Origin of the sequence: Gottfriedia luciferensis, assembly GCF_001712755.1 — a bacterium.
Taxonomy (GTDB): Bacteria; Bacillota; Bacilli; order Bacillales; family Bacillaceae_G; genus Gottfriedia; species Gottfriedia luciferensis_B.
In genome coordinates this window covers 1-115,343 of sequence record NZ_MDKC01000001.1, presented here as the reverse complement: position 1 = coordinate 115,343, position 115,343 = coordinate 1, and the positions used below count along the sequence as shown (strand labels likewise).

General features: G+C 32.2%; 125 protein-coding genes, 2 riboswitches and 1 other annotated feature (1 of these 128 running past the window's edge). Of the genes, 16 read left to right on the top strand and 109 right to left on the bottom strand.

Annotated elements, in window-relative coordinates; all coding sequences use genetic code 11:
- On the bottom strand, window positions 1–615 hold the 5' portion of the coding sequence (locus BED47_RS00615) for a DUF2515 family protein (protein ID WP_069031895.1). It extends 393 nt beyond the left edge of the window; the window shows 615 of its 1,008 coding nt (coding positions 1–615); the start codon lies at window positions 613–615; its stop codon lies beyond the left edge, outside the window.
- A gap of 94 nt (window positions 616–709) precedes the next feature.
- Between BED47_RS00615 and recU the strand changes: the two genes are divergently transcribed.
- Entirely contained in the window at window positions 710–1,321 is a 612-nt protein-coding gene (recU, locus tag BED47_RS00610) for a Holliday junction resolvase RecU (protein ID WP_069031894.1), read from the top strand.
- A gap of 50 nt (window positions 1,322–1,371) precedes the next feature.
- A complete protein-coding gene (locus tag BED47_RS00605) occupies window positions 1,372–4,125 on the top strand; it encodes a transglycosylase domain-containing protein (RefSeq protein WP_069031893.1) in 2,754 nt (917 codons plus the stop codon).
- Window positions 4,126–4,226: 101 nt separating this feature from the next.
- On the opposite strand, the gene BED47_RS00600 is transcribed toward BED47_RS00605, so the two are convergent.
- The 17 genes from BED47_RS00600 to BED47_RS00520 form a co-directional block, all read right to left on the bottom strand.
- A complete protein-coding gene (locus tag BED47_RS00600) occupies window positions 4,227–4,730 on the bottom strand; it encodes a YpoC family protein (RefSeq protein ID WP_069031892.1) in 504 nt (167 codons plus the stop codon).
- Window positions 4,720–5,382: an endonuclease III gene (nth, locus tag BED47_RS00595; RefSeq protein ID WP_069031891.1), complete on the bottom strand. Its 663-nt coding sequence runs from the start codon at window positions 5,380–5,382 to the stop codon at window positions 4,720–4,722. The genes BED47_RS00600 and nth overlap by 11 nt, the downstream gene beginning before the upstream one ends.
- Before the next feature lie 230 nt (window positions 5,383–5,612).
- Entirely contained in the window at window positions 5,613–6,341 is a 729-nt protein-coding gene (locus tag BED47_RS00590; protein WP_069031890.1) for a DnaD domain-containing protein, read from the bottom strand.
- 271 nt (window positions 6,342–6,612) lie between these two features.
- Window positions 6,613–7,800, bottom strand: a complete 1,188-nt coding sequence (locus BED47_RS00585; RefSeq protein WP_069031889.1) for a pyridoxal phosphate-dependent aminotransferase — start codon at window positions 7,798–7,800, stop codon at window positions 6,613–6,615.
- A 15-nt stretch (window positions 7,801–7,815) separates the two neighbouring features.
- Window positions 7,816–8,280 (bottom strand): cell wall elongation regulator TseB-like domain-containing protein, encoded by a 465-nt coding sequence (locus tag BED47_RS00580; protein ID WP_069031888.1) that lies wholly within the window; start codon window positions 8,278–8,280, stop codon window positions 7,816–7,818.
- Window positions 8,281–8,291: 11 nt separating this feature from the next.
- Window positions 8,292–8,462, bottom strand: a complete 171-nt coding sequence (locus BED47_RS00575; RefSeq protein WP_069031887.1) for a YpmA family protein — start codon at window positions 8,460–8,462, stop codon at window positions 8,292–8,294.
- A 107-nt stretch (window positions 8,463–8,569) separates the two neighbouring features.
- Complete coding sequence (dinG, locus tag BED47_RS00570; protein ID WP_069031886.1) at window positions 8,570–11,359, bottom strand: ATP-dependent DNA helicase DinG; 2,790 nt, start codon at window positions 11,357–11,359, stop codon at window positions 8,570–8,572.
- 200 nt (window positions 11,360–11,559) lie between these two features.
- Window positions 11,560–11,943 carry an aspartate 1-decarboxylase gene (gene panD / locus BED47_RS00565; RefSeq protein ID WP_025671415.1) on the bottom strand — a complete coding sequence of 128 codons (384 nt, stop codon included), beginning with the start codon at window positions 11,941–11,943 and terminating at the stop codon, window positions 11,560–11,562.
- Window positions 11,944–11,969: 26 nt separating this feature from the next.
- Window positions 11,970–12,815 (bottom strand): pantoate--beta-alanine ligase, encoded by an 846-nt coding sequence (gene panC / locus BED47_RS00560; protein ID WP_069031885.1) that lies wholly within the window; start codon window positions 12,813–12,815, stop codon window positions 11,970–11,972.
- Window positions 12,812–13,654 (bottom strand): 3-methyl-2-oxobutanoate hydroxymethyltransferase, encoded by an 843-nt coding sequence (panB, locus tag BED47_RS00555; protein ID WP_069031884.1) that lies wholly within the window; start codon window positions 13,652–13,654, stop codon window positions 12,812–12,814. The genes panC and panB overlap by 4 nt, the downstream gene beginning before the upstream one ends.
- Before the next feature lie 379 nt (window positions 13,655–14,033).
- The gene (locus BED47_RS00550) at window positions 14,034–15,017 is read right to left on the bottom strand and encodes a biotin--[acetyl-CoA-carboxylase] ligase (RefSeq protein WP_069031883.1); all 984 of its coding nucleotides are present in this window, start codon (window positions 15,015–15,017) and stop codon (window positions 14,034–14,036) included.
- Window positions 15,002–16,195: a CCA tRNA nucleotidyltransferase gene (locus BED47_RS00545; RefSeq protein ID WP_069031882.1), complete on the bottom strand. Its 1,194-nt coding sequence runs from the start codon at window positions 16,193–16,195 to the stop codon at window positions 15,002–15,004. The genes BED47_RS00550 and BED47_RS00545 overlap by 16 nt, the downstream gene beginning before the upstream one ends.
- A 1-nt stretch (window position 16,196) precedes the next feature.
- The gene (gene bshA / locus BED47_RS00540; RefSeq protein ID WP_069031881.1) at window positions 16,197–17,327 is read right to left on the bottom strand and encodes an N-acetyl-alpha-D-glucosaminyl L-malate synthase BshA; all 1,131 of its coding nucleotides are present in this window, start codon (window positions 17,325–17,327) and stop codon (window positions 16,197–16,199) included.
- A gap of 30 nt (window positions 17,328–17,357) precedes the next feature.
- Window positions 17,358–18,059 (bottom strand): bacillithiol biosynthesis deacetylase BshB1, encoded by a 702-nt coding sequence (gene bshB1 / locus BED47_RS00535; RefSeq protein ID WP_139116318.1) that lies wholly within the window; start codon window positions 18,057–18,059, stop codon window positions 17,358–17,360.
- A gap of 20 nt (window positions 18,060–18,079) precedes the next feature.
- Window positions 18,080–18,442 carry a methylglyoxal synthase gene (gene mgsA / locus BED47_RS00530; RefSeq protein ID WP_025671410.1) on the bottom strand — a complete coding sequence of 121 codons (363 nt, stop codon included), beginning with the start codon at window positions 18,440–18,442 and terminating at the stop codon, window positions 18,080–18,082.
- 14 nt (window positions 18,443–18,456) lie between these two features.
- Window positions 18,457–19,260 (bottom strand): 4-hydroxy-tetrahydrodipicolinate reductase, encoded by an 804-nt coding sequence (dapB, locus tag BED47_RS00525; RefSeq protein WP_069031880.1) that lies wholly within the window; start codon window positions 19,258–19,260, stop codon window positions 18,457–18,459.
- A gap of 1 nt (window position 19,261) precedes the next feature.
- On the bottom strand, window positions 19,262–19,591 hold the full coding sequence (locus BED47_RS00520; protein ID WP_049819716.1) for a nucleotide pyrophosphohydrolase: 330 nt from the start codon (window positions 19,589–19,591) through the stop codon (window positions 19,262–19,264).
- A gap of 136 nt (window positions 19,592–19,727) precedes the next feature.
- On the opposite strand from BED47_RS00520, the gene BED47_RS00515 reads away from it, so the two are divergent.
- A complete protein-coding gene (locus tag BED47_RS00515; RefSeq protein WP_069031879.1) occupies window positions 19,728–20,600 on the top strand; it encodes a YitT family protein in 873 nt (290 codons plus the stop codon).
- A 62-nt stretch (window positions 20,601–20,662) separates the two neighbouring features.
- Here BED47_RS00515 and BED47_RS00510 read toward each other — a convergent pair whose 3' ends face one another.
- The 25 genes from BED47_RS00510 to BED47_RS00390 all read right to left on the bottom strand — a co-directional run bounded on the left by BED47_RS00510 (window position 20,663) and on the right by BED47_RS00390 (window position 43,927).
- Window positions 20,663–21,343: a zinc metallopeptidase gene (locus tag BED47_RS00510; RefSeq protein WP_069031878.1), complete on the bottom strand. Its 681-nt coding sequence runs from the start codon at window positions 21,341–21,343 to the stop codon at window positions 20,663–20,665.
- Between the two features lie 58 nt (window positions 21,344–21,401).
- Window positions 21,402–22,184, bottom strand: a complete 783-nt coding sequence (locus BED47_RS00505) for a sporulation protein YpjB (RefSeq protein ID WP_069031877.1) — start codon at window positions 22,182–22,184, stop codon at window positions 21,402–21,404.
- 59 nt (window positions 22,185–22,243) lie between these two features.
- Complete coding sequence (locus tag BED47_RS00500) at window positions 22,244–22,828, bottom strand: DUF1405 domain-containing protein (RefSeq protein WP_091021086.1); 585 nt, start codon at window positions 22,826–22,828, stop codon at window positions 22,244–22,246.
- A gap of 152 nt (window positions 22,829–22,980) precedes the next feature.
- Entirely contained in the window at window positions 22,981–23,757 is a 777-nt protein-coding gene (locus BED47_RS00495) for a menaquinol-cytochrome c reductase cytochrome b/c subunit (protein ID WP_056466650.1), read from the bottom strand.
- Between the two features lie 63 nt (window positions 23,758–23,820).
- Window positions 23,821–24,495: a menaquinol-cytochrome c reductase cytochrome b subunit gene (gene qcrB, locus BED47_RS00490; protein WP_025671403.1), complete on the bottom strand. Its 675-nt coding sequence runs from the start codon at window positions 24,493–24,495 to the stop codon at window positions 23,821–23,823.
- 2 nt (window positions 24,496–24,497) lie between these two features.
- On the bottom strand, window positions 24,498–25,001 hold the full coding sequence (locus BED47_RS00485) for a ubiquinol-cytochrome c reductase iron-sulfur subunit (protein WP_069031875.1): 504 nt from the start codon (window positions 24,999–25,001) through the stop codon (window positions 24,498–24,500).
- Window positions 25,002–25,144: 143 nt separating this feature from the next.
- Window positions 25,145–25,594: a DUF2487 family protein gene (locus BED47_RS00480; RefSeq protein ID WP_069031874.1), complete on the bottom strand. Its 450-nt coding sequence runs from the start codon at window positions 25,592–25,594 to the stop codon at window positions 25,145–25,147.
- 605 nt (window positions 25,595–26,199) lie between these two features.
- Window positions 26,200–26,739 (bottom strand): ReoY family proteolytic degradation factor, encoded by a 540-nt coding sequence (locus BED47_RS00475; RefSeq protein WP_069031873.1) that lies wholly within the window; start codon window positions 26,737–26,739, stop codon window positions 26,200–26,202.
- Window positions 26,740–26,793: 54 nt separating this feature from the next.
- Window positions 26,794–28,053 (bottom strand): tetratricopeptide repeat protein, encoded by a 1,260-nt coding sequence (locus BED47_RS00470; RefSeq protein ID WP_069031872.1) that lies wholly within the window; start codon window positions 28,051–28,053, stop codon window positions 26,794–26,796.
- Between the two features lie 17 nt (window positions 28,054–28,070).
- On the bottom strand, window positions 28,071–29,354 hold the full coding sequence (aroA, locus tag BED47_RS00465) for a 3-phosphoshikimate 1-carboxyvinyltransferase (protein ID WP_175403436.1): 1,284 nt from the start codon (window positions 29,352–29,354) through the stop codon (window positions 28,071–28,073).
- Between the two features lie 196 nt (window positions 29,355–29,550).
- Window positions 29,551–30,636, bottom strand: a complete 1,086-nt coding sequence (gene aroB, locus BED47_RS00460; protein WP_069031871.1) for a 3-dehydroquinate synthase — start codon at window positions 30,634–30,636, stop codon at window positions 29,551–29,553.
- Window positions 30,636–31,805: a chorismate synthase gene (gene aroC, locus BED47_RS00455; protein WP_069031870.1), complete on the bottom strand. Its 1,170-nt coding sequence runs from the start codon at window positions 31,803–31,805 to the stop codon at window positions 30,636–30,638. Before aroC ends, aroB begins: the two co-directional genes overlap by 1 nt.
- Window positions 31,806–32,052: 247 nt before the next feature.
- Window positions 32,053–32,281, bottom strand: a binding site (T-box leader).
- Between the two features lie 234 nt (window positions 32,282–32,515).
- The gene (gene ndk, locus BED47_RS00450; protein ID WP_069031869.1) at window positions 32,516–32,962 is read right to left on the bottom strand and encodes a nucleoside-diphosphate kinase; all 447 of its coding nucleotides are present in this window, start codon (window positions 32,960–32,962) and stop codon (window positions 32,516–32,518) included.
- Window positions 32,963–33,187: 225 nt separating this feature from the next.
- Window positions 33,188–34,150: a heptaprenyl diphosphate synthase component II gene (gene hepT / locus BED47_RS00445; protein WP_069031868.1), complete on the bottom strand. Its 963-nt coding sequence runs from the start codon at window positions 34,148–34,150 to the stop codon at window positions 33,188–33,190.
- A gap of 44 nt (window positions 34,151–34,194) precedes the next feature.
- Window positions 34,195–34,905 (bottom strand): demethylmenaquinone methyltransferase, encoded by a 711-nt coding sequence (locus BED47_RS00440; RefSeq protein ID WP_069031867.1) that lies wholly within the window; start codon window positions 34,903–34,905, stop codon window positions 34,195–34,197.
- Window positions 34,906–34,946: 41 nt separating this feature from the next.
- A complete protein-coding gene (locus BED47_RS00435; protein WP_069031866.1) occupies window positions 34,947–35,618 on the bottom strand; it encodes a heptaprenyl diphosphate synthase component 1 in 672 nt (223 codons plus the stop codon).
- Between the two features lie 174 nt (window positions 35,619–35,792).
- Entirely contained in the window at window positions 35,793–36,365 is a 573-nt protein-coding gene (folE, locus tag BED47_RS00430) for a GTP cyclohydrolase I FolE (protein WP_069031865.1), read from the bottom strand.
- A gap of 242 nt (window positions 36,366–36,607) precedes the next feature.
- Window positions 36,608–36,880 (bottom strand): HU family DNA-binding protein, encoded by a 273-nt coding sequence (locus tag BED47_RS00425; protein ID WP_056466694.1) that lies wholly within the window; start codon window positions 36,878–36,880, stop codon window positions 36,608–36,610.
- A gap of 472 nt (window positions 36,881–37,352) precedes the next feature.
- Window positions 37,353–38,831, bottom strand: a complete 1,479-nt coding sequence (gene spoIVA / locus BED47_RS00420; protein WP_069031864.1) for a stage IV sporulation protein A — start codon at window positions 38,829–38,831, stop codon at window positions 37,353–37,355.
- 196 nt (window positions 38,832–39,027) lie between these two features.
- Window positions 39,028–39,744, bottom strand: a complete 717-nt coding sequence (locus BED47_RS00415) for a hypothetical protein (RefSeq protein ID WP_069031863.1) — start codon at window positions 39,742–39,744, stop codon at window positions 39,028–39,030.
- Between the two features lie 21 nt (window positions 39,745–39,765).
- Window positions 39,766–39,963, bottom strand: coding sequence for a DUF2768 domain-containing protein (locus BED47_RS00410; RefSeq protein ID WP_069031862.1), 198 nt, complete (start codon window positions 39,961–39,963; stop codon window positions 39,766–39,768).
- Window positions 39,964–40,404: 441 nt separating this feature from the next.
- Entirely contained in the window at window positions 40,405–40,674 is a 270-nt protein-coding gene (locus BED47_RS00405) for a stage VI sporulation protein F (RefSeq protein ID WP_056466710.1), read from the bottom strand.
- A gap of 138 nt (window positions 40,675–40,812) precedes the next feature.
- Complete coding sequence (locus tag BED47_RS00400; protein ID WP_069031861.1) at window positions 40,813–41,850, bottom strand: NAD(P)H-dependent glycerol-3-phosphate dehydrogenase; 1,038 nt, start codon at window positions 41,848–41,850, stop codon at window positions 40,813–40,815.
- 43 nt (window positions 41,851–41,893) lie between these two features.
- Entirely contained in the window at window positions 41,894–43,204 is a 1,311-nt protein-coding gene (gene der / locus BED47_RS00395) for a ribosome biogenesis GTPase Der (RefSeq protein ID WP_069031860.1), read from the bottom strand.
- Window positions 43,205–43,336: 132 nt separating this feature from the next.
- Window positions 43,337–43,927: a YphA family membrane protein gene (locus BED47_RS00390; protein WP_069031859.1), complete on the bottom strand. Its 591-nt coding sequence runs from the start codon at window positions 43,925–43,927 to the stop codon at window positions 43,337–43,339.
- 128 nt (window positions 43,928–44,055) lie between these two features.
- Between BED47_RS00390 and BED47_RS00385 the strand changes: the two genes are divergently transcribed.
- Window positions 44,056–44,193 carry a YpzI family protein gene (locus BED47_RS00385; RefSeq protein WP_069031858.1) on the top strand — a complete coding sequence of 46 codons (138 nt, stop codon included), beginning with the start codon at window positions 44,056–44,058 and terminating at the stop codon, window positions 44,191–44,193.
- A gap of 47 nt (window positions 44,194–44,240) precedes the next feature.
- Here BED47_RS00385 and rpsA read toward each other — a convergent pair whose 3' ends face one another.
- The 14 genes from rpsA to BED47_RS00315 all read right to left on the bottom strand — a co-directional run bounded on the left by rpsA (window position 44,241) and on the right by BED47_RS00315 (window position 58,355).
- Window positions 44,241–45,359, bottom strand: a complete 1,119-nt coding sequence (gene rpsA, locus BED47_RS00380; protein ID WP_069031857.1) for a 30S ribosomal protein S1 — start codon at window positions 45,357–45,359, stop codon at window positions 44,241–44,243.
- Window positions 45,360–45,467: 108 nt separating this feature from the next.
- Window positions 45,468–46,148: a (d)CMP kinase gene (gene cmk, locus BED47_RS00375; protein WP_069031856.1), complete on the bottom strand. Its 681-nt coding sequence runs from the start codon at window positions 46,146–46,148 to the stop codon at window positions 45,468–45,470.
- A gap of 138 nt (window positions 46,149–46,286) precedes the next feature.
- Window positions 46,287–46,472 carry a DUF5359 family protein gene (locus tag BED47_RS00370; protein WP_069031855.1) on the bottom strand — a complete coding sequence of 62 codons (186 nt, stop codon included), beginning with the start codon at window positions 46,470–46,472 and terminating at the stop codon, window positions 46,287–46,289.
- Window positions 46,473–46,964: 492 nt separating this feature from the next.
- Window positions 46,965–47,933, bottom strand: a complete 969-nt coding sequence (locus BED47_RS00365) for an asparaginase (RefSeq protein WP_069031854.1) — start codon at window positions 47,931–47,933, stop codon at window positions 46,965–46,967.
- A 618-nt stretch (window positions 47,934–48,551) separates the two neighbouring features.
- Window positions 48,552–49,526, bottom strand: a complete 975-nt coding sequence (locus tag BED47_RS00360) for a YpdA family putative bacillithiol disulfide reductase (protein WP_069031853.1) — start codon at window positions 49,524–49,526, stop codon at window positions 48,552–48,554.
- Window positions 49,527–49,667: 141 nt separating this feature from the next.
- The gene (locus BED47_RS00355; RefSeq protein ID WP_069031852.1) at window positions 49,668–50,948 is read right to left on the bottom strand and encodes a Glu/Leu/Phe/Val family dehydrogenase; all 1,281 of its coding nucleotides are present in this window, start codon (window positions 50,946–50,948) and stop codon (window positions 49,668–49,670) included.
- A gap of 237 nt (window positions 50,949–51,185) precedes the next feature.
- Window positions 51,186–51,794 (bottom strand): genetic competence negative regulator, encoded by a 609-nt coding sequence (locus BED47_RS00350; protein ID WP_025672362.1) that lies wholly within the window; start codon window positions 51,792–51,794, stop codon window positions 51,186–51,188.
- A 76-nt stretch (window positions 51,795–51,870) separates the two neighbouring features.
- Window positions 51,871–52,779 (bottom strand): MerR family transcriptional regulator, encoded by a 909-nt coding sequence (locus BED47_RS00345; protein WP_091021083.1) that lies wholly within the window; start codon window positions 52,777–52,779, stop codon window positions 51,871–51,873.
- Window positions 52,780–52,812: 33 nt separating this feature from the next.
- A complete protein-coding gene (locus BED47_RS00340; protein ID WP_139116317.1) occupies window positions 52,813–53,463 on the bottom strand; it encodes a hypothetical protein in 651 nt (216 codons plus the stop codon).
- A 351-nt stretch (window positions 53,464–53,814) separates the two neighbouring features.
- Window positions 53,815–54,471, bottom strand: a complete 657-nt coding sequence (locus BED47_RS00335) for a CBS domain-containing protein (RefSeq protein ID WP_069031849.1) — start codon at window positions 54,469–54,471, stop codon at window positions 53,815–53,817.
- A gap of 98 nt (window positions 54,472–54,569) precedes the next feature.
- On the bottom strand, window positions 54,570–55,187 hold the full coding sequence (locus BED47_RS00330; protein ID WP_069031848.1) for a LysM peptidoglycan-binding domain-containing protein: 618 nt from the start codon (window positions 55,185–55,187) through the stop codon (window positions 54,570–54,572).
- Complete coding sequence (locus tag BED47_RS00325) at window positions 55,184–55,768, bottom strand: CPBP family intramembrane glutamic endopeptidase (protein ID WP_069031847.1); 585 nt, start codon at window positions 55,766–55,768, stop codon at window positions 55,184–55,186. The genes BED47_RS00330 and BED47_RS00325 overlap by 4 nt, the downstream gene beginning before the upstream one ends.
- A 9-nt stretch (window positions 55,769–55,777) precedes the next feature.
- Window positions 55,778–57,295 (bottom strand): RecQ family ATP-dependent DNA helicase, encoded by a 1,518-nt coding sequence (locus tag BED47_RS00320; RefSeq protein WP_069031846.1) that lies wholly within the window; start codon window positions 57,293–57,295, stop codon window positions 55,778–55,780.
- Complete coding sequence (locus BED47_RS00315) at window positions 57,282–58,355, bottom strand: helix-turn-helix domain-containing protein (RefSeq protein WP_069031845.1); 1,074 nt, start codon at window positions 58,353–58,355, stop codon at window positions 57,282–57,284. Before BED47_RS00315 ends, BED47_RS00320 begins: the two co-directional genes overlap by 14 nt.
- Before the next feature lie 320 nt (window positions 58,356–58,675).
- On the opposite strand from BED47_RS00315, the gene BED47_RS00310 reads away from it, so the two are divergent.
- Together BED47_RS00310 and BED47_RS00305 are read left to right on the top strand one after the other, a co-directional pair.
- Window positions 58,676–58,924, top strand: a complete 249-nt coding sequence (locus tag BED47_RS00310) for a ferredoxin (protein ID WP_025672247.1) — start codon at window positions 58,676–58,678, stop codon at window positions 58,922–58,924.
- Window positions 58,925–59,220: 296 nt separating this feature from the next.
- Window positions 59,221–59,754, top strand: coding sequence for a YpiB family protein (locus BED47_RS00305; protein WP_069031844.1), 534 nt, complete (start codon window positions 59,221–59,223; stop codon window positions 59,752–59,754).
- A 131-nt stretch (window positions 59,755–59,885) separates the two neighbouring features.
- Here the strand turns inward: BED47_RS00305 and BED47_RS00300 are convergent, their stop codons facing one another.
- The 13 genes from BED47_RS00300 to rluB form a co-directional block, all read right to left on the bottom strand.
- Complete coding sequence (locus BED47_RS00300; protein ID WP_069031843.1) at window positions 59,886–60,455, bottom strand: ECF transporter S component; 570 nt, start codon at window positions 60,453–60,455, stop codon at window positions 59,886–59,888.
- Window positions 60,456–60,674: 219 nt separating this feature from the next.
- Window positions 60,675–60,811, bottom strand: a riboswitch (FMN riboswitch).
- A 63-nt stretch (window positions 60,812–60,874) separates the two neighbouring features.
- The gene (locus BED47_RS00295) at window positions 60,875–61,783 is read right to left on the bottom strand and encodes a phosphotransferase (RefSeq protein ID WP_069031842.1); all 909 of its coding nucleotides are present in this window, start codon (window positions 61,781–61,783) and stop codon (window positions 60,875–60,877) included.
- 145 nt (window positions 61,784–61,928) lie between these two features.
- Window positions 61,929–62,075, bottom strand: a complete 147-nt coding sequence (locus BED47_RS23515; protein ID WP_175403423.1) for a hypothetical protein — start codon at window positions 62,073–62,075, stop codon at window positions 61,929–61,931.
- Between the two features lie 287 nt (window positions 62,076–62,362).
- Window positions 62,363–62,932, bottom strand: coding sequence for a cob(I)yrinic acid a,c-diamide adenosyltransferase (locus BED47_RS00290; protein ID WP_069031841.1), 570 nt, complete (start codon window positions 62,930–62,932; stop codon window positions 62,363–62,365).
- Between the two features lie 29 nt (window positions 62,933–62,961).
- On the bottom strand, window positions 62,962–63,747 hold the full coding sequence (locus BED47_RS00285; protein ID WP_069031840.1) for an ABC transporter ATP-binding protein: 786 nt from the start codon (window positions 63,745–63,747) through the stop codon (window positions 62,962–62,964).
- Window positions 63,744–64,796, bottom strand: coding sequence for a FecCD family ABC transporter permease (locus BED47_RS00280; protein WP_069031839.1), 1,053 nt, complete (start codon window positions 64,794–64,796; stop codon window positions 63,744–63,746). Before BED47_RS00280 ends, BED47_RS00285 begins: the two co-directional genes overlap by 4 nt.
- Complete coding sequence (locus tag BED47_RS00275; RefSeq protein WP_069031838.1) at window positions 64,762–65,721, bottom strand: ABC transporter substrate-binding protein; 960 nt, start codon at window positions 65,719–65,721, stop codon at window positions 64,762–64,764. Before BED47_RS00275 ends, BED47_RS00280 begins: the two co-directional genes overlap by 35 nt.
- 123 nt (window positions 65,722–65,844) lie before the next feature.
- Window positions 65,845–66,017: riboswitch (cobalamin riboswitch) on the bottom strand.
- A 172-nt stretch (window positions 66,018–66,189) separates the two neighbouring features.
- Window positions 66,190–67,950: an ATP-binding protein gene (locus tag BED47_RS00270; RefSeq protein ID WP_069031837.1), complete on the bottom strand. Its 1,761-nt coding sequence runs from the start codon at window positions 67,948–67,950 to the stop codon at window positions 66,190–66,192.
- Complete coding sequence (locus BED47_RS00265; protein WP_025672290.1) at window positions 67,950–68,669, bottom strand: response regulator transcription factor; 720 nt, start codon at window positions 68,667–68,669, stop codon at window positions 67,950–67,952. Before BED47_RS00265 ends, BED47_RS00270 begins: the two co-directional genes overlap by 1 nt.
- Before the next feature lie 234 nt (window positions 68,670–68,903).
- The gene (gene ccsB / locus BED47_RS00260) at window positions 68,904–70,070 is read right to left on the bottom strand and encodes a c-type cytochrome biogenesis protein CcsB (RefSeq protein WP_069031836.1); all 1,167 of its coding nucleotides are present in this window, start codon (window positions 70,068–70,070) and stop codon (window positions 68,904–68,906) included.
- 20 nt (window positions 70,071–70,090) lie between these two features.
- Window positions 70,091–71,707, bottom strand: a complete 1,617-nt coding sequence (resB, locus tag BED47_RS00255; protein WP_069031835.1) for a cytochrome c biogenesis protein ResB — start codon at window positions 71,705–71,707, stop codon at window positions 70,091–70,093.
- Window positions 71,708–71,735: 28 nt separating this feature from the next.
- On the bottom strand, window positions 71,736–72,263 hold the full coding sequence (gene resA, locus BED47_RS00250) for a thiol-disulfide oxidoreductase ResA (RefSeq protein ID WP_069031834.1): 528 nt from the start codon (window positions 72,261–72,263) through the stop codon (window positions 71,736–71,738).
- 281 nt (window positions 72,264–72,544) lie between these two features.
- Window positions 72,545–73,273 carry a 23S rRNA pseudouridine(2605) synthase RluB gene (gene rluB, locus BED47_RS00245; RefSeq protein WP_069031833.1) on the bottom strand — a complete coding sequence of 243 codons (729 nt, stop codon included), beginning with the start codon at window positions 73,271–73,273 and terminating at the stop codon, window positions 72,545–72,547.
- 241 nt (window positions 73,274–73,514) lie between these two features.
- Between rluB and BED47_RS00240 the strand changes: the two genes are divergently transcribed.
- A complete protein-coding gene (locus tag BED47_RS00240; protein ID WP_069031832.1) occupies window positions 73,515–73,793 on the top strand; it encodes a hypothetical protein in 279 nt (92 codons plus the stop codon).
- A gap of 68 nt (window positions 73,794–73,861) precedes the next feature.
- Window positions 73,862–74,134, top strand: a complete 273-nt coding sequence (locus BED47_RS00235) for a hypothetical protein (RefSeq protein WP_069031831.1) — start codon at window positions 73,862–73,864, stop codon at window positions 74,132–74,134.
- Between the two features lie 454 nt (window positions 74,135–74,588).
- Here the strand turns inward: BED47_RS00235 and BED47_RS00230 are convergent, their stop codons facing one another.
- The 13 genes from BED47_RS00230 to BED47_RS00170 all read right to left on the bottom strand — a co-directional run bounded on the left by BED47_RS00230 (window position 74,589) and on the right by BED47_RS00170 (window position 85,484).
- Window positions 74,589–75,062, bottom strand: a complete 474-nt coding sequence (locus BED47_RS00230; protein WP_069031830.1) for an S-ribosylhomocysteine lyase — start codon at window positions 75,060–75,062, stop codon at window positions 74,589–74,591.
- A gap of 28 nt (window positions 75,063–75,090) precedes the next feature.
- Entirely contained in the window at window positions 75,091–75,732 is a 642-nt protein-coding gene (locus BED47_RS00225; protein ID WP_069031829.1) for a class I SAM-dependent DNA methyltransferase, read from the bottom strand.
- Window positions 75,733–76,887, bottom strand: coding sequence for a bifunctional cystathionine gamma-lyase/homocysteine desulfhydrase (locus BED47_RS00220; RefSeq protein WP_069031828.1), 1,155 nt, complete (start codon window positions 76,885–76,887; stop codon window positions 75,733–75,735).
- A gap of 3 nt (window positions 76,888–76,890) precedes the next feature.
- A complete protein-coding gene (locus BED47_RS00215; protein WP_069031827.1) occupies window positions 76,891–77,811 on the bottom strand; it encodes a PLP-dependent cysteine synthase family protein in 921 nt (306 codons plus the stop codon).
- A 702-nt stretch (window positions 77,812–78,513) separates the two neighbouring features.
- Entirely contained in the window at window positions 78,514–79,044 is a 531-nt protein-coding gene (locus BED47_RS00210; RefSeq protein ID WP_069031826.1) for a spore maturation protein, read from the bottom strand.
- Window positions 79,045–79,638, bottom strand: a complete 594-nt coding sequence (locus BED47_RS00205; RefSeq protein WP_069031825.1) for a nucleoside recognition domain-containing protein — start codon at window positions 79,636–79,638, stop codon at window positions 79,045–79,047.
- On the bottom strand, window positions 79,631–80,776 hold the full coding sequence (locus BED47_RS00200; RefSeq protein WP_420488136.1) for a D-alanyl-D-alanine carboxypeptidase family protein: 1,146 nt from the start codon (window positions 80,774–80,776) through the stop codon (window positions 79,631–79,633). The genes BED47_RS00205 and BED47_RS00200 overlap by 8 nt, the downstream gene beginning before the upstream one ends.
- A 144-nt stretch (window positions 80,777–80,920) precedes the next feature.
- Window positions 80,921–81,844, bottom strand: coding sequence for a superoxide dismutase (locus BED47_RS00195; RefSeq protein WP_069031823.1), 924 nt, complete (start codon window positions 81,842–81,844; stop codon window positions 80,921–80,923).
- 152 nt (window positions 81,845–81,996) lie between these two features.
- Window positions 81,997–82,983, bottom strand: a complete 987-nt coding sequence (locus tag BED47_RS00190) for an aromatic acid exporter family protein (RefSeq protein ID WP_084006687.1) — start codon at window positions 82,981–82,983, stop codon at window positions 81,997–81,999.
- Between the two features lie 168 nt (window positions 82,984–83,151).
- Entirely contained in the window at window positions 83,152–83,646 is a 495-nt protein-coding gene (locus BED47_RS00185; RefSeq protein WP_069031822.1) for a DUF3907 family protein, read from the bottom strand.
- Window positions 83,647–83,664: 18 nt separating this feature from the next.
- Window positions 83,665–84,060 carry a hypothetical protein gene (locus BED47_RS00180; protein WP_069031821.1) on the bottom strand — a complete coding sequence of 132 codons (396 nt, stop codon included), beginning with the start codon at window positions 84,058–84,060 and terminating at the stop codon, window positions 83,665–83,667.
- A gap of 72 nt (window positions 84,061–84,132) precedes the next feature.
- Window positions 84,133–84,714 (bottom strand): SMC-Scp complex subunit ScpB, encoded by a 582-nt coding sequence (gene scpB, locus BED47_RS00175; protein WP_069031820.1) that lies wholly within the window; start codon window positions 84,712–84,714, stop codon window positions 84,133–84,135.
- Window positions 84,714–85,484: a segregation/condensation protein A gene (locus tag BED47_RS00170; protein ID WP_069031819.1), complete on the bottom strand. Its 771-nt coding sequence runs from the start codon at window positions 85,482–85,484 to the stop codon at window positions 84,714–84,716. The genes scpB and BED47_RS00170 overlap by 1 nt, the downstream gene beginning before the upstream one ends.
- A gap of 209 nt (window positions 85,485–85,693) precedes the next feature.
- On the opposite strand from BED47_RS00170, the gene BED47_RS23035 reads away from it, so the two are divergent.
- A complete protein-coding gene (locus tag BED47_RS23035; RefSeq protein ID WP_084006686.1) occupies window positions 85,694–85,810 on the top strand; it encodes a YjcZ family sporulation protein in 117 nt (38 codons plus the stop codon).
- Window positions 85,811–85,921: 111 nt separating this feature from the next.
- The gene (locus tag BED47_RS00165) at window positions 85,922–86,425 is read left to right on the top strand and encodes a DUF309 domain-containing protein (RefSeq protein WP_069031818.1); all 504 of its coding nucleotides are present in this window, start codon (window positions 85,922–85,924) and stop codon (window positions 86,423–86,425) included.
- A 552-nt stretch (window positions 86,426–86,977) separates the two neighbouring features.
- On the opposite strand, the gene BED47_RS00160 is transcribed toward BED47_RS00165, so the two are convergent.
- Window positions 86,978–87,337 (bottom strand): GNAT family N-acetyltransferase, encoded by a 360-nt coding sequence (locus BED47_RS00160; RefSeq protein ID WP_069031817.1) that lies wholly within the window; start codon window positions 87,335–87,337, stop codon window positions 86,978–86,980.
- A 330-nt stretch (window positions 87,338–87,667) separates the two neighbouring features.
- Between BED47_RS00160 and BED47_RS00155 the strand changes: the two genes are divergently transcribed.
- Entirely contained in the window at window positions 87,668–88,297 is a 630-nt protein-coding gene (locus BED47_RS00155; RefSeq protein WP_069031816.1) for a cupin domain-containing protein, read from the top strand.
- A 337-nt stretch (window positions 88,298–88,634) separates the two neighbouring features.
- On the opposite strand, the gene BED47_RS00150 is transcribed toward BED47_RS00155, so the two are convergent.
- Window positions 88,635–89,072: a peptidylprolyl isomerase gene (locus tag BED47_RS00150; protein ID WP_069031815.1), complete on the bottom strand. Its 438-nt coding sequence runs from the start codon at window positions 89,070–89,072 to the stop codon at window positions 88,635–88,637.
- A 222-nt stretch (window positions 89,073–89,294) separates the two neighbouring features.
- Between BED47_RS00150 and BED47_RS00145 the strand changes: the two genes are divergently transcribed.
- Window positions 89,295–90,128, top strand: coding sequence for a DUF1002 domain-containing protein (locus BED47_RS00145; protein ID WP_069032241.1), 834 nt, complete (start codon window positions 89,295–89,297; stop codon window positions 90,126–90,128).
- A 561-nt stretch (window positions 90,129–90,689) separates the two neighbouring features.
- Here BED47_RS00145 and BED47_RS00140 read toward each other — a convergent pair.
- The 11 genes from BED47_RS00140 to BED47_RS00090 form a co-directional block, all read right to left on the bottom strand.
- Window positions 90,690–92,150 carry a spore germination protein gene (locus BED47_RS00140; RefSeq protein ID WP_069031814.1) on the bottom strand — a complete coding sequence of 487 codons (1,461 nt, stop codon included), beginning with the start codon at window positions 92,148–92,150 and terminating at the stop codon, window positions 90,690–90,692.
- Window positions 92,147–92,710 (bottom strand): stage V sporulation protein AE, encoded by a 564-nt coding sequence (locus BED47_RS00135; protein WP_069031813.1) that lies wholly within the window; start codon window positions 92,708–92,710, stop codon window positions 92,147–92,149. Before BED47_RS00135 ends, BED47_RS00140 begins: the two co-directional genes overlap by 4 nt.
- 3 nt (window positions 92,711–92,713) lie before the next feature.
- Entirely contained in the window at window positions 92,714–93,064 is a 351-nt protein-coding gene (spoVAE, locus tag BED47_RS00130) for a stage V sporulation protein AE (protein WP_069031812.1), read from the bottom strand.
- An 11-nt stretch (window positions 93,065–93,075) separates the two neighbouring features.
- The gene (gene spoVAD / locus BED47_RS00125; protein ID WP_069031811.1) at window positions 93,076–94,083 is read right to left on the bottom strand and encodes a stage V sporulation protein AD; all 1,008 of its coding nucleotides are present in this window, start codon (window positions 94,081–94,083) and stop codon (window positions 93,076–93,078) included.
- A 13-nt stretch (window positions 94,084–94,096) separates the two neighbouring features.
- The gene (gene spoVAC / locus BED47_RS00120) at window positions 94,097–94,549 is read right to left on the bottom strand and encodes a stage V sporulation protein AC (RefSeq protein ID WP_069031810.1); all 453 of its coding nucleotides are present in this window, start codon (window positions 94,547–94,549) and stop codon (window positions 94,097–94,099) included.
- A 12-nt stretch (window positions 94,550–94,561) separates the two neighbouring features.
- Window positions 94,562–94,978 carry a stage V sporulation protein AB gene (locus BED47_RS00115; protein WP_069031809.1) on the bottom strand — a complete coding sequence of 139 codons (417 nt, stop codon included), beginning with the start codon at window positions 94,976–94,978 and terminating at the stop codon, window positions 94,562–94,564.
- The gene (locus tag BED47_RS00110; RefSeq protein ID WP_069031808.1) at window positions 94,971–95,594 is read right to left on the bottom strand and encodes a stage V sporulation protein AA; all 624 of its coding nucleotides are present in this window, start codon (window positions 95,592–95,594) and stop codon (window positions 94,971–94,973) included. The genes BED47_RS00115 and BED47_RS00110 overlap by 8 nt, the downstream gene beginning before the upstream one ends.
- 286 nt (window positions 95,595–95,880) lie before the next feature.
- Complete coding sequence (sigF, locus tag BED47_RS00105; protein ID WP_069031807.1) at window positions 95,881–96,636, bottom strand: RNA polymerase sporulation sigma factor SigF; 756 nt, start codon at window positions 96,634–96,636, stop codon at window positions 95,881–95,883.
- Between the two features lie 12 nt (window positions 96,637–96,648).
- Window positions 96,649–97,089, bottom strand: coding sequence for an anti-sigma F factor (gene spoIIAB / locus BED47_RS00100; protein WP_025672021.1), 441 nt, complete (start codon window positions 97,087–97,089; stop codon window positions 96,649–96,651).
- Window positions 97,089–97,439: an anti-sigma F factor antagonist gene (gene spoIIAA, locus BED47_RS00095; RefSeq protein WP_069031806.1), complete on the bottom strand. Its 351-nt coding sequence runs from the start codon at window positions 97,437–97,439 to the stop codon at window positions 97,089–97,091. The genes spoIIAB and spoIIAA overlap by 1 nt, the downstream gene beginning before the upstream one ends.
- A gap of 128 nt (window positions 97,440–97,567) precedes the next feature.
- Window positions 97,568–98,731 carry a D-alanyl-D-alanine carboxypeptidase family protein gene (locus BED47_RS00090; protein WP_069031805.1) on the bottom strand — a complete coding sequence of 388 codons (1,164 nt, stop codon included), beginning with the start codon at window positions 98,729–98,731 and terminating at the stop codon, window positions 97,568–97,570.
- 192 nt (window positions 98,732–98,923) lie between these two features.
- Between BED47_RS00090 and BED47_RS00085 the strand changes: the two genes are divergently transcribed.
- The 3 genes from BED47_RS00085 to BED47_RS00075 are packed head-to-tail and all read left to right on the top strand — an operon-like array spanning window position 98,924 to window position 101,181.
- On the top strand, window positions 98,924–99,307 hold the full coding sequence (locus BED47_RS00085; RefSeq protein ID WP_069031804.1) for a GntR family transcriptional regulator: 384 nt from the start codon (window positions 98,924–98,926) through the stop codon (window positions 99,305–99,307).
- Between the two features lies 1 nt (window position 99,308).
- Window positions 99,309–100,187 carry an ABC transporter ATP-binding protein gene (locus tag BED47_RS00080; protein WP_069031803.1) on the top strand — a complete coding sequence of 293 codons (879 nt, stop codon included), beginning with the start codon at window positions 99,309–99,311 and terminating at the stop codon, window positions 100,185–100,187.
- Window positions 100,180–101,181, top strand: a complete 1,002-nt coding sequence (locus BED47_RS00075) for an ABC transporter permease subunit (RefSeq protein ID WP_069031802.1) — start codon at window positions 100,180–100,182, stop codon at window positions 101,179–101,181. Before BED47_RS00080 ends, BED47_RS00075 begins: the two co-directional genes overlap by 8 nt.
- A 76-nt stretch (window positions 101,182–101,257) precedes the next feature.
- Here the strand turns inward: BED47_RS00075 and BED47_RS00070 are convergent, their stop codons facing one another.
- On the bottom strand, window positions 101,258–102,556 hold the full coding sequence (locus BED47_RS00070) for an NCS2 family permease (RefSeq protein ID WP_069031801.1): 1,299 nt from the start codon (window positions 102,554–102,556) through the stop codon (window positions 101,258–101,260).
- Window positions 102,557–102,913: 357 nt separating this feature from the next.
- The gene (locus BED47_RS00065; protein ID WP_069031800.1) at window positions 102,914–103,213 is read right to left on the bottom strand and encodes a hypothetical protein; all 300 of its coding nucleotides are present in this window, start codon (window positions 103,211–103,213) and stop codon (window positions 102,914–102,916) included.
- 339 nt (window positions 103,214–103,552) lie between these two features.
- On the opposite strand from BED47_RS00065, the gene BED47_RS00060 reads away from it, so the two are divergent.
- Window positions 103,553–104,026: a hypothetical protein gene (locus tag BED47_RS00060; protein ID WP_069031799.1), complete on the top strand. Its 474-nt coding sequence runs from the start codon at window positions 103,553–103,555 to the stop codon at window positions 104,024–104,026.
- Between the two features lie 126 nt (window positions 104,027–104,152).
- Here BED47_RS00060 and BED47_RS00055 read toward each other — a convergent pair whose 3' ends face one another.
- The 11 genes from BED47_RS00055 to BED47_RS00005 form a co-directional block, all read right to left on the bottom strand.
- Window positions 104,153–105,097: a nucleoside hydrolase gene (locus tag BED47_RS00055; protein WP_069031798.1), complete on the bottom strand. Its 945-nt coding sequence runs from the start codon at window positions 105,095–105,097 to the stop codon at window positions 104,153–104,155.
- A 720-nt stretch (window positions 105,098–105,817) separates the two neighbouring features.
- Window positions 105,818–107,125, bottom strand: a complete 1,308-nt coding sequence (locus BED47_RS00050) for a pyrimidine-nucleoside phosphorylase (protein WP_069031797.1) — start codon at window positions 107,123–107,125, stop codon at window positions 105,818–105,820.
- A 96-nt stretch (window positions 107,126–107,221) separates the two neighbouring features.
- A complete protein-coding gene (locus BED47_RS00045) occupies window positions 107,222–108,040 on the bottom strand; it encodes a purine-nucleoside phosphorylase (RefSeq protein WP_069031796.1) in 819 nt (272 codons plus the stop codon).
- Between the two features lie 13 nt (window positions 108,041–108,053).
- Window positions 108,054–109,235 (bottom strand): phosphopentomutase, encoded by a 1,182-nt coding sequence (deoB, locus tag BED47_RS00040; RefSeq protein ID WP_069031795.1) that lies wholly within the window; start codon window positions 109,233–109,235, stop codon window positions 108,054–108,056.
- 286 nt (window positions 109,236–109,521) lie between these two features.
- Complete coding sequence (locus BED47_RS00035) at window positions 109,522–110,223, bottom strand: TerC family protein (protein ID WP_069031794.1); 702 nt, start codon at window positions 110,221–110,223, stop codon at window positions 109,522–109,524.
- A gap of 327 nt (window positions 110,224–110,550) precedes the next feature.
- Window positions 110,551–111,297, bottom strand: coding sequence for a type I methionyl aminopeptidase (gene map, locus BED47_RS00030; protein ID WP_069031793.1), 747 nt, complete (start codon window positions 111,295–111,297; stop codon window positions 110,551–110,553).
- A 184-nt stretch (window positions 111,298–111,481) separates the two neighbouring features.
- Window positions 111,482–112,408: a site-specific tyrosine recombinase XerD gene (xerD, locus tag BED47_RS00025; RefSeq protein WP_069031792.1), complete on the bottom strand. Its 927-nt coding sequence runs from the start codon at window positions 112,406–112,408 to the stop codon at window positions 111,482–111,484.
- 6 nt (window positions 112,409–112,414) lie between these two features.
- Window positions 112,415–112,633, bottom strand: coding sequence for a YqzK family protein (locus tag BED47_RS00020; RefSeq protein ID WP_056466929.1), 219 nt, complete (start codon window positions 112,631–112,633; stop codon window positions 112,415–112,417).
- Window positions 112,634–112,834: 201 nt separating this feature from the next.
- A complete protein-coding gene (fur, locus tag BED47_RS00015) occupies window positions 112,835–113,284 on the bottom strand; it encodes a ferric iron uptake transcriptional regulator (protein ID WP_069031791.1) in 450 nt (149 codons plus the stop codon).
- Between the two features lie 67 nt (window positions 113,285–113,351).
- Window positions 113,352–114,002, bottom strand: a complete 651-nt coding sequence (gene spoIIM / locus BED47_RS00010) for a stage II sporulation protein M (protein ID WP_069031790.1) — start codon at window positions 114,000–114,002, stop codon at window positions 113,352–113,354.
- Window positions 114,003–114,253: 251 nt separating this feature from the next.
- Window positions 114,254–115,120 (bottom strand): alpha/beta fold hydrolase, encoded by an 867-nt coding sequence (locus tag BED47_RS00005; protein ID WP_069031789.1) that lies wholly within the window; start codon window positions 115,118–115,120, stop codon window positions 114,254–114,256.
- Window positions 115,121–115,343 lie beyond the last annotated feature (223 nt).

Below are 115,343 nucleotides of genomic sequence, written 5' to 3'. Positions count from 1 at the left end.
AGTTGGAAATATAACATAACTAAGTTTTAATTGTTCTTGTAGTTTAAATGCTAAAGAATTAAAAACTTCACTTTTAAAAAATTTATTTTGAATGACTGGTCTTTCAATCATATTTTGTTCATTAATAATCAATGAATAAACTAGTCTTTTCTTATCACGATCCGTCCAATATTTCTCCCATTCAATTTCCATAAAACTAGATACTGAAAAATATTTCAATAAATAAAATAATGGTTTATTTTTCACTCTTGAATATTCAAATAGAAGCAATTGTGGGAATGCATCTAAAAAAATAATCCAATTTGCCCGTTCATATGTCATAAAAAGCTGTTTTCTTTGTTTTACACTTAAACCATTAACGAATAATTCGTTTTCCAAATCAGTCATGTTATAGCCTGCATTACGCGACACCATACTTGCAAGAAAAGACCACTCTATTTCACTTTGTCTTAAAAAATATTCTTGGTATGCAATCGTTCTGGAAATATTATCTGCATTATATTTTACTGTTTCTTTCTTTATTAAATCTATAAGTTTTGCTTCTTCCTGTGATAAATTTTGAGCTTCCCTTCTTTTTTTTATGAAACCTTTCCAGCTTTCATGGTTTGCATTCATTGACTCACCCCAAGCAATCTGGTATTTTTTTACACGAACATCTGTTTTAGTGCTATAATACGAGTTGTATGTAAATTAAGTTGGAGTTGGTTTTATGACAATAAGTTACCCAAATCGAAGAAATAATGTAGTTCAAAAAAATCAAAAAAATAACGAAATGCAAGTAAAATCAAATAATACTTATAGTAATCGCGGAATGTCCCTTGAAGATGATTTAAATGCTACTAATACGTATTATTTATCAAATAACATCGCAAACATACATAAAAAACCAACACCTGTACAAATCGTAAAAGTAGACTATCCAAAAAGAAGTGCTGCAGTCATTAGAGAAGCCTATTTTAAGCAACCATCAACTACCGATTATAATGGCATCTATAAAGGGAAGTATATTGATTTTGAAGCTAAGGAAACCAATAATAAAACTAGTTTTCCTTTACAAAATTTCCATTTACACCAAATAGAGCATATGGAAAATGTACTGAATCATGGTGGAATTTCGTTTGTCATATTAAAATTTTCATTATATAATGAAATTTATTTTATGAAAGCAACTGATATTCTTACCTTTTGGAAAAGGCAAACAGATGGTGGAAGAAAATCAATTTCTAGAGAAGAATGCAAAGAGTATGGAACATTACTTAAACCAAGTTATCCAATCATTGTTCCTTACTTAAAATGTATCGATGAACTTTTTGTAATTTAATATTTTAATAATTTCATTAAGTTCATTTGAAAGGCAGGAGAAACAAAAAAATGGCAAAAGAGTATAGTTCACGACAAGAACGAAAACAAATGGAAATGGAAAAGCCTTCAAATGTCAAACCAAAAAAACGTGAAGGTTTATGGAAAAAGATTACTTTATCAATATTAACTTTAGCTGTACTTTGTATTCTTGGGGGAGTTGGAACTTTCTATTATTTAGTAAGTGATGCACCTAAACTTGATGAATCAAAGCTTAAAGTACCTTTATCGTCTACGATACTAGATAAAAATGGGAATGTTATTGCTGAGCTAGGAACTGAACAAAGAACGAAAGTTTCATATAACGAGATTCCTAAAGTAGTAGAAGATGCATTTATTGCTACTGAGGACGTACGTTTTTATAAACATAAAGGTGTTGATATCCGCCGTGTGCTTGGCGCAGTTTTAGCCAATATTACTGGTGGATTTGGATCACAAGGTGGTAGTACGATTACTCAACAAGTTGTCAAAAACTCATTCTTGTCTCCACAAAAAACAATTAAACGTAAAGTACAAGAATGGTATTTATCATTCCAGCTTGAACAAAAATATTCTAAACAACAAATTTTAGAAATGTATTTAAATAAAGTTTACTTCTCAAATGGTTTAAAAGGCCGTGGAGTTTATGGTGTAGCAAAAGCAAGTGAAACATATTTTAGTAAAGATTTATCAAAAATCACATTACCTGAAGCAGCTACACTTGCTGGTATGGTACAAAGTCCAAATAACTACAATCCAGCAAAACATCCGGCTGAATCAGAAGCTAGAAGAAATGTTGTTTTAAGCCAGATGAAAAAATATGGATATATAACAAATGAACAATATGCTAATGCAAAAGCAATTCCAGAGAAATCAATAGTTAAAGTTCATGAAAGTGGTCAAACAAAGTATCAAGCATTCATTGATGTCGTTATGGATGAGGTAAAAAAATACGGTGATGCAGATATAAATACAGATGGATTAACAATTGAAACAACTTTAGATCCAAAAGCGCAAGCTAAAGCAGATGAAATCATTAATCGTGGATCTGATTTTTATCCAAGTGATGATTTCCAAACTGGTTTTGTATTAACTGATACTAAAACAGGTGAAATTAAAGCTGTAGGTGCTGGAAGAAACACAACAAGTGGTGGTCTAAATTTTGCAACAGATATTAAAAGACAACCTGGATCAACTATTAAACCAATCCTAGACTATGGTCCTGCGATACAATATTTAAAATGGTCTACTAATCATCAACTTGTTGATGAGCCATATCAATATTCTGATGGGACACCTATTCGAAACGCTGATAAATCATATAAAGGTAAATTATCGATTCGTAAGGCGTTAATCGGTTCAAGAAATATTCCTGCATTAAAAACAATGCAGCAAGTTGGATTAGATAAATCACGTGAATTTGGTAACGGACTTGGATTTAACTTCCAAAAGGACAGTTTTTATGAGTCTCATGCAATCGGTGGATTTACAGGTGTATCTGCGATGGATATGGCAGGTGCATATGCAGCCTTCGGTAATGGCGGTGTATATATAAAACCACATGCTGTTACAAAAATAATCTATCAAGATAAAACTGAAAAAGTATTAGCTCCTGAACCAAAACAAGCAATGAGCGATTACACTGCATATATGATTACAGATATGCTACGTGACGTTGTTAAAGCTCCAGGTGGTACGGGTGGTAGAGCTAATGTACCTGGACTTGATATGGCAGGTAAAACTGGTACTACAAACTACCCACAAGAAGTAAAAGACAAATATGGCTTCCCTTCAAACGCAACTCGTGATAGTTGGTTTGTTGGTTATACTCCAGATGTAACTATTTCAGTGTGGACTGGGTATGAGAAAAATAAACAAGGTCATTATTTAAGTAAAACATCAACAAATATAGCTAAATATATTGCTAGAGATATGTTAGCAGCAACAGCTGATCCTTCTTCAGAGTTCCATAAACCAAGTTCAGTTGTAAAAGTACAAGACGAATTATATATTAGAGGCGAAAAAATGGATGATCTACCAACGCCAGATACATTAGATCCAGCTAAAGGTGTTACAGCGAAATATGATGAAAAAACTAGCAGTGTTTCGTTAAATTGGCAGTATCCTTCTAACTTACTTGCTTCTACTACTTTTGAAGTAAACTATGATATTAACGGTGTTAAAGGCCAAACTCAAAAAGTAAATGGAACATCTGCAAAAATTAATGGTATCGTAGCTGGAAACAAAGTAAAAATTACGATCGTGGCAACTAATGGCGATACTAAGAGTGCTGCGGTTACTGTTACAGTCGATTTAACTACTACCCAAGAGCCTACTACCCCACCAGCTGATAATAATGGCAATGGTAACGGTAATGGCAACGGTAATGGCAACGGTAATGGCAACGGTAATGGCAATGGCAACGGTAATGGCAACGGTAATGGCAATGGCAATGGTAACGGTAACGGTACTGGTGACGGCACGGGCACGGGTACTGGTGACGGCACGGGTACTGGTGACGGCACGGGTACTGGTACTGGTGACGGCACGGGTACTGGTGACGGCACGGGTACTGGTACTGGTGACGGCACAGGTACTGGTACAGGTGATGGCAATGGTGGCGGAACTGGAGATGGTAATACAAATCCTACTACACCACCTACTACGCCAGATCCAACAAAACCAACTAAACCATCAAAACCAACTAATACGAATCCAACTTCGTATAACTCAGATTCATACTCAAATAATCGATTTAATAAGTTGGAACGTAATATTATTGCATAAATTAAAAACCTCCTCGTTTTTTGAGGAGGTTTTTCTATGTAACTAATCTAAACATTGGAGCCTAAGTATAACCAATTATCTCTAAATCTAAAAAAGCCTCCTCATTTTGAGGAGGTTATTTTTTGCTTATAATAAAGCTTTTCTAACTCTGTATATAAACCCGAAAGTTGAATGAATGAGTGATAGTGATCTGGTTGATTTAATAAAAAACTAATACGCTCGTCTAAATTAATTGGCTTTATTTTTAATTTATCTAACTCAAGTAATAAATTATTTAAATTAAGCAGCATTTGGCCATTAATCCATGTAAGAATTGATATAAAATTAGCTAACCCTCTTATCATCGGCTCACTTGCAAGTTTTCGATTCCGTTGTTTAAAGTAATTAGAAATGTGTTCAGATTCCTCTTTCCATTCATTAAACATCTCTTTAATAATTTCATCACTTTCATTCGGGATGTTAAAGCTCTCATTATCTAGAATCTGAATGCTTTCATAAAAAAACGGTTTATTTTTAATTTTAATTTCTTCATTCATTTTGTGTTCATTACCATTGTCTTTATAAAATGGCGCAACAATAAAATCCTTATAAATATTATTTGTCATTTACTTTCTTCACTTTCATTCGTTTTTTTCCTTCTCTACACAGATCAAGTAAAGGACATACCTCACAACTCGGCCTTTGGGCTTTACAATGGTATCTACCAAAAAATATGAGTCGATGATGAGTTACTCCCCAGTCCTCGATTGGAACTTTTTTCATTAATGTCTCTTCTACTTCTAAAACAGAATCTTTCCAACGGCATATAGCTAATCTTTTTGAAACCCTTTCAACATGAGTATCTACTGCGATTGCTGGAATGTTAAATGCGACTGACATTACTACATTAGCAGTCTTTCTACCAACACCTGGCAATTTTACGAGCTCTTCTCTTGTACGTGGAACTTCTCCATTAAATTCATTAATAATCATTTCACTTAATTTTTGGATATTTTTTGCTTTGTTCCTGAAAAGTCCAATTGAGCGAATATCATTTTGTAATTCCTCTAAAGAAACATTTAAATAATCTTGTGGTTCTTTATATTTTTCAAATAGATTTTTTGTCACTTTATTTACTAAAACATCAGTACATTGAGCGGATAAAGCAACCGCTACTACTAATTCAAACGGATTCTTATGGTTTAATTCACAATGTGCATCGGGGAACATATCACCAATTGTATTAAGAACCTCATTTATTTGTTGTTTATTCATCATTTCAAAACACTCCTTACTAAACAAAAGCGAGGAGCATGTCCTCGCTTCAGACTGCCCGTCAAGCGCTCGCTTTCTTCGTTGTTTCGCCTGTCTGCGGTGCTCATTACCATTTAAAGGTAACTCCGCTCCTCACCAAGCTTCACGCCTCGAAAGACAAACGCTTTCAGACAGTCTGAAAATCAAATTTTTGTATATTTTTTACACAATAAAGCGAGGAGCATGTCCTCGCTTTATTTTTCAAGCCAATTATAAAAAGGAATTGATCCTGTATACTTTGTTTCGTTTTGTGGTTCTCTTGTTTCTTTTTTTCTAAAATGCTTACTATAATTCATTGCTTGGTCTACTTGCTTTATTCCATTTTTCTTCCACTCAAAAAGAATACGATCTATATAACGAAAATTTAATTTCCCACTTATAACTGCTTCTTTAAGTGCAGTTTTTATTAGTTTTTCATTATGATCATCTTGGTCCATCCACATTGTTAAAGTTTCAATCTCAAAAGGAGACAATAATCTACCAAATTCTTTTTCGAATACTAAGTAAATTGATTCCTCTTCTTGTTCAATAATTGAAGGAATCGTATGTTTTTCATTTGATTGTTGACCATTTTGGGTCAAATCAACTAATTTTAACCATAACGGAGAAAGTGAGTATGCCTCACATCGTAAATTCTGATGGTCAATTTCTTCCGTAATTTCTAATAAACCTTTTTTAAGAAGTTCTCGAATAACTTCCATACATTTTTGTTCATTTATTGACATAATCTTTGCTAATTGAGTAGGTGTTGGAAACGTATGACCTTGTTGTTGAAAAGAGTAAAGCTGTAGAATCATGACTAGTTCTTCTTCATTTATGCTTAAAGAAGAATAATGACTGAGAAGTATATTTGGAATACTAGTATTCCCAAATTGAATCCAGTTTAGAATGCTATTATTATTCACTTCGAACACCTCTAGCATAGTATAGCATGATTACATAAAATATACATTAAAGAAAACTCGTGAAATAAAAATAAATAGAGGCATGTAAATCACACCTCTATTTTAGTATATCTATTTAGTATTTAAAAAACCAACTAATAAATTATTTAATTAAGGATATCGTCTGTTTAATAAAGATGAAATGCTTTTTTCTAGTGGTGTTTAAAATTCATACATAAAATTTATTGAAAAAAGCTAAGCATATGCTTAGCTTCAGTATTTAAAAATATGAGTTTCCAACTGATTGAAATTAACTTAAAATACTTGCTTTCATAAATTGCTCAATGCGTTCTAAAGCTTTATCTAACTGTACTTGAGATGTTGCATATGATAGGCGGATATTATCAGGAGAACCAAATCCTGAACCAGGGATTACCGCTACATTAGCTTTTTCAAGTAATTCAGTAGAGAATTCATCTACATTTTGATATCCAGCCATTTTAGCTGCCTCAGTCACATTTGGGAATAAATAAAATGCACCATTCGGTTTAACACAGCTAAATCCTGGAATTGAAATTAAACGCTCGTACGTTTTATTTAAACGATCTTCAAACGCTACTCTCATTTCTTCAACAGGACCATCACCTAACTCATATGCTTTAATCGTAGCGATTTGAGCCATTGTAGTCGGATTTGAAGTAGAGTGACTAGCAAGATTTGTCATAGCATTAATTATTTCCTTATTACCAACTGCATAACCAATTCTCCATCCTGTCATTGAATGAGATTTTGATACACCATTGATAATAATCGTTTGCTCTTTAAGCTCTGGGCTTAATGAAGCAATTGAAACATGTTTTGCACCATCATATACTAATTTTTCATAAATTTCGTCAGATACGATTAATACATCATGTTTTAAACAAATTTCTCCGATTGCTTTTAATTCTTGCTCATTATAAATCATACCAGTTGGATTACTTGGTGAATTTATAATGATCGCTTTTGTATTCTCTGTAATCGCCGCTTCGATTTGTTCAGGTGTTACTTTAAATTGTTGATGTTCATACCCTTCAATAAATACTGGTACACCTTCTGCTAATATAACTTGCTCAGGATAGCTTACCCAGTATGGTGTCGGAATAATTACTTCGTTACCTGGATCTAAAATCGCTTGGAAAAGTGTGTAAAGTGCATGCTTTGCACCATTTGTTACAACAACCTCTCCTGGAGAATAAGTTAATCCTTGATCTTTCAATAACTTATCACAAATAGTTTTTCTTAAAGCTGGTAAACCGTTTGAAGGAGTATATTTAGTTTGGCCTTTAAGCATTGCTGAATAAGCTTCTTCAATAATTTCAACTGGTGTATTAAAATCAGGTTCACCTGCTCCTAATCCTATTACATCAATTCCTTGATCTTTCATCTCTTTTGCTTTTGCTGTAATAGCTAGTGTTGTAGATGGTGTTAGTGCACTTACTCTTTTTGCTAGTTTCATCTTGTTAATTTCCCCCTAAATACTATAACGTTTTAAAAGCTCTCCATTTTCGAAAGCAGCGTAGTAAAAATTATATCGGCCATTTTGGTCTATATATACTACTTCCCAAAGTGGTATTTTGTTCTCTATTCCTAACTTTACTTTATGTATTTTTCTTGGGTTTCTCTCACTGACTACTTTGTCAATGATTTGTTTTTGAGACAATCCTTCACTTTTCTTTCGTGTAATAACTTCTCCATCCTGTACCCACGCAATCATTTCATTATTTGCATCATCTTTACCACTTACAACGATCGCTTGTTCTTTTCCATGGAAATAATCAGATGTTTCCACAGATTTTAAATACCCTTGATTTAAAACAAGTTCTTCGGCATGTTTTTTATCATCATTTAGCTTTGAAATTGATGATTGATATGTGGCGATTAAAAATAATGAAAGAAAAATGATGCTTAATCCAAGGATGACTAACCATTTTTTCATATATACCTCATTTATGTTCGATAAATTGTAAATACCGCATATTCTTGATCTTCTTTATCAAGTGCAATTCCAAACATTAAATCTTTTTCTTTTAAAGTACGATTTAAACTATCAACAATTTTGTATAAATCTCTAGTATATTCAATTTTTGTTGTTGATAATACTTCAATATTTGAATTCATGTTGCTCCTCCTAAAAATGTATTATAAATACATTACAATTTATGTCATTATACCACACGTCTAACCTTAAATCCCCTACTATTCTCATGCTAAATTTTGAAAAACTACTAAAAATCTTTTAATAATTCATTAATTGAATTAATTTTTATTTTGTTTTTCGGGATTAACTTTAAAAATTCTGATCCATAACTAGTATTTATTATGCGATTATCTAAAACAAATAATGAACCTTGATCTTTTTCATTTCGAATTAGACGACCATAACCTTGTCTAAACTTAAATACTGCTAATGGTAAAGCCAAACTTGAGAAAGAATTTTCTCCAGCTTTTTTTAATAAATTTGATTTAGCAATAAACATAGGCTTTTCAGGGTTAGTAAACGGTAAGCGTACAATGATTAAACAATCTAATTCTTCATTAGGTAGGTCAATTCCTTCCCAAAAAGTGTTCGTACCTAATAAAATTGTTTGTTTAGATTGTAAAAACTGTTTTATTAACTTTTGTTTTCCTCCAGGAGAAACACCTTGAGCTAATACAGATGAATTCAGAGAGCCTAAATCTTGTATTAATTGATCATAAGTCTGTTTTAATAAATCAAAAGCTGTAAATAAAACTAATGTTCTACCTTTTATTTCCGAAACAATTTTGCGAATTGTATTCGAAGTTTGTAATGCATACTCTTCTTGTGTAATCTCTTTTATTCCCATTAAATCTGATGGAATATACACTTTCATCCCCTGGGCAAAATCATTTGGGACTGGGTATATTTTTTCAATGACATTGATATTTTCACTAATTCCTAATGATGACTTTATAAATGAGAATGATGAATCAATCGACATTGTAGCGGATGTTAGTACAATTGAATTTCTTCCACTAATTAAATAATTTTGTATTAAATCTGCATTTTCAACTTTCTCACAATAAAGCATTGTTGTATGAAATGAGCCTTTTGCTTCAGTGTCCATCCAGCAAATATAATGATCATTTTTATCGAATAATATTTCATAAAGACCATTTTTCATGCTTTTTAGTTGTTCAATAATCATTTTAAACTCCGAAACGATTGAACGATGAAACGCTGATACCTTTTTATCTTCAATTAAATTCAAATATTGCTCACAACCCGTGAATAAAGTATTATTCACATGAATTAATCTATTTGCACATTCTTGTATAACTTTCCAATTTTGGCTTGCAGTATTTTTATCACTTAGTGTAATTGACTGTCTAATGTTTTCTTTATCAAGTTCATTTTGTTTACTTAAAATAAAATCACGTAATAACCTAAATAACTCTTCTGATTCATACTTTATTTCTTTTACTAAATGATCAACTTTCTTCCACCATTTTTCACGATTTGGTATTCCCTCATCAAATTTATATAATCGGTGTACAAGTTCATTACTATCAGTAGTACTTAATCTACTTAAATATTGATAATATTTTAAGCAAGAAAAAGTGATTCCAAAAGTTTTTGATGCTGTCTCCTCAAGAGCATGTGCCTCATCAATTACAATCGTTTTGACAGAATTAATTAAGTGATCTTTATTTTTTAAAGTAGACAATAAATAAGCATGGTTTGTAATAATTATATCGGCTAACATTAATTGATTTTTAGCTTTTTGATAAAAACATTTATGAAACCAAGGATTTGTTCTTTTATTTTCACTTTCTTCGTTACAACATACACGATCCCATAAATGTAAGCCACCTGAAGGAAGTGATAATTCATCTAATTCTCCATTTTCAGTTTCAGTTAACCAAACTGTTATCATAGCCTTCGATAAAATACTATCGTAATTATCATCAAATTGTTCGCCTACAATATATTCAAATTTTTGCAGACATAGATAATTTCTTTTACTTTGAATTGAAGCTATTTTCAACTGAAATGGAATTATTTTTTCAATTGTTTTTATATGTTTTTTAAGTAATTGTTTTTGTAACGAGATGGTACTTGTGCTGATGACCACTTGTTTGCCAAATTGTTTTGAGAAAAATGCTGATGGAATTAAATAACCAAATGTCTTACCTACACCTGTTCCAGCCTCAGCTAAGAGAATATTATTTTGGCTAAATGCATCGAATACATCGTGCATATATGCAAACTGTTCATCTCTTTTTATAAAATTTGGAATTTCCACAGCCATCTGATCTACTAGATCACGTTTGAGATGCTCGTCAAATTCTACGAAATCTTCTTCCTCTTGGGGTAAACTAAAGCTTCTTTTTTTAAGAGCTATTCGTCTAAATTCTTCATAATCAACAGATTCATTTGAAAATGATTCAGATTGCTTTTGAAGTAGATCCGAAATATAGTATGTAATGTCACTTTTAAAACTAGTGCTAAGTTTTTCTAATATTTTTAATGATGCATATGGCAAGCTCTCAAGTTTTTTTAATAAAATTGTTAATAATTCGGCAGTTACTTCCGCATCACTATCAGCTTGATGAGGGTTTTCATGTTGTATATTAAAAACTTTTGCTAAATCAGATAATTTATAACTAGTTAATGTTGGATATAAAATTCTTGTTAACTCCACTGTATCAATGGCTAACGGAGAAATTTTTGGTAAACCAATCCGCTCAAATTCTTTTTGCAAAAATGTTAAGTCAAAATGAACATTGTGTGCAACAAAATAGGCGTCATTAAACATCGGGTATAATTCTTCAACTATTTGTTCAAATTGAGGAGCATATTGAACCATTTCATCTGATATCCCTGTTAGTTCGGAAATAAAGGTTGGAATATTCATATTTGGATTAATAAAACTTGAAAACTGTTCAATAACTTCTCCACTTTCCAATAAAAAGGCTGCAATTTGAATAATTCGATCTTGACCTCTATTATTATTTCCGGTTGTTTCTAAGTCAACGACCACAAATTTATTCATATTTTGCCACCTCCAAATTCTCTATATAGATATTATTTTGCATAAACAGATTAAACAATACAACCAACAAAAAAATCCCCTAAAGAAGGGGATTTCAAATTGCCCTCAAAAGCTCGTTTCTTTCGATGTTTCACTTGTCTGTTAAATACTTTTGATCCTAAAGCAAGTAACTCCTTGCTTCGATATTCAAAAATTGACTATTACTTAACTGTACCTGCAATTTCTTTGCCAATCATTTCAACAATTTCATTTGCATCATTTAAAATAGCAATCTTTGGTTCATGTTGATCCAGTTTCTCTTCCTCTACCTGACCATATGCAATAATAATTACTTTGTCGCCTTCTTGGACTAATCTAGCCGCTGCACCATTAAGACAAATTACACCACTTCCACGTTTTCCTGGAATAACATATGTCTCAAGTCGTGCACCGTTATTATTATTTACAATTTGAACTTTTTCGTTTTCAAGTACATCTACAGCATCCATTAAATCTTGATCAATTGTAATACTTCCAACATAATTTAAATTAGCTTCTGTAACTGTAGCTCTATGAAGTTTTGCTCTCATCATTGTGCGAATCATGTCATTTCCCCCTAGTTGTTCAATCCTTAAATAGAAATTAAAATATTATCGATTAAGCGAGCATTAGAAAATTTTACTGCTAAAGCAATAATTACTTTTCCATTTATTTTATTTATAGGCTCTAAATCTGGATAAGAATAAATACTTACGTAATCTACTGTTCCAGATGTTTCGCTTTGAATTGTCGAAATAATATTTTGTTGCAGTTGATCTGGATTTAAATTCCCATTTTTTATATCTTCAACCGCTTTTTGTAAACTTTTATAAAGAACTGGTGCTTCTTGTCTTTCTTTATCTGTTAAATAGACATTTCTAGAACTTTTAGCTAATCCATCTTCTTCTCTAATAGTTGGAACTGGATTAATTTTTACAGGAATATTAAAGTCTTCAACTAAACCTTCAATTACAGCGACTTGCTGAGCATCCTTTAATCCAAAATAAGCCTGGTCTGGTTGAACAATATTAAATAATTTTGTTACAACTAATGCAACACCATCAAAATGTCCAGGTCTTTTTTCACCACAAAGGACATCTACTCGTTTTGTTACTTTCATTGTTGATTTTAATTCATTTGGATACATTTCTTCAACTGTTGGATAAAAGAGGCAATCTACACCAGCATTTAGTGCAACTTTTTCATCTCTTTCAAAGTCCCTTGGATATCGATCAAAATCTTCATTAGGACCAAATTGAGTCGGATTAACAAAAATACTTAAAACGACGATATCATTATTTCTTCTAGCTTCTTCTAATAATGATGCATGGCCTTCATGTAAAAACCCCATTGTTGGTACAAATCCAATCGATTTTTCATTTTTTCTGTGAATTTTTAATTCATTTCTTAAATCATTTATTGTGTGAAACACTTTCATTGCGAACTTCCCCCGTATAATGCCTTTAACTGTTCTTCCTTCATCGTAAACGAATGTTTTGTATCTGGAAATTGTCTAGCTTTAACTTCTTGTACATATGAAGCAATTGCATTTTCAATTGTTGGAGATACATTTGCATACTGTTTAACAAACTTCGCTACTCGACCAACACCATATGTTATTAAATCATGGTAAACAAGTACTTGACCATCTGTATCAACACCAGCACCTATTCCGATTGTTGGAATGGAAAGATCCTTAGTAATATCCTTTGCAATTTGCTTTGGTACACATTCAAGTACGATTGCAAATGCTCCTGCTTCTTCACATTTTTTTGCATCGTTAAACAATTTCATCGCACTTTCAGAGTCACGTGCTTGAACTTTATACCCACCTAATACACCTACAGATTGAGGAGTCAATCCTAAATGAGCTACAACTGGTACTCCTGCGATTGTTAATGCTTTAATCACTTCTAAAACATTTTCATCTGCGCCTTCAACCTTAACAGCGTGCGCATCACCTTCTTGCATAATGCGGCATGCATTACGTAAAGCCTCTTCTTTTGAAAAGTGGTAAGACATAAATGGCATGTCTGTCACAATAAACGTATTTTTTGCCCCGCGTTTAACTGCTTTTGAGTGATGAATCATGTCGTCTACAGTAACCTTAATTGTAGAATCATATCCTAGGACAACATTCCCAAGTGAGTCACCGACTAAAATCATATCTACTTCACTAGCTTCTGCTAATAGTGCTGAAGGGTAATCATAAGCAGTGATCATGACGATTGGGTCATTGTTTTGTTTCATGTTTAAAAAATCTTTTGTTGTTTTCATCTTTTTTCCTCCTTTTAAATGAGAGGAAATGGGGGTTACAATAAAAAAACTTTGCTCAAAAGAGAACAAAGGAAAATTGTAAACCGTCTCATTCCTCTGTCCCAGTCCTTATAGGATCAAGGCAGACACATTTTTAGAATTGATTTTTTAAAACCTGGTGTAGTTCTTCTTAGGATACTAAAGATTGATTAACCCTATTCAGATACCACCCATGAAGTATCAGCGAAAGTCGCGACCCTTCCAATACAGTTTATAGTAAGAATAGCAATTAAGTAAAGAAAAAACTTGGTATTATTTACAAATATACGTGACTATTATACAGCAAATAAAATAACTCTCTTTCAAAAATATAAAGAGAGTTATTTTATTTCATATTACATTATTTATTTATCGAAATATCCGCTGAATAAATTGTATGAACATTACCTAAGTGGTCTTCAATCAATAATTGGCCCTCATCCGTAATTCCAATAGCATTACCGACAATTTCTTCGGTTAAAGTTGTGGCTTTTATTTGTTTCCCTAATGAAATTGCATAGCTTTCCCATAAAATTTTAATCGGTTTAAACCCTTTTTCTAAAAATATTTCATAGAACTTTTCAAATTCAGCTAAAATAGCTTGAATTAAATTCGCTCTCATAAAGGTTTGTCCTTTTTCAATACGTAATGATGTAGCGATATCTGACAGTTCTAATGGGTAATCTTCCTCAACTTGATTTACATTAATTCCAATACCTATGACAACGCTTTTAATGCAATCAGCGTCACCTTGCATTTCAGTTAAGATTCCACAAACTTTTTTATTATTGATTAAAATATCATTTGGCCATTTTATATTGGGATGTAAACCGGTCACTTTTTCAATGGCTGAAGCAATGACTACAGCCGTTAGTAATGTAAGCTGAGGTGCTACTCTAGGTGAAATAGCTGGTCTAAGGATCACACTCATTGCAATAGCTTTTCCATCTGAAGTTAACCAGTTTCTTTGTAATCTACCCCTACCTAATAATTGACGCTCTGCCAAAACGATCGTACCTTCTGGAGCATCATTTAGCACTAATTCATTAGCGATCGTTTGTGTTGAATTAGTTTCTTCATGGTATACGACATTTCTGCCAAATTTTTTTGTTTCTAAACCAAGCTGAATATCCGTTGGAGTTAATCGATCAGATTTGCCTGTTATTTTATATCCAACCTTCCTAACTGCTTCAACTTCAATTCCCTCATCTTGCAATTCTTTCATGTATTTCCATATTGCAGTACGTGAAATTCCTAATTCATCACTCAAAAATTGACCTGATAAATATTCATTACTATTTTCCGTAAACAGTTGTATAATTTTTTCTTTTACTTTTGAAGCCAATTTATGAACCACTCCTTAATAGCAAGTTGGTTATTCTCAAGCTGGTTCTCTACTAATTGAAATTCTATTTCACTTAATACTTCTTTCAACCATGGTCCACCTTTTAATTGGGACCATTCTAATAAATCATTACCTGTAATACATATATCTGACTTTGAATAAATCGGTAATTGATTATATAAGGTCTTTAATAAATCTTCATTCAATTCATTTGCATCGATCTTGTCAATGACACATTGTAAACGCTCATATTTTATGGCATCCGTCAATCCAACTTGATATAACTTTGTATTGCTCCATTTAATTTTCGTTTCATTTAACAAATGATAAACCTTTAATATTTGTTTCATGCGATTATTCGACATCTTCCAATTTCTTAAAACCTGTTCTGGGTTATCAAAATTACATTTATATAATATTAGCGCCCAAATCTCTTCAATGGTTTTTAATGATTGAATAGGAAAATCTAATAGATCATTAAACTGACTTGTATATTCTTTTAAGCTTGGTAAATGATTTACTAAATTTGTTTGTATTAATAGACCGATGCCTTTTTTAGGCGACTTTCCTAGTAACATTTTTTCTATTTCAACTGAAATGCGTTCAATTGCTATATTTTCAATTAAATGTTTATATGATTTAATTGCATTAAACGTTTCATCATGTAAACGAAAATCTAATTGGCTTACAAACCGTATACCTCTTAACATTCTAAGAGCATCTTCTTGAAATCTTTCCTTAGCTTCACCGACACATCTAATTAATCCATCATAAAGATCAATTGTACCATTAAAAGGATCTATTATTTCATTTTTTGTCGTCATAGCAATGGCATTCATTGTAAAATCTCTTCGTTTTAAATCTTCTTCGATTGATTTTACAAATGTAACCTCCGATGGTCTACGAAAATCATGATATGTTGATTCAGTTCTGAATGTTGTAATCTCATATGGCTCACTATTTTGTATAACTAAAACCGTTCCATGCTGTAATCCGGTTGGAACAGTTTTTGGAAATATTGACATAACCTCTTCAGGTAAAGCTGAAGTTGCAATATCAATATCTCCAATTGTTCTATTTAATAATTTATCTCTTACACATCCACCGACAAAATAGGCCTCGAAACCATATTTTATTAATTTATCTAATATCGGCTTTGCTTTGTCAAAAATATCCATATTATTTCATTCCTAATAACTCATTATAAATAGCTAAATATTGTGAAACGATTTTATTTGATTGAAATCTTTCTTTTACAATTTCAATCGCGCGACTTGATATGCGTTTAAATAGTTCTTCATCTTGTAATAAGTTGAGTGTATAATAAGCGATTTGTTCAATATCTCCTAGTTCACAAATAAATCCGTTTTCTCCATGTTCGATTACTTCTGGAATCCCACCAACTCTAGTACCGATACATGGAACTCCACAAGCCATCGCCTCAAGTAAAACTAAACCAAAGCTTTCTTTTGATGAAAGAAGTAATTTTATATCGCTCATTGAAAGTAACTCTTCAACATTCTCTTGCTTTCCTAAAAATAAGACATCATCATCAATACCTAGCTCTCTTACTAATTTACATAAACTTGAGATTTCCGGACCATCACCAACTAATAGTAACTTGGATGGAATTTCTTTTCTAACTAAGTTAAATACATCTACTACATCTTTTGTTCGTTTAACTTGTCGGAAATTAGAAATATGTATAATGACTTTTTCATGCTCCTTAATCCCGTACTCTGCTTTTAATGCCCGACAATTTCTTTTGTAATACACTCGTTCATCAATAAAATTATACACAGTTTGTATTTCTTTATCAGGGTTAACTAATTCCTCTGTTTGACGTATTAAATCATTTGAGACCGCAGTTACAACATCTGATTTTTCAATCCCAAACTTAATTAACTCTGTTAAAGATGAGTCATAACCAAGAACAGTTATATCTGTACCATGTAATGTCGTTACAATTTTAATATCATGATGAATCATTTGTTTTGCTAGAACAGCACAAATTGCATGCGGAATCGCATAATGTACATGTAAAATATCTAATTTTTCACGGTTTGCAATTTCAGCCATCTTACTCGCCAATGCTAAATCATATGGAGGATATTGGAAAACTGAATATTGATTTACTTCAACTGCATGATAATAAATATTAGGATATACTTTATTTAAACGAAACGGCATACTTGATGAAATAAAATGAATTTCATGTCCTAGTTCTGCTAATAACTTTCCTAGCTCAGTTGCAATCACACCAGAACCGCCTACTGAAGGATAACATGTAATCCCAATTTTTAATTTCATTTTATCTCTCCTAAACTTCTTCATTTCTACTTAAACTAACCAATCTGCATTTAATAGGAGTGGTCTCTTACTCATAAACCCTTCCCCATATGGCACTCCGGCTTCTTTTCCAAAAATTTTCTCTCTTGCAATTACGCTATTTACATAGTCGTTTGTTAAAGGCGTAACTACACCATCTGGTCCGGGAGTAAATTGACTTTCATAAACTTCTAAAGCTGCCCTTTTGACTTCAATCGTTTCTGAAACATCAACTATAAAATTAGGTCGATGAAACCCATTAATCATATATTGAAAAACGTGTTTTACCTTGTGAGCTTCATGATTTGTATTTACATTAAATTTTCTAATCCCAGATGAAAATACAGCTTCTTCTACTATTTTTGTACAATTACCATGATCAGGATGACGATCCACTTCATATGGCGAAAAAATAATACTAGGCTTCGTCATTCGAATTAAAGCAGCAACTTGTTTAATCGCTTCCTCAGATAAGTATAGCCCCCTATCTGGTAATGATAAATTAAAACGCTTTGAAACCCCTAAAATCTTATCTGCTTCTTCAGCTTCTTTTCTTCTAATAATAGTATCCCCATTTGATGAGAGCTCCGCTTCAGTTAAATCACAAATAGCAACCTTATAGCCTAACTTCGTAAACTTAGCAATCGTGCCTGCCATTCCAATCTCAACATCATCTGGATGCGCTCCAAATGCTAGTACATCAAAATATTCCACTTATCTCACTCTCTTTCAAACTAACTAAAAAATTTCACTACTGCCTTAGCGGTTTGAATGTTCGTTGCCACCGGGACATGAAAAACATCGCATAGCCTTAATAAAGCATTTACATCTGGTTCATGCGGTTGAGCAGTTAATGGATCCCTAAAAAAGAAAATCGCGTCCATTTTCCCTTTAGCAATTAGTGCACCTATTTCTTGATCTCCTCCGAGTGGACCAGATTGAAAACGATAAACTTTTAAAGTTGTATTTTCCATTACGCGTAATCCTGTAGTACCTGTTGAAAATAGTTCATGCTGCTGAAAAAAAGATTCATTTTCTTGAACAAAAGTTACTAATGCGTCTTTTCTCTTATCGTGAGCAATTAAAGCTATTTTCACTACCTGCACCACCTTTAGTCCATTATATTTTCTAAGCCGTACACTAGCTCTGAAAGTTTCATTACTTCCTCAACGGCTACTTTAACTCCAGACATAAAAGAAGCTCGATTCATTGAATCATGTCTAATTGTTAATAGTTGACCATCTCCACCGAATAAAACTTGTTGATGCGCAACTAAACCAGGTAATCTCACACTATGAACTCTCATTCCATTTAGATCAGCACCTCTAGCTCCAGCTTCAGTTTCAACTTCATTTGGATGTCCTTGTACTTTCGATTCACGAACTTCCTCAATCATTTGAACTGTTTTAAGAGCTGTACCTGAAGGCGCATCTAATTTTTGGTCATGATGTAGCTCAATGATTTCGATATCTTTAAAATATTTCGCTGCCATTGCAGAGAATTTCATCATTAATATAGCACCAATTGCAAAATTTGGCGCAATAATACAACCTAGCTCCTTATTTGAAGCTAACTCTTTTAAATCATCAAGCTCCTCTTTTGTAAAACCTGTTGTCCCTATTACAGGTCGAATACCATTTTTTAATGCTAAAAATGCATGTTTTTTTCCAATTTCAGGTGTTGTTAAGTCAACAAGAACATCAAAGCTTTCATTTTCAATACATTGCTCTAATGTTTCATATATTTTTGCTTCCCCTTTAAAGCCGGGGCTAACTTTTTGGATTTGTTCTCCACCTAATTTATAATCTACTGCAGCTACAAGGTGAAAATGCTCAGTTCGATCAATTAATTGTAAAGCTTCAATTCCCATTTTACCTCTTGGTCCTGCTAATACTACTCTAATTACTTTCTCCATTTTAAACTTCCTTCCTAGTCCAACGATCTTTATCACGAGTATTAAACTTCTTCATTACCATATCATGTGCTTCTTGTAAGTCTATATTTAGGCTATTTGCTAAACAAATCATAACAAATAATACATCACCTAACTCTTCTTCAATTAGCTTTTCTTCTTCAGTGCTTTTCTTAGGCTTTTCACCATAGGTATGATTAATTTCTCTAGCTAACTCACCCATTTCTTCAGTTAACCTTGCCATCATTGCTAAAGGACTAAAATACCCTTCTTTAAATTGACCTATATATGTATCGACTTCTTTTTGCATTTCTTTCATCGTTTTTTCGTGCATACTAATATCAACTCCTCAATTAAATCTTATCGAATTGACCACTTTTTGACAAATTATATATTATTTTACTTGAAAAAAATACAAGATAAGATAAAAATAAGAGTTTAGGGTAATTTTTATAGTATGGAGGAAGTATATGATTTTTAAATTGAAGTTACGCAATATCTTTTTTATTATTTTAGGTTCTGCAATTTTTTCTTTTGGAATTATGAATATAAATATTCCAAACAATCTAGCTGAAGGTGGCTTTACGGGAATAAACTTAATTCTTTTAGCTGAACTAAATATTCCTGTTTGGATCTCAAACTTAGCCTTAAACGTCCCCTTATTTTTTATTGGTTGGAGATTACTTGGTACAGTGACAATGCTTTATACAATCATCGGAACTGTTGCAGTCTCTTTTTTCTTAAAATTATTTGAGAAATTTACTTTCAATATAGATGTTCATGGCGATTTAATGTTAGCTTCATTATTTGCGGGTGTATTTATTGGTGTAGGTTTAGGAATTATTTTTAGATTTGGTGGAACTACTGGTGGTGTTGATATCATCGCTCGTTTAGCATATAAATACAAAGGTATTAATATGGGGAAAACGATGTTTATTTTTGACTTTGTTGTCATTACACTTTCACTTTTAACTTACTTAAAAGCATATGAAGCAATGTATACGCTAGTTGCAGTTTTTGTCGGAGCAAGAATAATTGATTTTATGCAAGAAGGTGCATATGCTGCACGTGGAGCAAATATTATCTCTGAGAAAAATGATTTAATTGCCGCTCGAATTATGAAAGAAATGGAACGTGGCGCAACTTATTTAAAAGCAACTGGAACATTTACTGGAGAAAGCAAAGACGTTTTATTTTGTGTCGTACCAAAAAACGAATTAGTTCATTTAAAAAACATCATTCAGGATATCGATCCACACGCTTTTGTAGCCGTTACAGAAGTGCATGATGTACTAGGTGAGGGCTTTACATTAGATGAAAATAAAGTCCCTCTTCACCCTTAATTTTTAACTAAAAAAAGAGGTTCTTGGCATTTGATTGCCAGAACCTCTTTTTTTTATTGATTTTAATCATCACTACGTGTCATACCTGTATAAATTAAAATTAATCTTAATAATTCTGCGACGGCTACCGCTGCTGCTGCAACATATGTCAATGCGGCTGCATTTAAAACGCGTTTTGCATAAACATGCTCATTCGAATTGATGATGCCCAAAGTTGTAATCTGTTTTAAAGCTCTACTTGAGGCATTAAATTCAACAGGAAGTGTAACAACTTGGAACAAAACACCTAGTGCTAATAACACTATTCCTATTAATAATGCACCTGAAAGACGAGAAAACATGCCAATTAAAATAAATATATAAGAAAAATTGGAACTGAAATTTGCAACAGGTACTAATGAATGACGGAATCTTAAAAAGCTATAGTCATTCGCATCTTGAATTGCATGTCCTACTTCATGAGCTGCAACTGCTGTACCCGCCACCGAATATCCATGATAATTTTCAGTTGATAATCTTACAACTTTTGCACGTGGATCATAATGGTCAGATAAATATCCTCGAGTTTCCTCTACTGCCACATTGTATAATCCATTTTCATTTAAAATTTTTCTCGCTACTTCTGCACCCGTTAAATGTGATGTAGAACCAACTTGAGAATACTTTCTAAAAGTTGATTTAACCTTCATTTGCGCATATAAAGGTACAAGCAACAAAATTAAAAAGTAAATTAAATAACTCATTGTAATTCCTCCAAGGAGTGTGATTTTACGATATTGTAATAACTTTTAGAGAAATTTGTCAATCATTATGTTCTCTTCTTTTTTTGTTCTTATTTCGATCACCTATATATTTTCTCCAACCAACATAACTTAATGTACCGACAATAATGATCCCTGTTGTAAATATTGTCCAAATAGAAACAGGTGGAATAATTGAATTACCTTGATCAAAAATGAATAATAATTCACTTTTAGTCTCATCCAACTTTTGTTGAAAAGCCGGTATAGATTCTTGGTTAATACGATAATCATCTAAAAACGAAACAAGTGAATTTATTTTTTTTACTTCATCATATGGAAGGTCCATAATTAGACTTGGATAAATAATCTCAAATTGGTGTAAGAATTGATTTAATTGCGTTTCATATGCTTCAGAATTACCTCGTTTATATGCTGACTCCATATTCTGTAGTGGAGTCATAACTGACTTTTTCATTTCCTTCCACATCGGCTGCATAGTCGTTTCACCAGCATCAATCAATAATCTCAAACCAAGCACATCGGCAACCTTTTCTTGTGGATCAATTCCATCATTTGATAAAGATACAAGTGCATTTTGAAAAGTAACTGAAATGGTTTCTAAATCCTTTGGTGTGAAATCCTTATTCTTTTTTGCTGACGCCATATACTTTGATTCTAATTGCTCCAATAAATTAGCGCCATGAACATAATCACCATCTTGTACTAAAGAGAGCGATTTTTCAATTAGTGAAGTTTCTTGATCTATTTTAGCGTACCCTTTTACGGTATTAAATGAAAAGAAAATAAAAAAAACGCTTATCCCCGCAATTAATTTTTTCATCAAACCCCTCCCTCATAACTACTAATAATTATGAGAGAAAGGACAAGATTAGAACTTGTTCAAGCACGAGCTCTATTTTTTAAAATTAACTGGTAATAAGCGATTAAAATAACAAATATCGTTAACCAAAATGTAATTAAAGCAATCCAAATTCTGTAATCAGAAAGCATATAATATTCTGGCATTGTACCAAAAACATAGTCTAAAATTAGATCTTGTAAAATCCAAATACTTGCAACAGTCAAGTGCCATTTTTTTACTTTAAATGTCGGTGCGTACAAAACAGCTTGGATTGCCATAGCTCCATGTGAAAAAATTAATAAATATGCAACCTTATCAAGTCCACCTGATATATAAAGAACCATTCCATTCATTATAACTGCCCATATACCATATTTCATCAAGCTTACATATGCTAGTGCTTCTATTAATCCATTCCGTTTATTTAGAATGAAAAGTAGCAATACAATACAAAAAAATAAGGATGCAGTTGGACTATCAGGTACAAATATTTTTAACCAACCAGGAGTAAACTCAAGTTGAGATTTATACCAATAGTATCCATAGATTGTTCCTAGTACATTTATTATAAATAAAGCAATTAAGTTAGGTTTAAGCCGTAGCATACTGTATAGTATGTTCACTAGTTCACTTCATCTCACTTTCACTTTAGGAGATTTAATAAATTTATAACACAAAGTTCACAATTTATATGTATCATCACATTTTTTACATGTTATTATTTCAGTATACAATAAAACATAAAAAAAGAGTCGAAAATTCGACTCTCTTTTAATTACTCTGTTTTACCTGCTTTTGAAACGAATTCAGCTAGTACTTTAAGTTCTGCGTCAGTACCTTTAAATACACCAGATGGCATCGCTTTTCGACCGTTTCTTGCGATATGTGCGATTTCTTCAGGTTTTAAACCATTATTTTGAAGACTTGGAGCTGCTGCGCCACCTTCAAGATTATCGCCATGACAAGATACACAAGTATTTTTTTGCAATAGTTTATATGCTGGATCTTCTTTATTTAACTCAACAAAAGTACGGATTTTACCTTGTTCTTTTTGTTTTTTCCAGTCATGGTGAGCCGCAGCTTCCCATGTTAAATAAATTACACCAGATAAAGCTAATAACATAAAGCCTGTAGCTAAAGGACGTTTAATTGGTTTTCTATGTGGACTACGATCTAAGAATGGCGCTAATAATAAGCCACCAAATGCTAATCCAGGAATTACGAAAGCACCAATTACGTTATAGTCACCAGAAGCATAGCTATATTTTAAGAATTGATATAAGAATAAGAAATACCAGTCTGGTAATGGCGTATAGCCAGTATCAGTTGGGTCTGCAACCCTCTCTAGTGGAGATGGATGTGCAATTGTTAATGTTAAGTATCCAATTAAGAAAACTGCTCCTACCATCCATTCTTTTAATAAGAAGTTTGGCCAAAATGCTTCAGTTTTACCAGGATATTCTGAATAATCCTTTGGAACATTAGGTTTACGTCCTGCCATTGCAGGCACACGTGAGTCACCTACAAATTTCATTCCTTTACCGCGATGCATGTTCTCCCTCCTTTATTTCGACACACTTTAGTCATTTTTTACTAAAGCCCCATGCACTAAATCTTATAGTGGACCTGAAATACCTTGCTTACGAATAATTAAGAAATGGGCACCCATAAGAGCAAGTAAAGCACCAGGTAAGAAGAATACATGGATTGCGAAGAAACGAGTTAATGTTTGTGCACCGATGATGTCCGGATTACCTGCAATTAACGTTTTCACTTGCTTACCAATAAATGGTGTTTGTTCAGCAATTTGCAGACCTACTTTAGTCGCAAATAACGCTTTCATATCCCAAGGTAATAAATATCCTGTAAAGCCTAATCCAAGCATTACGAAGAAGATTAATACCCCTACAACCCAGTTAAGCTCACGAGGCTTTTTATATGCGCCTTGGAAGAATACACGTAAAGTATGTAAAAACATCATAACAATTACTAAACTTGCACCCCAGTGATGCATACCACGAACGATTTGTCCGTATGCAACGTTGTTTTGTAAGTAATAAACTGATTCCCATGCATTTTTGATATCTGGAACATAGTACATTGTTAAGAACATTCCAGATAAAATTTGAATTACTGTAACGAAAAATGTTAATCCACCAAAGCAATATACGAATGCTGAAAAATGATGCGCTGGATTAACGTGTTCTGGTACTTCATGATCAGCGATATCTCTCCAAAGAGGTGTAATTTCTAATCGCTCATCTACCCAGTCGTAAATTTTGTTAAGCACGATTATTTACCTCCTGTATTTGGTTCTAATTTACCAAGATAGAAAGAATCACCTTTCACTTTTACCGCATAGTTGTCTAGTGGACCAAGCGGTGGTGTACCTTTAATGTTTTTACCATCCTTATGGTAACGACCGCCATGACATGGACAGAAGAATTGATTTGGAAAATCTTTATTGTCGTTCCAACCAACTGTACAGCCTAAATGCTTACAAGTAGGTGATAACGCAACGATGTCTCCATTTGAATTCTTGTACACCCATGCAATGTGTGACGCATCAGATTTAACCCAACCATCTACCTGCTTAACTTTAAAGTCAAAGCGTTTTGGGTCAGTCGTTAAATCTTTAACTAGTCCAACCTGCACCATTGCTCCAGCTGCTTCTTTTTGTAAGACTGGGTCAATGGCAAAACGAGCCAATGGCATTAGCATTCCTGCCGCCATAAAGCCGCCTACACCTGTTAAAGTGTAGTTTAAAAACTGGCGTCTTGAAACCTTTTCACTCATGAAAATTCCCCCCTCTATCACAAGTACTCCTGTACGGACAACAGCTATAATAATAAAACTAGGACACTTTCATAATATAATAACAAATTTAGAAGGTCAATAATATCCTAATAATAATCATAGTAATAATGTTGTTTTTATTTTTATCCCCATATTTTAGAAAATAATGCATTTATGTGAGATAATTGTTTATCTACTATTACGCGTTGTGATGATTCATCTAAGCTATTGATGTTTAAATTAGGTAACCAAATTAATGATTCATCCATTTCAGCTTCTGACTGTCTCCAATCAAAATCACATGTTAAATAAAAAACATGTTTAATACCACTAGCTTTAAACTCTTCATTCCAAGCTTTTAATCTGCTTATTTTATTCGATTCTTCAGGTAAATAAGTAAATTCAGGTGCGATTACAACTCTGCCTTTATATGTACGTTCTAGTTCCGAAGTAAGTATTATTAGGTCCTCTCTTTGCTCGGCTAGACCAATATTTTCTTTTTTCAAAGAAACAGGACAAAGTGGAATAATGATCGTATCGATGTATTCCAGATTCTCAATAACTTGATTTAATTCATTAGTTGTCCATTTCATCAAAATTACCTCTTTCTATTAAAATAATTTATTTATAATTGTGAAATTTTTGTGAACAAATTTCTATTTTCCATTTAACCATACATTACTATTTTAAGAAAGAAAAAAAGCCCGCTATTTAAGCATTGTCCAATCAGTCAAAAGGGATCTATGTATTCAATTCAGTAATCCCATTTATAGTTTACTGATTAATATTTAAAAAATTGCGATTTTAGTCAAACCCTGCTCCTTCATTACGAAGCAAATATTTCTATGAGATCAATCAATTATCCAAGAATCTTTCTCTATTAAGTGACTTTTTTACTATTTTTTTTATTTGAGTATTTTTTTATGAGTAATTTGCTAATCTTAATTTTATATACGGCCATTTTAAATTTGTATAACTTTATGAAATGCCCGACTTCTGTGGGATATAACAGAAGGCTTTTGGAACGCCATATGATGATTAAGATCATGTATATAGCCACACTTAATAGGGAGGGGACTAAAAATGGAAATTAACCCCACATATCTTATTTAACAATAAAATTAAATTGTGTTCAATTAGCAAATACATTTACAACAGTAAAAAAGCCCCCAAAATGAGGACTTTTTTCAGTTTAATATTAAGTTAAAGAATTCAGTTGTTTAGTTAATTCTTGAAAAAGCTTTTTGTCTTGTTTATCTAGAGCCTCGTCAATCATTTTCATCAATCTGTCTTTTTGGAAATTAATAATTGAATCTGACAATAACTTTTCAGCAATTACGCGGTCTTTTTCGTTACTATTTAAGTTTTTTGGTATATGTGGGTTCTCTTCTAAAACTGAAACAAACATCGGATATTGAAAAGAAGATTTAAAATTGAGCTGGATATAAATATCCTCATCCCTATTTAGTCGAATATCGTGAAAAGATTTCTCTGCATCAGTCGTCATTACATTTTGTTTATAAAAATGAAATGGGACTTCTTTAACACAGTTCGTCGACATCACTAACCCGCGTGGACAATATTTAGACTGTTCTACAAAATGAACCTTTTTCATTAAATAATCATGGCTCATTAGGTAATTTAAAATCCAAACACATTCTCTTTGCTTTAACTGAAAATTACTTAGAAACCACTTAACAAAATCTTTCTTCTCATTCACAGATACAGGGGTTGCCATTATTAAATCCCTCCTCTGTCCATAAAATTTGTCCCCTTTTCTGAATAAAGAAAACTACAGAATTTCATTTATTCTTTCAAGTCGTTCTCTTACTTCTTCCTGTAGATACTCATCGTCTACAAGTTTACTGTAAACCTCTTTTGCTTCTTGTACTAAGCCTTCTTCAAACAATAGGTCTCCGTATTCCTTTAAGAAGGAAATTTCCTGGTTAAAGTCATTATATGCTAGACGATATTGATTTAATGCCAATTCATAATTTTCATTTCCATAATATGCTTTGCCTAAGTCCCAATTAAAATGAGGATCTGAAGCTCCATGCTCAATTGCTAGTTCAATTGTACTAATTATGTCATCGAAATCTTCCTCTTCGAAAAGAATTCCGACTAATAACTGAACTGCTTCAATTAACGAAGGATCATAAATTAATGCTTCCTGTAAATGTTTTTTACTTGCATCTAAATTCTTCATTTTACGAGCTAATTTTGCAGCTGATAAAAGGCATTCTACATTTGTTTCATCAACAAGTAATGCTTTTTGTAATATATCATAGCCTTCTTGAAATTGGCCTTCAAGGTCATGTGCTTTACTTAGCCATAAATGTGCTACCAAATATTCAGGATCAAAGAAGATTGCCTCTTCGAATACCGGAATAGAGGCTGCATAGCGTTCAGCTTGAAATAGCGTAATACCATATCCTAATAGTGTATGGAAGTCCTTAGTTTTCTGAATTCCTTTTTCATAATAGGAAATTGCATCTTCCCATTCACCTTCAGCACTTAAACATTCAGCAAGTCTTAAATCTTTATTAACTCCACTCACTTCAATTTCTTGATTAGAAAGCTTTTCGTAAAATGGAATTGCTTTTTTATAATCATATTTACTAAAATAATACTCCCCTAATGCAAAATCTACTACAGGTTCATTCGGTAAAATTCTTTTTGCTTCAAATAATTTTTGTTCAGCTACTTCATCAAGACCCTGAACTTGATATAGATCAGCCATTAATAAAAGTGCTTGAACTCGACTTTCACTATCAGCCTTTATGGCAAGTAAAATTTCTAAAGCTTCGTCTTCTAAATCAAGATCTAATAATATTTCTGCATACATTATTTTAAGATCATCGTCGTCATCATATAAGTAAACTAAATCTTCAATGATATTTTTTGCATCTTCCACAAAACCTAATGATTGAAAAAGAAGTGCTGCTTCGTATTTTTCTTCATCGTTAGCATTTTTTAAATTCTTTCTTAATAAATCTAATCCCTTTTCAGTATGACCGTTCTCTATTAACTGAACAGCTTCGTATAAACTCATTCTTACACCTCATATGACTACTTAATTAATTCATTTAATTGCTCTTTAAAGTTCGGAAAAGATACAGCTATACATTCTGTATTTTCAATAATTGTATCACCTTTAGCAAGTAATGCAGCAATTGAAAGCATCATTCCCATTCGATGATCTCCATGTGAATTTACATTAGCACCTATTAAAGAACTATTCCCTTGTATAATCATACCATCTTTTGTTGCTTCAATGCTTACACCAAGATTTGTAAGTTCTGTTACAACAGTCTGGATACGATCCGTTTCCTTTACTCTTAACTCTTCAGCATCCTTAATAATAGTCTCTCCATCTGCTAAAGCCGCTGCTAAGGCCAAGATCGGTAACTCATCGATACATGTAGGAATTTCAGCCCCTCCAATGACAGTTGCTTTTAAATTGGATGATTTCACTCGTATATTCGCAATTGGTTCTCCGTTTACAACTTTTTCATCCTCTAAAGTAATATTAGCTCCCATTCTTTCTAAAACAGTTAATATCCCTGTTCTAGTAGGATTTACACCTACATTTTTTAACAATATTTCGCTATTAGGAACAATCGACCCTGCTACTAAGAAAAATGCAGCTGATGAAATGTCCCCTGGTACAATAACATCTGTTGCAGTTAATTCTTGGTTTCCATTAATTGAGACTTTGTTTCCATCAACTACTAACTCACAACCAAATGCCTTTAGCATTCTTTCAGTATGGTCACGAGACTTTTCTGGTTCAGTAACAGTTGTCGTACCATTTGCGAATAAACCAGCTAGTAAAATTGAAGATTTAACTTGTGCACTTGATACAGGAGAAGCATAAGAAATACTATTCAGTGAACCTCCTCTAATAGAAATAGGTGTATATGTAGCGTCTTCACGTCCATCTATAGAAGTACCCATCATTTTTAAAGGTTTTGTAACTCGTTTCATTGGTCTTTTACCAATAGATTCATCACCAATAATAACTGAATGGAAAGGTAAACCACTTAATATTCCCATCATTAATCTTGCTGTTGTTCCCGAATTCCCTACATCAAGTACTTCATGTGCCTCTTTAAGACCTTCAATTCCTTTACCATAAACGACTACTTCATCTTCTGATACTTCGATTTGTACACCTAATTTTCTAAAACACGCTATCGTACTTAAACAATCTTCACCTAATAGAAAGTTAGTAATCTTTGTCGTCCCTTTCGCTAATGATCCAAACATAATTGCTCTATGAGATATTGATTTATCTCCTGGAATTGTCACATCACCAACTAAACGGATTTTTTCTAACTGGGAATTTCTCATCATAGTCATCTTATCTAACCTTTCTATATGTATTTACATTCCATTTTTTATTAAATCAAACCTTTTTTTTCGCTGAAATTCTATTCGACGAATTGTCCTATGTTTTTCATTTCCGATGATTTAGTTAGCCTAATTTAGAAAAAGAAAATGATATTTTGATTTAACATTTGATCAAAACACCATTTTCAGGTAAGCATTATGAAATTATTTGTTTTAAAAAACTATCTAAATTTTCTTTTATAAAGTCTTCCTCTAATTCACAAATCACTGGATGTCCAAAACTTTTTAATAGTATATATTTTATTTTCAAATCGATATTTTTCTTATCTTGTTTCATTAGATTAATAATTGGATCTAATTCTAAATTTGAATAAACAGGATAATTCAATCGATTATACCAATTTACTATCTCATTAAATTTTAAGTCAACCTTAAAGAACTGTTCACTCAAATAGATTGAAAATAAAGTTCCAAATGCAATTGCCTCACCATGAGTTGTTTTAGCATAACCTAAATACGCTTCAATTGCATGCCCAAGTGTATGGCCTAAGTTTAAAAATGCTCTTTCACCAGTTTCTCTTTCGTCCCTAGATACAATTTCATTTTTTACACTTATCCCCATTGTGACACATTTTTCAACTAACTCATTATTTAACTCTTCAAGTGAAAGTATATGATCCATTAACCAACTCAAATTGTCGTTAGAAGAAATCATGGCTTCCTTACTAATTTCAGCAAAACCTGATCTCCATTCCTCTATTGGCAAAGAAGTTAAAAAGCTTAATTCATATAATACTAATTCCGGCTGATAAAATGCGCCAACTATATTTTTAGCTTTTGGAAGGTTGATAGCTACTTTACCACCTATAGCACTATCGTGGGCTAGTAAAGTAGTAGGTAATTGGATAAAACGAATACCACGCATATAAGTAGCAGCGACAAATCCAGCTAAATCGCCAACTACTCCTCCACCTAAGGCAATGATTAAGCTATTACGATCTAATTGGACATCAAAACAATAGGTTAAACAATTTTCGTATATTGCAAAACTCTTACTTTTTTCACCATGTGGAATGATATAGTGTTCAACTTTATTTGTTTTACTACAATTTAGTCGTACTTCTTCTAAATAAAGTGGAGCAACTTGATCATCTGTAATGATTAGTATTTTGGAAACTTTAGGAACTAAGCTGTCCAACTTTGACTGCAGTTCACTCAATACTCCAAACCCTATACAAACATCGTATTGTTTAGAGCTTGTATTTACAGTTATCACATTCATTAAAAATTCCTCGCATACTCACGGAAATCTTCAATATTACGTTTTAAACGTTCAAGTTGATCGGATTCAAATTGTTCAATAATTGCTTTTGCAACTTCCCAAGCAACAATATGCTCTGCTACGACACTTGCTGCCGGAACAGCACAGCTATCAGAACGTTCGATACTTGCTTCATAAACTTCCTTTGTTTCAATATCAACGCTCTTTAGCGGCTTGTAAAGCGTTGGGATAGGTTTCATTACTGCTCGAACGACAATTGGCATACCAGTTGTCATACCGCCTTCAAAACCGCCAGCACGGTTCGATAATCGGTAGTAGCCTTGTTCTTCTGAATACGCAATCTCATCATGAACTTCACTACCTGGTAAAGAGCCAGCTTGAAACCCGATGCCGAATTCTACACCTTTAAAGGCATTAATGCTTACGATTGCACCTGCAATTTTTGAGTCTAGCTTTCTGTCATAATGAACGTAGCTACCAACACCAGCTGGCATACCTTCAACAACAACTTCTACAATCCCACCAACTGAATCACCTTTTTGTTTTGCATCATCAATTAACGATTTCATATTTTCTGTCGCTTCAGCGTCTATACATCTTACTTCTGAGTTTTCAGCTCTATTATGTAAGTCTTCTACATTTTTATAGTCTAGATTTTTTGCTTTAACTCCACCAATTTCAATAACATGGCTTGCAATTGTGATTCCTAACTCACTTAACAATTTTTTTGCCACCGCTCCAGCGGCAACACGTACAGTCGTTTCACGAGCTGAAGATCGCTCTAAAACATTCCTTACATCTCTAAAGCCATATTTTATCGCTCCATTTAAATCGGCATGCCCTGGTCTTGGTTTTGTAATGCTTCTTTTTCCTTCGTATTCTAGATTGTCCAAAGGTTCAGGACCCATAATATTCGTCCAATGTTTAAAGTCGTTATTTTCAACAACCAATGCGATAGGAGAGCCTAATGTATAACCATGTCGAACACCGCTAGTAATTTGAGCAGTATCCTTTTCTATTTGCATTCTTCGCCCTCTTCCATATCCACCTTGTCGTCTACGAAGTTCAACATTTATTTCTTCTGCTAAAATTGGTAAGCCTGCTGGAACGCCTTCAATAATTGTAGTTAATTGTGGACCATGTGATTCACCAGCTGTTAAATAACGCATTTCAACACCTTCTCTTTATGTAAGTTTAAAATTATTAGTTACTACTATAGCACAACCTATTCTGAATTTAATATAAAAAAGAGCCATATTCAAAAAAATGAATAATTCAGTAGAAAAACCTATAGTTTTTTTCCTATTCAATTATGTTTCGTCATGAACTAATCTAATTGCTTAGGCACCTCTCTCTTCTTTTCATCCAGAAGTAGCATGTAAAAAAATAAAAACAAAAAGTCCCTACTGAATAAACAGTAGGGACGAATTAATTAATCGCGGTACCACCCTAGTTGTGAACTAAAGCTCTGTTCACCACCTTGATTTTTTTAACGATCAAAACGACCGTTTCTATTTTCATAAAATGAAAATAGAAATTGCTCCAAGAATGAAATTTTGGCATATTTTATGTACTGACTCGCAGCTTTCGTCAGCTCTCTGAAACAGTGAAATTATGCTTACTGTATCCTTATCAACGCAAGTTATTTAATTGTCAAAAGATTCATTTAAAAACTTATTAATGATGATTATAAGCAGATTTAAAGAAGCTGTCAATGCAATATTTTATTACTATTTGCAACTTTCCCTCTATTTCGCTTACTCATATCGATTCTTCTTAAGTTAATAAAAAATTTATCCACAGGTCTAGATTTTAATATTTTCCTATAAAAAAAAGCCAGCAATATGCTGACTTCTTTGTTTTGTGTAAAACTATTTTATTAGTATACCCACTCTTTAATAAGCTTAGAGTATTCAACTAATTCATTTTGATTGAAGAAAATACCGATTTCACGTTCTGCACTAGCAGGTGAATCTGAACCATGAATAATGTTTTTACCTACAGTTGCAGCATACTCACCACGGATCGTTCCTGGTGCTGAATCTTTTGGGTTTGTTGCTCCCATCATTTGACGAGCGGTAGCGATTACATTTTCGCCTTCCCAAACCATAGCGAATACTGGGCTTGAAGTGATGAAGTCTACTAATTCACCAAAGAAAGGACGTTCTTTGTGCTCAGCATAGTGAGTTTCAGCTTGGTCTTTACTCACTTGCATTAATTTAGCTCCAACTAATTGGAACCCCTTTTTTTCGAAACGTGAAACGATTTCACCAATTAAGTTACGTTGTACACCATCAGGTTTTACCATTAAATAAGTTCTTTCCATTATGCTCTACCTCACTTGATTTCAATTATGTATAAACAACACAGTTAGAATAGTAACATCAATTTATAAAATTATCAATAGTTTAAAATCTTGTTATATTATAAAAATTGAAATCGCTTCCAGATTATTGATTAACTTTAATCAATATAACTGATTAACTGGAGTTCTATACGTATCTAAAAAGCCAAAAGAGGCAGTTGTAAATGCACTAGCATTTTCCCGCCTCTAGTTTTTTCGATTTCCAATATTTTTAGCAATTAATATTAACATTTCCTTTGCTTCACTATTAGGAAGGCTGTTGATACTGTTTAAAGATTTTTGTAAATATGCTTCACTAACTTTTCTTGCTGCTTTAATATATGTACTTTTGCGAATTTGATTTATAAGAGGTTTTACAGTTTCCGGATCGATTCCTTCATAAACAGATTCAATTTTCTCTTTAAAAGCTAAATCATTCATCGCAAACAAGACAGGTAGTGTAATATTACCTTGAATTAAGTCGCTACCTGATGGTTTCCCTAATTCCTTCTCAGAAGCCGTAAAATCAAGAATATCGTCCATAATTTGAAAGGACATACCTAAATAGTATCCGTAATCTTTTAGACATTTTTGAAAAGCTGGAGAGGCTCCTGATGCAATTGCACCAATTTCACAACTCGCTGAAATTAAAAGGGCAGTTTTTCGTTTAATTCTTCTTAAATAACATTTTAAATTTTGGTCAAAATTATATTTATCTTTTATTTGTTCAATTTCACCTAAACAAATCTCTAAAATAGTCTCAGATAGTTTTTGATGGGCCAATGGGATTTCGATTTCTGACATACATTCCAATGCTTTTGCAAATAAAAAATCCCCTGCATACATAGCAACACGATCATTGTATGTTGAATTGATTGTCGGTTTACCTCTTCGTAAACTAGCTTCATCAATTACATCATCATGAACTAAAGATGCCATATGTATGATTTCCAAAGTAGCTGCTACATTTTTAATCGATTGAAGGTTATATTGTCCAAATTTAGCACTAAGCAATACAAAAACTGGTCTAATTCTTTTCCCACCAGATTCGAGCAACTGTACAGATGCATTTTTCAAAATTGGTTGAGAAGAATTGACTACTTTATGCAGCGTGCTCTCAATCTCATTAATGTCCTTTTTTAAATAAGAATATTTCCATTTAACCTTCATTCCGTTCACCTTACTATTCATCCCATTTTCTCGCTTTTTTGTAACTAGCTTTTTGGTTTAACACCTAAATGCATTGCTGCTACACCAAAAGTATAAGGTTTAATTTTTATTTTTTCTAAACCTGCTTTTTTGAAAAGATTTGCAAGTTCGTTCATTCCTGGAAACGTGCTTGCACTTTCTTGTAACCAAGAGTATTCTTTAAAGCTTTTAGCAAATATTTTCCCAAAAATCGGCATGATGTATTTAAAATACGCTTTATACACATGTCTAACACCAAATGCAGTCGGTTGTGATGTTTCTAAACAAACAACAATACCTCCAGGCTTTACAACTCTCGTCATTTCCTTCAACACTTGATAATAATCTGGAACATTTCTTAAACCAAATCCAATTGTAACAACATCAAAATAGTTGTCCTCAAATGGTAACTCCATAGCATTACCATGAATTAATTTTACTTGGTCTAAATGCATATTTTTAACTTTTTCTTCACCGATAGATAGCATATTTTTACTAAAGTCTAATCCTACTACTTCTCCATCTTTTCCAACTGTATTTGCAAGTGCAATTGTCCATTCACCAGTACCACAGCATACATCAAGCGCTTTCATACCTTTTTGAACATTCATAATTTTCATAGTTTGTTTGCGCCAAGCAATATGTCGTCTAAAACTAATAATACCATTCATTGTATCATATTTATTGTAAATCTTTTCAAACACGTCATGTACGCGTTCTTCTTTTGATTGAGTCATATAAACCCCCACTAAACTAATTACGATTACTTCTATGTAGATTAATTTTGTAATTGTATTATTTTTGATAATTCTTCTTTTGTTTTCGTTAAATCAACAATCCCCAATATTCTTTGAAATTGCGAAATAAAATCAGAGCAGTTTTCTACTGAAAATCGTTCGAATTCTTTTTTCAGTCTTGACATTAAACATTCTTGCTCAATATGCTTTATTGATTCTTCAGCTGATATAAATTTTGCAAAATGTACAAGAATAGTCGATTCGATTACAGTTATACAGTTGAAAAGATCTTCTAAAGAACTAAATTGTTCATGAACTAGATTGATCTTCTCTTCATTCATTTCTTTAACAGCATATGAAAGTTCTCGTATTAATCCAATCTCCCCAGTTTTAGATAGAGCATCGTAATATAGTCCACTATATAAGTCCCCTTCTAATACGGTTAATTGTTTCTTTTCTCGATCCATTGGTGTACCTTCAAATGTGGATACTTTTTCATGTGTATCTAATGCAATTTGATGAATCATCAAGGCTTTACAGTAATGTACAATTTTATCACTCGTAAAATTGTGTTCTTTTAATAAATTGATTAATAAAGTAACCTTTACATCATCAATGGTAGGTGCTTGAAGATGTTGATTTAAATATGGGTGTCTAATCGTATGTAAGATTTGAGTGATTACTTCATTTTTTAACTCGAGAATACTATTCATTATTTCCATCCATTCCATTTATAACTGATTTTTTCATTATACCATAAGTATTTTAGATGGTATAAGTTGATTGCTCAATCAACTTGCATTATTTATAAATGAATATTTTAAAAAAAGCAGGACTTCCGGCTTTTTAGACTGCCTATTAAAAGCCCTGCTTTTGATTATTTGATTCTATTTAGAAGAATGAATCATTGCAAGAATTTCATTTCTTCCTTGCACATCCTCTTTAAGTGAGCCACGCACAGCAGTCGTAACAGTTTTTGAGCCTGGTTTTCTTACTCCACGCATAGACATACACATATGTTCTGCTTCAACAACTACCATTGCTCCGTGTGGTTGTAGCACGTCCATAATTGCATCAACTACTGAGGCAGTAATACGCTCTTGTAACTGTGGTCTTTTAGCTACTGTTTCTACAGTACGTGCTAATTTACTTAAACCAGTTACTCTACCATTTCTAGGTATATAAGCTACATGTGCAACTCCGTAAAAAGGTAATAGATGATGCTCGCACATTGAATGGAATGGAATATCTTTAACAAGAACTAATTCTTCATGATCTTCACCAAATACTTTATGTAAATGAGCTTTTTCATCTTGGCGCATCCCAGAGAATACTTCAGCATACATTTTCGCAACTCGTTTTGGCGTTTCGTAAATTCCTTCTCTATTTGGATCATCACCGATAGCTTCGAGAATTAGACGAACCGCTTGTTCAATTTTTTCTAAATTAACTTCATTCATTAATTGATCCCCCATGCTAAAAAAAATTCTAATATTCACTATCAGATTCGTTTTATTTTAACATAATTCTTTTTTTATAGGCAAAAAAAAGAAGGATACTTTCTTTTAGACTACCTAAAATCGACGCTTTCTTTGTCCAAAATTAATTATTGCTCCCTAAAACATAAGACTTTTTGGACTTTTTTAGCAAAAAAAGAAGGATGCTTTTTTTAGCATCCTTCTTTTTCGCTTAAATTATGTAATTATTTTACTGCATCCTTAAGCGCTTTACCAGGTTTGAAAGCTGGAACTTTACTAGCTGCGATTTCGATTTCCTCGCCAGTTTGTGGATTACGTCCTTTACGAGCTGCACGCTCACGAACTTCAAAGTTACCAAATCCGATTAATTGTACTTTATCCCCGTTTTGTAACGCACCAAGAATTGATTCGAATACAGCGTCTACTGCTAAAGTAGCTTGTTTTTTAGTTAATTCACCAGCTTCAGCAACTGCATTGATTAAATCTGTTTTGTTCATGTCTTTCACCTCCTCCCAAAATTTTAGATGTTTCTTAATTTCATTTGTGACCAAAATTTTAAATTTTATACAACAAATTCCAATTAATTTCTTTGTCATGCCTTATATTATACGATTCTACGGCTTTTTTCAATATGTTTTATAAGAAAATGTTGGAATTACTCGAAAACAGGTGGCGATTTTTCTGAAAAGTTCCTTTTTCGTCTTCAATTTTCTAATAAGTACTTCTGGAGGTACGATGATTACTGAATTATTCGGCATTTTATAAAATTTATTGATGATTTTTAATAAATTTATATTTGTTGGATTTTGTCGAATAACATTTATTTTCTCTTGCTAATTTTTTGTGATTTTTTTAAAACGTTCATTTCACCAGATAAAATATAAGCATTTAGATTTTCTAAAAATACATGTTTATATTTTGCTAACACAAAAAAAATCAGATGGTTTTGACCACCTGATTAATTAATGATTAAAGGATAATTGCAATTAAGCCGCCACTTCCTTCGTTAATAATTCTTTCTAAAGTTTCTTTCAATTTATATCTTGCATTTTCAGGCATTAGAGAAAGTTTCGCTTGGATGCCTTCACGTACGATTGAACTTAATGAACGTCCAAATATATCTGAGTTCCAAATTGATAATGGATTATCTTCAAAATCTTGCATTAAGTATTTAACAAGTTCTTCACTTTGTTTTTCAGTTCCGATAATTGGTTCAAACGTTGACTCAACATCAACTTTAATCATATGAATAGAAGGCGCTACTGCTTTTAATTTGACACCAAACCTTGAACCATGGCGTATAATTTCTGGCTCATCTAAGCTCATATCTAAAAGCGAAGGTGCAGCAACTCCATATCCTGTTTGTTTAACCATTCTTAAGGCATCTGCTACTTGATCATACTCTTGTTTTGCGTGAGCGAAATCTTGCATTAATTCTAATAAATGATCTTTACCGCGAATTTCTACTCCCACTACTTCTTTTAAGACTTGATCATATAACTCATCTGGTGCGGATAAATCAATTTCTGCAACCCCTTGCCCCATATCTATTCCAGCAAGTTGTGCATGTTCAATAAATTCATAATCACTAAATTGGCCAACTACATAATCTACATCTCTTAATCGTTTAATATCTTTAACTGTTTCTTGAATTGCTTCTTGATAGCTTTGGCGTAGCCAGTGATTTTCTTTTAAAACTAAGACCCAGCTAGGTAAGTTTACGTTCACTTCAAGGACTGGGAATTCGTATAAAGCTTCGCGAAGTACGTTCATTACGTCTCCTTCGCGCATTGCTTCAACACTTAATGCGATGACAGGAATATCGTACTTTTCTGATAGTTCTTGTCTAAGTGCCTCTGTATTAGGATGATATGGCTGAGAAGAGTTGATCACCATAATGAAAGGTTTTCCAACTTCTTTTAATTCAGCAACTACACGTTCCTCTGCTTCGATATAATCGTATCTAGCAATTTCTCCAATTGTGCCATCTGTTGTTACAACAACTCCAATTGTTGAATGCTCTTGAATAACTTTTCTTGTACCGATTTCTGCCGCTTCATTAAATGGAATCGGCTCTTCATACCAAGGAGTGCTAATCATTCTAGGACCATTTTCATCCTCATATCCTTTAGCCCCTGGTACACTATAACCAACGCAATCTACTAATCGAATATTTACATCTAACCCATCCGCTACATGAATTTTTACGCCTTGATTCGGAACGAATTTTGGTTCAGTAGTCATTATTGTTTTACCTGCTGCACTTTGAGGTAATTCATCATGTGCTCTAGCACGGTCAGCTTCATTTTGAATATTAGGGATTACAACTGCTTCCATAAAGCGTTTAATAAATGTTGATTTACCAGTACGCACAGCACCTACAACACCTAAGTAGATATCTCCTCCTGTGCGCTCGGCAATGTCTTTAAAAATATCTATCTTTTCCATGTGTTCCCCTCCCGATTTATCAATACATGGGAATAATTGACTTGAAGTAGTATACCTATGACAATATCATTCTATGATGTTGTCCTAGTGAGTTATGACAAGATTTTTTATTTTTTCTTTTTATTCACTTGGGATCAAATAAAATAATCCTTCGATAAAATGTATTCTTTTATCAAAGGATTATGATTTATATTATTTATTTTTGTTCTAAAAACACTGGTTGTCCATCTTTAATCGTATATGGAAGTGAGTATGCAGGCACGATTGGTGAGTCTTTTACTAAAATAGAACGAATATCTTCACCAAACTTATAATTTTTTGCTTCTTTAATTTTTGCATATAAATCAGTTGAGTAGTCAACATAAAACTCCCCATCATTCCCCATGACGATTGGTAAGTTCTTATTACTATAAGGACTGACTACAAATGGTTCTTGTTTGAAACCCATCTTTTTATAGTTTAATAGAAAAACACCATTAGCCAATGTTTTCTTGATTGGTGGATAAGTATGTTTATCTTTATAAACTTGTACTCTTAATGAAACATCTCTTAGTTTTTCTGCAATTCTAAGATCGACTAATTTAACAGTCGGATTCTTCTCTGCATCTACTAATACGTACTGGAAGATCCCACCATTTTCATAAGAATTACCAGGTGCATCACTTAAATAGCCAGGTGTTAGTTTTGTAAAATCAATTGGATATTTAATATAAATAGGTGTACTCATATCCTTGTTTTTAATAGGTAACATTCCTGAATTGTTTTCCTTAAATTTATTAACTGCAGTTTGAACAGATTGCAATTGATCATCATATGGTACTTGATTTTGTGCAAGTTTATCTTGTGGATATAAACAGCCACTCAATAGACTGATAACAAAGCACATTAGAATGGAAAGAAATAGCTTTTTCATGTTAGTCCCCTTTATTCTAAATTAACTAGGCCAGCTTAATACGATATATGTAATTAAAATCCCAGAAATAATTAAAGACATATAAGCAATGAAGGCTGTAATCATTTTTAAAAATTTTATTTTTATTTTGTTTCTACTCAAGAAAATTAAAAATAATGATAAAAGCATTAATCCGATTCCAACAAAAGAAATAATTTCATTAATATGTGCCGAGTTCATTATGTTCCCCCTATGTATTTTCTACCATTATTATAGTATCAAAATAATCACATGATTTGAATTAAAATCTTTTTAATCCTATTAAGACATTATCGACTTATTTAATGCTTACGTATACTTGTCTGTTTTAAATTTATTTCCTGCTTCATAAAAAACCATTAGAACATATTCACTATTTACACCCTTTACAAACACCATCAAAATACCTCCTTGATAAAAACCATCCAAGGAGGATACAGGACCATTCACATATTTAAAAGGACAAAATAAAAAGAAAGAAAAAGTATAAATATACTCCTTCTTTCTTCGAAGCAAACTGGGGCAATTGCTTCGTAATCATCCTCGACTAACACCCACCAGAATACATCCGGTATAAGTCATTCTATAGTATGCGAAAATGTATGATTATGCACTAAATACATCGCTGAAGAATAAGCCCAATTATTTTTGTTTAAACATATTTGTTAATGATTGAAAATCTAATGGCATATTATTCGTAACAATCGCTTGAACGATTTTGTCTTCTTTTTCCTTAGAAACTTGACGACCTGTCATCAATGCAATTTGACGGACTAGTTTTCTAACTGTTGCTTCATCTTTAAAGTTTGCATCTTTTACTGAATCAGCGACTTTAAAAATATCTGATTTGCTTACATTTGCTTTCTTTTCAATCTTATCGAAGAAACCATTTGGATTATTATTAGTCACCATTCAAACCTCCTTCTTTTCTATACAACATATGCTATGCAAAAAAAGAGAAATGGTGAAACGCCTATTTTTAGTCCACATAAGAAAAAGCATTAAAACAAAGTTTTAATGCTTTTAAACTATCTATTTTAATAAAATTAATTACTCAGCAAGATCGCTAATATAATTTGAAGTACTTTCGCCCTCGTGTTTTTTTACACGAGACATAAGTGCATCAACTGCTAATTTTGGATTTTTATTTTCAAATAATACTGCGTGTAATTCATTAACAATTGGCATCTCTACATTTACTTGTTTTGCTAATTGATATGCAGCCTTTGTCGTTCGAACTCCTTCAACGACCATACCCATATTATCTAATACCTCGTCTAACGATTTGCCTTTCCCTAATAAATTACCAGCTCTCCAGTTACGGCTATGTACACTCGTACAAGTTACGATTAAGTCGCCCATTCCAGTTAAACCTGCAAAAGTTTGAGTATTAGCTCCCATAGCCTTACCTAAACGAATTATTTCTGCAAGTCCACGTGTCATTAAAGCCGCCTTCGCGTTGTCGCCATAACCAAGTCCGTCAGTAATACCAGCAGCAAGTGCGATAATATTCTTTAAGGCTCCACCAATTTCTACACCAATTACATCTTCGTTTGTGTATACACGGAAATAACCATTTGAGAATAATTCCTGAACAACTTCCGCATCTTCCATATTTTTAGATGCCGATGTTACAGTCGTTGGATGTCTTAAAGCAACTTCTTCAGCATGACTTGGACCTGATAATACAACTACTGATTTTAAGAATTTCGAATCTATTTCTTCAGAGATCATTTCTGAAACACGCTTAGAAGTATCAGGCTCAATCCCTTTACTTGCATGGATTATTGTAACCTCGTTCGTTAATTCATTATTTAGTTGTTGGCAAACTTCTCTTATTGCTTTGGTCGGAACAACAAGCAAAATATAGTTAGCTCCATTTATAGCTTCCTTTAAATTGACCGATGCTTTTAAATTTTGAGGTAAATTAATTTCCGGCAAATATCTTTTATTAGTATGTTGTTCATTTATTTCATTTATTTGTTCGGATTTATTTCCCCATAAAGTAACCGTATGCCCATTATCTGATAAAACCATGGCTAAAGCAGTTCCCCAACTACCCGCACCTAAAACAGCGATTTTTTCCAATTCAACACTCCCCTTCATAAAGAATCCATATTTCACATCGAATTTAAGCTCGTGCACGACCGATAATCTTAATTGGAGATCCCTCAAAATCAAAAGCATCTCTAATACGATTTTCTAAGAAACGCTCATAACTAAAGTGAAGTAATTCAGGATCATTTACAAAAACAACAAATGTTGGTGGTTTAATTGCTACTTGAGTTGCATAATACACTCTTAATCTTTGTCCATTATGTGTTGGTGTTGGATTCATCGCAATTGCATCCATAATAACATCATTTAATACATTTGTTGGAACGCGTAAACTATGGCTTTCACACGCTTTATTAATCATTGGTAATAAAGTTTGAGTTCTTTTCTTCGTTTTAGCTGATAGGAATACAATTGGAGCATAGTCTAAGAATTGGAAATGTGCTCGAATGTTTTCAATGAATTCATTCATCGTTTTTTCATCTTTTTCTACTGCATCCCATTTATTAACAACAATAACAACTGATCTACCTGCTTGATGTGCATATCCAGCTATCTTCTTATCTTGTTCAATAATACCTTCTTCACCATCTAATACGACTAAGACGACATCTGATCTCTCAATTGCACGTAAAGCACGTAGTACGCTGTATTTTTCCGTACTTTCATAAACTTTACCTTTTTTTCTCATACCAGCTGTATCGATAATAACGTAGTCTTGGCCATCTTTTGAATAAGGTGTATCGACAGCATCACGTGTAGTTCCAGCCACATTACTTACGATTACACGATCTTGACCTAATAATGCATTTACTAAAGAAGACTTCCCTACATTTGGTCGTCCAATTAAACTGAATTTAATTGTCTCCTCATCGTAATTTTCATCTTCTTGGTCAGGGAAATGTTTTACTACTTCATCAAGTAAATCACCTAGTCCTAAACCATGTGAACCTGAGATTGGAAATACTTCTCCAAATCCTAATGCATAGAAGTCGTAAATATCACTTCTCATTTCTGGATTATCGACTTTATTAACTGCTAATACTACCGGTTTTTTTGTTTTATAAAGGATTTTAGCAACTTCCTCATCAGCCGCTGTAACACCCTCACGACCATTTGTTAGAAATATAATAACATCCGCTTCATCCATTGCGATTTCAGCTTGTTGACGAATTTGCTCTAAAAATGGCTCATCACCAATGTCAATTCCACCTGTATCGATTAAACTAAATTCTTGATTTAACCACTCTCCTGAACTGTAAATACGATCACGAGTAACCCCTGGAATATCTTCTACAATTGAAATTCTTTCTCCCACTATCCTATTAAAAATAGTTGATTTCCCTACATTTGGTCGTCCAACTATTGCAACTGTCGGTTTAGACATTTAATTCATCCTTCCTAGCATAACTATGTACCATTTAAATCATCTAAATGAGTTTTAGTTTTGTTTTAAAAATTGATTTATTTAAATAACTTATCTATTTTAACAAAAAATATGAGAAAAGACCAATACACTTCAACTTTTTAGTAATTTTCTGTTTTTGAGACTTATTTTCGATACGTAAACTGCTATGAATTGAATTGCTGACAATAATAAAATGGACATAATTAAAGTATCAAACCAATTTAAATCTCCAATTATATATTTAAAATTAATCGACTTAAACGTAAAATAATTAAAAATGTCTCCCTGAACTAGACCAATTGTTATATAACGCATTTTGTCAAAATAGGATTTACTTAAAAAGAAAGAAAGTACTATTACAAAAAATGAACTGATTATCCTCTCATCAATAAAAAAACTTGCAGGATCATAAATCGAAAGCAGTGTAACTACACTAAATGTCATGCCTATAATCAGGCCTTTAAAGAAATGCACTATTTGTTCAATAAAATTTAATAAACTAATAAAGTAGCTTATGATAAAAATTATAATGATATATGAAAAATTTATTTCAATTGAAAATAGATCAATTGTGTAAGCTGAACCGCTAATTAATATAAGTACTCCCGCTAAATACAAGAAATTCTTCTTAGTTCGATCCCGAAAAATCAAAAGAAATAAAACAGTCATCCAAGAAGTAATGATAAATAGACTACCTTGCACACGAAAACCTCCTAATAGTACTAGTATGAACAATTCATATTTCAAAAATAATCAAAAAGAAAAGAAAGTGTATAAGAAGTTGCATTTAAAACGAATCTATAAATGAGATATTTTTGGAGGTGAAACGAGTGGGAAAAGATCGTCAAGAAAAGAAGCTTAAACAATCTAGAAGAGTTGAATCTGATCGAGATCAAAGCATTCATAACAAAGGTGCTACGCGTTTAGACACACCTGAGGAAGCAAGAGCAGAAAATCAACATAACTAAAATGTTCGAATTAAAAATCCTTCAGCAAATGGCTGAAGGATTTTTTATTATTTTTTAAATTTATTTAATTTATCACCAAGTAATTCGCTTAATTGGAAACCACTTTCACTTGGTTGTACGTATTTAGCAATATCCTCTTGAAGTTCAGCTTCACCAGCTTCTTTAATGCTTAATGATAAGCGTTTTTCAGTAGGATTAATTTCTAAAACTTTTACTTTTACTTCTTGACCAACTGTTAGGACTTCGTTTGGATTTTTAATATGTTTATCAGCAATTTGAGAAACATGAACTAATCCTTCAATTCCATTTTGAACTTCTACAAATGCACCAAAGTTTGTAAGACGTTTTACAGTCCCTTCAACTACTGCTTCTGCTTTAATGCTTGGATTTAATTGATCCCATGGTCCTGGCTGAATTGCTTTCATTGATAAAGCAATACGGTTTGTATCAGAGTCAATTGAAAGAACTTGAACTTTTACAGTATCACCTACAGCTACAATCTCTTCAGGCTTTGTAACGCGTTTATGAGACATTTGAGATACATGGACTAAACCATCAACACCACCAATATTTACAAAAGCACCGAAATTAGTTAATCTTTCTACCTTACCTTCAACGATTTGCCCTACTTTAATAGAAGAGTATGCTTGACGGCGATTTTCAATTTCATTTAATTGCTCAACAGCTTTATGAGATAGGATTACTCGATTTTTTTCGCGATCTAGTTCTTCAATCACTACTTCAAGCGATTGACCAACATAGCTACCTAAATCTTCAACGAATTTTTTTGAAACAAGTGAAGCAGGAATAAATCCACGAACGCCTACGTCTGCAATTAGTCCTCCGTTTACTTGCTCTGTAACGATCACTTCAAAAACTTCTTTACTAGCTAATTTTCCTTCTAATTGTTCCCAAGCTTTAACAGAATCTACAGCACGTTTAGAAAAAACAACTGTATCTTCCTCAACTTTAATAACCTTTAATTCAATTTCTTGTCCTACAGTTAGCGCGTCATTTACATTTTCAATATGTACGTTTGAAATTTCTTTTATTGGAAGAATACCATCTGTTTTTCCACCGAACCCTACGATTGCTTGCTTATCTTCAATTTGTTCTACTACACATGAGATAATTTCCCCAACTTCTGGCATTACTTTTTCAACCATGTCATATTCCTCCTTATGTTTTAAAAATGGATAGACCAATTATGTATTATCCTCTTTTACCTTCTAATAAATAAGCAGAAAAGTCAAGAAATCTGATGACTAATTCTTCTAAATATTTTTTATTTTATCTTCAACAATCGTTAATATTTCATTTACAACATCATCAATGTTTTTAGATGTAGTATCTAATGAGATTGCATCATCAGCCTTTTTCAATGGTGATACTTCTCTTTCCGAGTCAATTCGGTCTCTTGTTGCTATTTCTATTTTCAATTGTTCTAAATCACTTTCAAAACCGTTTTTAACGTTTTCAATATGTCTTCTTTGAGCTCGTTCATCCACAGAAGCAATCATAAAAATCTTAACTTCTGCACCAACTAATACATGAGTCCCAATATCTCTTCCATCCATTACAACCCCACCATTTACGGCATATTCACGTTGTAAATCGACCATTTTTTCACGAACTAAACTATGTTTTGCAACAAATGATACATTTCTAGTTACTTCTGGTGTTCTTATTGGCTCTGAAACATCAACATCATCAATGAAAACTTTTTGAGTGCCTTCTTCCGGAATTAACTTAATCGTTATATTTGAAAGTAAGTTACTTAAATCCATCTCGTTATTTACATCAATATTGTTTTGAATCGCTTTAAAGGTTAGAGCACGGTACATTGCACCAGTGTCTATATAAACATATCCTAATTTTTTTGCAACAATTTTTGCAACTGTACTTTTACCGGCAGCTGCTGGTCCATCTATCGCTATACTAATTTTTTTACTCATAAGTCCTCCTACATAAAAAAAGTGCTACTTCAATAGCAACCTTTAATCTTATCATGTCCTAAAAAAATAAAAACAAATAAAAATAAAGCAGGCTAGCCTGCTTTAATTTATATTACCATATGATTCCGACGAATTCATCTATTTACCAATATGATTATATACTTCTCTCGTTACGTCTTTAGCTTTTTGCGTAACGCCTTCATATAATTCAATTTTCGTTAAATAGACAGAAAGACTAGGGAATGATAAGACGTATTGACTTATAACTAAACAAAATAATTGAATAATAATTAATTTAAATAGTATTCGTTCGATTCTTTTCATTTAAAATCATACCTTTTTTATTACCAGTATGATTAGATTCATTTAATTTTATACACAATTTTGAATTTAAGTTTTAATTCATTTAACTTTTAACTGTATTAATCAAAAAAACCTTGTCAATAAATTACAAAATTTTCGTAAAAGGAGTAGAGTGATGTTGATTTCCACTACAGGATGCTCGCTTTCCATGTGGCGAGATTCTTTAGCCTCCTCGGCAAGCCTGTGGGGTCTTTAGCCTTCCCGTATATCCCATAGGAATCGATCATCCCTCCAAAACTAGCTCTTAAATATTTTTAACTTTTTAAAAATAAAAAGCACTAGATTTTGTTGACTTTTTAAAACTGTCATATTAACTTTTAAAAGCCTTAATAGACTATAAAGAAATTAAATATACAATCAAAGAGTTTTACTTAATATACGTTTGAACATTTGTGTTTCAACACCAAAAAAACGTGCTATGCACGTTTTTGAGAAATGTATAAATAAGTAAAATTATTTAGAGAATCCTTCGAGAATATCATTCACTTCGGATGCTAACATAACAGTTAATTTAATTCTTGCCTTTTTGCTATCATAATCTTTACCTAAAATAACACCTTTATTAACTAAATCATAGGCACTTCCGTAATAATCATAAGTCGGATATACTTCGCCTTCTTCAGAACTTGTTGTGATGACTACTTTAATGCCATCTTTAACCGCTTTTTCGATTTCTTCAGTCATATGTGGAGATACTTGTCCTCTTCCAACGCCTTCAAGGACAATACCTTTAGCTCCATTTTCAACAGCTGCTTTAATTAAATATCCTTTAGCTTCAATATAACATTTAATTATATCAACTTGAGGTAACTCACTTGTAATTTTGTATTTATCCTTTAATACCGGTTTTTGATAGATATGTACTTTATCGTTATCGATAATACCTAGGTATCCGAATCCAAATACGTTAAATCCTTGAATATTAGATGCATGTTCTTTTTTAACATATTTTGCAGTAAAAATACGTTCATTAAAGACAACAACTGTACCAACGTTTCGAGTAGATTCGTCAGATGCAGTATAAATTGCATGTCTTAAATTGATAAAAGCATCTGTACCTAATTCTCCTGGTGATCTTTGAGAGCCAGTAATAACAACTGGACGATCGTCGTCAATTGTTAAATCTAAAAAGTAAGCCGTTTCTTCTAACGTATCAGTTCCATGGGTAACGACAACCCCATCGATAGTTTCGTCTTGATAATATTCTTCAATTTTATTCTTTAATAACATCCAATGTTCGAAGCCTATGTGCATACTTGGAACTTGGAAAAAAGAATCAACAATTACATTTATATCTTTTGGTAAATTGAGCATTTCTGCAATTTCTTGACCTGACAATGCTCCAGAATCTAATTTACCTGATTCTGCATTTGGTTTACTTGCAATCGTTCCACCTGTTGTTATTAATACTACTTTTTTCATTTTAAGCACCTCATTTCACATGAAATTATAACATTTTAAAATTATTTAAGTAAACAGAAAACGGCTCGAAAATCTTTAATAAAAAAAACGTAGCTTAGCTACGTTTCAAAAACATTCTTGTAAATTAAATTTTCAAATTTTCGTAAAAGGAGTAGAGTGATGTTGATTTCCACTACAGGATGCTCGCTTTCCATGGGGCAAGATTCTTTAGCCTCCTCGGCAAGCCTGCGGGGTCTCAGCCTTCCCGCTTATCCCATAGGAGTCGAGCACCCCTTCGTTCCAATCAACTTATTCATCGAAAAAAGTCTGCAATAAACCCTAATCAAATATCCTTTACTTAGAGTAACCTAACTATTGTATATTAATCAGCTAAATCAGCTTGTAAGTCAATATATACCGAACTTTAATTAAACTAATCTACTGAAATTGTTTTTCTAAAAATTAGTCCATAGTATTTTTAACTTCTAAAAATGAAATCATTACTTGCTATTGGAATCATGAAATTAATCAACTATATTAACATTTAAAACTTTAATAGATCATCCAAAAAATGTTCATTTTATCATTAAATAAATGTTCATTTAATGTCCGTTTTCCCTATTGACCATTTTTTTGAGATTATTTATTACTAACTAAATGAGAAACGATTAGGTCACCGTGAAAACGACCATTTTCTATAAATATTTCGTTTGCATTGTTTCCAGCAGCAATCACCCCTGCAATATAAATGCCTTCAATATTTGTTTCCATCGTTTCTGGATTGAATAATGGTCTTCCTGTTAGATCATCTACTTTTACGCCCATACTTTTAATTAATGTATGATCAGGATGGTATCCTGTCATGGCATAGACAAAGTCATTCTCAATCTCAACTATTTGTCCTTCTTTTTCGTATACTACTGATGATTCTTTTATTTCAAGTAGATTTGCGTTAAATTCCATTTTAATTGTTTCAGAACGGACAAGTGCCTCGAATTCTGGTAGAACCCATGGTTTAATACTTGGTGAATACGAACTGCCTCTATAAAGTACCGTTACATCTGCCCCACACTTTTCTAGTTCTAGTGCTGCGTCAACACTTGAGTTTTTCCCACCAATAACGACTACCTTCTGATTAAAATGTTTATGACCTTCAAAAAAGTAATGGGAAACTTTATTAAGCTGTTCACCAGGTGTTAATAAATAGTTTGGTTGGTCATAATAACCAGTTGCTACAATAACAGCTTTCGCTTCATAACGTTTTTCTTCACCGTTTATTGTAACTGATTCGATGATAAAATCACTTTTCTTATTAACCGTTTTTACCTCTTCAAAAGCATTAATTTTTATTTTATTTCGTTTAACAACGTCACGGTAATATGCTAGAGCTTGGTGTTTTTTTGGTTTTCTACCTTCAATAATAAATGGAATATTTCCCACTTCTAATTTTTCACTTGTACTAAAAAATGTTTGATGCGTTGGAAATCGACTGAGGGTATGAACTATATTCCCTTTTTCGATTATTAATGCAGTAATCCCCTTATTTTTTAATGCAAGATAAGCTGCAATACCACATGGTCCTCCGCCAATGATTAGAACTTCAACTTTTTCCATTTGAAACATCTCCAATAAACTAGAGTCTTAGTTATATTTACTATTACTATTTTACGTAAAATATTCAATTTGTCTAATAATAGCTAATCAAAAAAAACAAGATGGATATTCTCCACCTTGTTTTTATCAACAAATATAATCTTATACCCAGCCTCTGAATCGGCTAGCTTCAGCCATTTTACGCGCGCCAACCATATAAGCAGCTAATCGCATATTTACTTTTCTATTTACACTTGTTTCATAAATATTATTAAATGAACGTACCATAACTTTTTCTAATCGATCTTCTACTTCTTCTTCAGTCCAGTAGTAACCTTGGTTATTCTGTACCCATTCAAAGTAAGAAACAGTTACACCACCAGCACTAGCTAATACGTCTGGAACTAATAAAATTCCACGCTCTGTTAAGATCTTAGTAGCTTCAAGTGTTGTTGGTCCGTTTGCAGCTTCAACTACAATATTTGCTTTAATATTATGAGCATTATCTTTTGTAATTTGATTTTCAATCGCTGCTGGAACTAAGATATCACAATCTAATTCTAATAATTCTTTATTGGAAATTGTATTATTAAATAGTTTAGTAATTGTACCAAAGCTATCTCTACGATCTAATAAATAATCAATGTCTAAGCCGTTTGGATCATGAAGTGCACCATAAGCATCAGAAATACCAATAACTTTTGCACCAGCATCATGCATGAATTTCGCTAAGAAGCTACCTGCATTACCAAATCCTTGGATAACAACTCGTGCACCTTCTAACTTAATTCCTCTACGCTTTGCTGCTTCACGAATTACAATTGTTACACCTTTAGCAGTAGCTGTTTCACGGCCGTGAGATCCACCTAATACTAATGGTTTACCTGTAATAAAACCAGGTGAGTTAAATTCATCTATTCTAGAATATTCATCCATCATCCAAGCCATGATTTGTGAGTTTGTAAATACGTCTGGAGCTGGAATATCTTTAGTTGGTCCTACGATCTGACTAATTGCACGAACATAACCGCGACTAAGTCTTTCTAACTCACGGAATGACATATCACGTGGATCACAAACGATTCCACCTTTACCTCCACCATATGGTAAATCTACAATTCCACATTTTAAGCTCATCCAGATTGAAAGGGCTTTAACTTCATTTTCTGTTACATTTGGATGGAAACGGATACCACCTTTTGTTGGTCCTACCGCATCATTATGTTGAGCTCTGTAACCAGTGAAAATTTTCACTTGTCCATCATCCATGCGAACTGGAATTTTTACAGTCATCATACGAACTGGTTCTTTTAAAAGTTCATACATTTCATTTGAATATCCTAATTTTTCTAACGCTTCTTTAATAACTACTTGTGTAGGCGCTAGTACATCTAATTGTTCTTCAGTGTTGCTATTTTTCTCTGTAGATTTCTCGGCAACCATTGTAAACCCCCTAGAAATTTGAACTATGAAAAGATTCATTCATTCTGAAATTAGTATACAACTTTCCATCCCTTTTTGAAAGTTATAAACACATAGAAAACAAAATATAATATTCGTTTAATGTAAGCGTTTTCTAAGGTCATTATACTCCTATTTCCAAAATTTGAAAAGAAAAGAATATGAAGAAATACAATATATTAATAAAAAATTTACAAAAGTAAAACCTCTCGTAATAAATTACTGAGAGGCTTTATTTTTAACGAAATAAAAATGCAGTTGTTCAATAGCATTTTCTGAGATAAGTTCTTTACCATATTCAATAATACGATAAATAGTTCTTGTGGAAGGATTACCATATTCAGCTAAAATCGCATAAAATGTTTCACGATCTAGTCTTCCTATTTCATTCTCCTCGAACTTTAAGTAAAACGTATTTTCAAAAGAGAATAATCTCCCACCTAAAGCATCACATGAAACCAATTTTTCAGAAAGTAGGATTAGATCATCTAAAGTAGAAAACTCGTACAATATATGTTCACTTTCATCTAGGATTACTTCCATTGAGATAAAATCGTCTTGAAATTCGTCTTCCTCTTCTTCAATTTCATCGGATTTTGTTACAATTACAACCATTCCTTGAGCTTGAAGAGAGAAAACTTCAACGGATACTTTTCCATCTACTTCGAAACCTAGTTCTACGCTAGCTTCATGCATCATATCTTGAAAAAGCTGTTGAACTTTTGGTGCATTGTACCATAAGTCTTCTTTTGTCAGACCACGTTCAGATAAATCATCAGATGTAAGAAAAACTTTTATTTTATTGTAGTTCAACCGTTCCAACCTCATGAACTAGCCTCCTTGCTGCATTTACCATAGTACAGTTTATGTTTTTATATAATTTTGGTGATTCTAAAGTCAAAATTCATTTATAATTAAAATTCTGCTTTAACCACTCATCCCAGTTCGATTGTTGACTACCAATATAAAATTCCTGTATTGAATCCATAATTGGGCTCTCACAAGTTGAAACTGCGTGTCCACCAATTCCAATAATGATATCAGGTTTTATTTTTTTGATTATGATGGCTAGATCAATTGTTTTCTTTAAATTCTCTCTTAAAGTACAAGTCATGATAAATCCAGCTGGATTCACTTCATTTATTACTTGTTCAACATCATTTGAATCAATTGATGCTCCTAAATAAATAACTTGAAAACCGATTCTTCTTAAATAAATCGTAAAAATTAATAAACCTAATTCATGTTTTTCTTCTGGTCCACAAACTGCGATTAACTTTGGCAAATGTTTATTGTTAGGTAAATTTTGATAAATCATCCCTAATCTCGTTCTCAAAAAGGATGTTGCAAAATGTTCATGGGCACTTGTAATTTCACCATTACGACATTTATCACCTATTAGTATGAAAACCTTAGAAATAATTTTAAATAATACTTTATCTACAGAAAAAAGACTAAAAGCGTCATTCACATAATTGTGGGCTTCACTTTCTTCAAAAGATAATAGTGAAGAAACAATTCGATTTACTAACGCATCTGATTGAAGATTTTCCGTTAGAGAGCGATCATTAGATGATTTATGCTCTTTTGCTTCGTATAAATTAATTGCTTGTCCAATAGTAAACCCTTCATTAACTTTTTGAACGAGCCATTTTAAAATATAAACATGTTCTTCTGTATATAATCGATGGCCAGCATCATTTCGTACAGGACTTATAATATTATATCTTCTTTCCCAAGCTCTTAATGTACCTGGTAAAATCCCAACAATGTTAGAAATTGCTTTAATATTGTACTTTCCTATTTGGGCCAATTTTCTTTCCTCCTGCATGTAAACAACAAACACTTATTTCATAACTTCAAAATTTAAAACTGTTATTGTGTTTTGTTTGCGAATTCCCTTATTGTTATGTAGCTCCAAATATACCATTTTCTGATTTCGATTTACATTTAATTGACTTCTTTCAAACAGATAAACTTGAATACTTTCAAAATTACTACTATTACTATCCATAACTTCAGTATAGCTTGATAAAATACTAAAATCATCTTCATAACGCTCTTCAAGTGCAAAGTCTAATTGATCTCTCTTTGTTTTCACATCATCTAAACCAATAATCGAAAATTTAGTACCATTTTCAGTTTCAAATGAAGCACTTTTATTTTCTAAAATTGTAACTTTACAATCTAGTAATAATGCATTTAGATCCCTATAGTTGCCACTATAGTCAACATCATTCCACAAAAAATAGACAGGAGCAATAGTAGATAAATACTGGATGTTTTCATCTTTATATTTTTTTGACTTCTTTTTTGAGTAACCACTTAAAAGAATTAACGTATTAGGATTGCAAACTTTTTCAATCTCACTCAATTTAAAAGGAATATCGCCTATATTTGGAATCCATATAAACTGAATGGACTGTAATGAAACATCTAAATGTTTTATTTTAATTTTTTTATGTATAATTTCTAGCTTATTTTTTCGATTAATCAAAAGAATAATTGCTACAATTACTATGAGTCCGATCAATGATAATAATTTTATTTTAATTTCCCCCTTGTTTCTTAACCCATCAACAAAGTAAATGTCAGCTTAATTCTCTATTTTTACTTCATTTTTAAAAATCAATTTATCTATTTCTTTTTTTCATTATACAAAAACTAGTAGAAATTGAAAAATTTTAAACAACAAAAAAACTTATATCCATTAATACAAAATGGGCATAAGTTTTTAATTTGAGTGAAATATGGTTTAATCGTTCCAAAAGTCTATTTTCGTATACGCAAAATAATATCATTTATGAGTAAGTAGTAAGATAAAATAGCAAAAACCGGTTTAACAATATTAGTGTTTAACTGTTGAATTTTCTATTTCATTCGTAACAGATACAATTCTAAGACCAAGCTCTTCAAATTTACGTAAAATTTTATCGATATTTTTATTATCATCTATTTTTAAGACAATTCTTCTTAATAAATGATCTTTTGAATCAAAAGTTACGAGCGAAATTATATTAATCCTAAAATGGTGAAGATAATCAAGTGATCTTGCTAATTGACCTTCCTTCTCCATACTTGTCATTGAAATTCTTATTCCTCGACAGTCCTTTCCTAGAACTTCTTGAAAAATCTCAATTACATCATATCTTATCACTAGTCCAACAAAATTTCTCTCATCATCAACTACCGCAATTGATGGATATTTTTTTAACGAATTCATTGTATCTTCAAATGGCTCATCTGTTTTAACACAAATTGTTTGGTGTGTAGCTATTTCACCTATCTTGAGATTCTTAACATATTCTTCTTTAGGTAATTTACTAAAAAAGCATCTTTTAAAAATCTCTGCTTGTGAAATCATTCCAACATATTTATTTCCTGATAATACAGGAACACTATCAATTTGCTTTTCCAATAGGAGATTAATTGCACATTCTACAGTATCATTTGATTGAATTGTAATTACTTGATGGTTATGAAGCATTCGATGTTTCGCTAACATACTTTAACACTCCCCTTCCCTCTATTTATAACATAGATAAGAAGGATTCAATCAAAGCAATTTTGTCTAGATTTCGAATTTCAATTCCCTATTTAACATTATTTATCCACATCAACATTTAATGGGATTTTTAATATCTGGCCGGGCGTCACTTCGATCCCATTTAAATGATTTGCATCTTGAATAATTTCTTCCCCATCACGATTACCATAATATTTCATTGAAATAGTAAATAATGTTTCTCCTCTTTGAACTTCGTGATTAACCTCTTCCACTCCTACAGATTCACTTGAATCTGATTTGGGTTTTACTACATTTTTCATCTCATTTTTGATTGGAGCTTTTTTCTGAGATTCATTCTTATTTTGGTTTTTTAAATGATTGGTAGCAGTTAATTCAACTTTTTCAAATTTATTTGAAGGAATGATTAAGCTTCCTTTTTCAGTAAAAATTTTATCGTATTTACTATGTACAAACTTCACTACTCCAAATGGTAGCATGATAAAGATTATGACTAAAGCAGTGATTAAAGGATACTTTATTTTCCACCAAGGTCTTCGTTGATCCTCTTTTATTTTCATTGTTTCACTTCTTGGTGGAAGATTTAACAAATCAACAGCTTTATTTTGATCATTTATTTTCTTATTTTTAAATTTCTTATTTTTATTCTTTCGACTTAAGTCAGCTATACTATTAGTCTGAAACTCATTTTTCATTCTTTGTCTTCACTTTCCAAACTTAATTTCATATACATTCCTAAAACATAATCTAAGATAAAATGTGCGATAAATACTATAACAATATTATTTGTCTTCAAATACAAATAACCTAAGAAAAAACTTTCAATTAATACAATTGTAAGTAAAATCGGTTTTTTCACATATCGAAAATGAACTAAAGCGAATACAACTGATGCAATAATTAGTCCAAATTTTGCTTGAATAAATCCTCTAAAAAATAATTCTTCTGATAATGCGATTAAGATACAAAGTATTGTCATTTCAGGAACTGAAAGTGACGTAAAGAATCTTTTATTAAATCCACCATCATCCAACAAACGCTCGGGGATCATATAATTTAATAAAATATTAAATAGGACGAGTGAAAATCCAGCACCGAATCCATATATATATGTTTTATAACTTTTAAATAAATGTAAATCATCTATAAATTTTTCTGTACCAATAAAAAAAGCAATACATAAAATAGCGATTACTAAAATGATTAACTGCGTACCATATACGCTTTTCTTCAAATAGTTAACTGGAATTTCTTGTTGGTTTAATTCGCTTTCCATATAGATTCCTCACAGCCCCAATTTATTTCTTAATTCTTGTTCCCATGAAAGTACATTAGTTTTTTCAAATTTCTCATGATCATTTGAGCAGTACTCTTCAAACGATAAACCACAAATGTTACAACAATTTATTGGTCTCTGTTCTAACATTTCATCAAAAAGTAAAAGATATTTTTCACGATAACAAGTGGATGAAGATAGAAAATCGATCATCGCTTTGAGTTTTAAATATTTTACTTTTTTTCGCTCCGAAATTAACTCTTTAATCGATTCTAATAAGTCATGATTTATTTTTTCTAAATATAACGTATCATCTACGATTACAGTATATTTAAGCATTTCAGAATGCAGCGTCGTCCACTGTATTTCACTAAATTGAAAAACTGCTTTCCAATTATTCACGAGTGTTTCAGACAATTTAATCGGATTTTCTTCGAATCTTTTTAAATAGGCTAGAAAAGACTCAACTTGATTTACAGAAAGGATTTCGTCATCAATTAGCCTTAGTGGTAACTCATGATCCTCTTCACAAACAAGTAGTATTGCTATACTTGGCTGACCATCTCGGCCGGCTCGTCCAATTTCTTGAAGATAATTCTCTATATTTGAAGGATACTGATAATGAATGACAAACCTTACGTTTGGCTTATTGATCCCCATACCAAAAGCACTAGTACAAACTATGATATCTATTTGATTTTGAATAAATTGTTGTTGAATTAAAATTCTTTGTTCATGCTCCATTCCACCATGATAATAAGCGACTTTGCAATTTAACTTTTCTCTTATGGTATGTGAAATTTTCTCGCATGCAGCTCTTGTACCACAATAAACGATGCCTGGACCTGTTAATTTAGAAAGATGGTCAGTTAAAGAATTGATTTTTTCTATTTCCGAATCTACTTTTTCAATTTGAATTGCTATGTTCTCTCTATTAACAGAATTGATATATTTTTGAACATGTTTTAACTGTAAAGTTTCGATTATTTCTTCCCGCACATTTTTGCTAGCTGTAGCGGTTAAAGCTAAAACCGTCGGATTATTCAATTTACGCTTTATTTCCCCTAAAGTTTTATATTCTGGTCTAAAATCATGCCCCCACTGTGATATACAATGTGCTTCATCAACAACAAATAACGAAATTCTAGACGTAGAAAGCTTGTGAATTAAAAATTGGTTTTGTAACATTTCAGGCGAAACGAAAATAAACTTATAACTGCTAATATTATTAAATAAATATTTTTTTTGCTCAAAACTTCTAAAGCTATTAAGTGCAATAACTCGTTTATCTCCAAATGCTTTAATCTGCTCTACTTGATCCTCCATAAGAGAAAGTAATGGTGAAACGATTACTACAACGCCTGGCAATAGTAGGCCTGTTAATTGATATAATAATGATTTCCCCCCACCTGTAGGAAGCATTGCTAAAACATCCTTCGAGTTTAACAAATCATGAATAATTTCTTTTTGGTTATTTCGAAAACTTGAATAACCGAATTTTTCGTATAGAAGTTTATTTAGGTCCATGTAAATCACCCATTCTTGCAAGAGTAATACGAATTTGAAAATATGTTACCTCATTTAATAAAGCTTCTTTAATAATTTTTAATTTCCTTGTATTTAGTTCAATAATTTTATTTTTTATTAAAGTAAATTGCTTTGTTGTAATAAATTGATTAATTGGAAATAATTTATCACCTAATACACACTCAACTATATGATCCTCTATTGTACTAATCTTTAACTGACGAATCTTTGCTATTTCTTGAATTGTTTTACCTTCAGTAAATAATCGTTTTGTTTCAATAGACGTATTCGTAATATTAGTACTTTTAGCTCCAATAACAAATTTACTTAATAAAGGATAATGATTGTTTGGTTCAAGTAAAATAGTGATCATATGATGCAATGTATTAATCGAATTGAGATAAATTTTTTCAACACTCACTTTGTGTTCTAATGCAATTTGTTCAAAAGTCATGCCATAAGTATTTGCTCCAGATAATCGTTTCACAAATAGTAATGCGTCTTCGTCACTAATATTTTCTAAAATTGTATGCAATTCTTTGTAAAATTGATTAACTAATTCGTTTTTATTCACAGGAAAATTAAGAATCTCATTTTTTACCCATTCTTGTATATCTTGGTCTTGAATAACTGCCCTAAAATATTTTAAATTCATATTCAGATTGGACACCGTTTGAAAAAATAATGAAAATCTTTTCCAAAATATCTTTTGAATACTAGAAAATTTTAGTCCGTTTAAAAATGTATATTCCATAAACTGTAATTTTTGATTTGCTAGATAAGCTTGACCATTTTTATTTAACAAATAGATATTCTTATTTTCAGACTGACCTATATACCCTTTAACCTCTAACCCATTTATAATTTCTTGCATATTCTGATGAGTAAGGAAATGAAAAAGTCCGAAAAATGATGTGACTTGATAAAAATGAGAATCTTGAATAATTTGAGCACTTTGTTTTCCTTTTAATAAATACAGTATACCTTGGATTGTTCGTTCACCATTATATCGATGAAGTAAAAAAAGGATGATTTCTTCCAATATTGATAGCTTAAACATCATAAACCTCTCAAATAAAATTATTCCATTAATATATTTAAATATTTTTTCGAATAATAATTAGTAGTACAAAAATATTTGTGCATTTTTTCTAAATAGTTTTTATTTCTTCTAGCTTATCATATGTATCAATAACCAAACCATTTTAAACATATAAAAATCATTATTTATTTTATTTGAGGTTTCATCATTTCTCGTTTTTTTCAAAACCTTGTACAATTATATTGAAAAGTTTTGGAAACCGTTTTAAAATGTTTACAGGTACATTACAAAAATAGTATCTGTAACATAAACAGGGAATAATTTGGGAGGTCAATACAATGGCAAAATATACAATCGTTGATAAAGACACTTGTATCGCATGTGGCGCTTGTGGCGCAGCTGCACCTGATATCTATGACTATGATGATGAAGGGATCGCATACGTTACTCTAGATGATAACCAAGGAATCGTTGAAATTCCGGACGTTTTAGTTGATGACATGATGGATGCATTTGAAGGATGCCCAACAGACTCAATCAAAGTTGCTGACGAAGCATTCGATGGCGACGCTTTAAAATTCGAATAGTAAAAACTGCGGCGAAGTTATTTCGTCGCTTTTTTATTTATAAAAAAAAAACACGAGCTATCCGTATTGCTCGTGTTTTTTAATATGCGCCTTGAATTAGTTCATTAAGAAAATGTTATAGAAACATTCATTTTTGTCTTCTGTTTTGAGCCACGATATTTTTGAATTCGATCAAAACATACATAAGACAGTGTGCCAAATTGTTGTGATGAGGCTAATTATTTCCTTATTTTACATATTCAGAATTATCTAATAAATTGCTATAATAAATAAAACATCATGAGAGGATGAACAGCATGGAACAGATGACAGTTACCGAGAAAAAGACGTTTTTAAACAAGTTCTTAGAGAAAAAACAGGTAAAAAAAGACATCGAATTGATATTACAATTTCTCCTTGCTGTTGATGATGTACTTACAAACATCTCGTTTGTAGAGGATGCAAAGAGTACACCAAATGGCATTGTCTTTAATTTTCGAAAGGATAACAACTCCCACCCTCCGTTTTCTTATTATGAAAATAATAAGAGAGTCGATCTTTCGTCGGAATCGATTTACCATAAACTTCGCTTGCATGGGAAGGAAACAAAGTTTTATCTTGAGTTGATATTTGATGTGATGCCGATCGAGTACGCTTTGATCTTAGATACTAATCCGTTTTCGACAACTACCATTGAATCAAATGAGGAAGTTCAAGCAGAAATCGATGCGTTTCTTTCATCGCTTGTAGCTCAAACTTCGCATAAACTTCTGATATGTCAAATCGACAAAGCACTTGATGAACGCAATGAACAACTGTTTCTTTTGTTAACTTCCCAGTTAAAAAATTAACAACTAAACCATCTATCATTCGATAGATGGTTCTCTTTTTTTCTCCTATAAAATAAATATGATCTTTTCATTCAAATTAGGTACATAAAACAAAAAGTGTCTACCAAAATTTAGTAGACACTTTCATTTATTTATACGTTATGGACATTCATTCTTTGAGTTAACCAAACCTTTAATTTAGGGTAGATAACTAAGAATAAGATCATGATTAATAAACCTTTAATTGCATTAAATGGCATAATTGAAGCAACAATTACTTCATTTGGTAGGTTAAAATTCATGAAATGTGCATATGCAGGTAATAACACAAAATAATTTAAAAGACTTAATATTCCAGTCATCACTACTGTACCAACAATTAATCCAAGAGTTAACCCTCTTACTGAACGATATTTTCTAAAGAAATACGACGCAGGTAAAATGTATAATACTCCCGCACTAAAATTAGCAAATTCTCCAATCGGTACACCAGTCATACTACCATTAATAACATAATGAAGGATGTTTTTTATTAACTCTATTCCTATTCCTGCTACAGGACCAAAAACAATTGCTCCTATTAATGCTGGAACGTCACTAAAATCAATTGTAAGCCAAACTGGAAATGCAGGAAGTGGAAAGTACAGCATCATGAGTACATAAGAAATACTGCTAAGCATTGCCACTATCACCATTTTATTTACTTTGTTGCGTTGTTGCATATTACCTCTCTCCTTTTTCCCGATCATATCAAGAAAAATGAAAGGTTCGCTTAAGTTGCGTTATTATTTGCACAGATTATAATAAGGCCGAAATAATAATGAAAAATAGTATAAAATTATGCAAATAAAATAAAATCCCCTATTTTTTTCGAAATAGGGGAGAATTTTTCAGCACGCCAAATAAGCGTTCAAAAAGAAAAAATTTTTGAACTTGCGAACCTCCATCTTCTCCCATCCAGACTATACTGTCGGCTCTAGAATCGCACTAGATCCTGCCCAAAAAATCAGGCTCGCGGGCTTATAAGCAATGCTTAATTACCGCCGGTGGGGAATTTCGCCCCGCCCCGAAGATAGATCGTTTATTAAATTACAGTTTAATGTTACTAAATTAAATACAGTTTGTAAATAAAAATCTCCGACTAATCATTTAAAGCATTACTTAGGTTTTCTTGACAAAAACTTACTAACGACTCATCTCTTTGATCGTTTGCATATAACAACAGAACAACTGTTGTAAAGACAGCTCTAAACTGTGCAAGTTTCTTTGACGCTTCCGATACATTACCATAAATCTCAAAAAACTCCCCTCTCATATCGTTCGGAATTAGACTATAAACAATGGATAAATCTAATTCACGATTACCAATATGAGCATCACCCCAATCAATAATTCCTTTAAGTTGGTTTTGTTCATTAACAATCATATTCTTAAAATGTAAATCACCATGAACAAGAACTAAAGTTGTCTCACTTTTAATTTCAACTAAGCTTTCAATAAAATGATTAAGTTTCTGTTCATCTTCAATTAGATTCTTCTGTATTGCCTGTTGAATATATTTTTTAGCCTGAGGTTTACGGAAGTTTATATCTAATCTCTTCAATTCATCATACGGTAAATTTATATCCTTTAATTCATCGAAATTTATTGAATGTAAATTTTTCAAGAAATTCGCGATTGGTTCAATCATTAATATTCTATCAGTTCTATTTAAATAAATTGGAGGTTTTCCTGCAATAAAATTATATCCTAAAAATGGCCAAGGAAATAATTCAGATGGCTTTCCATCGAGTATTGGTACCGTTGTCTTCAATTCAAAATGATTAAATATAATTGGGAGTAACTTTCTTTCAACATTTAAAATTGCTACAGCTATTTCTCTTCGTGGAAATCTTAGTAAAATTTCATCGTTTAAACAAAAAACTGTATTATCAAACCCTTCGCCAATTTTTTTTATTCCGTTTATTTTTATATTTGGAAATTGGATCTTTATTATTTCTTTCGCTATTTCGTCTTCCATTACAATTGCTGGATCCCATATATTAGTCATTTTTTTCTCCTTAAAATTAAAAATAGAACTTCACATATAAATGTACTTTACCAAATTTATTAGTAAATTACATTTACATTAGAAGTTCTACAACTAATCTGTGCTTCAACCCTAATTATGAAACTTATAAATCCAAAATAAACGGCTAAGGATTTGAAACAATTTTTAATTCATGAAAATTTTTATCTAATATTATATCCTTTAATTTCTCTCGATTTCCACCGATAAATAAAAGACCAATCGTTAAAACAAACACAACAATCAACAAACATCTCCTAAGAAAATCAAACATTATTTGCCTCCTATCTAAAGAAATGTGAAAAGTGTTTAATCAGTCAAATAACTCGAGGACTGACCTTTAGTAATTTAGAAATAAATTGGACTAAGCGCTTAAATCAGACCCTAACTCTTTTTTATGTATATTACTTAAGATGAATTGAGCAATTCTAAAATATAAACGCCAAGAAGTACTTTTACTAAAACATACACTCAAACATTCTATGATAGAAAAAACTTATTTATACAAAAAAATAGCGATTGATTAGAAAAATTTAACTATTCAATCGCTATTTTTCTTATTTATTTTTTATCAGTTCGAAATACGATTGCTCCTCGTTCGTATTCAACATCCTTAATATTTAAACGTGTGTTGATTACCCTTGCAAGTGCAAAGAAATAATCAGATAGTCGATTTAAATATAAAAATACTGGAAGATGAATATTTTCTTGCTTCATTAATGTTACGACTGTTCTTTCTGCACGTCTCGTTACCGCTCTTGCTTGATGAATGATTGCAGCAGGTTTTGACCCACCTGGTAAAATAAAACGCTGTAATGGGGGAGTTGCTTCCATATATTCATCAATTAATGTTTCAAGCTCTTCTACCATTTTCTCTGTCGTTTTAAAAGGGATGCTATCCTTTACTACTGCCAAATCTCCACCGCAATCAAATAGTTCATGTTGGATCTTTTGAAGTGAATTGTAAATATCTCTTGTATCTTCATGATCTAAATATGTCATTGCGTACCCAACGATTGTATTTACTTCGTCAATTGTCCCGTAAGATTCTACCCTTAAATCATCTTTATCTACTCGTTTACCTACTAAGCTAGTTTGACCTTTATCCCCAGTTTTTGTATAAATTTTCATGAAAAACCTCTCCTTTTTTCAATATTAATTTACAATACATTACTTTTATAAATAATGACCTTTTTATTTGTTTCGGGATTATCTAATATTTGAAATGATGTGTCATATAAACCTTTTAATAAATCTTCACTTAAAACTGAATCTGTATTTCCTTCGATATAAATTTTTCCGTCCTTTAATCCTAATAATCGATCACAATAAAGACTTGCTAAATTTAAGTCATGAAAAACAGTTACAATCGTTTTATTCTCTTGTTTTTGTAATTCCTTTAAAACGTCTAAAATTTTAATAGTATGCATTAAATCTAGATGGTTACTTGGTTCGTCTAAAAAAATATATGGTGTTTCCTGAGCGAAGCATTGAGCAAGAAATACTCTTTGACGCTCACCACCACTAATTTCATTTATGAAGCTTTTTTCCATCTTCTCTGTACCAGTCATCATCATTGCATTATTGACAGCAGTTTCATCGATTGTGGACCAGCTAGGAAAAAAGGAATTCGAATGAGCAAGACGTCCAAGTTTAACTGTTTCTTTTACCTCATAAGAATATGTATAGGAATTTTGTTGTGATAAAACAGCAATCTTTTTTGCTATTTGTTTATTAGACATATTAGTAACAAATTCTCCATCCAACATTACATTTCCTTTAGACGGCTTAAAAAGTCCACAAAGAATATTTAAAAACGTTGACTTTCCACTCCCATTTGGACCAATAATTCCTAGCCATTCTCCTTGATTAATCGAATAAGACAGTTCATCCAAATCAGTATGAATCCCATCATATGAATATGAGATATCTTGACATTTGATCATACTTTTCCCCTATTTCTTTTCAAAGATAGTAAAATAAAAGCAAATATTGGAGCACCAATTAAAGATGTAATTACCCCAATTGGTAATTCTCTAGGAGCTAGAACAATCCTAGATAGAATGTCAGATCCAATTAAAAATATTGCTCCATTGATCATTGATAACGGGAGTAACTTTTTATGTAATGGCCCTACAAGTGTTCTAGTAAAATGCGGAACAACTAATCCTACAAATCCAATTGTTCCAGAAACAGCTACTGCTGCACCAGATAAAATACTACCTGTTAACAAAATTAAATAAGTGGATTTTTTCACATCAATTCCGATATGTTTTGCATTTGTACTACCAAATGTCATCGCATCTAACTGCCTATTTTGACTAAATAAAATAAAAAAAGAAACGATTAAAAACGGTAATAAACTTAGAGAGTATTGAATGCCTCTACCACTGATATTGCCCATTAACCATCCAATTACTGCTCGTAATTCATTATTTGAAAATGTAATAAATAATGATAACAATGCAGAACAAAATGAACTGATTATGATACCACCTAATATTATTGTCTCTACATTTAGGGATCGATCTAGTTTTCTAACAAATAATAATAATAAGATGAGTGTGCCAAACCCAAATAATATACTAACTACAGGCAATGTGAAATAAGTTACAAAAGGTAAGCTTATTTGGAAAAACAAAACTACAACAGCTCCAACAGATGCACCTGAAGAAACACCTAATGTAAAAGGATCAGCTAATGGATTTTTAAGTATACCTTGAAATGCAACACCTGCCAAAGAAAGGCACGCACCGACTAATCCAGCTAACAAAACCCTTGGTACTCTTATATTCATGACAATTGTTTGAATATCAGTTGGAACATAATCTGTTTTAAATAGAGCATCCGAAAAGCTAGAAATAATCGAAGAAAAGGGAATCGATGTAGACCCTATCGAAACCCCTAAAATAAATAAAAAGATTAATAAGATAATTGGAATTAAAAAGATTGAATATGTATTATTTATAAAGCTCTGGGTAAACCGCCTTTGCAATTGCTTCGACTCCCTCTGCAAGTCTTGGACCAGGTCTAGATGTTGTATCTGAATTAACATCATATACACGGTGATTTTTAATTGCGTTTACTGTTTGCCAGTTTTTTCTAGCCATTACAGTTTTTTCTAGATTTGGTACATAATATCCATAAGTTGTTAAAATCACATCAGGATTCGCTTTAATCGCTGATTCCTCACTATACTTTACCCAACCTTTTTCACTTTCAGCTACGTTTTTAGCATGTACAATCGAAAGCATTTCATCTAGGAACGTACCTTTACCTGCTGTATATATTTCTGGTGGTCCTGATATTTCAAGCCAAACCTTTGGATTTGTAGTTGCTTTAGCTGTTTTTTTACTAATTTCATCTAATTTTGTTTTCATACCTGTTACAACTTTTTTCGATTGCTCAGTTTTTCCAGTTATTTCTCCAACTTGTTGAATTGTATCATACACATCATTAATAGTTGCAGCATTTTTTACGACAAAAACATTAATCCCAGCTTGTTTTATCTGTTCTAAACCGTCAGCAGAAATTCCTAAACTTGATTCATGTGCTAAAACTAAATCAGGTTTTAATGAAATAATTTTTTCAACATTATATGTCATATCAGCATTATTTCCGCCAACTTTATCAATTGATTTTACTTCTTTTGGATAATTGTCAAAATCCGTTACCCCTACTACATCCTTGCCATCACCAATAGAAAACAAGATTTCTGTATTACTAGGTATAAGTGATACTATTCTTTTAGGTTCCTCTTTAAAGCTAACTTCTTTGTTCGTTGCATCTTTTACAGTCATTGGAAAAGTTGCTTGTTCACTCTTACTTACATTCGATTTTTTTTGTGTTGTATCATTATTACAACCAAATAATCCTAAACACAATAACATAATGATCAAACTTGATAAAAACTTCTTCATTTAAATCCTCCTAATAATTTGGAAAGCATAAAAAAACCCCATTCGTTTTGAACGGGGCTGAAACAACATATTTATACAAGAAGTCTTGCAACTGCTGCTTCAAATTCTTACTCCCCGAAGAATTGAACAAGGATGAATTTAGCAGGTCTACTGACTTTGCTTCAACCTACTCCGACCTTCCCATTCATAAAGAACAGTGGCTATTCGTTTCGTCCACATTACAGTTGCGGGGACAGTTCTGGATTATACCAGATTCCCTTTTAAGCAATACTTGCACTAAACTCATCAATATTTCATTAATTCAATCGTAAGATAAATTGGGTAAGAATTCAATTATTTTATTTATATGTTTATTATTTTACTAACCTTTGATATGTTTTTTTGTGTGTTTAGCAGAGTTTTTGTCTCTAAACTTAATGGAAATATGTTTTATATGAAACAAGATTACTCTACATCTTTTTCGTTCATTCATAAATTATGCGGAATTTTAACTTTAAATGTCGTTCCTTGTCCTACTTCACTATAGACCTGAATCGATCCACCATGTGCTGTTACAATATTTTTAACGATTGATAATCCTAAACCCGTTCCACTTCTACCTCTTGTACGAGCTTTATCCGCTTTATAAAAACGTTCAAATACAAATGGTAAATCTTCTTTTGAAATCCCTGCACCTGAATCAATAAAATTAAATGTAGTTGATCGTTCATTTTGATTTACTGAAACAATTATTCTTCCATTTTCATTCGTATGTCTTATAGCATTATCAATTAAATTTGTAAAAACCTGTTCCATTCGATCCTCATCTATGTATATATTTATTTGTGGAATGTTGTCGATTTCTCCAAATAGCTTAATATTTTTTTCCTTTGCTAAACCTTTAAACTTACGTAAAATTCGATCTACAAATTGTACTAGAGGAACGAACTCTCTATTTAATTCAGTAAATCCGTTCTCCATTCTTGCTAAATCTAACAAATCATTTACTAATCGACCCATTCTAAGTGACTCATCATAAATGATTTGTGACAATTCTTGCATCTCTTCTTTGGATTCAGCTACACCATCAACAATCGCTTCGCTATAACCTTGTAATAAAGAAATAGGCGTACGTAGTTCATGAGAAACATGCGCTATAAAATCTTTTCTCATCTTTTCTAAACGTCTTTGTTCTGTAACATCCCGAATCACCGCTACAACGCCTCTTATATTCGTTTGATTATATAGGGGGGACATTAAAACTTGCCAATTGCCTTGATCGAAATTTAATTCTATAAATTGCTTTTTCTCACTTTCGACTACTAATACAAATAAATCTAATAGTTCCTTCGTTAAAACAAGTGAAGAAGGTTCTTCAAATTGATCATCATTAAGCATTTTCAAAAAGCGTTCAGCTGGTGGATTTGATGTCACGATTTGACCTTCTTTATCAATCGAAATTACACCATCTACCATACTTGTAATAATATTAGAAACTTTCTCCTTCTCTTGTTTTAATGCATTCATATTAAAATTTAATTGTTTACTCATCTTGTTAAATGAATAGGCAAGTTCTCCAATTTCATCACTTGAATGGATTGGTACTTTCACATTAAAATCCCCTGAAGTCATACTACTTACAACTTCTTTCATCTTTCTAAGAGGTGCTGTAATTTTAGAAGAAAGAAAGAATGAGAAAAATGTTGTTAACACGATTCCAATAGATGCCGCGAGCAAGACAAAGTTAGTCGTTTGGTGAATCATCACTTTTACAGGTTGTAATGTTTGGTATATAAATACAGCTCCATTATTGGAGTTTGTATGTAATGGAACACCTACAACTAATTTTTCTCTCTCACTATTTTCACCATATACAAGTCTTTTACTGACCTCTTTATTATCAGTTAACGTTTTACTTAAATTTTCATCACTTTTTATTTCTTTAAAAGGTAGCTCCTGTATTCCATAAGTATTATTCGAATACCATGGCTCTTGACCGTCAATAGAAATGATTACTCTTGAATATCTACTAACAATATTATTTGATAAATACTCAATATTGGAGATTGATTGACCATTTTCTATTAATTGTGCAATTTTTGTGGCATCATCTTTCATATTTTGTACTTGAAGGTCAATATAAAATTTTTCAAAAAATCCTATTAAGACAAAGGTCAAGAATGATAATACAAGAGAGACTAGTAAGATAATTGTCAGCCAAAGCTTTCCGACTAAACTTCTTACGATCATTACTCCTGACCTACTTCAAATTTATAACCGACACCCCAAACCGTGACGATCATTTTCGCAGCATCCTCAGAGCTTTTACTTAATTTTTCTCTCAGTCGTTTTACATGTGTGTCTACGGTACGTAAATCTCCGAAAAAATCATATTGCCAAACTGATTTTAATAAGGTTTCACGATCAAATACTTTGTCAGGTGCTTTCGCTAAAAACAACAGTAGTTCGTATTCTTTTGGCGTTAAACTGATCTCTTCTCCTTCAACAATTACTTTATGAGCATCATTATCAATCGTTAGATGCGGAAACACAACGATATCCTTCGCTGAAGAATTGTCTGAGGTAAATACCGGTACAGGAGAAGAACGTCTTAATAGAGCTTTAACTCGAAGAACGACTTCACGCGGACTAAATGGCTTAACGATATAATCATCTGTACCAACTTCAAAACCTTGAACTCGGTTTGTTTCTTCACCTTTTGCCGTTAACATGATGACAGGAGTTGTTTTTGTTTTTCGTAATTCCCTACAAACTTCAATTCCATCAATTTTAGGCATCATCAAATCTAGTACGATTAAGGAATATTCATTCTTCAATGCTAAATTTAAAGCATCCTCGCCGTTTTCAGCTTCATCAATACTATAACCATCACGTTCCAAATACATCTTTAACAATCGTCTAATACGATCCTCATCATCTGCTATTAATATTTTTATATTTTGATCCATAATTTCGACCCCCTCTTCATAATTTTACATAATAAAAATTGTATATTCTAGTATAATTTGTGAACATTTTTACATAATTCTTAGAATTTATTATTTCCATAAAATAGTGAAAAAAAACTAGGAAGTAAGTGCACCATTTTTAAGGAACCACATTTAAATATATGTGAATCGAAAATATAAATTAGATAAAAAGCCCTGTAAAGGAAGGTTTATCCTTTACAGGGCTCTATTTAATTACGCATATGAGTGTAAGCCTGCAATGATTAAGTTAACAGCAATTAAGTTAAACATAATAATTGCAAATCCTAGTACGGCTAACCAAGCAGAATTTTCACCTTGCCAATTTCGTTTGAAACGAAGATGTAAGAACACTGCATAGAATAACCATGTTATTAATGCCCAATCCTCTTTTGGGTCCCAGCTCCAGAACTTTGTCCAAGCAATTTGAGCCCAAATCATTGCAAAGATTAGACCACCAAGTGTAAATACCGGAAAACCAATTGCTACAGCACGGTATCCGATTTCATCTAATAATTCACTATCGACTTTTTGTACAAAAGGCTGTAAAAATGCACCAATTCGTTTTCTTAAAATTAAACGGATGATTGCATATAATGCCGCTCCAGCAAAAATTGACCAAATTACAGTGTTTAATTTCTTAGCATTAACCATAGCTGGCACTTCTGCAAGGGCTTCAAAACGATCTTTTGTAGTCAATTCACCTTTATGTGGACCAACAATTGATGGTAGATTATAGACCATTTCTTCTTGTACTTTATCTTTATTAATCCAATTATATTTTGCTTCGTATCCAGATGCAGTAAATGCTGTTGAAATAACGACGAAACCAACAACAGTTACTAAGAAATATAAAACTGCTTCTAACCAAAATGTTTTCTTTGTTGATACTTTTTGATCGATATTCTTAATTAAATAAATTAGTCCTGTAATAAAACTAATAGCTAAAATTGCTTCCCCTAAAGCTGCTGTCGTTACATGGATATGTAACCAATAGCTTTTTAAAGATGGAACTAATGGTTTGATTTCATGTGGAAATACTGATGCATAAGCAATGATGATAATTGACAAAGGTAATGCGAATAATCCAATTATATTTAAACGATACATAAAATAAATCATGATAAACGCAAAAATTAACATCATTCCAAAGAATGTAATAAATTCAAATAGATTACTTACAGGTGCATGTCCAGCAGCAAACCATCTTAATATAAAATAAGTAATTTGCGATAAGAATCCAATTATTGTAATTGTAATTCCAATTGTACCCCATCTATTAGGACCATTATCATTTGTTTTCATCGAGCCGCCAAAAAAGAAAGTAGCTACAATATAACAAATAAACGCGATAAATAAAAAATTACTACTTAGCTCGTACATATTTTCCCCCTATTTAAACACTATTCATTAGCTTGTTGATCAATCGGCAATTCTATTTTTGTGTCTTTAAACACTTTCTTTAATTCCATCTTTAAACCATAATAGTTTTTATTTGTAAATGCCGCAACCCAAACTTCCCCATCTTGATTCTGAATCCAAACACGTCGGTGATACCAATACATACCTTGAATTACACCGATCATAAAGATTGCTCCTCCAAGTCCTAGTAACCAAAGAGTTAAATCTTTACGTACTGTTAAACCTGTTGAATCTTTTGTTTCAATACCTGCAAATGACATTTTATATTTGTTTTCACCATTTGGTTCAATATTTTGTTTGATCGCAACAAATGCTACTTCACCTTTTGGTGTTTTTGGAGTAGTCATTTTAAATACAAACGCTGGATTGTTCGGTTTTCTTGTTTTTGTATCAGGTTGACCATCAGAGTTAAAATAGAAATCTGGAAAATAATTTTTAAGTTCTACTTTATATCCATTTTTTAAGTCATATACTTCTTTAGGATTTTGTAAATCTACTGTGATTGGCCCTAATTTTTCACCTGTTTGTTTATTTTGTAATGTAAATAAAAATGCACTAAATTCACCAATTCGATAATCTACTTGATATAGAGCGAAGTTTTGGAACTTTAGAGGTTCGTTAACTTTAATACTATAATCTTTTACTTTTTTAAGTTTTGGATCTTCTCCTGGTATTAAATTTCCTTCGCGTTTATACAGCGTCACATCGGCTTGATAGTTTTTAGGAATTTTATCATTTCCAAAGCGCTCAATCGCTTTCTTATAAACCTTACCCTCTTTATCTTTATCATACGTTTCCATATGGAAATCATTTAATTTAATATAATAGTTTTGGTTTGTACCAACGACAGGTTTTAATTCGCCTTCTTGAACCCAAAGGGCCTTATCCATATACATGCCTGGTACATATCTCATCATTACACCAATAAGGAAGATAATTAACCCTATATGATTTACATATGGACCCCAACGAGAGAAACGACCTTTTTCTGCTAAGATATTGCCGTTTTCTTCACGAATTTTATAACCTCTTTTTCGTAAATTAACTTTAGCTTTTTCTATTTCGTCTGGAATATGTTCAACTCTACTAATTCCAAACATTTTTTGTCTTTTTAAAAAGTTTGGATGTCTAGTAACAGTTTGTTTGTTTAGAGCTTTATAGAGTGGTAAAATTCGATCTAAACTACAAATTACTAGTGAAATCCCAATCGATGCAACAAGTAACATGAACCACCAAGAGTTAAACGTATTATCCAAACCAATTGCATCGTATATTTTACCAAAGATGCCATATTCATCTTGATAATACGTTGCAGGATTCGCAGTAGGCGGTAGTAAATCTCTTTGCGGAAAAATAGTACCTAAAGCTGCTGCTACTAGTGTAATTAGGATGATTACAACCGCTACTTTTACAGATGAAAAAAACGTCCATATTTTATCTATATAAGTTTGATTATTAACGATCGATCTTCTAGCAGTCCCTTCATAGCGCATATCAAGTATATCGGTTGCTTTTTCATCTTGAGGTTTACCACATGACTCACATATTACAGTACCTACATGATTAAGATGACCACATTCACATTTAAAAGTCTCCATTTTATTTCCCCTTACTAATGTACACTCATCATTTTGGTAATATTTCTTTAATATAACTTTCAAAAGAATTTGGTGTCATTTGACCAGTTACGATTCTCTTTATTGTCCCATCCGGACTTACAAAAAACGTAGTTGGTAAAGGGTTAACACCATATATATTTAAAACCTCTTGATCTTTATCTATTCCGACTGGAAAATCAAGTTTATAATCGCTTACAAATCTTTGTACTGAAAATTTTGATTCATCTGCGTTCATTGCTAGTAACTCGATCCCTTTTCCTTTATATTTCGAATAGATTTCATTCATAAAAGGCATTTCTCGCTTACATGGCTCACACCAAGTACCCCAAAAATTAACAATTACGCCTTTTCCTTTTTCACCTGAAAGAGTATAACTCTTACCAGTATTCAGCTCCGTCATAGCAAAGTTTGGTGCTTTACTACCTTTAGTAATAACTTCATCTTTCTTAAAGAAATTTATGTAAAAAGTATAACCAATTGCACAAACCAAAACTAATAAGATAATTGTTCGTATTAACGTTCTATTTTTCTTCATATATACAGTTCCTCCCATATGATAGAATATCATTATTTCCTATTCTTGAATAGAAATTTGATACGTTTCAAAAAAGACTAAATTTTCAATCTTTTTTTCTGAATTATTAAATATTTCAAGCAAAGAAAAAACTCGGTATTTACCGAGTCGTAGTGGAAAAAATAAGGTATCAGATTGAATTAAAACACAGCTTCTAAAAGTGTTAACCGGTTTATAAATAAGGACGAAAAATAGCAACGGTAACTAAATAAGAAAGCAGCGATCAATTGTCTGACTTATCATTAGCGTGGCTTTGCTGTAGCCATTGCTCTTAATTTTTTTACTTCATGAGGTGATAGTTCTCTTGCATCACCAGGAGTTAATCCAGTCAAGTCTAAAAACGCATATCGTTCACGTTTTAACTTCATAACTGGTGTACCAATTGCCTCAAGCATTCTCTTGACTTGACGGTTTCTTCCTTCATGAATGATCAGTCTTACAATTGCAGTATTTTTGCTTTTATCAAGTGAAATCATTTTAACTTGAGCTGGAGCCGTTTTCCCATCCTCAAGTACAATTCCTCTTTCTAATTTACGTAACTGCTCTTTAGTTGGAATCCCTTTTACTTTTGCGATATATTCTTTATCTATTTCATATTTTGGATGTTGAAGTATATTTGAAAATTCTCCATCATTTGTTAATAGAATGATACCTGATGTATCAAAATCCAATCTACCAATTGGATAAATACGTTGTTTAATCATTGGAAAAAAGTCTGTTACCACTTTTCTACCTTTATCATCTGAAACACTTGAAATTACACCTGATGGTTTATATAAAAGGAAGTAAACTGGTTCTTCTTTATCAATCGGAATCTCTTCCACTTCAACACGATCGTTACCACTTACTTTTATACCTAATTCGGTAACAACCTGACCATTTACTTTCACTTTTCCTTCTTTAATTAACTCTTCTGCTTTTCGACGAGAAGCAATTCCCGCTCTAGCAATAACTTTCTGTAATCTTTCCATTCGATCATTTCACCTCTTCAACCATCATACAGATTTATACAATTGAAAACAAGTGGCAGCTACAAGGTTTTTTGTGAATAAAGTGCATTAAACACCAAATCTAAACCTTAATTCCATTTTTCAAGTCGTGCCCATCGTCATTCTTCCACTTAATCCCTTATACCTTATTCGTTCTCTCAATATCATAATTTTAAAAATCTATCATATAATTTACTAGATTTGCAGAAATGAGGTAATAGATATGAATTTAACTTTAAAACACTCCTCAGCCTTTGACCGGTCTAAAATTATTACGCCAGGTAGTGTACTTATTACTAAAAAGAATGAAACAATCTATATGCTTGTTTATGAAGAAAATGAAGACGATTTTCCATATGTACTTGTCTCATTAACCGATGCAAGACTAGTCCAAAATTATGACATTATGCCAAGCCTAGGAGATATTGAAGACTGGATTGGTGAAGTCACAATGGTAACTCAAAAAAACAAACTATCTATTACAATTCAAGCAAATTACTAGTTTGCTGTTTAATCTATTAGAAACCCGTCAATAATATAATAAGTAAAATGACAAAAGGAGCTTACTATATGAATTATTCTTTTAATCCAGCAGTAAAATATAATTCAGTTGGTTCGTTTAAATTAGGCGATGTATTTTTCACTTCCGATAAACCTACAAAAGCATACAAATTAATCTATGACTCTACAGAAACTAACTTCCCTTATATTTTATTATGCTTAGATGATGCTATTTCAATTCAAAGCTTTGATGATATTCCAACTATTGAAGATATTGAAGAAAATATTGGAGAAATCAAATTCACCGTTCCAAAAGAAAAATTACTTCTTGTGATCAATTAATAAATAAACGACATAAATTAGTTAATCAAAAACGCCATCTAATTCGGATGACGTTTTTTTCACTCTGTTAGAAAAAGATTTTAATGAATAAGGAACCGCCTGTATTAACTTGATTTCCATTTCGAGATGTTGATTTGTTCATTTCTCAACTCAATTTAAGATTAATCCTCGAGATTCTTGTTCGTTTCACTCAAAATTATTAATAATTCGTGGTCTTATTTTCAATTAACAACATTTTAATTGCAGTTTTGACTTTTTTATTTGCTGTTCCGTCATTTTTAATTGCAGTATCAGTTTTTTTATTTGCACTTACTTAATTTTATTTGCAGTTTCGACCTTTATATTTGCAGATTTGCTCTTTTTAATTGCAGTTTCACCTTTTTTATTTACACTCTACAATTTTCCTTATTCAACAATAAAAAAAACGTCATCCATAAGATGACGTTTTTCACTATTAAGCAAATACACTTTCCAACGTTTCGTCTGTTTGCTCGCTCCAATATTTTAACCATTTTTTTGCGCCTTCAAGGTCATGAAGTTTTGCTTGGCCGCATTGAAGCTCATTTGCAGCGGGTACTTCTTCAACTTGAAGTCCAAGTTCAGCTGTTTTACGTAATAATGTGATTACTTCTGAAATTGAAGGTGTACCAGCGATGATTAAATAAAATCCTGTTTGGCATCCCATTGGTGATAAATCAATTATTTTAAAAGGGTCACCCGCAGGTACTGCTTCACGAACGTTCAATGCTAATAAATGTTCTAAAGTATGAATTGTATCTGGCTTCATTGCTTGTTTATTTGGTTGGCAAAAACGAATATCATATTTTGTAACGACTCCGTCTGTACCAACTGCATGAGTACCACAGTGTCTAACGTAAGGAGCAACAACTTTTGTGTGATCTAATTCAAAACTTTCAACTGATGGCATATTTTATTTCCTCCTAAATTACATCTCTCTATTTTTTTGTAGCTTCAACGATCCATACAAAATCATTATATTGTTCGAATTTGACATCAAAACCATTTTTTTCAAAATGTGAACGAATAACTGGAATTAATGGATAGTATTCTCTAATTAAATCATCTCTTAGATTGATATAATTTGCATTTTCTGCATTTGCAATTTCATTCTTATAATCGTTTTCTGTTAAAAACATTGTATCCGCAAATACGATTTTCCCATTCGAGTTCAATAATGAGCTATATATTTTAATAGCTTCATATTTTTCTTGATCAGTAAGATGATGAAAAACGTATGAGCTTACAATTGTATCGATCCCGGCTTGTGGTTTTGGAAAATCAATTAAATCTCCGTCATGAATCGTAATATTTTCTCCTAATTTCTTTGAGGCAATAATTCTCATCTCAGGAGATGGTTCGATTGGAAATACAGTTTTTCCTTTATCAAGAAGTAACTTTGTTAAATTCCCTGTACCAATACCAAATTCAAGGACGCTGTTTCCACTTCTATTAACAATTTCATTCAGTATTTCATCATAACGTCGAAATGCTTCTTTATATTCTGGGTCATGGCCTTGAACAAATGAATCGTAACTTTCTGCCCAACCAGTAAATACATCTAAAAACTCTCTACCCATTTATCTCACCTTTGATGTTTGAAATATTAATGCTTGTTCTAGGTCTTCAATTAAATCTTCTAAATCTTCTAGACCAACTGATAATCGAATTAATTCATCAGAAATTCCTGATGCAATTCGTTTTTCCCTCGGTATTGAAGCATGCGTCATTTTTGAAGGGATACCGACAAGACTTTCAACTGCTCCTAAACTTTCAGCTAATGTAAACCACTTTAATTTTCCTACAAATTCTTCTGGATCTAATCCTTCTTTTAATTCAAAAGATAACATGCCACCAAATCCACTGCTTTGTTGTTTTGCTAATTCATGATTTGGATGCGTCGATAATCCAGGATAGAAAACTTTATTTACATTTGGATGATTCGATAAAAACGTCACAATTTCATGTGTATTTCTTTCATGCTCTTCCATTCTGATTCCAAGTGTTTTAATACCACGTTGTAATAACCAGCTGTCGTTTGGTCCTAAAACTCCACCAATCGAGTTTTGATAAAACGCTAATTCTTCAGCTAACTCATCTTTATTCGTTACAACAATTCCAGCTACTACGTCACTATGTCCTCCAAGGTACTTAGTTCCACTATGAACAACAATATCAGCACCTAGTGTAAGAGGTTGTTGCCAGTATGGAGTAGCAAAAGTATTATCAACAACCGTTAATAAGTCATACTCATTTGCAAGTTTTGCAATTGCTTTAATATCAGTAATTTTTAATAATGGATTACTAGGTGACTCAATAAAAATTGCTTTTGTATTTGGTGAAATAACATTTTCAACTAAAGTAATATTACTTGTATCAACAAATGTAGCTGTAATACCTAAATTTGATAATACTCTTGTAAGTAATCGGTAAGTACCACCATAAACATCATCGCCGACTACGATATGGTCACCAGTCTTGAATAAACTAAACACAGTATGAATAGCTGCCATACCAGATGCAAATGCAAATCCTGCAACACCGTGTTCAATATCTTTCATTAACTCTTCAAGAGCATGTCGTGTAGGATTGCCTGTTCTGGAATATTCAAAGCCCCTATGTTTGCCAACAGCATCTTGTTTATACGTACTAGTTTGATAAATTGGAACACTAACCGCACCAGTTGTTTCATCTCTACTAATTCCCCCGTGTATTAACGCCGTCTTTTTCTTCATCTTTTATCCCTCACTATATATGTTTTTACTTAAGTATCTTTCACTACTATCTGGGAAAATCGTTACGATTGTACTCCCTGGTTTTGCTTTTTTTGCTTCTAATAAACTTGCATATAACGCAGCTCCTGAGGAACTTCCAACTAAAAGTCCTTCTTTTGTTGCTAGTTCTTTTACTAAACGAAATGCGTCTGAATCAAGTACTGTATGAATAGCATCAAATAAGTTTGTATCTACAAAGGCAGGAATGAATTCCATTCCAATTCCTTCAGTATCATGCGAACCTGGTTTTCCACCATTTATGATTGACCCTTCTGGTTCGACAATAACTGTTTTTACATTTTGTAATTTATCTTTTAAATACTGAGCTGTTCCAGTAAATGTTCCTCCACTACCAGCTCCAGCAACAAATACATCTATTTTTCCATCGAGTTGGTCAACTAACTCTGGACCTAATGTTTTGTAATAGGTTCTTGGATTTGCTTCATTACTAAATTGTGAAGGTACAAATGAATTCGGTATTTCTTTTGATAGCTCATTTGCTTTTTTAATTGCACCTGTCATTCCATCTTCTGTAGGTGTGTTCACAATTTTTGCTCCAAGTGCTTTCATCAATGTTTGTTTTTCAATACTGAATTTTTCAGGAACAACAAATATCACATTTACGCCATATTTTATAGCTGCTAGAGCTAAACCAATTCCTGTATTTCCGGCGGTTGGTTCAATTACTGTACCACCTTTTTCTAATTTACCTTCATTAAGTGCACTTTCTAATAATTCCATTCCAAGTCGATCTTTTACACTTCCACCTGGGTTACAGAATTCTAGCTTTGCAAATAGTCTTGTTCCTTTTGGTAAAGGGAATGTTGTAATTTCAAGCAATGGTGTTGATCCGATCAGCTCGTGTACTGACTTTACAACTTTCATAATTTCAAACTCCTTTATGTCACAAAAAGGTTAGTTTCTTCCAATCCATTATATGCAACATGGGTAAAATTGAATGTTGTCTTAATACCAACTATTCTTATTGGTATTATAAGATATTAATTTTAAATGCGCAATAAAAAAGTACTTTTATCCTAAAATAAAAGTACTTTTTTCACGCAGTTGAAAAAAGAAGTTGTCAATTAAATAAGTAAAATCATGTTGATTTCCACTACAGGGTGCTCGCTTTCCATGGGGCGAGATTCTTTAGCCTCCTCGGCTAGCCTGCGGGGTCTCAGCCTTCCTGCATATCCCATAGGAGTCGAGCACCCTTTCGTTCCAATCAACTTATTCATCTAAAAAAGTTTATCTATAAAAACTTTAGAATAAGCTTCTTGAGGAGGTACTCACAAAAGCCCATATCTTAAATAAAAATCAAGAAGCTTCAATAATAGCCAAGAATCATGTAGAAATGAGTAGAAGAATTTTAAAAATAGTAGAAATTAAAATAATCATTGAAACAAAAATTAAATCTTCTCAATTCGTGTTCAAAAAAACTGTTTAAACTTTTTATAAAAAATCTTACCAATACATAAATAACTAACTCTTTACCCAAAAAAGTACTTTTACCTAATATAAAAGTACTTTTTTTAAAATAAAATGATTAAAATATTCTCAAACTCATTGAAATCACATGGGTTTTAGTTAAGAAAAGAACATTGTTACAAAAATGATTGAAAAAATAATACTGATTGCATCTGCGATTAATCCTACTTTTAATGCGTCACCCATTTTACGAATACCTACCGCTCCAAAATACACCGTTAGAACATATAGTGTTGTATCTGTACTACCTTGCATAGTTGATGCTAGTCTTCCAATAAATGAATCCGGTCCATATGTTTTAATTAAATCCGACGTAATACCTAAAGCAGCCGAACCAGAAATAGGTCGAATAATTGCCAGAGGAAAAACTTCTGCAGGAATACCTAGTGAATTTAATAAGGGGCGCATAAGTTCTACACAAAACTCTAGAGCACCTGAAGCTCTAAAGATCGAGATGGATACTAGCATTCCTACTAAAAATGGAATTAATTGTACAGCAATTGTTACACCCTCTTTTCCACCTTCTACAAAAGATTCATACGTCGGTACCTTTTTCCAAGTTCCATGTATTAAAATGACAGCGATAATAAATGGAATGATATAAAGTGAGATCGTATTCATATATCCCATTTATTTTCTCCCCTTTCGATTTCGCCTACTTGCAAAAAAACTATTAACCGCGAGTCCCCCAATGAATGAAACGACTTGTGCAAGAATTGTAACACCTACTATTTCAGTCGGATTTGAAGAATGATAGGACATTCTAACTCCTATGACAGTTGTAGGAATTAAAGTGATTGCACTTGTATTTAACGTTAAAAATGTAATCATGTCATCACTTGCTTCATTACTATTTCTATTTAATACTTTTAGTTGTTCCATCGCCTTTATACCTAGTGGAGTTGCAGCATTTCCTAAACCGAATAAATTGGCGACCATATTTGACATAATATAACCAAGTGCTGGATGGTCTTTAGGAATTCTCGGAAATAAGAACGCTAGAAATGGTTGAAATAATTTCGAAAGAATTTTTAATAATCCTGATTCTTCTGCTATTCGCATTAAACCTAACCAAAAAACAAGAACACTAACTAGTCCAATAATAATGGTAATTGCTTGCTTTCCTCCGTCAAATACAGCTTTATTTACTTCGTCCATAGTGCCATTAATCATCGCAAAAATAAAACCAATTATTGTAAGAGCAACCCAAATAATATTAACCATCAGAGTGCTCTCCCATTAAGTTTAATAAAACTTGTTTCCCGTTTTGGATTATTTCTTTCGTAAATACTTTGACTTTACTATCACTATAAAAAATATTTCTAAATCCAATTTGTTCACCTTCTAATTCGATAATCGCTTTACCAACAATTGCATCATTAGCGATTTTTTTCTTAGTCGGCTTTTGCATTTCAATTGTGATTCTTACTTGATCTCGCTCTTTTTTATCTAATGGATAAGAGAAGTCATTTTTCATATAAACATGTCCCTTATATTTTTTATTTGTGACCTCTTTAATTCCACCTTTACTTAATACTTTCGTTAAAGGATAGTTACTGAAACCATACTCGAATAGTGACATATGATCTTGCCAATCTTGCCCATCGTTTAGTGTTACAACAATTAAATCCATTCCATTTTTTGAAGCAGTTGAAACAAGTGTTCTTCTTGCTTTTTTAGTAAACCCAGTTTTTCCTCCAGTACTATACTTGTACATAAAAGTAAGCAATTTGTTTTTATTCTTCCAAACATAATCCCAAGATTCTGCCGTATTTGGGGCACGGTGTACTTTTGTACCTGCAATTTTTGCATATTTAGGATTTTCCATAGCGTATCTCGTTAATAACGCCATATCATAAGCAGATGAGTAATGCTCTTTACCTTGTTGATCTAGTCCTGATGGATTGCTAAAATATGTATTACTCATTCCGATTTCTTTTGCTTTCTCGTTCATCATATAAACAAATCCTTCGATGCTACCTCCTACTGCCTCGGCAATTGCATTAGCCGCATCATTTCCAGACCTAAGCATTAAACCATACACTAAATCTTCCAGCTTAATTTTTTGTCCAGGTTTTAAATAAATGGATGATCCTTCTGTTTGTACTGCTCTTGAACTTATTGTTATTGTGTTTTGCATTTTACCAGACTCTACAGCAAGTATTGCAGTCATTATTTTTGTAATGCTGGCGATTCTTTCAGAGTCATGCATTGCTTTACCATATAAGATTCGTCCAGTTTTTTGATCCATCAAAACAGCATTTCTAGCACTAACTCCTCCAAATGCTTTAACATTATTCGTCGGAATCATAATCCCGATTAAAAATAAGCCAATGATTCCTACTACTAGCCATTTTTTCATCTTTCGCATCAACTCCACAGTTAGTCCTAATTAGTACAAGTTTACGAATTACATTATAAAAAAATGACTTTTTTTAAGAAAAAAAGTGCTGAACTTGTTCAGATTTATAACCTGAGCAATTCCAGCACCTACATTTTTCACCAATTAATAAAAGGGTTGCCATTTTAATTGACTAGCATAATCATATCGATAATTTACATCCGGCCAATTAACTATGTTCCAAAAATTTGTAATATATGCGTCTTTATCAAATTTATACTGTAAATAATAAGCGTGCTCCCAAACATCCAAAACTAGCAATGGAATTGTATCCCATTGGGTAAAGAATTGATGTTTTTCTGTTTGAAGGATTTCCAACCGATTCGCTCTTGGAACCCAAACTAAAATCGCCCAACCGACACCTTCTACTTTTTTAGCAGCTTGAGTAAAATGCTCTTTAAAATCCTCATAGCTTCCGAAGTCATCTTCAATTTGTTTTAAAAGAGCTCCATGAGGCTGCCCTCCACCTGATTTACTTAAATTATTCCAAAATATAGTATGCAAATAATGACCCGACCCATGAAATGCAAGCTCTCTTTCCCAATGCTTTAATAAATCGTATGCCTTATTTTTTCTTGCCTTTTCTAATTCAATCTCAGCTTTATTTAAACCATCTACATAACTTTTATGGTGCTTATCATGATGCAGCATCATGATTTCTTTTGATATATATGGCTCGAGTGCATTATATGGATATGGTAAAGGTGGAAGCTCATGTTTACCAATCCCTACTCTCTCTTCGACTTCTATTACCCGATACGCATAGCTATCATCATATTCCTCTTCATTTAAAATTGAAATTAATCGTTCTTGTATATCGTCCACATCCATACTAATTTCATCCAAAAAGGAATTTTGATCTACATAATGACCTTTTGTCCCCATTCTGTTTAACAAGAGCTTTACTTTATATTCTAATAGTTCTTTTTCTTGAATATGGTCAAATCTTTCAGACAGCAACTGTAATACATTCGCACACCAGATTTCTACCTCCTGAAAGTAAGTGACGAGTTCAGATTGATTTAACATCATACACCTCCATCAGAGAAAATAAATTTCTCTTCTACTTTCCATTGTATGATATTAAATTTATAGCTATTACCGGTATTCACGTGTTTCACGCGATAAATAGAATTCGCGTAATAAAGGATATTAATTTCACATCTTCTAATATAAAGTGATTAGTTTAGCTTCTCTAAAATAGTCTGATTTTCTGAGTAAAACTCCATTTTTAATGAAATTACTTTTTCCAATTCATAAACAATCATCATTAAACTAGCTCTAGTCTCAAACTCATCCCTTGATTCAGGTAAAGGCATCTTTCTAAAGTCATTCATCATATGACTGAATTCCCCTAATAATTCAATCCCCGTAGATTTTTCTTTCAAGTAAACACCTGTGTCCTCAAAAAATTCAGCGATAATTTTTGAATGCGGATAATTTAGCGCAACCTTTTTTAATAAAGGAATGATTTGATTCGATATGATTTCAAATTGGCGTTCTCTCATTTCAAAATAATTAATATAATATAAGTTCGATTTTATAAAACTATTTTCAACTTGCCTATAAGCTAAAGTTTTCGCCGTATGTAAAAGCATTTTAGTTTCATCAATTAAATCATTTTGTGAATCTTCATCCTTACCCTTCATTTTTAAAGCAATACCTAGCAGTAACATTTTAAAATTTTGTTCGATTTTCTTTTGAGATTCAATCATCTTCTTCTCAATACTTGGCATATATGTATTCATAATTAATGCAATTAAAATCCCAACTGCTAAAATTTCAACTTGATTTAATAAGAAAGAGATTGATTTATCGCTACTCACATAAATTTGTAAGACGATAACTGAGCTCGGAATGATCCCTTCTTGTAACTTCAATGTGACTAACAAGGGGATCGTTAAAAGAAAATAAATGACAACTGTTAATGGCGTATAGCTTAAAAATTCAAACATCATCCATCCTATTAACATGGCTATAACTGATGCAACAAATCTTTGAATTGCAACAATAAATGATCTGCGTTTTGTATTTTGAATACTTAATAGTGTAACTACAGCAGCAGTACTGTAATTTTGTAAATGTAGAGCTTCTGCAATTAATAGGGATATACCACTTCCAATTGCTGTTTTGATTGTCCTTTGTCCAATTGAATACATTTGTTTCATTACTAATCCTCTTCTCTTACAAAGAAATTTCTATTGTATTGTAACGTATCTTAGATAAAAATTACTAGATATATCCAATTTTTTTGGAGTTTTGTACAAAATAAAAAGACTAGAAATTTTCTAGTCTTTTTCTCTTAACTTTACTATTTACATATAACTATTTTCTAATTACTGTTTGTATTGTTGCATAAGTTTTGTTGAATAATCTGTTTCATAATACTCAAGTTCTTCTCTCATTTGTTGAAAAACTTTTTCTAATGAAGAGAATAGGTCTTGGACTGTACCTGGTACAGCTTTATAGAATGTAATTGCTTGATTACCAGTGTATGCTGCACGACTATTTTCATACCATGCATCGTTTTTAGGAGAGAAGAATTCTGCGATACATCTGTGATAAATTTTATGTAAAGTATCTTCAGCTGTTGCTTTATGGAACTGTCCACTTAAAATTTTCTCACAAACCTCTTTAGCATCCTCACAATATACTGTAATTCTACGTAATGAAGAAAGTATTTTTTCTAAGTAGTTAAGATCCACTGCTTGGTTTTCATGTTGAAATGACGGTAAAGAATTCTTATTTAAAAACAAATTACACTCTAGACCAACAATCCCTAATTGATTTCCAACAATTTTTAATTGATGCTCTACCATCTTATTCGACATTTTTTTCCCTCCGTTAAATTAGATCGATATTTCAATTCTATTTGAATTTTGCTTAATACTTCTCACATATCCTGCTAATTTATCAAAATCAGCACCTTGTAGCTCTTTTACAAATTGATCTAATTCATTAATATATATTCGCTTTCTTCCAAGATAATCAGGATTTTTAATAATTAGCGCAAGTGCCACTATATCACGGAAATCTACTGACTGATCGCCATTTTCATATAATCTAGTTGTTTTTAAATCACTTACTTCAGAAAGTTGTTCTTCAAAAAAACGAACATATAAAACAGAAGTTACAATTTTTTGACCATTGTATTCATATTCAACTTCAGAACGATTAAAAAAATCTTCCGAAGTATTTGGTTGAGCCTTTACTAATTCATACCCAAGACAATTATAAATTAACAATTCTTTCACCCTCCAAGATTTCCATAGTATTAGTTTAACATAGGATACAGAAAGATTTGCAGAATTTTTTAACTAATCTTGTTTTTCAAATTTGCTAAAAAATAAATCTGCTTCTTCTTCAACCTCTTCCAATTTTAAATCTTGTGGTAGTGGAGGTAATTCTTTAATGTTTTTTAAACCAAAATAATCTAAAAACTCAGAAGTAGTACCATATAAAATTGCACGACCAGTACCTTCAGCCCGTCCAACTTCTTTAATTAAATATTTCGAGACAAGAGTTTGAATTGGTTTTTCAGTCTTAACTCCACGAATATCTTCTATTTCTGTCCTCGTAATTGGTTGTTGGTATGCAACAATTGCTAAAGTTTCTAATGCAGCTTGTGACAACGAAGAGTTCGATGGGCTTTCAACTAATTTTTTGAAAAACTCACCATGTTCCCTCTTTGAAGTAAGTTTATATCTGTTTGCTAAAATTCTAATTTGTAAGCCTCTGTTAGGATTTTCATACTCTTCTTTAAGGCTCTCGATTAGTTCTAGAACTTCGGTTTGACTTAATTCTAAAGTCTCAGATAGCTCGACAATCGATATTCCTTCATCGCCAGCTACAAATAAAAGTCCTTCTAGAACTCCTACCAATTTTTTTTCCTGTTCCATTACAAGTACACCTCAGCTTGCTTATCTTCAAAAACCTCTCGTGATGTAAGAAAAATTTCTGAAAAGTTTTGTTCCTGTTCTACTATAATGTCTTTTGTTTTCATTAACTCCAAAATCGCTAAAAAAGTAACTACAATACTTTCTTTATCATTATATGGAAATAAACTGATGAAATTAGTTCTCTTTTTTATACTTTTTAAGTAGGTAATAATTTCATCTATTCTTTTTTCGATCGATATTTCTTCCCGAACAATTTTAGTTTGAAGTGGTTCTTGCAGCTTTTTACGTTTAAAAAGCTTTTGAAGTGCACCAAACATATCGTAAATCGTAACATCAGTCGGCATGACAATATCTTCTGGTCTAGGTCCATATTCGGACAAATCAACTGGGTTTCGAGTAAAAATCATTGCACGTTCTGATTCTTTTTCCTGAAATACGATCGCTGCTTCTTTAAATTGCTTATATATAATTAATCGATTCATTAATTCTTCTCTAGGGTCTTCTTCAAGTATTGCATCCCAATCAGCTTGTTCCTCATGATTAGGTAAAATACTTTTACTTTTCATCGCAAGTAATTCAGCTGCCATCACTAAATATTCACTTGCAATATCCAATTCTAATTCTTTCATTGTATGAATATATGAAACATATTGATCTGTTATTTCAGATACAGGTATATCATAAATATCAATTTCAAATCGTTGAATTAAATGAAGTAATAAATCTAATGGCCCTTCAAATGCATCAATTTTAACTTCATATTGCTTCACAAACTACTCACCAACTTACTTTAAAATAAAAATATACTCTATAACAGTATAAAGTATTATTTCATAAAACTATATAATTAGAAAAGGTTTTTTCATTGATGAAGTTAGTTTGTTCCTAAATTTTTAGTTTTGCGCCTATACCATTTTCTTAAAATTTTCATAAGATATCAGTGCAAGAAGAATTATTTTTTTGGTAAGGAGGTTATTTCATGAGTAAAGGTGCTGTTTCTCCAGAGTTCGGCGGTTTCGGCCACGGCAGAGGCTTTGCTTTAATCGTAGTATTATTTATTTTATTAATCATCGTTGGATGTGCTTTCGTCTGTTAATTTAACCCCGTGAATAAACAAAACGTGAAAGTCTAGACATTAGCTCTAGGCTTTCTTCTTTTTAAATAATTCCATTTCTGATAAAATTTTAGTAATAAAGAGGTGAAAAACTTGGTCCATTATAATAAAAACGAGCGATACATAAAATATTTATGTCATTTTCATTTTGATCAAGATTTTTTTGAATGTCATGAAATTCTTGAAGAACAATGGAAACTTGAATTAAATGATCAATATAAAAAGGTATGGTTAGGTTTAATTAGATTATCAGTAGTGTTATATCATTATAGAAGAAGAAACTTTACTGGTGCTAAAAAATTATTTCGACACGTCATTACCTTTTCAAATGATTCTAATTTATTAGAAATGGCTGGTATTGATCAATTACGCTTCCAACAAATCGTATCAGATTTACAGCTAAACCTTCAAAACGAAACGGAATATCACCCTTTCGATCTCCCAATAAATGATCAAGAATTGATTGAAAGATTCCAAAATCAAAAAGAAAATTACTCGTCTTTTACGGAAGATTTAATTAATAAGCATTCTACAAGAGATCGAACAGATGTCATTTCGGAAAGATTAAAGCAATTAGAATTACGAAGAAATATTTAGCGTAAAAGGAAAAGGTGCTCAAATAATTGGGCACCTTTTTTAGTATTTCGAAATATATTGAAGTCAATATTGCGAACATTAGATGAATCTTATTCATAAAAGTTTGAACTTTTTTGCAAATGTGTAGTTTTTGTTGTTTGTTAATTTCGATTTTGTTGTTTATAAATCCTTATGAATCATCAAATCTAACTAAACATATATGAAAATATTTATAAATATCATTCTTTTCAAGGGATAAAATAAAATATATATTCCAAAGTAGTATTGATTTAGTAGTAGTTTTTTTAATTAATAAAAGGTAATTCTATAATGAAATGATTATTCTTTATGGATTTAAGATTAATTTCTAAAGTTGAATAAGTTGATTGGAACGAAGGGTGCTCGACTCCTGTGGGATATGCGGGAAGGCTGTGACCCCGCAGGCTTGCCGAGGAGGCTCGCCCCGCGAAAAAGCGAGCACCCTGTAGTGGAAATCAACATGGTTTTACTTATTTATTTGACACTTTCATTTTACAGTAAAGAAAAGGTGCTCCAAAAATTGAGCACCTTTTTCTATAATACTTTCAAACTAACATGACAATGTTCAATAAATGAAGCTACTTCTTGCGTTGTTACGATTGTATAGTCTGTATATTGAGATCTAATAGCATCGTAAAGTGAAGTTGCAATACCTTGATTTCGGAATGAAGGGTTTACACTTAAATGTTTAATCATAATAACCTTATCTGGTAGTATTTGTATTCCAATAATCCCAACAATATCGTCTAATTTCCAAAGGAACAAATGATTATCATCTTTAGTTTCATAATCTTTAATCGTATTTACTAAGCTCTTCACATTCTTTTCATTCGGCATAAACGAAAGCAGGCCCATTGCAATTTTCTCATATGTTTTCTTATACCTAATTAACATGTTAACCCCTCTTAAAAATTATTAAAACTCTAATTAGCTTCTAAACCAATACAAAATATATGATTGATTATCCCTCTATAGTACGGTAAATAGTAAAATTCGTTCCAAATATATCAATATTTCAAATATATAATTCTCACATTTTTCTGTCAAGTCAGAAAACCAGTAAGAAGGAAAAACGGGATATATGGTACAGGAGAGAATTTTAAATAATTTAGTGTACTAGTTAAGTATTTTTCCTTTCAATGCCATCTCATAGGCTTTTGTCACCAATTTGATAAATTTGAATACAGTAAATTTTAGTTAGAGTTATATAAAAGGGTGATCATTATGAGGTTGGATTTAGATTATACATCGCCAAGTATTCAATTTACTTTTGATATAAATAAAAACAATTCCTTTGTGAAAGATAATCAAAATTTTATCAATCAATTAAGCGTTAATGATTTGAATACTTTGGATAATTTGTCTTTATTGGATATCTATTTAAGTGTAAATAATGTTGTAGAGCCACATTATCATCAAAATTCATCAGAATTAGTATATTGTATTTCTGGCAACGCAGTTGTATCGATTTTAAATCCTTATACAAAGCAACTATTAAATTTCCCTATTGCCCCTGGTCAGGTTGCAAACGTACCACAAGGCTGGTGGCATTATGAAATTGCAACTGTTGACAATACTCATTTATTAGCAATATTTAATGCACCTTCCCCTGATGTCATTTTATTCTCGGATTTAATGAAATTTACACCTTCAAATATTGTCTCACATACTTACTGTCTTGATGAAAACCAATGGAAAATTGCAACAGCAAATTTACAACCTTCTGTATTTATAGGACCACCAAAAAACTGTAATCGACAAGTTCAAAATCAGCAAGAATTTACAAATCAGCAGAACCAAAATTATTATCAAAACGCATATTACAACCAGCATTATTATCAACAGCGTTTTTAATTGAAGATCATGGTGAGATTAGTTAGTGCAATTAAATTTTGGAGATCTGCAATTAAAAATAAGAAAACTGCAAATAAGACGAGGAATCATGTGGAATTAGATTATAAGAATCAAGAATAGTGAAGAAATAACATAAAAATAGCCATGTGAAACAATAAAAACTAAACATAATACAAATAAACTTCAAATAAGTCTTCGAATTTAGACTAGTCCGAACTGCTATCAATTATTTCACCATTTAACCAAATATGAACATGTTAAAAAACCACAAGGAAAATTTTTCCCTTGTGGTTTTCTTCTTTTGAAGTCTATTTAGAAAGACCTCTTATTGGTTTGACTATTCTTCGTCCCAAACCTTAACTTCTTGCATAACGTCGCCATTACGCATTCTTAAAACTGTATCCATACCTTCGATTACTTGACCGAAAACTGTATGTACGCCATCTAAATGTGGTTGTGGCTCGTGAACGATAAAGAATTGGCTACCACCAGTATCTTTTCCAGCATGTGCCATTGATAAAGCTCCAGCTTTGTGTTTTAATGGGTTACCAACAGTTTCACATTTAATTTTGTATCCTGGGCCACCTGTTCCGTTACCGTTTGGATCTCCACCTTGAGATACAAATCCAGGAATTACACGGTGGAAAGTTAATCCATTGTAGAAACCTTCACGGATTAATTTTTCAAAGTTTTCAACTGTACCTGGTGCATGCTCTGGGAATAATTCGATTAAGATTTGTTCACCATTTTCAAATGTTATACTTGCTTTTTTCATAATAAAAATCCTCCTTATGTATGTACAATTTCATAAGACTTAATTGTCCTATATTTTTCATTACTGAATAAACTAGTAACGCTGATATAATCATACAAAAAACAAAAAGTAATGACAAGTTTTCTAAAAGTACTATAATAGTGTTGTAAGATGTAAAATTTGGATTATTGTAAAGGGAGTGTCTCTTTGTTAAAACGAAAGTTATTAGCGTTCACCATCTCAATGGGATTAATAGCTATGCCTTTATCGGTATTTGCTGATTCTGTTCCTGGTGATACGATTGTTACTCTTGGACAAAATCTGTCTGAAACGCAAAAGAAAGCATTATTAGCTGAAATGGGTGCGCCATCTGATGCTAGAATTGTGACTGTTTCGAATCAAGAGGAACATAAATATTTAGATGGTACTGTACCTAGTGCTCAAATCGGTACTCGAGCTCTTTCATCTGCTATGATTACAATCGGTGAAAAAAATACAGGCATCGTCGTTCAATCAAATAACATTTCATGGGTTACTAACTCAATGTATACAAATGCTTTAATCACGGCTGGATTAAAAGATGCAAATATTGTAATTACTGCTCCATTTGAAGTCTCTGGTACTGCTGCTTTAACTGGGATTATGAAAGCATATGAGCTGAGTTCAGGTAAAGTTATACCTGATGATGTTAAAAAAGTAGCAAATGAAGAAATGGTTAAAACTGCCCAACTTGGTGATTCAGTAGGTAATGAAAAAGCTGTACAACTTGTCACTAAAGTGAAAGAAGAGCTTGCTAAAAATCCAAACATGTCAACCGATGAATTAAAATCATTAATTGATCGATTAGCAAAGGATCTTGGTATTACACTAACTGCAGATCAAAAGGCTAGTTTGATGTCTTTATTTGAAAAAATGAAAGATTTAAATATTAATTGGGATCAAGTAGGAAACCAATTAACAAAAGCTAAAAATAAAATTTCAGATTACCTAAATTCTAAAGAAGGTCAATCTTTTATTCAAAAACTTAAAGATTTCTTCTCTGCATTATTTGATGCGATTCTTTCATTCTTTAAATAATGGAAAAACAAACCCGGTTACTAAAAAAGTAACTGGGTTTGTTTCTTTTATAAAGGGATTTGTCAATTTAGAAAAAGCGAGATGAGCCTCGCATAAGTAACGAGCTGAGTACATGGGTCCGACTGTGCAAATAAACGTTGAATTTTTGCAAATAAATCGTGTGGTGCAATTAAAATCTGAAAAAGCGCAATTAAAATTGGTAAAATTGCAATTAAAATTTGAGAATCGCAATTAATTTAAACAAAACTGCAATTAAATTCCATAGAACCGCAAATAAAAATAAAATTTACCTATACTAGTATAGGTATTACAGTTTCAATATTGTACAATATAAGCAATTGATAGCTCTAATTCTTTTCTTTTTACAATAAAAACTTAATAAATCGGCTAATTTCTATAAATAAGTTCGATTTTATCTACTACAAATGAAAAGTGCTGTTGAGATACCTCCTCACTAGCCCTAGTACATATTTTAAAATTAAAATGAGGGCGTCTATTCGTCAGTTAATCTAACTCCTAAGACATCCCCTCTTTTTATTTCACAATATAAGACTTACCAGATTAAATGGTAGCATCACCAATTGTTTTTCCGCCTTTTTGTTTTTGACTTTCACTAGCTTTTGTACGGATAACTAAATGCCAGAAGGCTCTTCCATCAAATGGGATGAATGGCCAAAAATAAGGTGTATTTAAAGTATTCAAGCTTGCTAAGAAAAGTATAAATAGTGTTGAACCTATCATAAAACCTTTAACACCTAATATTGCAGTTAAAATTAATATAAAAAATTTGGCCAATTTATTTGCAAGTGCTAGCTCATAACTAGGTGTAGCATATGATCCAATCATTGACACAGCCGTATATAGGACTACTTCCGGTTGGAAAAGTCCTACATCAATTGCGACTTGTCCAATCAATACTGCTGCAATAATCCCCATTGAAGTGGAAACTGCATTTGGTGTATGTATACTTGCCATTCTCAGGAATTCAATCCCCATATCAGCAATAATTAATTGTAAATAAATTGGTATATTACTTGTTTCCTTTGGACCAATATAACTTAATGATTTTGGTAATACCTCTGGGTAATTACATAATAGTAACCAAAATGGTAATAAAAAGACTGACATAAAAATTCCTATATAACGACACCATCTTAGGAATGTTCCAACTGAAGGAGTTTGTCTGAATTCTTCTGCATGTTGCATATGGTGGTAATACGTTGCAGGCGTAATGATTACGCTCGGAGATGTATCAACGATAATACATACATGTCCTTCGAGAATGTGGTTTGCAACAACGTCAGGTCTTTCCGAATATCTAACTAAAGGAAATGGATTGTATCCTTGTTTTAAAATAAATTCCTCTAATTTCTTATCTGTCATTGTAAGTCCATCAACGTGGATACCTGTAATTCGATCCCGAACTTCTTTAACAAGTTCCGCGTGCGCTAAACCTTCTATATACGTTAAACAAACATCTGTTTTTGAACTTTCACCTACTTGAAGAATTTCATTTCTTAAATTTTCATCGCGAATTCTTCGTCTAATTAGGCCAGTATTATTTATAATGTTCTCAGTAAAGCCATCTCGTGATCCACGTACTACTCGCTCTGTATCTGGTTCTGTTGGGCCACGCCCAGGATAACTTCTAACATCGACTGCAAGTCCTTTATCTTCTCCATCAACTAATACTACAATTAAACCAGATAGTACTTTCTTAATAACATCTTCAAATGTTAAAACGATCTCTACTGATTGATGGACAATCGTATCCTCAATATTTTTAAACATTGATTTATTTTTCTCGACTTTTTCTAACCCAATTAAGTCATCTAAGAATCTTTGAATAAAGCTTGTATCCGTTAATCCGTTAACATAATATAGATTAACTTCAACTTTATTTACAAATATCACACGTTTTCCGACATCAAAACTTACTCCATAACCTATACGGTCACTTATTGTATGAGCATTTGTAACTAGTTTATTTGTGAGTTTTGTCGGCTCTTTTTTCGTAGTCATTGGAGTTCACTCCTCTCGAGGATATATTCAATTGCTTTTCTTGTAATAGGTGATCCGATTTCAATATCATCTCTTCCACCCATTTTTCCAATATCGCCGATTCCTAAAATGAAAGGAATATTTAGTTGATCTAAATTATAAACGGTGTCTCCATTTATTCTTCCGATTTCAATATCAGGTACTCCATACTTATCGACACCGTATTCAGTTAAATTCCCTTCGTTATCGATACTTACATCCACTTTTGTCCATTCTTGATGATGTGTATTTGATGCTACTGCTAGTGCAGCAATAACTTCAATATGTTTATCACTTGCTACATATTTTAAAGCTTTTTCTCCAGGACCTTCTCCCATAAAGCCACTGTCATCAAACAATACAAATACTGGTTCTTTTTGTGCTTGCATTATGATTTCAACCATTCTCTTTCCAGAGAACTTAGTGGGATTACCTTGCGATTGTGATATTGTGCATCCGCCAAATTGTTTTGCCAAATACTCAATACTCCGATGCGCATAAACATCTCCGTCGGTTACGATAATGATCCTTTTCTTTTTCATAAGTTAACCTTTTGGCTTAAAAATAAGTGCAACTATAAATGAGAATAAAATTGCTGCTGAAATTCCAGATGAAGTTAGGGAAAAGATCCCCATTCCAATACCAATAAATCCGTGATCACTTGCTTCTGCCATCGCTCCATGTAATAAGGAATGGCCAAAACTAGTAATTGGAACTGTTGCACCTGCACCAGCAAATTTTATAAGCTTATCGTAAATCCCAAACCCATCTAAAATTGAGCCAATTACTACAAATATGCACATCACATGCCCTGGTGTTAATTTTGTGAAATCAAAAAATAATTGACCAACTACACAAATTAGACCACCTACTATAAAAGCATTAACAAAATCCATCTGAACACCTCCTAACAGCTTTCGAAAACGACAGCATGTGAAATAGTTGGAATTGATTCTTTTTGTTGAATCATTGTTGGGCTTAAAAGAGCGCCGGTTGCTGCTACTAAAATTCGTTTATAAGTACCTTTATTTAACTCTTGAAATAAATGACCATATGTTACAACTGCTGAACAAGCGCATCCACTTCCTCCAGCAAAAACTTCCTGATTTTCTCGATCGTAGATTAGCAATCCACAATCATTGTATTTTCCTACCATATCATATCCTTCTTCTCTAACCAGTTGTTCGCAAATCGGTGCGCCTACAGCTGAAAGATCTCCAGTTACGATAAAATCATAATCATCAGGTGTCGTATTTGTGTCCTTAAAATGTTGTACAATTGTATAGGCTGCCGCTGGTGCCATCGCAGAACCCATGTCGAATGGATCAGTCAATCCTAAATCCTGAACTGTACCAATTGTGGCGCATTTTACTTTTATTTTGCTTTTTTTATTTGAAAGGAGAACACTTCCTGCTCCAGTTACTGTAAAAGTTGCAGAATCCGGTTTTTGTCCACCGTATTCTGTAGGATATCTATATTGCCTTTCAGCAGTAGCATTATGGCTACTTGTTGCTGCCAATGCCATTTTTGCGTACCCACTATCGATTAACTGTGCACCAAGTGCAGCTGTTTCCATTGAAGTCGAGCATGCACCAAACATACATAAAAAAGGAAGTTGCAATTCCCTTGCCATAAAGTTCGCAGTAACATTTTGATTTAGTAAATCACCTGCTAAAAATACATCGATATCATCTACGGTTTTATTTGCTTTTTTTAGCGCAACGGAAACTGCATTTCTCATTAATGCTCTTTCTGCTAATTCCCAATTATCTTCACCACAATGAAGATCTTCATAAGCATAATCAAATTTGCCACCTAACAGTCCTAAGTTCTCTCTTGGTCCGACAGCAGTTCCAGATGCTTGAACATAAACACCATTTTGAAACTCCCAAGTTTGTTTACCGACTAAAGCCATATGTGCTCACCTCCTATAAGAATACTTTAAATGCGTATCGTATCATTCCAACGACGTATGCCGAAACAACTCCATAAACAATTACACAACCAGCTAGTTTAAACATATTTGTTGCAACCCCTAGAACGAGACCTTCACTTCTATGTTCCATAGCAGCACTTGTCATAGAGTTGGCAAAGCCTGTTACAGGAACTGCAGATCCTGCACCTGCAAATTGTCCAATTTTGTCATATATACCAAACCCTGTAAGTAAGCTAGAAATTAATACAAGTGTAGCTACTGTTGGATCACCCACATTTTTTTCTGTAAAGTTAAAATAGTTAATATAGATTTTCGTAATACACTCACCTAAAAGGCAGATAAATCCTCCAACTAAAAACGCTTTAATACAATTTTTTAATACCGGCTTTTTCGGTTGGTATGGTTTTATATTCTCTTTATAATTAGCTTTTAATTTCCCACTCATTTCATCCATCCTTTACTCTATAAAATAAATCCAATGAAATAACGATCCAAAAACTTTACCTAGTGCAATTGCCATTAATAAGTACACAATTTTCTTTTGAATGCCAATACGTTTCGCTAAGATTGGAAAAACATTTAATACTTCGGTTAACGCTGCAGCTAACATTCCAATAAAAATACCTGCTAACAGCCCAATAAAAACGGAAAAGATATTTGGCAAATTAAAAACGGTATTTCGCAAACTAATCCAGCAACCAAAAATTGCTCCCAAAATAACTGCAAACTCATAAGCTCGAATTTTTTTAATCGTTTTTGTTAACTGTGTTAGTCTCGGAATGATTCCAATAACCGATAAAAATGCTACAAAGCCCGTACCAACAGCAATACCTCCTGAAAAACCTACAAACACTATAAACAATTCTCTAATCATCGGTATTTACACTTTTGTTTGGCTTTTTATTTTCGTTGACTAACACATATTCGTCCATTGACCGTTGATACTGATACATTTCTACTTCAAGAGGACTCGGTTCTTCGTTTAATCTAGTCTTAAACCACTGATTAAAAAATAAAATCATCCCAATTCCTAGACCAAAAGAATAAGGTACTTGAAGTAATAAAGGTTTATGATTATGTTCTCCTGTAATCATGTAGTAAATTCGTTGTTGAACCTGTTGCATGCTAACATCTTCGTGGAAATAAATAATCGCTAATGAAGAACCTGTAAATAGCAAGATCCAAACGAAACAAAACAGAAAAAAACGATCCTTTGAAACTTCATTTTTAAGTTCTATTATGCACATTGTCACTCCAACGAGCTCGAACGAAATATCAGGTTCAATTTCAAGAATTAATGGTAAAAGCTCTAGAATATCAATAACTGTATGTGTACCATCCTCCTTTTTTGATTCATGTACAATGATGTTTTGAATTCGGGTTAAATCAACATTAATCCCTTGTAATCGTGCAATCTCTCCAAGATGTACACGTTTACCTACTTGTACAACGATTCGATTGAGTAATTTAATATATAACACCTTATTCATACTTTCCCCTCAGTTTCAAAGCTTTATGAATTCAATTACAACTAGTATGTGAAAACTTCCCAAAAATATAAGTACAGTAAGATTGATCTAAGTAGTTCAGTTAGTAAAAATAGGAAAATGTAGTCTTTAGCACTATCGAAAAAAAGCATCTGATAGTGTAACTTGAAGATATTGATCTTTATTTGAAACCGGAGTTACAGTATAAAAACAATATAAAGAAAAAATAAAAAAGCTGAAAAATCGTATAGTATTCCCTACGATTCTTCAGCTTTTTTAGCTCAAGATTTTATTTAATTTTGTCTTTCATTTGTTGGAGAATCTTTTTCTCAAGTCTTGAAACTTGCACTTGAGAAATTCCTAATCGTTCAGCAACTTCTGATTGAGTTTGATCTTTATAATATCTTAAATAGACAATTAATCGCTCTCGATCATCTAGTTGTTTTATCGCTTCTTTTAATGCAAATTTTTCAAACCAATTAGTTTCATGGTTATCAGCAATTTGGTCTAACAATGTAATAGGATCACCATCATTTTCATACACCGTTTCATGTATTGATGAAGGAGCTCTACTAGCCTCTTGTGCAAGTACAACATCCTCTGGCGTAATTTCCATATGAGTAGCAATCTCGTTAATTGTAGGCATTCTTCCAAGCGTTTTACTTAATTCTTCTTTTGCTTTTCGAATCTTATTATTCGTTTCCTTTAATGAACGACTCACCTTAACCGTTCCGTCGTCTCGAATAAATCGTTGGATTTCTCCGATAATCATCGGAACAGCATATGTAGAAAATCGTACATCATAAGATAGATCAAATTTATCTACCGATTTCAATAATCCGATACAACCAATTTGAAATAAATCATCTGGTTCATATCCACGGTTAATAAAGCGCTGAACAACTGACCATACAAGTCTCATGTTGTGCCCGACGATGCTGTCTCTAGCCAATTGATCTCCAGCCTGACTACGCTTAATTAACTCTTTTAATTCATGATCCTTTAACTGCGTACGGGGTTGATCTTGCTTGACTTCTACGTCCATAGGCGATTCTCCTTAATTACTTAAAACATTGCTATTTGATAAGTACTTTTTAACCGTAATCGTTGTACCAACATTAATAGTGGATACAACTTCACATTGATCCATGAAATTCTCCATAATCGTAAATCCCATGCCGGATCTTTCTAAATCTGGTTTAGAAGTGTATAAAGGTTGCATTGCTTCATCTAAATCAGCAATACCAATACCTTCATCTCGAATTGTTAAAGTTACTGTTTGATCTTCAAGTAGAACTGAAATGAATACGATACCTTCAGGATTATTTTCATAACCATGAATAATCGCATTTGTAACAGCCTCAGATACTACCGTTTTAATTTCAGTTAATTCATCTAATGTAGGATCTAGCTGTGTAATAAATGCAGCTACAGTTACACGAGCAAATGATTCATTTTGACTTAATGCGGAAAATTGAAGGTTCATTTCATTTCGCATTATGCCACCCCCAATACATTAAGTCCATTTGACTCATCATCAGCTAAATGAACAATCTTAAATAAACCAGACATGTCGAACAACCGTTTAATTGATGGAGAAATTGAACAGACAACCATTTCTCCACCTTTATTTCGAATAACTTTATATCTACCTAAAATGACACCTAAACCAGAACTATCCATAAATGTTAAATGCTCAAGATTTAATAAAATATGTTTGATAGTCTGTGACTCTAATACCTCGTTTACTTGTAAACGTAGATCCTCAGCAGTGTGATGATCTAGTTCCCCTGCAAGTCTTACACAAAGGATTGCATTTTTCACTTCAAGTTCAATATTAAGACTCACTACAATAACCTCCTTATTTGACGGTTATTGAAAGTTTCGTTAAAACTAAACCGAATTCCTTCATGCATGACAAAACTAGTGGTAAAACGCCAAATCTTTTAGTAATACTCGAAATTAGTCGGAAAAAATCAGTTGAATCCCCCAACAGAACGTTTAAATAAATCGTACCAATTAGCTTTACTTACCGATTTATTAGCAACTAAGTCTGTTTTAGATAAAACTTTAGTACCTTGTTTTAATATTAAAACTCCGACAACTTGCCCTTTTTTAATTGGGGCTTGAATATTTTTGTTCAGCTGAATATCTTTCGTAATTTTATTCAACTCTTGACCTTTCTTTAATACAACTGAAACTGGGCTTTTAGTTATAACATTTACACCTTTAGACTTACCTTTACTAATACTAAGCCTTTCGATATTCTCACCTTGTTTAATTAATTGCTTTACTTGATATTGATTAAATGCATAATCAAGTAAATTTGTCATTTGTGCATTTCTTTCTTTAGAAGTTGGTGCACCCATAATCACACTAACTACTCGCATGTTGTTCTTCTTAGCAGTTGCTGTTAAACAATATTTTGCTTCTGCAGTAAATCCAGTTTTCAATCCATCCGCTCCTGGATAAAAACGAACTAGTTTGTTCGTATTAACTAGCCAAAATTGTTTTTCAGTATCTTTTCTCAAATAATCTTCATAAGTACCAGTAAACTTCGTGATTAATGGATATTTCAAAAGCTCTCTTCCCATGATTGCCATATCATACGCAGATGAATAATGACCAGGTGCAGGAAGCCCAGTTGGATTTTCAAAATGTGTATTTTTTAATCCTAACTGTTTTGCTTTTTTATTCATTAAAGCGACAAACGCCTCTTCTGTACCTGCAATTTTCTCTGCCATTGCGACCGATGCATCGTTTCCTGATGCGATTGCAATTCCTTTTAGCATTTCTTTTACTGTCATTTCTTCACCAGGTTCTAAGAAAATTTGTGATCCACCCATTGACGCAGCATGTTCACTTGTCATTACTTTATCATCTAACCTGAGTTTTCCTTTATTGATTTCTTCCATAATAATAAGCATTGTCATAATCTTAGTCATACTTGCTGGTGGAAGCTCTTTTCTAGCGTCTTTTTCATATAAGATTTTTCCAGTATCTTGTTCAATAATTACGGAAGATAATGCACTTTTTGCCAAACTTACATCATTATTTTGTGTCTCTCTTGCATTTACTTTAGGTAGTGATAAAGAAAAGATCATAACACTACTTAAAAGAGTTAGTAATACCCTTTTCATCTATAACCCTCCATTCTTTTCATACATATTTTTTCCAAATATAAGTAGTTTAATCAACCTCAGAAGAAAATATTAGAAAGAATGGAACTATTTACATACATGAAAACATATGATATAAGTAAAGTGTATTAATCACATCCATACACTTAATACACTCCATACACTTAAGAAAACATTTGAGGTGGTGATCTCTTGATAATTATTTTAGACCCAAGAAGCCATTTACCCCTTTGGGAGCAAATTGTTCTACAAACAAAAGAACAAATGCTAAGAAAGATTTTGGTAAATGGAGATAAACTTCCTTCCGTACGTGAATTAGCAACTACATTAGTGATCAATCCAAATACTGTTAGTAGAGCCTATCAAGAACTAGAGCGCACTGGAGTCATCGAAACGATTAGGGGTAAAGGAACATTTGTAATTGGTTTAACAAAAGAGACTGTTACAACAGATACCCTTTTAAAATATAAAAATAAACTTTCAAATTTATTAATTGATTGTTTAACAGATGGAGTAAAAGAGGAAGAAATAATGAATTGGGTAAAAGAGTTCTATTCTAATAAAGGAGCTGAGTAGTTTGTTGAAAATCCATCATTTAAGTAAAAAACTCGATGAACATGAAGTGTTAAAAAATCTAAACTTTCAAATAGAAAAAGGTAAAATTACAGGCTTAATCGGTAGAAATGGGGCTGGTAAAACGACACTTTTAAGGACAATCGTTGGCATTCTATCTCCAGACGAAGGCTCAATCAGTATTGATGATGAAGAGATTAACTCATCACCTAATACTAGAAGACAAATTGCATATATGAGTGATTCTACAAATTTCATTAATCAATATAGTGTGAAAGAGCTTATTACAATCTATGAAAATTCATATCCAAACTTCAATAAACACAAATTTCTAGAAGCATTAAATAAATATAAATTACCTAATACTTCTTTACGTAAATACTCAAAAGGGATGAAAACACTTATCTATTTACTATTAACCTTTTCAACAGATGCAAAATATGTCATTTTAGACGAACCAACTAACGGTTTAGATCCAGTCGTTAAACGGACAGTTTTGCAACTAATCATTGAATATGCAAGCACAAATTCAGTCGGTGTGATTATTTCATCACATCATCTCGCTGAGCTAGAAAAAATAATTGATCAATATTTATTTATTAAGGATGGACGAATTAATTCAATCTCTACAATGGAAGAAAGTACGAGTCAATTTTATAAATTACAAGTAGCATTTGAAGACGGCTTACCTAAAATATTTGAAGATGACCCGTCTATATCTGTATTCTCAAAAACTGGCAAAGTAGCAATTATCATTATTAATGGAAATAAGAACGAATATATAAAACGAATGGAAAAAGAAAATCCGCTCCTTTTAGAAGAACTTCCATTGACATTAGAGGATTTATTTTTCATAAATGATGGAGGCGACTTATATGTTTAGTAAAGCATTGTGGCTAATTAATTCCAAGCAATCTAGACTTGCACTTATTTTATTATATCTTGTCTATCTGATCATTCTTCCATTTAGCTATTACAATAACACTGACGAATTAAATCGAGCATTACTAACTAATCCTAGTAATCCGTACCTTTATATATCAGACTTTAGTATGCTAGCATTTATTTCACCGATCATTGTATTAATATTAAGTATTTTATTAATAGGGATTGGACGAAATACAGGAGGAATTGATTTCCAATTTTCGCTTCCGTACTCACCTAGAAAACTTTATTTATCAAAATGGGTATTTGGAATTGCTCATATTTTTATGGCGACTGTTGGATTAATTATTTTAACTCTATTAATCCATTACAATACGAATCTACACAAATATATTGATGCTTCATCATTTGTTACCATTTTTTCTGTCATATTCCTATTTACGATTGCTTTTTTTACAATTGGTCTATCGATTGGAACAATTACAGGTCATTATTTTTCTCAAACACTTTTCACTATTTTTACGATTTTCTCACCTAGTATTATCTATTTTAGTCTTTATTCAAACTTAAATGGTATCTTTAACTATCAATTACCTGACAAAAGCTTTGAAAAAACGATCACTAGTTGGTCTATTCCATATCAAGCAGGCCAACTATCAATTTCAAAGGATTTTAATGAAAAAATCGTTCATTATCCAACTATAGACTACGGAAATTTAACGATCATTATCCTTTATATCGTTGCATTTCTACTAATTGGTTTATTATGTTATAACAGATCTGCGAATGTCAATAACGGCAAATTATTCGTTTATAAAAAATTCGGTTTATTCGTAAACGTCTTATTTGTCTATCTTTCAGCGACATTAATCGCTTTATTAACATCTACCATTGCAAATGGAAATAACACGATTATTTACGTGATTGGATTAATAATTGGTACTGTTGTTGGCTATTTCTTCTATAAACGATTAAATAAATTTTTTGATTAATGTTTTGCAAAATCTAAATTTCTAAAAACAACAAATTAAAAAGCGCTGGTTCTAGTAAAAGAATCAGCGCTTTTTTTTATGCAATAAAGTTTAATGCAAAACGTACAAAGAATAATGCTGAAATTGCCACCATATATGGTGTGATTTCAGTTTTCTTACCTGCTGCCATTTTTACTAATGGATAAGCAATAAAACCGAATGCAATTCCGTCAATAATACTATATGTTAAAGGGATGAATGCTAAAATTAAGAAGGCTGGTATTGCCTCAGTAGGATCATCCAATTGAATATCTGTAATATGTTTAACCATTAATGAACCGATAATAATTAAAATTGGTGCAATCGCAGATGTTGGTATATATGCGATTAATGGCATAAAAAGTAAACATCCTAAAAATAAAAATCCAGTTACAACAGAAGTAAGACCTGTTCGACCACCAGAACTGATCCCTGCACTACCTTCAACAGCAATAACTGTTGGACTAGTTCCAAGTAAACCGGATAAAATAATACCAAACGCAGTTCCTTGAACAACCTTTTGTTGCTTATGCTCTTGGTTCATCATGCTTAATTGACCATGAATAATACCGATTGATTCGAATAATACAACCATCGTTAACGAAAATACTGCAATCCAAAATGGAAAACTCAACACATGAGTAAAGGTCAGTTGTCCGACAACCTCACTAGCAGATTTCATTGTAATTTTTGTTGTATCATGTGCTTTTTCAATTCCACCATGTAAAATGAATGAAATGATTGTACCTAAAATAACCGTAATTAAAAAGTTTGCAGGTACATTTTTAATAAAAAGATAAATTGCAATACCTAGCGTAATAACTGTTGCTAAAACATCCACATTTGTAAAATTTGCAATCGATACAAACGTACTTTCATTTTTTACAACAATCCCACCAGCTTGAAGTCCGATAAACGTTAAGAAAAATCCAATTCCAACTGTAATTGCACTTTTTAGAGATAATGGAATCGCAGTTGTTAATTTCTTAATTAATTTTGTGAATGATAAAATTGATAATAAGATTCCACTTACAAATACAACAGCAAGTGCTTCTTTCCAATTCATTCCCATTTCTCCAACCATTGTATAAGTAAACAATGCGTTGATGCCCATTCCTGGTACTAATACTAAAGGTGAATTACTCCATAATCCCATCATAACGCTTCCAAAGAAAGCTGACAGAATTGTGGCAATCATTGCACCTTGGAACGGTATACCTGCATCATGCAAAATTGTACTATTAACGGACAAAATATAGACAAGTGTTAGAAATGAAACTGCACCTGCAATCAACTCCGTTTTAATGGTCGTACCGCTACCTTCAAGATTAAACTGTTTGTTCAATAAATTTTTCAAAGAAATTCCTCTCTTTTAGTGTCTCCCTCTCCCACCCATGCAACAAGGCACGATTACAATTATACTAAATTTAATCAAATAATTAAACAAGAAAATAATTTTCTTTAGTGTTTTAATGACAAGTGCTTCACGATCACAACAATACTAACAGTTTCTCAACTTGTTATAACTTATAGTTATTTAGTGTTTCGTTTAGAAAAATATTTTTTATGATTAAGTTGATTGGAAATAAAAAAGTACTTGATTTATATAAGAAATACATGGGCAAAAGACCTCAAGTTGTTAGGCAACACCTTAGGCCCCTGCTGCTTAGAGGAACGTGAGCATCACTAATCCCCGTAATTGAAACAATTAATATTAGGCATTTCCATAATAATCAGCCATATAGATAAAACCTTTTTTTCGAAGGATATAATTTTCTTCATTTAAAGAATAACATTTTGCGTGTTCATTTTTTAGGAATTCTTTATCACCCTGATTATGTTCTTGGTCATCTGCAATTTCAGACTTTACGGCTAAAATAGGATGGCCATTAAAAAATACATGAGTCCTCAATGCAATAGATGGTGAAGAATGTAATACAAAAAATAAAATGATCGGTATTAATATTACCGGACTAAACATCAGAATGATTTCTTTCCACGTCGTTTGTCTCAATTTACACCTCTTATTTCATAATAACTTTTTATCATTCTTTTTGTTAATTAAATAAAGGAACTGATTTAAGCTCAGGTAGTCTTGCTTTTGAAGAACTTCAATTAATTTGTCTAATTTATTTTTCTTGATTATGTGTTAATTCGCTAAAAACTTTTTAACTCCTTTGTTCTGTAATCATCCTCTATTTGAACTGGAAGTTCGATCATATATTAGACTTAAATATATATTAGTTGTATACCGATTATATTAAAACAATATAAGGATTCACTAATTTCTCCTATATTTTTTTAATTTCATCTCGTAAGATGAAACTAGAGAATTAAATTAGGAGTGTGTATTTTGAAGGAATTATTAAAGAAAGTGTCAGCAACAATTGGTTTTACATTGCTAGTTACAAGTCCCATTATCTTCCCAATGTTGTTTTTTATATTTGGGATGTCCACTGACGCCGATGGTACTGGGGCAGGTGGGGAATTATCAGGATCGTTTTACTTTACGATGTACTTGTTAGTCTATTTTATTGCCATCATACTGATAACTTCTATTATTACTAAATTGATAATCAATAAAAGTATTGGATTTAAGCTTATTAGCTGTACTGTTTTGTTGTTTTTACCCTTTATTTTACAGAAATTTTCATTCACTGAAATGTATGGCTTCCTATTCATTCCAATAGGGGTTATTTTATTAATCACTTTTGCAGTCTATAATAAACTTGATACGTGGAAAAAGCCTTTTATTTGGTTTTTAATCATCTTTCCATATATCATTTTTGCACTTATGTTATTGGGTAGCTTAAGCTTAAGTATTTAAAAAAAATAATAATGTAACAATAAGCAAAAACAAACCCTTGCTTAATATGGCAAGGGTTTGACAAAAGTAGCAATAAAGCTAAAGTTCGATTCAATTAATTTGATAATTTCTCTATTAATTTTTAATCTAGAATTTCTCCCCGGTCATAACAGACATAAAATCCTTATAAAACCCTTCATAATCTAATCCTACTGCGATATGTTGTTGAGGTCTCCCCTCAAATTTCTCTGGGGTATCGGTTACACGAAAATCTGCAATACTTTGACCTCTAGCCACATCGGTTGAATCAATTACAACAGCGGATTGATAAAATTTAAAAAGATCGCTACGAATGACTGCCATGAGAGTTACCGCATCATGAACTGGACTCCCTTTTATGCCGGGTACCTTCTTTTGATAGAAGTTGTAATAATAGAAATCTAATAATGGTTTTACAAGATCTGTTTTCCCTTTAGAATGAATATAATTGGCCATTGAAGGAGTAACGATGGCATTTTGTGTTACATTTAATGGGAAAATATAAGCACCTTCTACATACTTCATTACGATATTTGCTGCGATCGGATCTCCATGAATATTCGCTTCTGCAATTGGTGTAACATTTCCCGGATATAGAAAGGCCCCACCCATGATATAGTAAGAATTAACACTTTTCATCAGATCTTCGTATAAGATAAACAGGGTGGCTAGCGAGGTTAACCTCCCAGTATTTACAATAATTAGTTCATGCTTATACTGCTCAATCAAATCGATAACTTCACAAAAATTTTCTAAGTTCTCCAACTTTAAACCCGGATCGATTGGACCTAAACCGAATGGACCATGTATATCAAGGTAATAGGTTGGGACCTCCCCCGTCATTGGTTTCTCAGCACCTCCATAGACTTTAATATATTCTTTTCCTGACCTTTTAAGTAAAAACCGAACATTCCTGGTCGTTTCTAATTTAGATACATTCCCATAATCCGCCACAATCCCAATAATATCAATATCTTCTGTTAATCGTGCATAAACCAAAGCGATCGCATCATCAATACCAACATCACCGAAGAATAACACTTTCTTTCCCATTAGATTAGCTCCCTTTATATCAAAACTTTAGAACATTTCTTTTATTATTTATTCCTTTGATATAAAGGTATGTTGTTATCTTTTTGAAAAGTATAAAAAAAAGATCGTATATTATTAACTTAAAAAGTAACATGACATTTTGTTTAATAATTAGAACAAAAAAAGCTATTCTCATCTTTAGAGAATAGCTTTTTCATGTTGTTGAAAAACAACCTTGTCAATTTAATTACCAAATTTTCGAAAAAGGGGTAGAGTGATGTTGATTTCCACTACAGGATGCTCGCACTTTCCATGGGGCGAGACCTGAGCCTCCTCGGCAAGCCTGCGGGGTCTCAGCCTTCCCGCTAATCCCATAGGAGTCGAGCACCCTTTCGTTCCAATCAACTTATTCATCGAAAAAAGTCTGCAATAAATCCTAATCAGATTGCCTTTACTAGAGTAACCCAACTATTTTATATTAATCAGCTTGTAGTTCAATAAATATCGAACATTAATTAAACTAATCAACTGAATTTGTTTTATAAAAATTAGTCCATAGTATTTTAATCTTCTGAAAAAATCATTACTAGTGATTATTGGAATCATGAAATTACTCAACCATATTAACATTTAAAACCTTAATAGATCATCCCAGAAATGATAATTTCATCATTAAATAAATCTTCATTTAATGTCCGTTTTCCTATTGACCATTTTATATTTCAACACTTTGAAAAAGTTTTAAGCTTCCATAATTAAATCGTAAACTAATGTAGGTTCTTCTACTTTTTCTGTAGAAATTTTAATGTTTTCTAGTAAGTCTTTTTCAACTTCACTAATATCTTCTGTGCTTGAATATACAGTAACTAAAGATTCACCTTTTTTAACTGCTTCGCCTACTTTTTTGTTCAGCATTAATCCAACAGCTAAGTCAATAACTGATTCTTTTGTTGCACGTCCTGCACCTAATTTCATAGCCGCTGTTCCAACTGCATCAGCGACGATTTGTGAAACATAACCGTCTTGCTGCGCTACTACTTCTTGTACAAATTTAGCTTGAGGTAGTTTTGATGGATCATCTACTACTGAACCGTCTCCACCTTGAGCTACTAAAAATGCTTTAAATACTTCTAAAGCTTTTCCGTTTTTCATATTTTCTAGAAGTTTAGCTCTTGCTTCTTCTAATGTTTCAGCTTTTTTAGCTAATACAACCATTTGGCTTCCTAATACTAAGCATAATTCTTCTAAATCTTTTGGACCTTCACCTTTAAGCGTGTCAATTGCTTCTTTCACTTCTAATGCATTACCAATCGCAAAACCTAATGGTTGGCTCATGTCAGAAATAACTGCAACTGTTTGTCTTCCGACGTTGTTACCAATCTTAACCATCGCTTTAGCTAAATCACGTGCATCATCAATATCTTTCATAAATGCACCTGCACCAGTTTTAACATCTAAAACAATCGCGTCAGCACCAGCAGCGATTTTTTTACTCATAATTGAACTTGAAATTAATGGGATTGAATTAACAGTTGCTGTTACATCACGTAGTGCATATAACTTTTTGTCAGCAGGTGTTAAATCTCCTGTTTGTCCGATAACGGCTAATTTAATATCATTTACTTGTTTAGTAAATTCTTCTTCTGTTAATTCAACATGGAAGCCTTCTACAGCTTCTAATTTATCGATTGTACCACCAGTGTGACCTAAACCACGTCCGCTCATTTTGGCAACAGGTATATCTAAAGAAGCTACTAATGGACCTAATACAAGTGTAGTTGTATCACCTACTCCACCAGTTGAATGCTTATCAACTTTGATTCCCTCAATGTTAGAAAGGTCAATTGTATCACCAGAATGTACCATAGCCATTGTTAAATCACTATATTCTTTTTCAGTCATACCTTTTAAGAAAACTGCCATTGCAAAAGCACTCATTTGGTAATCAGGTACACTACCATCTGTGAAACCTTTGATTACAAAATTAACTTCTTCCGTTGTTAATGTTTTTCCGTCACGTTTTTTTTCGATTAAATCTACCATTCTCATTTTTGAAACGCCTCTTTCTAATTTGTATAGATTACTTCTAATGAAAAGTGACTTCCACATAATGTAGAAGTCCTTTTATATTTGTTAACTTTTGAATTAACCAATTTTACGAATAATCTCTTTTACTAATGATAAAAATGATTCTCTTACTCTTTGTGTTGTTTCTATAACTTCTTCATGGTTTAGTGGTTGGTCTAAAATGCCCGCTGCCATGTTTGAAATACATGAAATACCAAGTACTCTTAATTCAGCATGACGTGCCACAATTACTTCAGATACTGTTGACATCCCAACAGCATCAGCACCTAATGTTCTAAACATGCGAATTTCAGCTGGAGTTTCATAAGATGGTCCTGTCAGTGCAGCGTAAACTCCTTCTTGAAGTTTTACATCTACTTCACTAGCAGCACTTTTTGCAATTTCTCTTAATTCACGGTCATATGGATAAGACATATCTACAAAACGAACGCCTAGCTCTGGGTTATTTGGTCCAATTAGTGGACTAGTACCAGTAAAATTAATATGGTCTGTAATTAACATTAAATCACCAGGTTCGTATGAAGTATTAACTCCACCTGCAGCATTCGTTACGATTAATTTTTCTACACCTAATTCTTTCATGATACGTACAGGGAATGTTACTTTTTCCATGCTATATCCTTCGTAGTAGTGAACTCTTCCTTGCATTGCTACTACTTCAATACCGTGTATCGTTCCAAAAACTAGTTGTCCTTCATGCCCTTCTACTGTTGATGTTGGGTATTCAGGAATCGTATGATACGGAATTTTTTCTTGGTTTTCTATTTCATCAACCAGTACTCCTAAACCTGATCCTAAAATCAATCCAATTTTAGGCTGTCTGTCAACTTTACTTTTAATAAAATCAGCGGCTTTATCGATATTTTCTTTATTCATATGTAACTCCACCTTATCTCAATTTTTCAAAAAAACTTGATCCATGTGATGGCATTGCAACTTTAAAGTTTTCTGCAATGGTTGCTCCAATATCAGCAAAAGTTTTTGGTATTTCTAATTCTTTACCTTCTGAAAACTGTTTACTATAAACTAGTAATGGAACATATTCTCTTGTATGGTCTGTACCAGTATATGTCGGATCATTTCCATGATCGGCAGTAATCATTAATAAATCATCTTCTTTTAATAAATCAAATACTTCAGGCAATCTTGCATCGTATTCTTCTAAAGCTTTACCGTAACCTAGTGGATCTCTTCTATGACCGTATACTGCATCAAAATCAACTAAATTTAGGAAGCTTAAACCAGTGAAGTCCATTTTTAATGTTTCAACTAATTTATCCATACCGTCCATATTTGAAACTGTACGTAATGCTTTCGTAATTCCTTCACCATCGAAGATATCAGCAATTTTACCGATTGAAATTACATCAAAGTTTGCATCTTTTAATTCATTCATAACAGTACGTCCAAATGGTTTTAATGCATAGTCATGACGATTTGGTGTACGTTTGAAGTTCCCAGGCTCACCTACAAATGGTCTGGCGATTACACGACCAATCATGTACGGATCATCTAATGTTAATTTACGTGCAATTTCACAATAACGATATAAATCTTCTAAAGGAACAACTTCTTCATGAGCTGCAATTTGTAAAACAGAATCAGCAGACGTATAAACGATTAAATCGCCTGTTTTCATATGCTGTTCACCAAGTTCAACTAATATCTCGGTTCCAGAAGCAGGTTTATTTCCAATTATTTTACGATCAAAATGGGTTTCCAATTCACTTATTAATTCTTTAGGGAATCCATCAGCAAAAACTTTAAATGGTTTATCAATGTGAAGACCCATGATTTCCCAATGTCCAGTCATTGTATCTTTACCAACTGATGATTCTTCCATTTTTGTGTAATAAGCAAGTGGCTTTTCGGCCTTTGGAACCCCTTTCAATTCTCTAATATTACTTAGTCCTAGTTTTGCCATGTTCGGCATATGTAAACCATTCATTTCTTCAGCAATATGGCCTAGTGTATCTGAACCAACATCATTAAATTTTTCTGCATCAGGAGCTTCTCCGATCCCTACAGAATCCATAACAACGAGGAACACTCTATTAAATTTTCTATTCATTTGTTTTCCTCCTAACTCATCGAAACAAACTGAAACTTAAATGATAGCGTCAGATGTCTGACAACTAAAGTATACTTATTGTCCTAATTCTTTTCAAGAATTATATTTTCCAATTTGTGTCTATTGATACTATAATTCCCCAGAATCCTGTTAATTTGACATAAATATTTCATAATTATTTTCTTTTTTTTTAGTCGCTAATAAAAATGATATGCGAAAATTTCTGCTTACATACTGTATTGCAAAATAAAAAGCCCAAGCTTTATAAGCTGGGCCTTTTATCGTATTATGCTGTTTGATTTTCTGAACTTGTAACTTGATGTTTTTGTGCTTTTCTTTTAGCAACTATTGTACCAGCTGCAATTACGATTGCTGTCATGACAATTTTAAACGCTAAAGCAATTGTATTATTTTCAAAAGCATCGTTAATCATTTTTTCATGAGTAATCATACCAGCAGCAGTCCAAGCTAAGATACCTGAACCAATTGTTGTTATAATTGGGTATTTGTTCATAATTTTCATTAATAATGAGCTTCCACCAACAATAATTGGAATTGAAATTAAAATACCAATTACGATTGCAACTAAGCTACCATGTGATACACCAGCTAAAGCTAAAACATTATCAAGACTCATTAACGCATCAGCAATGATAATTGTTCGAACTGCTCCCCATAATGTTGCACCACTTTTAACTTCACCATGTCCTGAATCATCGACTAATAATTTAAATGCAATCCATAATAACATTAAACCACCGATTGCATAGATAAACGGAATTTTTAATAAATACACGATTACTGCTGCAAATACTATACGTAGTCCAATTGCACCTAAAGTACCAAATAATACTGCTTTTTTCTTTTGGTCTGCTGGTAAGTTTTTCGCTGCTAATGCGATTAGAATAGCATTGTCACCACTTAATAACAGGTCGATAAAAATTACATTCAATAGTACGCCAATACTTAATCCACCTAATAAATCCATGACTCTTCCCCCTTATGAAACTACTATTTTTAATTAAACAACCTGTACTGTGACTACAAAATAAAAAGACCTTTGCCAATAGTTGTAATTCTACGGCAAAGGTCTTGCTGAGCACACATATGTATGCCAACAAAGCCGATGAGAATTTCTTCTCATGTAATGACGACTTTGTTTCAGGATCTCTCCTGACGCTACTCCCCTTTGGAGTATTCGATTGTTTATTAATAATATAATAGTATTCTAGCTAGTCCATTATGTCAATAGATTTTTAATTGGTTTTTAATTATAGTTTTTATGCTTTCATTATCAATGCAAATAATAATTAACTTATTGCATTGTTAATATTTTTGGTCCATTACTTGTAATTGCTAAAGTATGTTCATATTGGGCTGAATTTTTTCCATCTCTTGTTCTTGCAGTCCAGCCATTTGAATCCATTGTTGATTGCCATGATCCTAAATTAATCATTGGTTCAATCGTAATGACCATCCCTTCACGCAGTCTTAAACCTTTACCTGCCATACCGAAATGAGGAACATATGGCTCTTCATGAAGAGTTGGTCCTATGCCATGTCCGGTAAAATCACGCACAACAGAATAACCTAATGACTCAGCATAAGATTGAATCGCAAAACCAATATCACCAATACGGTTTCCTACTACAGCTTGCTCTATCCCTTTATATAGGCATTCTTGCGTAACTTTTAATAAATCTTTGTTTTCTTTAGCTATATTTCCTACACCGTATGTCCAAGCCGAATCAGCAAGCGCACCATTTAAATTTACAACCATATCAATCGTTACAATATCTCCATCTTTTAATGGTTTTTTACGAGGAAATCCGTGGCAAATCTCATCATTAATTGATGCACAAGTTGCATATTTATATCCTCGGTAACCTTTTTGCTCCGGTTTTGCACCATTTTCTGCTAAAAACTTTTCAACAAATTGATCGATTTCCCATGTAGTAATCCCCGGTTTAATCATTTTGGCAATTTCCTTATGCGTAGCAGCCAATAAAGTACCTGCTTCATTCATTAAGTTAATTTCACGTTCAGTCTTAATCGTAATCATTTATTTCATCCTTTCAAGTCACCTAGTTTCAGTTCATCTATGATTAATTTAATATATTATGCTATTCACATTATAACAATCATTATCCAAGAAAAAAGAGCTTAATTTAAGCTCTTAATGTGTAAATAAAATTTTAATAATCTGAGTTTCAGGCTGATTCAAGCGTTTGGCGGACAGTCTGAAATTAAGCTCTTGGATGAAACTCTTTATAAACATCCTTAAGTCTATTTTTCGTTACATGTGTATAAATTTGAGTTGTAGATATATCTGCATGTCCTAGCATTTCTTGAACTGATCTTAAATCAGCGCCATTTTCTAATAAATGTGTTGCAAATGAATGACGTAAAGTATGCGGTGTTAGTTCATGTTGAATATTTGCTTTTTCGGCTTGTTTTTTTAAGTTTTTCCAAAATCCTTGTCTAGACATTCTATTTCCATGATGATTTAAGAAAAATGCATCATTATTTTTTTTACCCTTTAATTCATTTCTCGACAATTTTAAATAATTTTCAATTGATTCAATCGCAAGTTTACCTAAAGGAATAATTCGTTCTTTACTTCCTTTACCAAAACATCGCACAAATCCCATTGTTAAATTAATGTCAGATAGATTTAATGATAATAACTCTGACACACGCATGCCAGTAGCATATAACAATTCTAACATTGCCTTATCTCTAATACCAAACGTAGAGTGATCAGGTACTTCTAATAAAGCCTCTACTTCCTGTAGTGATAAAACCTTTGGAAGTACTTTTGGCGCTTTTGGAATTTCTATTAAGAGTGAAGGATCGTCTTTCATACCATCAACCTCACGAATTAAAAATTGATGAAATGAGCGAATTGTTGCTAATTGACGAGCCATTGTTCGAGCTGTTAAATCTCTTTCTTTTAAATATTTTAAATAACTAATAATATGTAACCTAGTTATATTTGAGAGACCATTTATATTTTCAACAACGTCCAAATATTTTCCGTAGCTTTCTAAATCCTTACCATATGATAGAATTGTATTTTTAGATAAACCTTTTTCAACTTGGATAAAATGGATAAAATCCTCCGTAGCAAAATCAAATTCTTTTTTAAAAGGTGTTTTATCAGTCGTTGTCACATTTCATTACTCCCCGTTTTGATAAAACCGTACCAATTGGTTAAAAGCACCATCCTTTTTATGAATGTCCACCTTTAACATTGAGCCTTCTGGTCGGTCATATCGATGCATATTTTCATATTCAGAATGAATCCATTGAATAGCAAAATAAAATAAAATTGTACATGTAATGAATAAAATTGTAACTTTTATTACATTAAAAACAATACTTGCTCTTTTTTTCATATGACCACCACCTTTTGCTAGAAGTAAAGACATCATTACTACATACTATGCAAAAATAGGACAAATCATACTTCAAAAAATCAACATTAATCATTCAGTGTCATTTTTAGAACATGAAAAAGAGCAGACTCTTTTTATTGAACTGCTCCGTCTTTTAAGAATCAAAAATAAAATGATTTTAATTAAATTAAAATCATTTTACTACTCTTCGTTTTGATCATGGCAACGATGACATACACCATGAAATGATAATCGATGATCTTTAATTTTAAAATTCCAACGTTCTTCAATTGTCTTTTCAACTTCACTTAATAGATTTTCATGAATTTCATCTACTGCTCCGCAAACCGTGCAAATTAAATGATGGTGAAAATGTTGCGCACCTTCATGTCTTAAGTCGTATCTTGAAACGCCATCACCAAAATTTATTTTATCAACAATTGTTAACTCAGTTAGTAATTCTAACGTACGATAAACAGTAGCAAGTCCAATTTCTGGCGATTTTTCTTTCACTAGGAGGTAAACATCTTCTGCACTTAGGTGATCTTCTTCGTTTTCTAATAAAACACGAACAGTGGATTCCCGTTGTGGTGTTAATTTGTATCCTGCTAAATGTAGTTGTTTCTTTATTCGTTCAACTCGTTCTTCCATTCTTTTCACTCCCTCGCCACTTGATAATAATTATAACAAAGAAAGAGAAAGTGTCAAAAATTATTTGTTAATTTTTTGAAACAATTATTTCAGAGATGGCTTTTAAAAAATAAGTTGAACCATATGCCTCAATAATACTTGCAATACTTAGGCAAACCGCAACAACTCCAAAGACAATAGAATACGAGACTAACTGTTTCATAATTGGTTCATTATCATTTTTAATAAATTGTTTTCGAATCATTCGAATGGATAGCTGAACTGCTAAAACTGTTAATAGTATATATAATGGTAAAACGATAACATTTTGTGGGAAAACTGAAGAAAATGCTAATAAAATACCGTGCCAACCTAATTGATTGACTAAAAATCCAACTGTAAATCCAACTACCAATCCTTTCATAAATAATAAAATAAGAATGATTGGTAATCCGATAATTGAGATCCCTAAAACCCAAATCAATGCTAAAAACTTCAAATGAGAAGAATAGCTAGAAAGGAATACTTCATTTCCGCTAATATAATCACCATTATTAACTTGTCCAAAAAAATGTGTAATAAAGGATAGAATATCCTGCTTTTGACTCACATTCATACTATTTACGATGACTGCTCCAAATACTACACCAAAAAGTAAGATCACACTAACAAAAATATAGAGTGACAAATAATCTTTAACATGTTTTTTCATCGTTGATTTGACTGAGCTTCTTGTCATGATATCATCTCCTGGACTATATTCTCTCTTCATTTTATGAATGGACAAGTAATTTATTCTATTAATTTATTAAAGTTGGAAAATTAATAATAAAGAAAAAGTGGCTTTTGTTCTTATTTTATAGAGAGGAGTAATAAGTTTTGTTCCAGGATACTCGCTGTTCGTGGGGCGAAATTGAATTATTTCAACAAAATTATTAAAAAAAATATAAAAAGCTGTTTAAGTCAGGCAACGATTAAAACAGCTTTGTTTTAATTTAATAATTCAATTTGTTTTTTTATGATCTGACCAATCGATTTTGCATTTTCTTCATTATTTCCATAAATAGTTGAATGTGTGTGACCTTCTAATGTTTGACGGTTCCCTTGATTCGTTGTTTCACAATATTCAATATGATATTTTTCGACTTTATGTAGTAATTCCTTTTTTTTCTTCAGATTAAGCTGTAAACCACTTTGATTTGAAGCTGTTAATACTAGTAAAGGAATATTCATATTAATTTTTAATGCGTCCTTTATTCGTAAGTTACTATAATTTAGATTTTTCCACTCACTGACAACAGTCTTCCAATGTTTATAGCTTTTAACTGCGCTAATCATTTCCAACTGATTATCTGGGGCCGTTTTCAATATTTTATTAATTAGCTTATTTGGAATTACCTTAGTAAGATTAAATTGGTTCGCGTTCTTCATCATTATCGCAAATTGATAAAGTAACTTATCATAAAATTTCTGCTCATGCTCCTCTAGAGTCGGATGTGTTGGATCGAGTAAAATCATAGATTGGATAGCATTTGGAAAAAGACGAGACAATTGGAATACAATATATGCTCCCAGAGAATGCCCTACAGCAATTAATGGACTTTTAATATTTAATGCTAATAACATATCATAGCATTCAAAAGCTTGTTGCTCTGTTGATCGTTCTGTTGTCCATATTCCACTTTTTCCATAACCTAAGCGATCGTATGTAATAACTTTGGCATATTTACTCAACTCTTCTTGTAAATACTTCCATTGATGAAGAGTATGCATCATTCCACATTCTAAAAGAACTGTGACTTTGCCATCCCCTTTTACTCGAACGTGATATGTGCCAAGTTCACCATTAACAAACAATATTCTCACCTTCATCGTATTTGATTAGTTGTCTTATTGTATTCATTTTTCCTGTTTTCTATTTTATCTACCTTCTCAATTAAATTACCAAATTTTCGTAAAAGGAGTAGAGTGATGTTGATTTCCACTACAGGATGCTCGCTTTCCATGGGGCGAGACCTGAGCCTCCTCGGCAAGCCTGCGGGGTCTCAGCCTTCCCGCTTATCCCATAGGAGTCGAGCAC

Excerpts from the sequence above, each read along its gene's own strand:
- BED47_RS00050 (WP_069031797.1), bottom strand. The coding sequence starts at position 107,125 with ATGAGAATGGTAGATTTAATCGAAAAAAAACGTGACGGAAAAACATTA.
- BED47_RS00225 (WP_069031829.1), bottom strand. The coding sequence starts at position 75,732 with ATGGGTAGAGAGTTTTTAGATGTATTTACTGGTTGGGCAGAAAGTTAC.
- fur (WP_069031791.1), bottom strand. The coding sequence starts at position 113,284 with ATGGAAGAACGAGTTGAACGAATAAAGAAACAACTACATTTAGCAGGA.
- BED47_RS00090 (WP_069031805.1), bottom strand. The coding sequence starts at position 98,731 with ATGAAAAGGGTATTACTAACTCTTTTAAGTAGTGTTATGATCTTTTCT.
- nth (WP_069031891.1), bottom strand. The coding sequence starts at position 5,382 with ATGATGAATAAACAACAAATAAATGAGGTTCTTAATACAATTGGTGAT.
- scpB (WP_069031820.1), bottom strand. The coding sequence starts at position 84,714 with ATGGAACAGGAAAAAAAATTGGTAGGAGTTCTAGAAGGACTTTTATTT.
- spoIIM (WP_069031790.1), bottom strand. The coding sequence starts at position 114,002 with ATGACAAGAAGCTCAGTCAAATCAACGATGAAAAAACATGTTAAAGAT.
- BED47_RS00300 (WP_069031843.1), bottom strand. The coding sequence starts at position 60,455 with ATGCAACAACGCAACAAAGTAAATAAAATGGTGATAGTGGCAATGCTT.
- BED47_RS00330 (WP_069031848.1), bottom strand. The coding sequence starts at position 55,187 with ATGAAAAATGAGTTTCAGACTAATAGTATAGCTGACTTAAGTCGAAAG.
- BED47_RS00580 (WP_069031888.1), bottom strand. The coding sequence starts at position 8,280 with ATGAAAAAATGGTTAGTCATCCTTGGATTAAGCATCATTTTTCTTTCA.
- dapB (WP_069031880.1), bottom strand. The coding sequence starts at position 19,260 with ATGGAGAAAGTAATTAGAGTAGTATTAGCAGGACCAAGAGGTAAAATG.
- BED47_RS00295 (WP_069031842.1), bottom strand. The coding sequence starts at position 61,783 with ATGACTAATATATGGGATCCAGCAATTGTAATGGAAGACGAAATAGCG.
- BED47_RS00200 (WP_420488136.1), bottom strand. The coding sequence starts at position 80,776 with ATGAAAAAATGGCTAGTAGTAGGAATCATTGGCTTATTTTTAATCGGG.
- map (WP_069031793.1), bottom strand. The coding sequence starts at position 111,297 with ATGATTACGATTAAGACTGAACGTGAAATTAACTTAATGAATGAAGCA.
- BED47_RS00485 (WP_069031875.1), bottom strand. The coding sequence starts at position 25,001 with ATGAGTGAAAAGGTTTCAAGACGCCAGTTTTTAAACTACACTTTAACA.
- BED47_RS00055 (WP_069031798.1), bottom strand. The coding sequence starts at position 105,097 with ATGGGAAAGAAAGTGTTATTCTTCGGTGATGTTGGTATTGATGATGCG.
- spoIVA (WP_069031864.1), bottom strand. The coding sequence starts at position 38,831 with ATGGAAAAGATAGATATTTTTAAAGACATTGCCGAGCGCACAGGAGGA.
- rluB (WP_069031833.1), bottom strand. The coding sequence starts at position 73,273 with ATGGAAAGATTACAGAAAGTTATTGCTAGAGCGGGAATTGCTTCTCGT.
- BED47_RS00115 (WP_069031809.1), bottom strand. The coding sequence starts at position 94,978 with ATGATTAGAGAATTGTTTATAGTGTTTGTAGGTTTTTCAGGAGGTATT.
- BED47_RS00360 (WP_069031853.1), bottom strand. The coding sequence starts at position 49,526 with ATGGAAAAAGTTGAAGTTCTAATCATTGGCGGAGGACCATGTGGTATT.
- BED47_RS00370 (WP_069031855.1), bottom strand. The coding sequence starts at position 46,472 with ATGAAAAGAATCGAACGAATACTATTTAAATTAATTATTATTCAATTA.
- BED47_RS00110 (WP_069031808.1), bottom strand. The coding sequence starts at position 95,594 with ATGAATAAGGTGTTATATATTAAATTACTCAATCGAATCGTTGTACAA.
- BED47_RS00350 (WP_025672362.1), bottom strand. The coding sequence starts at position 51,794 with ATGAGGTTGGAACGGTTGAACTACAATAAAATAAAAGTTTTTCTTACA.
- BED47_RS00320 (WP_069031846.1), bottom strand. The coding sequence starts at position 57,295 with ATGGACCTAAATAAACTTCTATACGAAAAATTCGGTTATTCAAGTTTT.
- BED47_RS00600 (WP_069031892.1), bottom strand. The coding sequence starts at position 4,730 with ATGACAAATAATATTTATAAGGATTTTATTGTTGCGCCATTTTATAAA.
- BED47_RS00410 (WP_069031862.1), bottom strand. The coding sequence starts at position 39,963 with ATGAACTCGGCACATATTAATGAAATTATTTCTTTTGTTGGAATCGGA.
- BED47_RS00520 (WP_049819716.1), bottom strand. The coding sequence starts at position 19,591 with ATGCACGAAAAAACGATGAAAGAAATGCAAAAAGAAGTCGATACATAT.
- BED47_RS00290 (WP_069031841.1), bottom strand. The coding sequence starts at position 62,932 with ATGAAAATTTATACAAAAACTGGGGATAAAGGTCAAACTAGCTTAGTA.
- BED47_RS00220 (WP_069031828.1), bottom strand. The coding sequence starts at position 76,887 with ATGAAGAAAAAGACGGCGTTAATACACGGGGGAATTAGTAGAGATGAA.
- BED47_RS00235 (WP_069031831.1), top strand. The coding sequence starts at position 73,862 with ATGAATTATTCTTTTAATCCAGCAGTAAAATATAATTCAGTTGGTTCG.
- spoIIAB (WP_025672021.1), bottom strand. The coding sequence starts at position 97,089 with ATGCGAAATGAAATGAACCTTCAATTTTCCGCATTAAGTCAAAATGAA.
- BED47_RS00415 (WP_069031863.1), bottom strand. The coding sequence starts at position 39,744 with ATGAAAAAGCTATTTCTTTCCATTCTAATGTGCTTTGTTATCAGTCTA.
- BED47_RS00240 (WP_069031832.1), top strand. The coding sequence starts at position 73,515 with ATGAATTTAACTTTAAAACACTCCTCAGCCTTTGACCGGTCTAAAATT.
- BED47_RS00205 (WP_069031825.1), bottom strand. The coding sequence starts at position 79,638 with ATGGTTAATATTATTTGGGTTGCTCTTACAATAATTGGTTTTATTTTT.
- BED47_RS00195 (WP_069031823.1), bottom strand. The coding sequence starts at position 81,844 with ATGTTAAATCAATCTGAACTCGTCACTTACTTTCAGGAGGTAGAAATC.
- BED47_RS00135 (WP_069031813.1), bottom strand. The coding sequence starts at position 92,710 with ATGAAAAAGAAAAGGATCATTATCGTAACCGACGGAGATGTTTATGCG.
- BED47_RS00545 (WP_069031882.1), bottom strand. The coding sequence starts at position 16,195 with ATGGATATTTTTGACAAAGCAAAGCCGATATTAGATAAATTAATAAAA.
- spoVAD (WP_069031811.1), bottom strand. The coding sequence starts at position 94,083 with ATGGCTTTAGTCGGTAAACAAACTTGGGAGTTTCAAAATGGTGTTTAT.
- BED47_RS00310 (WP_025672247.1), top strand. The coding sequence starts at position 58,676 with ATGGCAAAATATACAATCGTTGATAAAGACACTTGTATCGCATGTGGC.
- BED47_RS00355 (WP_069031852.1), bottom strand. The coding sequence starts at position 50,948 with ATGGTTGCCGAGAAATCTACAGAGAAAAATAGCAACACTGAAGAACAA.
- BED47_RS00335 (WP_069031849.1), bottom strand. The coding sequence starts at position 54,471 with ATGTTAGCGAAACATCGAATGCTTCATAACCATCAAGTAATTACAATT.
- BED47_RS00480 (WP_069031874.1), bottom strand. The coding sequence starts at position 25,594 with ATGAAATGGACAACTAATGAATTAAATCAAGTTATTGAGAATCTGGAA.
- aroB (WP_069031871.1), bottom strand. The coding sequence starts at position 30,636 with ATGAATGTGATAACTGTAAATACAAGCTCTAAACAATACGATGTTTGT.
- BED47_RS00155 (WP_069031816.1), top strand. The coding sequence starts at position 87,668 with ATGAGGTTGGATTTAGATTATACATCGCCAAGTATTCAATTTACTTTT.
- dinG (WP_069031886.1), bottom strand. The coding sequence starts at position 11,359 with ATGAATAAATTTGTGGTCGTTGACTTAGAAACAACCGGAAATAATAAT.
- BED47_RS00470 (WP_069031872.1), bottom strand. The coding sequence starts at position 28,053 with ATGAGTTTATACGAAGCTGTTCAGTTAATAGAGAACGGTCATACTGAA.
- BED47_RS23515 (WP_175403423.1), bottom strand. The coding sequence starts at position 62,075 with ATGTTTGATTTTCTTAGGAGATGTTTGTTGATTGTTGTGTTTGTTTTA.
- BED47_RS00230 (WP_069031830.1), bottom strand. The coding sequence starts at position 75,062 with ATGCCATCAGTTGAAAGTTTTGAATTAGATCACACAAAAGTTGTTGCT.
- BED47_RS00210 (WP_069031826.1), bottom strand. The coding sequence starts at position 79,044 with ATGGGATATATGAATACGATCTCACTTTATATCATTCCATTTATTATC.
- BED47_RS00575 (WP_069031887.1), bottom strand. The coding sequence starts at position 8,462 with ATGAATTCAAATATTGAAGTATTATCAACAACAAAAATTGAATATACT.
- deoB (WP_069031795.1), bottom strand. The coding sequence starts at position 109,235 with ATGAATAGAAAATTTAATAGAGTGTTCCTCGTTGTTATGGATTCTGTA.
- BED47_RS00020 (WP_056466929.1), bottom strand. The coding sequence starts at position 112,633 with ATGAAAAAAAGAGCAAGTATTGTTTTTAATGTAATAAAAGTTACAATT.
- aroC (WP_069031870.1), bottom strand. The coding sequence starts at position 31,805 with ATGCGTTATTTAACAGCTGGTGAATCACATGGTCCACAATTAACTACA.
- BED47_RS00160 (WP_069031817.1), bottom strand. The coding sequence starts at position 87,337 with ATGTTAATTAGGTATAAGAAAACATATGAGAAAATTGCAATGGGCCTG.
- BED47_RS00140 (WP_069031814.1), bottom strand. The coding sequence starts at position 92,150 with ATGACTACGAAAAAAGAGCCGACAAAACTCACAAATAAACTAGTTACA.
- BED47_RS00440 (WP_069031867.1), bottom strand. The coding sequence starts at position 34,905 with ATGACTCAATCAAAAGAAGAACGCGTACATGACGTGTTTGAAAAGATT.
- BED47_RS00315 (WP_069031845.1), bottom strand. The coding sequence starts at position 58,355 with ATGTTTAAGCTATCAATATTGGAAGAAATCATCCTTTTTTTACTTCAT.
- BED47_RS23035 (WP_084006686.1), top strand. The coding sequence starts at position 85,694 with ATGAGTAAAGGTGCTGTTTCTCCAGAGTTCGGCGGTTTCGGCCACGGC.
- BED47_RS00510 (WP_069031878.1), bottom strand. The coding sequence starts at position 21,343 with ATGAGTTATTTAATTTACTTTTTAATTTTGTTGCTTGTACCTTTATAT.
- ccsB (WP_069031836.1), bottom strand. The coding sequence starts at position 70,070 with ATGTACGAGCTAAGTAGTAATTTTTTATTTATCGCGTTTATTTGTTAT.
- BED47_RS00365 (WP_069031854.1), bottom strand. The coding sequence starts at position 47,933 with ATGAAAAAAGTAGTATTAATAACAACAGGTGGAACGATTGCAAGTAAA.
- BED47_RS00475 (WP_069031873.1), bottom strand. The coding sequence starts at position 26,739 with ATGGCAACCCCTGTATCTGTGAATGAGAAGAAAGATTTTGTTAAGTGG.
- rpsA (WP_069031857.1), bottom strand. The coding sequence starts at position 45,359 with ATGGTTGAAAAAGTAATGCCAGAAGTTGGGGAAATTATCTCATGTGTA.
- BED47_RS00515 (WP_069031879.1), top strand. The coding sequence starts at position 19,728 with ATGATTTTTAAATTGAAGTTACGCAATATCTTTTTTATTATTTTAGGT.
- BED47_RS00045 (WP_069031796.1), bottom strand. The coding sequence starts at position 108,040 with ATGAATAAAGAAAATATCGATAAAGCCGCTGATTTTATTAAAAGTAAA.
- BED47_RS00585 (WP_069031889.1), bottom strand. The coding sequence starts at position 7,800 with ATGAAACTAGCAAAAAGAGTAAGTGCACTAACACCATCTACAACACTA.
- BED47_RS00190 (WP_084006687.1), bottom strand. The coding sequence starts at position 82,983 with ATGAAACAAATGTATTCAATTGGACAAAGGACAATCAAAACAGCAATT.
- recU (WP_069031894.1), top strand. The coding sequence starts at position 710 with ATGACAATAAGTTACCCAAATCGAAGAAATAATGTAGTTCAAAAAAAT.
- BED47_RS00270 (WP_069031837.1), bottom strand. The coding sequence starts at position 67,950 with ATGATCGTAAGAAGTTTAGTCGGAAAGCTTTGGCTGACAATTATCTTA.
- BED47_RS00505 (WP_069031877.1), bottom strand. The coding sequence starts at position 22,184 with ATGAAAAAATTAATTGCGGGGATAAGCGTTTTTTTTATTTTCTTTTCA.
- BED47_RS00145 (WP_069032241.1), top strand. The coding sequence starts at position 89,295 with ATGGGATTAATAGCTATGCCTTTATCGGTATTTGCTGATTCTGTTCCT.
- BED47_RS00425 (WP_056466694.1), bottom strand. The coding sequence starts at position 36,880 with ATGAACAAAACAGATTTAATCAATGCAGTTGCTGAAGCTGGTGAATTA.
- BED47_RS00325 (WP_069031847.1), bottom strand. The coding sequence starts at position 55,768 with ATGGAAAGCGAATTAAACCAACAAGAAATTCCAGTTAACTATTTGAAG.
- panB (WP_069031884.1), bottom strand. The coding sequence starts at position 13,654 with ATGAAAACAACAAAAGATTTTTTAAACATGAAACAAAACAATGACCCA.
- hepT (WP_069031868.1), bottom strand. The coding sequence starts at position 34,150 with ATGAAGGTTAAATGGAAATATTCTTATTTAAAAAAGGACATTAATGAG.
- cmk (WP_069031856.1), bottom strand. The coding sequence starts at position 46,148 with ATGAGTAAAAAAATTAGTATAGCGATAGATGGACCAGCAGCTGCCGGT.
- bshA (WP_069031881.1), bottom strand. The coding sequence starts at position 17,327 with ATGAAATTAAAAATTGGGATTACATGTTATCCTTCAGTAGGCGGTTCT.
- spoVAE (WP_069031812.1), bottom strand. The coding sequence starts at position 93,064 with ATGGATTTTGTTAATGCTTTTATAGTAGGTGGTCTAATTTGTGTAGTT.
- panD (WP_025671415.1), bottom strand. The coding sequence starts at position 11,943 with ATGATTCGCACAATGATGAGAGCAAAACTTCATAGAGCTACAGTTACA.
- BED47_RS00605 (WP_069031893.1), top strand. The coding sequence starts at position 1,372 with ATGGCAAAAGAGTATAGTTCACGACAAGAACGAAAACAAATGGAAATG.
- BED47_RS00285 (WP_069031840.1), bottom strand. The coding sequence starts at position 63,747 with ATGATCAAATGTCAAGATATCTCATATTCATATGATGGGATTCATACT.
- BED47_RS00435 (WP_069031866.1), bottom strand. The coding sequence starts at position 35,618 with ATGAATAGTATTCTCGAGTTAAAAAATGAAGTAATCACTCAAATCTTA.
- resB (WP_069031835.1), bottom strand. The coding sequence starts at position 71,707 with ATGGAGACTTTTAAATGTGAATGTGGTCATCTTAATCATGTAGGTACT.
- ndk (WP_069031869.1), bottom strand. The coding sequence starts at position 32,962 with ATGGAAAGAACTTATTTAATGGTAAAACCTGATGGTGTACAACGTAAC.
- folE (WP_069031865.1), bottom strand. The coding sequence starts at position 36,365 with ATGAATGAAGTTAATTTAGAAAAAATTGAACAAGCGGTTCGTCTAATT.
- der (WP_069031860.1), bottom strand. The coding sequence starts at position 43,204 with ATGTCTAAACCGACAGTTGCAATAGTTGGACGACCAAATGTAGGGAAA.
- BED47_RS00495 (WP_056466650.1), bottom strand. The coding sequence starts at position 23,757 with ATGCATCGCGGTAAAGGAATGAAATTTGTAGGTGACTCACGTGTGCCT.
- BED47_RS00275 (WP_069031838.1), bottom strand. The coding sequence starts at position 65,721 with ATGAAGAAGTTTTTATCAAGTTTGATCATTATGTTATTGTGTTTAGGA.
- sigF (WP_069031807.1), bottom strand. The coding sequence starts at position 96,636 with ATGGACGTAGAAGTCAAGCAAGATCAACCCCGTACGCAGTTAAAGGAT.
- BED47_RS00265 (WP_025672290.1), bottom strand. The coding sequence starts at position 68,669 with ATGGATCAAAATATAAAAATATTAATAGCAGATGATGAGGATCGTATT.
- panC (WP_069031885.1), bottom strand. The coding sequence starts at position 12,815 with ATGAAAGTGTTTCACACAATAAATGATTTAAGAAATGAATTAAAAATT.
- BED47_RS00075 (WP_069031802.1), top strand. The coding sequence starts at position 100,180 with ATGTTTAGTAAAGCATTGTGGCTAATTAATTCCAAGCAATCTAGACTT.
- BED47_RS00405 (WP_056466710.1), bottom strand. The coding sequence starts at position 40,674 with ATGGTGACTAATAATAATCCAAATGGTTTCTTCGATAAGATTGAAAAG.
- spoVAC (WP_069031810.1), bottom strand. The coding sequence starts at position 94,549 with ATGAGTGGGAAATTAAAAGCTAATTATAAAGAGAATATAAAACCATAC.
- BED47_RS00305 (WP_069031844.1), top strand. The coding sequence starts at position 59,221 with ATGGAACAGATGACAGTTACCGAGAAAAAGACGTTTTTAAACAAGTTC.
- BED47_RS00035 (WP_069031794.1), bottom strand. The coding sequence starts at position 110,223 with ATGGATTTATTAGGTGGATTAAGTATTGGCGTACTATTGAATGTAATT.
- BED47_RS00150 (WP_069031815.1), bottom strand. The coding sequence starts at position 89,072 with ATGAAAAAAGCAAGTATAACATTTGAAAATGGTGAACAAATCTTAATC.
- BED47_RS00215 (WP_069031827.1), bottom strand. The coding sequence starts at position 77,811 with ATGAAAGTTGTAAAGTCAGTACACGAGCTGATCGGATCAACACCATTG.
- aroA (WP_175403436.1), bottom strand. The coding sequence starts at position 29,354 with ATGAGAAATTCCCAGTTAGAAAAAATCCGTTTAGTTGGTGATGTGACA.
- resA (WP_069031834.1), bottom strand. The coding sequence starts at position 72,263 with ATGAAGAAAAATAGAACGTTAATACGAACAATTATCTTATTAGTTTTG.
- BED47_RS00590 (WP_069031890.1), bottom strand. The coding sequence starts at position 6,341 with ATGCTAGAGGTGTTCGAAGTGAATAATAATAGCATTCTAAACTGGATT.
- BED47_RS00185 (WP_069031822.1), bottom strand. The coding sequence starts at position 83,646 with ATGTCGAATAAGATGGTAGAGCATCAATTAAAAATTGTTGGAAATCAA.